This window comes from Rhizobium anhuiense, from assembly GCF_003985145.1.
GTDB classification, from domain to species: Bacteria; Pseudomonadota; Alphaproteobacteria; order Rhizobiales; family Rhizobiaceae; genus Rhizobium; species Rhizobium anhuiense.
This window is the reverse complement of record NZ_ML133525.1, coordinates 172,273-285,694: the sequence shown is the minus strand read 5'-3', so window position 1 is coordinate 285,694 and position 113,422 is coordinate 172,273. Positions and strand designations below refer to the sequence as shown.

At 62.0% G+C, this 113,422-nt stretch carries 106 protein-coding genes, 1 other RNA gene and 1 pseudogene (2 of these 108 running past the window's edge); 64 read left to right on the top strand and 44 right to left on the bottom strand.

Annotation, left to right across the window (positions count from 1 at the left end):
- On the bottom strand, positions 1 to 772 hold the 5' portion of the coding sequence (locus tag EEQ99_RS16605; protein ID WP_097543115.1) for an LLM class flavin-dependent oxidoreductase. Its footprint begins 230 nt before the window's first position; 772 of the gene's 1,002 nt are visible here — the first part of the coding sequence; it begins with the start codon at positions 770 to 772; its stop codon lies beyond the left edge, outside the window.
- Between the two features lie 125 nt (positions 773 to 897).
- On the bottom strand, positions 898 to 3,213 hold the full coding sequence (locus EEQ99_RS16600) for a methyl-accepting chemotaxis protein (RefSeq protein WP_047616505.1): 2,316 nt from the start codon (positions 3,211 to 3,213) through the stop codon (positions 898 to 900).
- Between the two features lie 241 nt (positions 3,214 to 3,454).
- On the opposite strand from EEQ99_RS16600, the gene ruvC reads away from it, so the two are divergent.
- From ruvC to EEQ99_RS16560, 8 genes are all read left to right on the top strand, one after another.
- On the top strand, positions 3,455 to 3,964 hold the full coding sequence (gene ruvC / locus EEQ99_RS16595; RefSeq protein ID WP_028755540.1) for a crossover junction endodeoxyribonuclease RuvC: 510 nt from the start codon (positions 3,455 to 3,457) through the stop codon (positions 3,962 to 3,964).
- A 42-nt stretch (positions 3,965 to 4,006) separates the two neighbouring features.
- Positions 4,007 to 4,621, top strand: a complete 615-nt coding sequence (gene ruvA / locus EEQ99_RS16590; RefSeq protein ID WP_028755539.1) for a Holliday junction branch migration protein RuvA — start codon at positions 4,007 to 4,009, stop codon at positions 4,619 to 4,621.
- Positions 4,622 to 4,695: 74 nt separating this feature from the next.
- Entirely contained in the window at positions 4,696 to 4,980 is a 285-nt protein-coding gene (locus EEQ99_RS16585) for an AbrB/MazE/SpoVT family DNA-binding domain-containing protein (protein WP_127430761.1), read from the top strand.
- Positions 4,977 to 5,381, top strand: coding sequence for a type II toxin-antitoxin system VapC family toxin (locus EEQ99_RS16580; RefSeq protein WP_097543114.1), 405 nt, complete (start codon positions 4,977 to 4,979; stop codon positions 5,379 to 5,381). The genes EEQ99_RS16585 and EEQ99_RS16580 overlap by 4 nt, the downstream gene beginning before the upstream one ends.
- The gene (gene ruvB / locus EEQ99_RS16575) at positions 5,378 to 6,418 is read left to right on the top strand and encodes a Holliday junction branch migration DNA helicase RuvB (RefSeq protein WP_097543113.1); all 1,041 of its coding nucleotides are present in this window, start codon (positions 5,378 to 5,380) and stop codon (positions 6,416 to 6,418) included. The genes EEQ99_RS16580 and ruvB overlap by 4 nt, the downstream gene beginning before the upstream one ends.
- Positions 6,419 to 7,321, top strand: coding sequence for a metallophosphoesterase (locus EEQ99_RS16570; protein WP_127430760.1), 903 nt, complete (start codon positions 6,419 to 6,421; stop codon positions 7,319 to 7,321).
- A 6-nt stretch (positions 7,322 to 7,327) separates the two neighbouring features.
- On the top strand, positions 7,328 to 7,840 hold the full coding sequence (locus tag EEQ99_RS16565) for an NUDIX hydrolase (RefSeq protein WP_028755536.1): 513 nt from the start codon (positions 7,328 to 7,330) through the stop codon (positions 7,838 to 7,840).
- Positions 7,841 to 7,878: 38 nt separating this feature from the next.
- Positions 7,879 to 8,442 (top strand): DinB family protein, encoded by a 564-nt coding sequence (locus EEQ99_RS16560; protein ID WP_127430759.1) that lies wholly within the window; start codon positions 7,879 to 7,881, stop codon positions 8,440 to 8,442.
- Positions 8,443 to 8,582: 140 nt separating this feature from the next.
- On the opposite strand, the gene EEQ99_RS16555 is transcribed toward EEQ99_RS16560, so the two are convergent.
- Positions 8,583 to 9,965 (bottom strand): virulence factor family protein, encoded by a 1,383-nt coding sequence (locus EEQ99_RS16555; RefSeq protein ID WP_127430758.1) that lies wholly within the window; start codon positions 9,963 to 9,965, stop codon positions 8,583 to 8,585.
- Positions 9,962 to 12,568 carry a bifunctional lysylphosphatidylglycerol flippase/synthetase MprF gene (mprF, locus tag EEQ99_RS16550; RefSeq protein ID WP_063475351.1) on the bottom strand — a complete coding sequence of 869 codons (2,607 nt, stop codon included), beginning with the start codon at positions 12,566 to 12,568 and terminating at the stop codon, positions 9,962 to 9,964. Before mprF ends, EEQ99_RS16555 begins: the two co-directional genes overlap by 4 nt.
- A 235-nt stretch (positions 12,569 to 12,803) precedes the next feature.
- On the opposite strand from mprF, the gene EEQ99_RS16545 reads away from it, so the two are divergent.
- Positions 12,804 to 13,181: a DoxX family membrane protein gene (locus EEQ99_RS16545; protein WP_028755532.1), complete on the top strand. Its 378-nt coding sequence runs from the start codon at positions 12,804 to 12,806 to the stop codon at positions 13,179 to 13,181.
- A gap of 4 nt (positions 13,182 to 13,185) precedes the next feature.
- On the opposite strand, the gene EEQ99_RS16540 is transcribed toward EEQ99_RS16545, so the two are convergent.
- Complete coding sequence (locus EEQ99_RS16540) at positions 13,186 to 15,246, bottom strand: mechanosensitive ion channel family protein (RefSeq protein ID WP_483251938.1); 2,061 nt, start codon at positions 15,244 to 15,246, stop codon at positions 13,186 to 13,188.
- On the opposite strand from EEQ99_RS16540, the gene EEQ99_RS35150 reads away from it, so the two are divergent.
- Positions 15,137 to 15,469 carry a hypothetical protein gene (locus EEQ99_RS35150; RefSeq protein WP_244604807.1) on the top strand — a complete coding sequence of 111 codons (333 nt, stop codon included), beginning with the start codon at positions 15,137 to 15,139 and terminating at the stop codon, positions 15,467 to 15,469. The two genes, EEQ99_RS16540 and EEQ99_RS35150, sit on opposite strands and share 110 nt — an antisense overlap.
- Before the next feature lie 35 nt (positions 15,470 to 15,504).
- Here the strand turns inward: EEQ99_RS35150 and gnd are convergent, their stop codons facing one another.
- Together gnd and EEQ99_RS16530 are read right to left on the bottom strand one after the other, a co-directional pair.
- Positions 15,505 to 16,536, bottom strand: coding sequence for a phosphogluconate dehydrogenase (NAD(+)-dependent, decarboxylating) (gene gnd, locus EEQ99_RS16535; RefSeq protein WP_063475349.1), 1,032 nt, complete (start codon positions 16,534 to 16,536; stop codon positions 15,505 to 15,507).
- Positions 16,537 to 16,670: 134 nt separating this feature from the next.
- Positions 16,671 to 17,153 carry an SRPBCC domain-containing protein gene (locus EEQ99_RS16530; RefSeq protein WP_028755529.1) on the bottom strand — a complete coding sequence of 161 codons (483 nt, stop codon included), beginning with the start codon at positions 17,151 to 17,153 and terminating at the stop codon, positions 16,671 to 16,673.
- Between the two features lie 68 nt (positions 17,154 to 17,221).
- Between EEQ99_RS16530 and EEQ99_RS16525 the strand changes: the two genes are divergently transcribed.
- From EEQ99_RS16525 to EEQ99_RS16515, 3 genes are all read left to right on the top strand, one after another.
- Positions 17,222 to 17,554 carry an ArsR/SmtB family transcription factor gene (locus EEQ99_RS16525; RefSeq protein WP_028755528.1) on the top strand — a complete coding sequence of 111 codons (333 nt, stop codon included), beginning with the start codon at positions 17,222 to 17,224 and terminating at the stop codon, positions 17,552 to 17,554.
- A gap of 76 nt (positions 17,555 to 17,630) precedes the next feature.
- Positions 17,631 to 18,167 (top strand): helix-turn-helix transcriptional regulator, encoded by a 537-nt coding sequence (locus EEQ99_RS16520; protein ID WP_028755527.1) that lies wholly within the window; start codon positions 17,631 to 17,633, stop codon positions 18,165 to 18,167.
- 98 nt (positions 18,168 to 18,265) lie between these two features.
- Positions 18,266 to 19,249, top strand: coding sequence for an NAD-dependent epimerase/dehydratase family protein (locus EEQ99_RS16515; RefSeq protein WP_127430757.1), 984 nt, complete (start codon positions 18,266 to 18,268; stop codon positions 19,247 to 19,249).
- A gap of 429 nt (positions 19,250 to 19,678) precedes the next feature.
- Here EEQ99_RS16515 and ssrS read toward each other — a convergent pair.
- The 3 genes from ssrS to EEQ99_RS16500 all read right to left on the bottom strand — a co-directional run bounded on the left by ssrS (position 19,679) and on the right by EEQ99_RS16500 (position 20,685).
- Positions 19,679 to 19,837: non-coding RNA, 6S RNA (ssrS, locus tag EEQ99_RS16510), on the bottom strand.
- A 69-nt stretch (positions 19,838 to 19,906) separates the two neighbouring features.
- On the bottom strand, positions 19,907 to 20,284 hold the full coding sequence (locus EEQ99_RS16505; protein WP_028755524.1) for a cell division protein ZapA: 378 nt from the start codon (positions 20,282 to 20,284) through the stop codon (positions 19,907 to 19,909).
- A gap of 125 nt (positions 20,285 to 20,409) precedes the next feature.
- Positions 20,410 to 20,685 carry a DUF4164 domain-containing protein gene (locus EEQ99_RS16500; RefSeq protein WP_012758879.1) on the bottom strand — a complete coding sequence of 92 codons (276 nt, stop codon included), beginning with the start codon at positions 20,683 to 20,685 and terminating at the stop codon, positions 20,410 to 20,412.
- A gap of 333 nt (positions 20,686 to 21,018) precedes the next feature.
- On the opposite strand from EEQ99_RS16500, the gene tkt reads away from it, so the two are divergent.
- The 8 genes from tkt (at position 21,019) to EEQ99_RS16460 (ending at position 30,844) form a co-directional block, all read left to right on the top strand.
- A complete protein-coding gene (tkt, locus tag EEQ99_RS16495) occupies positions 21,019 to 22,992 on the top strand; it encodes a transketolase (RefSeq protein WP_127430756.1) in 1,974 nt (657 codons plus the stop codon).
- An 82-nt stretch (positions 22,993 to 23,074) separates the two neighbouring features.
- Positions 23,075 to 24,085 (top strand): type I glyceraldehyde-3-phosphate dehydrogenase, encoded by a 1,011-nt coding sequence (gene gap / locus EEQ99_RS16490; RefSeq protein ID WP_127430755.1) that lies wholly within the window; start codon positions 23,075 to 23,077, stop codon positions 24,083 to 24,085.
- A gap of 228 nt (positions 24,086 to 24,313) precedes the next feature.
- Positions 24,314 to 24,628 (top strand): hypothetical protein, encoded by a 315-nt coding sequence (locus EEQ99_RS16485; RefSeq protein WP_127430754.1) that lies wholly within the window; start codon positions 24,314 to 24,316, stop codon positions 24,626 to 24,628.
- Positions 24,629 to 24,718: 90 nt separating this feature from the next.
- Positions 24,719 to 24,898 (top strand): hypothetical protein, encoded by a 180-nt coding sequence (locus tag EEQ99_RS16480; protein WP_028755520.1) that lies wholly within the window; start codon positions 24,719 to 24,721, stop codon positions 24,896 to 24,898.
- Between the two features lie 493 nt (positions 24,899 to 25,391).
- Positions 25,392 to 27,266, top strand: a complete 1,875-nt coding sequence (locus EEQ99_RS16475; RefSeq protein ID WP_047616477.1) for a potassium/proton antiporter — start codon at positions 25,392 to 25,394, stop codon at positions 27,264 to 27,266.
- Between the two features lie 69 nt (positions 27,267 to 27,335).
- Entirely contained in the window at positions 27,336 to 28,535 is a 1,200-nt protein-coding gene (locus EEQ99_RS16470; protein ID WP_028755518.1) for a phosphoglycerate kinase, read from the top strand.
- A gap of 224 nt (positions 28,536 to 28,759) precedes the next feature.
- Positions 28,760 to 29,785: a class I fructose-bisphosphate aldolase gene (locus EEQ99_RS16465; protein ID WP_028755517.1), complete on the top strand. Its 1,026-nt coding sequence runs from the start codon at positions 28,760 to 28,762 to the stop codon at positions 29,783 to 29,785.
- A 135-nt stretch (positions 29,786 to 29,920) separates the two neighbouring features.
- The gene (locus EEQ99_RS16460) at positions 29,921 to 30,844 is read left to right on the top strand and encodes a PhzF family phenazine biosynthesis protein (protein ID WP_063475343.1); all 924 of its coding nucleotides are present in this window, start codon (positions 29,921 to 29,923) and stop codon (positions 30,842 to 30,844) included.
- Between the two features lie 37 nt (positions 30,845 to 30,881).
- Here the strand turns inward: EEQ99_RS16460 and EEQ99_RS34635 are convergent, their stop codons facing one another.
- Positions 30,882 to 31,046 (bottom strand): hypothetical protein, encoded by a 165-nt coding sequence (locus EEQ99_RS34635; RefSeq protein ID WP_088930352.1) that lies wholly within the window; start codon positions 31,044 to 31,046, stop codon positions 30,882 to 30,884.
- 173 nt (positions 31,047 to 31,219) lie between these two features.
- Between EEQ99_RS34635 and EEQ99_RS16455 the strand changes: the two genes are divergently transcribed.
- From EEQ99_RS16455 to rcdA, 3 genes are all read left to right on the top strand, one after another.
- The gene (locus EEQ99_RS16455) at positions 31,220 to 32,518 is read left to right on the top strand and encodes an MFS transporter (RefSeq protein ID WP_063475342.1); all 1,299 of its coding nucleotides are present in this window, start codon (positions 31,220 to 31,222) and stop codon (positions 32,516 to 32,518) included.
- A gap of 76 nt (positions 32,519 to 32,594) precedes the next feature.
- Positions 32,595 to 32,786, top strand: a complete 192-nt coding sequence (locus EEQ99_RS16450) for a DUF1192 domain-containing protein (protein WP_028755514.1) — start codon at positions 32,595 to 32,597, stop codon at positions 32,784 to 32,786.
- A 388-nt stretch (positions 32,787 to 33,174) separates the two neighbouring features.
- On the top strand, positions 33,175 to 33,690 hold the full coding sequence (gene rcdA / locus EEQ99_RS16445) for a protease adaptor protein RcdA (RefSeq protein ID WP_028755513.1): 516 nt from the start codon (positions 33,175 to 33,177) through the stop codon (positions 33,688 to 33,690).
- Positions 33,691 to 33,898: 208 nt separating this feature from the next.
- Here the strand turns inward: rcdA and rpmE are convergent, their stop codons facing one another.
- Entirely contained in the window at positions 33,899 to 34,120 is a 222-nt protein-coding gene (gene rpmE / locus EEQ99_RS16440; RefSeq protein ID WP_028755512.1) for a 50S ribosomal protein L31, read from the bottom strand.
- Between the two features lie 193 nt (positions 34,121 to 34,313).
- Between rpmE and EEQ99_RS16435 the strand changes: the two genes are divergently transcribed.
- The 5 genes and pseudogenes from EEQ99_RS16435 to EEQ99_RS16410 all read left to right on the top strand — a co-directional run bounded on the left by EEQ99_RS16435 (position 34,314) and on the right by EEQ99_RS16410 (position 39,533).
- Complete coding sequence (locus EEQ99_RS16435; protein WP_127430753.1) at positions 34,314 to 36,116, top strand: ABC transporter transmembrane domain-containing protein; 1,803 nt, start codon at positions 34,314 to 34,316, stop codon at positions 36,114 to 36,116.
- 144 nt (positions 36,117 to 36,260) lie between these two features.
- Positions 36,261 to 37,253, top strand: a complete 993-nt coding sequence (locus EEQ99_RS16430; protein WP_028755510.1) for a Bug family tripartite tricarboxylate transporter substrate binding protein — start codon at positions 36,261 to 36,263, stop codon at positions 37,251 to 37,253.
- Positions 37,254 to 37,490: 237 nt separating this feature from the next.
- Positions 37,491 to 37,679, top strand: coding sequence for a YegP family protein (locus EEQ99_RS16420; protein WP_028755509.1), 189 nt, complete (start codon positions 37,491 to 37,493; stop codon positions 37,677 to 37,679).
- A gap of 270 nt (positions 37,680 to 37,949) precedes the next feature.
- Positions 37,950 to 38,288 (top strand): YciI family protein, encoded by a 339-nt coding sequence (locus EEQ99_RS16415; protein WP_028755508.1) that lies wholly within the window; start codon positions 37,950 to 37,952, stop codon positions 38,286 to 38,288.
- A gap of 7 nt (positions 38,289 to 38,295) precedes the next feature.
- Positions 38,296 to 39,533, top strand: a pseudogene (locus EEQ99_RS16410) (RNA polymerase sigma factor).
- Here EEQ99_RS16410 and EEQ99_RS16405 read toward each other — a convergent pair.
- The 13 genes from EEQ99_RS16405 to EEQ99_RS16340 all read right to left on the bottom strand — a co-directional run bounded on the left by EEQ99_RS16405 (position 39,534) and on the right by EEQ99_RS16340 (position 54,577).
- Entirely contained in the window at positions 39,534 to 40,565 is a 1,032-nt protein-coding gene (locus EEQ99_RS16405; RefSeq protein WP_028755506.1) for a peptidoglycan -binding protein, read from the bottom strand.
- A 3-nt stretch (positions 40,566 to 40,568) separates the two neighbouring features.
- The gene (locus EEQ99_RS16400) at positions 40,569 to 41,672 is read right to left on the bottom strand and encodes a hypothetical protein (RefSeq protein ID WP_028755505.1); all 1,104 of its coding nucleotides are present in this window, start codon (positions 41,670 to 41,672) and stop codon (positions 40,569 to 40,571) included.
- Positions 41,673 to 41,783: 111 nt separating this feature from the next.
- Positions 41,784 to 42,584 carry an inositol monophosphatase family protein gene (locus tag EEQ99_RS16395; RefSeq protein ID WP_127430751.1) on the bottom strand — a complete coding sequence of 267 codons (801 nt, stop codon included), beginning with the start codon at positions 42,582 to 42,584 and terminating at the stop codon, positions 41,784 to 41,786.
- Between the two features lie 245 nt (positions 42,585 to 42,829).
- Entirely contained in the window at positions 42,830 to 43,927 is a 1,098-nt protein-coding gene (locus tag EEQ99_RS16385; protein ID WP_028755503.1) for a protein-glutamate methylesterase/protein-glutamine glutaminase, read from the bottom strand.
- A gap of 120 nt (positions 43,928 to 44,047) precedes the next feature.
- Complete coding sequence (locus EEQ99_RS16380; protein WP_028755502.1) at positions 44,048 to 44,902, bottom strand: CheR family methyltransferase; 855 nt, start codon at positions 44,900 to 44,902, stop codon at positions 44,048 to 44,050.
- A gap of 30 nt (positions 44,903 to 44,932) precedes the next feature.
- Entirely contained in the window at positions 44,933 to 45,415 is a 483-nt protein-coding gene (locus tag EEQ99_RS16375; protein ID WP_028755501.1) for a chemotaxis protein CheW, read from the bottom strand.
- The gene (locus EEQ99_RS16370) at positions 45,412 to 47,217 is read right to left on the bottom strand and encodes a methyl-accepting chemotaxis protein (protein ID WP_028755500.1); all 1,806 of its coding nucleotides are present in this window, start codon (positions 47,215 to 47,217) and stop codon (positions 45,412 to 45,414) included. The genes EEQ99_RS16375 and EEQ99_RS16370 overlap by 4 nt, the downstream gene beginning before the upstream one ends.
- 220 nt (positions 47,218 to 47,437) lie before the next feature.
- The gene (locus EEQ99_RS16365; RefSeq protein ID WP_028755499.1) at positions 47,438 to 49,360 is read right to left on the bottom strand and encodes a HAMP domain-containing methyl-accepting chemotaxis protein; all 1,923 of its coding nucleotides are present in this window, start codon (positions 49,358 to 49,360) and stop codon (positions 47,438 to 47,440) included.
- A 221-nt stretch (positions 49,361 to 49,581) separates the two neighbouring features.
- Positions 49,582 to 51,291, bottom strand: coding sequence for a methyl-accepting chemotaxis protein (locus EEQ99_RS16360; protein ID WP_097543099.1), 1,710 nt, complete (start codon positions 51,289 to 51,291; stop codon positions 49,582 to 49,584).
- A 31-nt stretch (positions 51,292 to 51,322) separates the two neighbouring features.
- On the bottom strand, positions 51,323 to 51,832 hold the full coding sequence (locus EEQ99_RS16355; protein WP_028755497.1) for a chemotaxis protein CheW: 510 nt from the start codon (positions 51,830 to 51,832) through the stop codon (positions 51,323 to 51,325).
- Positions 51,829 to 53,886, bottom strand: a complete 2,058-nt coding sequence (locus EEQ99_RS16350) for a chemotaxis protein CheA (RefSeq protein WP_127430750.1) — start codon at positions 53,884 to 53,886, stop codon at positions 51,829 to 51,831. Before EEQ99_RS16350 ends, EEQ99_RS16355 begins: the two co-directional genes overlap by 4 nt.
- A complete protein-coding gene (locus EEQ99_RS16345) occupies positions 53,883 to 54,251 on the bottom strand; it encodes a response regulator (RefSeq protein ID WP_028755495.1) in 369 nt (122 codons plus the stop codon). The genes EEQ99_RS16350 and EEQ99_RS16345 overlap by 4 nt, the downstream gene beginning before the upstream one ends.
- Positions 54,248 to 54,577, bottom strand: a complete 330-nt coding sequence (locus EEQ99_RS16340; protein ID WP_028755494.1) for an STAS domain-containing protein — start codon at positions 54,575 to 54,577, stop codon at positions 54,248 to 54,250. Before EEQ99_RS16340 ends, EEQ99_RS16345 begins: the two co-directional genes overlap by 4 nt.
- Before the next feature lie 341 nt (positions 54,578 to 54,918).
- Here EEQ99_RS16340 and EEQ99_RS16335 point away from each other — a divergent pair, with 341 nt between their 5' ends.
- On the top strand, positions 54,919 to 56,667 hold the full coding sequence (locus tag EEQ99_RS16335; RefSeq protein ID WP_047616449.1) for a hypothetical protein: 1,749 nt from the start codon (positions 54,919 to 54,921) through the stop codon (positions 56,665 to 56,667).
- Between the two features lie 19 nt (positions 56,668 to 56,686).
- Here the strand turns inward: EEQ99_RS16335 and EEQ99_RS16330 are convergent, their stop codons facing one another.
- Together EEQ99_RS16330 and EEQ99_RS16325 are read right to left on the bottom strand one after the other, a co-directional pair.
- On the bottom strand, positions 56,687 to 57,769 hold the full coding sequence (locus EEQ99_RS16330; protein WP_047616447.1) for a tetratricopeptide repeat protein: 1,083 nt from the start codon (positions 57,767 to 57,769) through the stop codon (positions 56,687 to 56,689).
- 10 nt (positions 57,770 to 57,779) lie between these two features.
- Positions 57,780 to 58,433 (bottom strand): thiamine phosphate synthase, encoded by a 654-nt coding sequence (locus EEQ99_RS16325; RefSeq protein WP_028755491.1) that lies wholly within the window; start codon positions 58,431 to 58,433, stop codon positions 57,780 to 57,782.
- A 107-nt stretch (positions 58,434 to 58,540) separates the two neighbouring features.
- Between EEQ99_RS16325 and EEQ99_RS16320 the strand changes: the two genes are divergently transcribed.
- On the top strand, positions 58,541 to 59,305 hold the full coding sequence (locus EEQ99_RS16320; protein WP_097543096.1) for a sulfite exporter TauE/SafE family protein: 765 nt from the start codon (positions 58,541 to 58,543) through the stop codon (positions 59,303 to 59,305).
- A 121-nt stretch (positions 59,306 to 59,426) separates the two neighbouring features.
- A complete protein-coding gene (locus EEQ99_RS16315; protein WP_017962043.1) occupies positions 59,427 to 59,687 on the top strand; it encodes an ArsR/SmtB family transcription factor in 261 nt (86 codons plus the stop codon).
- 274 nt (positions 59,688 to 59,961) lie between these two features.
- Here the strand turns inward: EEQ99_RS16315 and EEQ99_RS16310 are convergent, their stop codons facing one another.
- Entirely contained in the window at positions 59,962 to 60,135 is a 174-nt protein-coding gene (locus EEQ99_RS16310) for a YdcH family protein (RefSeq protein WP_047616443.1), read from the bottom strand.
- 228 nt (positions 60,136 to 60,363) lie between these two features.
- Here EEQ99_RS16310 and EEQ99_RS16305 point away from each other — a divergent pair, with 228 nt between their 5' ends.
- From EEQ99_RS16305 to EEQ99_RS16280, 6 genes are all read left to right on the top strand, one after another.
- Positions 60,364 to 60,567, top strand: coding sequence for a YdcH family protein (locus EEQ99_RS16305; RefSeq protein WP_017968168.1), 204 nt, complete (start codon positions 60,364 to 60,366; stop codon positions 60,565 to 60,567).
- 18 nt (positions 60,568 to 60,585) lie between these two features.
- Positions 60,586 to 61,080: a 5-(carboxyamino)imidazole ribonucleotide mutase gene (purE, locus tag EEQ99_RS16300; RefSeq protein WP_028755489.1), complete on the top strand. Its 495-nt coding sequence runs from the start codon at positions 60,586 to 60,588 to the stop codon at positions 61,078 to 61,080.
- Entirely contained in the window at positions 61,077 to 62,153 is a 1,077-nt protein-coding gene (locus EEQ99_RS16295) for a 5-(carboxyamino)imidazole ribonucleotide synthase (protein ID WP_028757699.1), read from the top strand. The genes purE and EEQ99_RS16295 overlap by 4 nt, the downstream gene beginning before the upstream one ends.
- Before the next feature lie 164 nt (positions 62,154 to 62,317).
- Entirely contained in the window at positions 62,318 to 62,443 is a 126-nt protein-coding gene (ykgO, locus tag EEQ99_RS16290; RefSeq protein ID WP_003582204.1) for a type B 50S ribosomal protein L36, read from the top strand.
- Between the two features lie 112 nt (positions 62,444 to 62,555).
- Positions 62,556 to 63,170 (top strand): tetratricopeptide repeat protein, encoded by a 615-nt coding sequence (locus tag EEQ99_RS16285; RefSeq protein WP_028755487.1) that lies wholly within the window; start codon positions 62,556 to 62,558, stop codon positions 63,168 to 63,170.
- A gap of 118 nt (positions 63,171 to 63,288) precedes the next feature.
- The gene (locus tag EEQ99_RS16280) at positions 63,289 to 64,344 is read left to right on the top strand and encodes an alpha/beta fold hydrolase (RefSeq protein WP_028757203.1); all 1,056 of its coding nucleotides are present in this window, start codon (positions 63,289 to 63,291) and stop codon (positions 64,342 to 64,344) included.
- 25 nt (positions 64,345 to 64,369) lie between these two features.
- On the opposite strand, the gene EEQ99_RS16275 is transcribed toward EEQ99_RS16280, so the two are convergent.
- Complete coding sequence (locus EEQ99_RS16275; protein ID WP_047616436.1) at positions 64,370 to 65,086, bottom strand: SDR family oxidoreductase; 717 nt, start codon at positions 65,084 to 65,086, stop codon at positions 64,370 to 64,372.
- 116 nt (positions 65,087 to 65,202) lie between these two features.
- Here EEQ99_RS16275 and EEQ99_RS16270 point away from each other — a divergent pair, with 116 nt between their 5' ends.
- The 3 genes from EEQ99_RS16270 to EEQ99_RS16260 all read left to right on the top strand — a co-directional run bounded on the left by EEQ99_RS16270 (position 65,203) and on the right by EEQ99_RS16260 (position 68,997).
- Complete coding sequence (locus EEQ99_RS16270; RefSeq protein WP_047616434.1) at positions 65,203 to 66,057, top strand: helix-turn-helix transcriptional regulator; 855 nt, start codon at positions 65,203 to 65,205, stop codon at positions 66,055 to 66,057.
- 74 nt (positions 66,058 to 66,131) lie between these two features.
- Positions 66,132 to 67,868 (top strand): gamma-glutamyltransferase, encoded by a 1,737-nt coding sequence (gene ggt / locus EEQ99_RS16265; protein ID WP_047616433.1) that lies wholly within the window; start codon positions 66,132 to 66,134, stop codon positions 67,866 to 67,868.
- Between the two features lie 154 nt (positions 67,869 to 68,022).
- Entirely contained in the window at positions 68,023 to 68,997 is a 975-nt protein-coding gene (locus EEQ99_RS16260) for a threonine ammonia-lyase (RefSeq protein WP_047616430.1), read from the top strand.
- 93 nt (positions 68,998 to 69,090) lie between these two features.
- On the opposite strand, the gene EEQ99_RS16255 is transcribed toward EEQ99_RS16260, so the two are convergent.
- Complete coding sequence (locus EEQ99_RS16255; protein WP_047616428.1) at positions 69,091 to 69,897, bottom strand: phytanoyl-CoA dioxygenase family protein; 807 nt, start codon at positions 69,895 to 69,897, stop codon at positions 69,091 to 69,093.
- A 230-nt stretch (positions 69,898 to 70,127) separates the two neighbouring features.
- A complete protein-coding gene (locus EEQ99_RS16250; protein ID WP_047616427.1) occupies positions 70,128 to 71,024 on the bottom strand; it encodes a LysR substrate-binding domain-containing protein in 897 nt (298 codons plus the stop codon).
- A 117-nt stretch (positions 71,025 to 71,141) separates the two neighbouring features.
- On the opposite strand from EEQ99_RS16250, the gene EEQ99_RS16245 reads away from it, so the two are divergent.
- The 3 genes from EEQ99_RS16245 to EEQ99_RS16235 are packed head-to-tail and all read left to right on the top strand — an operon-like array spanning position 71,142 to position 72,516.
- Positions 71,142 to 71,561 (top strand): tautomerase family protein, encoded by a 420-nt coding sequence (locus EEQ99_RS16245; RefSeq protein ID WP_028755989.1) that lies wholly within the window; start codon positions 71,142 to 71,144, stop codon positions 71,559 to 71,561.
- Positions 71,558 to 71,962, top strand: a complete 405-nt coding sequence (locus tag EEQ99_RS16240; RefSeq protein ID WP_047616424.1) for a cupin domain-containing protein — start codon at positions 71,558 to 71,560, stop codon at positions 71,960 to 71,962. Before EEQ99_RS16245 ends, EEQ99_RS16240 begins: the two co-directional genes overlap by 4 nt.
- Positions 71,959 to 72,516 carry a DUF4865 family protein gene (locus EEQ99_RS16235; protein ID WP_047616422.1) on the top strand — a complete coding sequence of 186 codons (558 nt, stop codon included), beginning with the start codon at positions 71,959 to 71,961 and terminating at the stop codon, positions 72,514 to 72,516. The genes EEQ99_RS16240 and EEQ99_RS16235 overlap by 4 nt, the downstream gene beginning before the upstream one ends.
- A 2-nt stretch (positions 72,517 to 72,518) precedes the next feature.
- On the opposite strand, the gene EEQ99_RS16230 is transcribed toward EEQ99_RS16235, so the two are convergent.
- From EEQ99_RS16230 to EEQ99_RS16220, 3 genes are all read right to left on the bottom strand, one after another.
- On the bottom strand, positions 72,519 to 73,154 hold the full coding sequence (locus tag EEQ99_RS16230; protein ID WP_028755992.1) for a LysE family translocator: 636 nt from the start codon (positions 73,152 to 73,154) through the stop codon (positions 72,519 to 72,521).
- A 135-nt stretch (positions 73,155 to 73,289) separates the two neighbouring features.
- Positions 73,290 to 74,729 (bottom strand): pyruvate kinase, encoded by a 1,440-nt coding sequence (pyk, locus tag EEQ99_RS16225; RefSeq protein ID WP_028755993.1) that lies wholly within the window; start codon positions 74,727 to 74,729, stop codon positions 73,290 to 73,292.
- Positions 74,729 to 75,214 carry a DUF1036 domain-containing protein gene (locus EEQ99_RS16220; protein ID WP_017967841.1) on the bottom strand — a complete coding sequence of 162 codons (486 nt, stop codon included), beginning with the start codon at positions 75,212 to 75,214 and terminating at the stop codon, positions 74,729 to 74,731. Before EEQ99_RS16220 ends, pyk begins: the two co-directional genes overlap by 1 nt.
- 202 nt (positions 75,215 to 75,416) lie before the next feature.
- On the opposite strand from EEQ99_RS16220, the gene EEQ99_RS16215 reads away from it, so the two are divergent.
- From EEQ99_RS16215 to EEQ99_RS16205, 3 genes are all read left to right on the top strand, one after another.
- Positions 75,417 to 76,205: an N-formylglutamate amidohydrolase gene (locus EEQ99_RS16215; protein ID WP_127430775.1), complete on the top strand. Its 789-nt coding sequence runs from the start codon at positions 75,417 to 75,419 to the stop codon at positions 76,203 to 76,205.
- Positions 76,206 to 76,237: 32 nt separating this feature from the next.
- A complete protein-coding gene (locus EEQ99_RS16210) occupies positions 76,238 to 76,543 on the top strand; it encodes a DUF1244 domain-containing protein (RefSeq protein ID WP_028755995.1) in 306 nt (101 codons plus the stop codon).
- 91 nt (positions 76,544 to 76,634) lie between these two features.
- Positions 76,635 to 76,898, top strand: coding sequence for a DUF2312 domain-containing protein (locus tag EEQ99_RS16205; protein WP_008533181.1), 264 nt, complete (start codon positions 76,635 to 76,637; stop codon positions 76,896 to 76,898).
- Between the two features lie 166 nt (positions 76,899 to 77,064).
- Here the strand turns inward: EEQ99_RS16205 and EEQ99_RS16200 are convergent, their stop codons facing one another.
- Both EEQ99_RS16200 and EEQ99_RS16195 read right to left on the bottom strand, forming a co-directional pair.
- A complete protein-coding gene (locus tag EEQ99_RS16200) occupies positions 77,065 to 78,921 on the bottom strand; it encodes a peptidoglycan L,D-endopeptidase MepK (protein ID WP_028755996.1) in 1,857 nt (618 codons plus the stop codon).
- A 178-nt stretch (positions 78,922 to 79,099) separates the two neighbouring features.
- The gene (locus EEQ99_RS16195) at positions 79,100 to 80,647 is read right to left on the bottom strand and encodes a sigma-54-dependent transcriptional regulator (protein WP_028755997.1); all 1,548 of its coding nucleotides are present in this window, start codon (positions 80,645 to 80,647) and stop codon (positions 79,100 to 79,102) included.
- 311 nt (positions 80,648 to 80,958) lie between these two features.
- Between EEQ99_RS16195 and EEQ99_RS16190 the strand changes: the two genes are divergently transcribed.
- The 11 genes from EEQ99_RS16190 (at position 80,959) to EEQ99_RS16140 (ending at position 92,615) form a co-directional block, all read left to right on the top strand.
- Positions 80,959 to 82,812: a M3 family oligoendopeptidase gene (locus EEQ99_RS16190; RefSeq protein ID WP_097543095.1), complete on the top strand. Its 1,854-nt coding sequence runs from the start codon at positions 80,959 to 80,961 to the stop codon at positions 82,810 to 82,812.
- A 295-nt stretch (positions 82,813 to 83,107) separates the two neighbouring features.
- Positions 83,108 to 84,214 (top strand): aminodeoxychorismate synthase component I, encoded by a 1,107-nt coding sequence (locus EEQ99_RS16185; RefSeq protein ID WP_210304823.1) that lies wholly within the window; start codon positions 83,108 to 83,110, stop codon positions 84,212 to 84,214.
- Positions 84,211 to 84,840: an aminotransferase class IV family protein gene (locus EEQ99_RS16180; RefSeq protein ID WP_097543093.1), complete on the top strand. Its 630-nt coding sequence runs from the start codon at positions 84,211 to 84,213 to the stop codon at positions 84,838 to 84,840. Before EEQ99_RS16185 ends, EEQ99_RS16180 begins: the two co-directional genes overlap by 4 nt.
- A gap of 2 nt (positions 84,841 to 84,842) precedes the next feature.
- Entirely contained in the window at positions 84,843 to 85,127 is a 285-nt protein-coding gene (locus tag EEQ99_RS16175; RefSeq protein WP_127430749.1) for a YciI family protein, read from the top strand.
- A gap of 188 nt (positions 85,128 to 85,315) precedes the next feature.
- The gene (locus EEQ99_RS16170; protein ID WP_028758600.1) at positions 85,316 to 86,767 is read left to right on the top strand and encodes a homospermidine synthase; all 1,452 of its coding nucleotides are present in this window, start codon (positions 85,316 to 85,318) and stop codon (positions 86,765 to 86,767) included.
- A gap of 171 nt (positions 86,768 to 86,938) precedes the next feature.
- On the top strand, positions 86,939 to 87,307 hold the full coding sequence (gene omp10, locus EEQ99_RS16165) for an outer membrane lipoprotein Omp10 (protein WP_028756665.1): 369 nt from the start codon (positions 86,939 to 86,941) through the stop codon (positions 87,305 to 87,307).
- Positions 87,308 to 87,334: 27 nt separating this feature from the next.
- Positions 87,335 to 87,655 (top strand): hypothetical protein, encoded by a 321-nt coding sequence (locus EEQ99_RS16160; protein ID WP_028756666.1) that lies wholly within the window; start codon positions 87,335 to 87,337, stop codon positions 87,653 to 87,655.
- A 176-nt stretch (positions 87,656 to 87,831) separates the two neighbouring features.
- Positions 87,832 to 89,775: a bifunctional metallophosphatase/5'-nucleotidase gene (locus EEQ99_RS16155; protein ID WP_097543091.1), complete on the top strand. Its 1,944-nt coding sequence runs from the start codon at positions 87,832 to 87,834 to the stop codon at positions 89,773 to 89,775.
- Between the two features lie 125 nt (positions 89,776 to 89,900).
- Positions 89,901 to 90,935 (top strand): ferrochelatase, encoded by a 1,035-nt coding sequence (gene hemH, locus EEQ99_RS16150; RefSeq protein WP_028758602.1) that lies wholly within the window; start codon positions 89,901 to 89,903, stop codon positions 90,933 to 90,935.
- 180 nt (positions 90,936 to 91,115) lie between these two features.
- The gene (locus EEQ99_RS16145) at positions 91,116 to 92,156 is read left to right on the top strand and encodes an SPFH domain-containing protein (protein WP_028756669.1); all 1,041 of its coding nucleotides are present in this window, start codon (positions 91,116 to 91,118) and stop codon (positions 92,154 to 92,156) included.
- 3 nt (positions 92,157 to 92,159) lie between these two features.
- A complete protein-coding gene (locus tag EEQ99_RS16140) occupies positions 92,160 to 92,615 on the top strand; it encodes an NfeD family protein (RefSeq protein ID WP_097543090.1) in 456 nt (151 codons plus the stop codon).
- 28 nt (positions 92,616 to 92,643) lie between these two features.
- Here the strand turns inward: EEQ99_RS16140 and EEQ99_RS16135 are convergent, their stop codons facing one another.
- Entirely contained in the window at positions 92,644 to 93,639 is a 996-nt protein-coding gene (locus EEQ99_RS16135; RefSeq protein WP_047616405.1) for a KpsF/GutQ family sugar-phosphate isomerase, read from the bottom strand.
- 143 nt (positions 93,640 to 93,782) lie between these two features.
- On the opposite strand from EEQ99_RS16135, the gene EEQ99_RS16130 reads away from it, so the two are divergent.
- A complete protein-coding gene (locus EEQ99_RS16130) occupies positions 93,783 to 95,327 on the top strand; it encodes an outer membrane beta-barrel protein (RefSeq protein WP_028758956.1) in 1,545 nt (514 codons plus the stop codon).
- Positions 95,328 to 95,387: 60 nt separating this feature from the next.
- Here EEQ99_RS16130 and galU read toward each other — a convergent pair whose 3' ends face one another.
- Complete coding sequence (gene galU / locus EEQ99_RS16125) at positions 95,388 to 96,275, bottom strand: UTP--glucose-1-phosphate uridylyltransferase GalU (protein ID WP_003542870.1); 888 nt, start codon at positions 96,273 to 96,275, stop codon at positions 95,388 to 95,390.
- A gap of 204 nt (positions 96,276 to 96,479) precedes the next feature.
- Here galU and EEQ99_RS16120 point away from each other — a divergent pair, with 204 nt between their 5' ends.
- Both EEQ99_RS16120 and EEQ99_RS16115 read left to right on the top strand, forming a co-directional pair.
- Positions 96,480 to 97,703 (top strand): lytic murein transglycosylase, encoded by a 1,224-nt coding sequence (locus EEQ99_RS16120; RefSeq protein ID WP_028756673.1) that lies wholly within the window; start codon positions 96,480 to 96,482, stop codon positions 97,701 to 97,703.
- A gap of 171 nt (positions 97,704 to 97,874) precedes the next feature.
- On the top strand, positions 97,875 to 99,110 hold the full coding sequence (locus EEQ99_RS16115) for an SGNH/GDSL hydrolase family protein (protein WP_028756674.1): 1,236 nt from the start codon (positions 97,875 to 97,877) through the stop codon (positions 99,108 to 99,110).
- A gap of 450 nt (positions 99,111 to 99,560) precedes the next feature.
- Here EEQ99_RS16115 and EEQ99_RS16110 read toward each other — a convergent pair whose 3' ends face one another.
- Entirely contained in the window at positions 99,561 to 101,015 is a 1,455-nt protein-coding gene (locus EEQ99_RS16110; protein ID WP_028756675.1) for a glutamate synthase subunit beta, read from the bottom strand.
- A gap of 223 nt (positions 101,016 to 101,238) precedes the next feature.
- Positions 101,239 to 105,963, bottom strand: coding sequence for a glutamate synthase large subunit (gene gltB, locus EEQ99_RS16105; protein WP_174824463.1), 4,725 nt, complete (start codon positions 105,961 to 105,963; stop codon positions 101,239 to 101,241).
- 539 nt (positions 105,964 to 106,502) lie between these two features.
- Here gltB and EEQ99_RS16100 point away from each other — a divergent pair.
- The gene (locus EEQ99_RS16100; RefSeq protein ID WP_028755888.1) at positions 106,503 to 107,555 is read left to right on the top strand and encodes a threonine aldolase family protein; all 1,053 of its coding nucleotides are present in this window, start codon (positions 106,503 to 106,505) and stop codon (positions 107,553 to 107,555) included.
- 20 nt (positions 107,556 to 107,575) lie between these two features.
- Here EEQ99_RS16100 and EEQ99_RS16095 read toward each other — a convergent pair whose 3' ends face one another.
- Positions 107,576 to 108,430, bottom strand: coding sequence for a LysR substrate-binding domain-containing protein (locus EEQ99_RS16095; protein ID WP_028755889.1), 855 nt, complete (start codon positions 108,428 to 108,430; stop codon positions 107,576 to 107,578).
- A 91-nt stretch (positions 108,431 to 108,521) separates the two neighbouring features.
- On the opposite strand from EEQ99_RS16095, the gene EEQ99_RS16090 reads away from it, so the two are divergent.
- Positions 108,522 to 109,526 carry a bile acid:sodium symporter family protein gene (locus EEQ99_RS16090; RefSeq protein WP_127430748.1) on the top strand — a complete coding sequence of 335 codons (1,005 nt, stop codon included), beginning with the start codon at positions 108,522 to 108,524 and terminating at the stop codon, positions 109,524 to 109,526.
- 129 nt (positions 109,527 to 109,655) lie between these two features.
- On the opposite strand, the gene EEQ99_RS16085 is transcribed toward EEQ99_RS16090, so the two are convergent.
- On the bottom strand, positions 109,656 to 110,126 hold the full coding sequence (locus EEQ99_RS16085; protein ID WP_028755891.1) for an Hsp20 family protein: 471 nt from the start codon (positions 110,124 to 110,126) through the stop codon (positions 109,656 to 109,658).
- 420 nt (positions 110,127 to 110,546) lie between these two features.
- On the opposite strand from EEQ99_RS16085, the gene EEQ99_RS16080 reads away from it, so the two are divergent.
- Positions 110,547 to 111,521 (top strand): alpha/beta fold hydrolase, encoded by a 975-nt coding sequence (locus tag EEQ99_RS16080; protein ID WP_127430747.1) that lies wholly within the window; start codon positions 110,547 to 110,549, stop codon positions 111,519 to 111,521.
- A gap of 65 nt (positions 111,522 to 111,586) precedes the next feature.
- Here EEQ99_RS16080 and hisN read toward each other — a convergent pair whose 3' ends face one another.
- Together hisN and EEQ99_RS16070 are read right to left on the bottom strand one after the other, a co-directional pair.
- Positions 111,587 to 112,360 carry a histidinol-phosphatase gene (hisN, locus tag EEQ99_RS16075; RefSeq protein ID WP_127430746.1) on the bottom strand — a complete coding sequence of 258 codons (774 nt, stop codon included), beginning with the start codon at positions 112,358 to 112,360 and terminating at the stop codon, positions 111,587 to 111,589.
- A gap of 277 nt (positions 112,361 to 112,637) precedes the next feature.
- Positions 112,638 to 113,422: the 3' portion of an N-formylglutamate amidohydrolase gene (locus EEQ99_RS16070; RefSeq protein WP_025570459.1), read on the bottom strand. 97 nt of this gene lie beyond the right edge of the window; only the last 785 of its 882 coding nucleotides appear in the window; its start codon lies beyond the right edge, outside the window; its stop codon occupies positions 112,638 to 112,640.

The following is a 113,422-nucleotide window of genomic DNA, read 5'->3' as shown; positions in this document are numbered from 1 at the left end:
CCACCGGACGCGGGAACGGCCCGCGGACATTGCGGCGCAGATTGACGAACTGCTGCTGGGCGGAGGTGAAATGGTACCGCGCCTCCTCGTCCGTCGCCGCCACCGCGCCCATGACGCCGACCATCACATAGGGCTCGTCGAGTGTCGCCGAAGGCTGGAAACGGTCACGGTAGATGGCGATCGCATCGAGCAGCATGTCGGGTGCGAAATGCGAGGCGAAGGCATATGGAAGCCCGAGCATGGCGGCGAGCTGCGCACTGTAAAGGCTGGAACCGAGCAGCCAGATCGGGATATGCGAGCCATTGCCGGGAACGGCGAGGATCGCCTGGTTCTCGACCGGCGTGCCAAGGAGTTGCTGCAATTCCACCACGTCGTTGGGGAAGCTGTTTGCGCCGGCTTCGAGGTTGCGCCGCAGCGCCTGTGCCGTGCGCAGATCCGTTCCCGGCGCGCGCCCGAGGCCGAGATCGATGCGGCCCGGGAAAAGCGCCTCCAGCGTGCCGAACTGCTCGGCGATGACGAGCGGCGAATGATTGGGCAGCATGATGCCGCCCGAGCCGATGCGGATGCGCTTGGTCGCAGCCCCGACATGGCCGATGACGACTGATGTGGCGGCACTGGCGATCCCCGGCATGCCGTGATGTTCGGCGAGCCAGAAGCGCTTGTAGCCGAACTCCTCGGCCTTCTCAGCCATCCGCGCCGAACTTTCGAGGGACTGACGCACGGTGCTGCCTTCGGCAACGGGGGAAAGGTCGAGTATGGAGAAGGGAACCATGGAAAACCTGCCGGGCAGTTGAAGGATGCAGCCTATGTAGGTTCGCCCTCGCGCCATTCCAAACCATGCGCGCAAACAAAAAGGGCCGCGCGAGCGCGACCCTGCCAGATGCTGGAAGCGATAGCTTAGCGGTGACGGCGCAGCACATGCACCTCGGCGCTCGGCTGGTGGTGGCCTTGCGGCAGCGTGAAATTGCCGAGCTGGCGGTCCATTTCCAGGGCTTCCGTCGCCAGCCGGTGGATCGCCGCCGTCGTCTCCTCGACCATCGAGGCGTTCTGCTGCGTCATCGCGTCGAGTTCGGCGACAGCGCTATTGATCTCACGCAGCGTATTGGCCTCCTCGCGGGTCGCGCCCATGATCTCGTTGATCTGTCCGTTGATCGCCTCGACATGGGCGCCGATGCCCGTGAGAGCAACGCCCGCCCTTTCCACCAGCGTAACGCCGCTTTCGACCTCATGCGTCGATTTCTGCAGCAGGTTGGAGATCTCCTTCGCCGCGCTCGATGAGCGCTGGGCGAGCTCGCGCACTTCCATGGCGACGACGGCGAAGCCCTTGCCGGATTCACCGGCGCGCGCCGCCTCGACGCCGGCATTGAGCGCCAGGAGGTTGGTCTGAAAGGCGATGTCGTCGATGACCGAGATGATCGTGTTGATCTGGCGCGAGGAAGCCTGGATTGCCTCCATCGCCGCGATCGTCTCCTGCATGATCTGGCCGGAGCCCGTCGTTTCCTTCTTGGCGTCGCGAGCGATGCGCTCGGCCTGTTCGGCCCGCTCGATCTGCTGACGGACCGACTGGGTGATGGCGCTGATCGCATTCGCCGTTTCGGTGATCGAGCCGGCCTGGCGCTCGGTGCGCCCGGCAAGCTCGTCGGCGCCGGTGCGCATCTCCTCGGAGCCGGCGCGCACCGCCATCGAGTTGCCGCCGATTGCCGTCATGGTTTCGCTGAGCGTCGCCAGCGCTTCGTTGAAATTGACCCGCAGGCTTTCGAGCTCGTTCGGGAAGCGTGTATCGATCTGGTAGGCGAGATCGCCGTTCGCCAGATGATGCAGGCCCTCGTCGAGCGCCTCGACCACCTGCTGCAGCGTCTTCGCCTCTGCCTCGCGCTCGGCCAGATTCTGCTGGCGGTCGTGCTCGGCCTGCAGGCGCGTCTCTTCACTGGCGGCTTCGAGCTCGCGGCCTTCGATCAGCGACTGCCGGAAGCGGGCGAGCGCGTTGGCCATCGTGCCGATTTCGTCCTTGCGGTTCAGGCTGCCAATCTCGCTGTCGAGTTTGCCGTCCGCGACATCGCGGGTGACGCCGGCAAGGCGCGCAAGCGGCGAAAACAGGAAATTGGTGACGAGGCCGGTCGCGACCGCCATGACGACGAGCACGCCGATGCCGATCATCGTCAGCAGAGTGGCGATCTCGATCGAGCCGGCATTGAGTTCGCTGAGCAGCACGCTCTCGACCACCAGGAAGCGGTCGCCGCGATAGTCGATGCCGCGGACATAGGCACGGGCGGCGCCATCCGCCCGGTTGAAATCGGCAACCGTCATCGCCGAACTGGCAAGTGCGCTCTGGATGAAGGTGAAGGGTGTGGCATCGAGCATCGCAAGCTTGCCGGCCGCATCGAGACCGATAGCCGATCCATCGCCGGAGACGATCGCCGCCCGTGCCGTGCTGCCCTGGACGATGCCCTTGGCAAGGATGCCGGTGACGATGTCGTCGCGCACCTTGAAGAGGATGATGCCCTTGGCCGCTCCGAGCTTGATGATCGGCACGGCATAGAAGATCGCCGATTTGCCGCTGCCGGCATCGACGCGAAGGCCGGAGAAACCTGTCGGCGCGGCATCATCGGTCGCCTTGGCGGTATTCTCGATCGCCTTGGCGAAAGCGATGCCGGCGCCGGTTGCCTTCCAGGCGTCCGACTTCAGGTTCTCGGCGAAATCGTCCTCCTTCTTATAGGAATAGAGGACCGTGCCCTCGAGATCGGCGATCAGCAGGTCGCTGAAGGCGGTATCCTCGAGGTCGCGGGCGACTTCGCCCTGCGTCTTCTCATGGTTCGAATAATAAAAGCCGCTCGGCCCTTCCGGCTTCATAAGCTTCTCGCGCTGGTCGGCCGGGTTGGGATTGTTCGATATGAAAACCTTCTTCAGCTCGGCACGAGCGTCGCCCGAGGTCTTCTCGATGGTTTTCCAGCCGCTCTTCAGGCTGGTGATCGACATTTGCAGCGCCTCGATGCGCGCAATCGAGTTGGCCTGGTTTTCAAGCTGCGCCAGCTGGTCCTGCAGCATGTCGCCGCGGAAGATCAGCACGCTTTCCTTGGCCTTCAGCGCCTGCTCGTCGGAGATGCGGCTGCTGGCGAAATAGGCGAGTACGTCGATGACCGCGATCGACAGCACGGTCAGCAGAATGAATGTTACGATGACCTTGAAGGACAGGGATTGAAATCTCTGTGCCATGTACGACGAACCCCTTCTGAACGCGCTTGCCAGCCTGGCATGCAGCGCATGCCCGATCGACTGACCTGTAAACAGAACATCGGGGGCTTAATCTTCGTGAAAAGAAGCCCCTCTCGTATTGACGACTAGAATTCGGGCATCTGTTTTAATTCGCGGTAAATGGCGGGGCCTAAATCCGGGAGTGTTTTTGTTTTGTTCACATATCGATGGCACTTATTTCGCGATCGCTATAGGTTGAACCATGCAAAATACGATTCGCATTGTCGGTATTGATCCCGGACTTCGCCGCACCGGCTGGGGAATCATTGACACGCTGGGCAATTCCTTGCGGTTTGTCGCGTCTGGAACCGTGACCTCCGATGGCGACATGGACCTTGCCTCCCGCCTTTGCCAATTGCACGATGGCCTGGCGGAGATCGTCCATAGCTACAAGCCGGATGAAGCCGCCGTCGAACAGACCTTCGTCAACAAGGATGCGGTGGCGACCTTGAAGCTTGGTCAGGCCCGCGGCATCGCCATGCTGGTGCCGGCGCGTGCCGGCCTGCCGGTTTCGGAATATGCCCCGAACGCCGTAAAAAAGGCCGTCATCGGCGTCGGCCATGGCGAAAAGCACCAGATCCACATGATGCTGAAGATCCTGATGCCGAAAGTCGAATTCAAGGGCGACGATGCTGCCGACGCCCTGGCGATCGCCATCTGCCACGCGCATAATCGCGGCAGTAACAGGATGCGCCAGGCACTGGCCGGTTAATCTATACTTGACTTGTTCCCATCTGCTGAGAGACCGCGACCCATGATCGGCAAGCTGAAAGGCACCATAGACGAGATCGGCGAAGACTATGTGCTCGTCGATGTGCACGGCGTCTGCTACGTCGCCCATTGTTCGGCCCGCACCCTGTCCAAGCTCGGCTCGGCCGGCGAGGCCTGCGTGCTGTTCATCGAGACCTATGTGCGCGAGGACCAGTTGAAGCTCTTCGGCTTCATGAGCGCGCTGGAGCGGGAATGGTTCAACCTGCTCCAGAGCGTCCAGGGCGTCGGCGCCAAGGTGGCACTCGCCGTGCTGTCGACGTTGACGCCGGGCGAACTTGCCAATGCGATCGCCCTGCAGGACCGCGCCGCCGTCTCCCGCGCACCGGGCGTTGGTCCGAAAGTGGCGATGCGCCTCGTCACCGAGCTCAAGAACCGGGCGCCGGCCTTTGCCGGCGAAGCGATCAATATCGGCCTCAAACAGGAACTCGGCGAAGGTGTCGCGGCAGCACCTGTCGCCGATGCGGTTTCCGCACTGACCAACCTCGGCTATTCCCGCGACCAGGCGGCGAATGCGATTGCCGCAGCCATGAAGACGGCAGGCGATGGTGCAGACAGCGCCAAGCTGATCCGATTGGGATTGAAGGAACTGGCGCGGTAGAGTAGGATAAACTGTCGATTTTCCGACAAATGACAAATTTTCCGACTCACTCACCAAAATAGGACTACTGATCGATGTGGGGAGAATTTACGCTTTCACCCAAGGGCCAGATAACGCTTCCGAAGGAACTGCGGGATGCTCTCGGTCTTCAGCCCGGCGATCAGCTTGTTTTCTCCATCATCGACGGAGAGGTCGTGATCACACCAAAATCGATCAACTTCAACGATCTCGCAGGCCTTCTCGGATCGCCTCCAAATGGACGTGCTTCGCTGGAGGAGATCGACGCAACGGTGACCGATGCTGCGGGCAGCGATGTGGTCGACGAAGCCACGCAGTCGAAATCGGATGTCGCCGCATGATTGCGTATGGTGTGGATACAAACGTCCTGCTGAGGCTTATTGTCGACGACGATACGGAGCAAAGGGCTGCCGCGCTGAAGTTCGGTGAAGGTATCGGCAGGGACTATCGTGGATTTCTCTCGCTTCTGAATCTCTTGGAACTGGATTGGGCGTTGCGCGCCCGGTTCGGCTTCAAGAAAAAGGATGTTGTCGAGGCAATCGGCAAATTGACACGCGTCAGAGGATTGGACATCGAGAACCAGACCCTGGTGATCAAGGCCCTGAGGGCCGTGGAAACGCGAAACGCAGATTTTGCCGATGCCTTGATTGGCTACCGCGCCGCGGATGAGGGATGCCAGGCGACCAAGACATTTGACCGGCACGCGTTCAAGACTGTGCCAGGTATGGAGCTTCTGACATGAGCGAACCCGCCCGCCTGATATCACCGGAAAAGCGGGGCGAAGACCTAGATATCACCTTGCGCCCGCAATCGCTGGACGAGTTCACCGGCCAGGCGGAAGCGCGCGCCAATCTCAAGGTCTTCATCGAGGCGGCGAAAAACCGTGGCGAAGCGCTGGACCACGTGCTCTTCGTCGGCCCGCCCGGCCTCGGCAAGACGACGCTGGCGCAGATCATGGCGAAGGAGCTCGGCGTCAACTTCCGTTCGACGTCGGGTCCCGTGATCGCCAAGGCTGGCGATCTCGCCGCCCTGCTCACCAACCTCGAGGAGCGAGATGTGCTCTTCATCGACGAGATCCATCGTCTCAACCCCGCCGTCGAGGAAATCCTCTATCCGGCCATGGAGGATTTTCAGCTCGACCTGATCATCGGGGAAGGCCCTGCAGCTCGCTCGGTGAAGATCGACCTGTCGAAATTCACGCTGGTGGCAGCCACCACTCGCCTCGGACTGTTGACGACGCCGCTGCGCGACCGCTTTGGCATTCCGGTCCGCTTGAGCTTCTACACCGTCGAGGAACTGGAACTCATCGTGCGCCGCGGCGCGCGGCTGATGAACCTGCCGATCACCGAAGAGGGCGCCCGCGAGATCGCAAGACGCGCCCGCGGCACCCCGCGCATCGCCGGCCGGCTGTTGCGGCGCGTGCGCGACTTTGCCGAGGTGGCAAGGGCAGAGGCCGTCACCCGCGAGATCGCCGACGAGGCGCTGACCCGCCTGCTGGTCGACAATGTCGGCTTTGACCAGCTCGACAAACGTTACCTCAACATGATCGCGGTCAATTTCGGCGGCGGCCCAGTCGGCATTGAAACCATTGCCGCCGGCCTTTCCGAGCCGCGCGACGCGATCGAGGACATCATCGAGCCCTACATGATCCAGCAGGGTTTCATTCAGCGCACGCCACGCGGCCGCGTTCTGACCGCAATCGCGTGGAAACATCTGGGAATGCAACCACCTAAGGATATGGAGGCTGCGCAGTTCCGGCTGTTTCAGGAGGATAGCTGAGTGATCACCCGCCGCGGATTTTTCAAGGTTCTCGGCGGCGGTGTCGCAGGCGTCATGTCGCTCGGTGGTTATGCCTTCGCCTATGAACCGCTCGCGCGGCTCGCCATCACCCGCTACCGGCTGACACCGCCGGGATGGACACCGGGGCTGAAGCTCCGCATCGTCGCGCTCGCCGATCTGCACGCCTGCGAACCCTGGATGTCGGCAAGTCGCATTGCCGCGATCTGCCACAGGGCAAATGAACTCGAAGGCGATATGACCATTCTGCTCGGCGATTATGCCGCCGGCATGAACATGGTGACCCAATACGTGCATTCGGGCCAATGGTCGAAGGCGCTCGCCACCTTGCGGGCTCCTCTCGGAGTCCATGCGGTCATGGGCAACCACGATTGGTGGGAGGACCGCACCGCCCAGAAGAACGGCGGGATGGAAACATTCGGACACCGGGCTCTCGCCGATGTCGGAATCCCGGTCTATGGCAACCGCGCCGTTCGGCTCGAAAAGGATGGCCGCGGCTTTTGGCTCGCAGGCCTCGAAGATCAGTTGGCGCTGCTGCCCGGCCGGAAGTGGGGCCGCACGCATATGCTCGGCCTCGACGATCTCGAGGGAACGATGGCTCAGCTGACCGACGATGCGCCTGTCATCCTGCTCGCCCATGAACCCGATATCTTCCCGCGCGTGCCAGAGCGCGTCTCGCTAACGCTATCGGGCCACACGCATGGCGGACAGATCCGGCTGCTGGGCCGTTCGCCGGTCGTGCCCTCGCGTTACGGCAATCGCTACGCCTATGGCCATATGGTTGAGGAGGGGCGTAATATCATCGTGTCCGGCGGTCTCGGCTGTTCCATTGCACCGGTGCGCTTCGGCGTGCCGCCGGAAATCGTCGTGATCGATCTTGGATAGAATGGCATGACCAAGCGCACTCTCATCCGCCTGAATGCGGGCGCCGAGCGTTTCAACTATCGCATCGCCGGCCTCGGTTTTCGCAATGGCCATGTGCTCGTTCACCGCGCCGTGCATGAACCCTTCTGGACCTTTCCGGGCGGCAGGGCGGAAATAGGCGAGACGTCGGAGGAGACGCTGAAACGGGAGATGATGGAGGAACTGGGCGTCGACGTCACCGTCTCCCGCCTGCTCTGGATCGTCGAGAATTTTTTCCACTATGAGCAGCGCGACTGGCATGAGCTCGGCCTCTATTATCTGATGGAGATCCCGCCGGACTTCCCTTTTCAGTCACACGAAATCATCCATCGCGTCGAAGACGGCGACAATCATCTCGAATTCAAATGGGTGTCGGCGACGCGCACGGCCCTGACCGCGCTCGACATCCCGCCCTATTTCATCGCCGATGAAATCGAGAACCTGCCTGCCGCGCCCCGTCACCTCGTCTGGCGGGACGGCAATCTCGATGACGAGGATTGACGCAAACATTCCAGCACGTGTGAAGAGGAGATGTGCCAATGCCGACCTTCGATCCCGTCAGGCCGTTTCGCAAACTTGCCTATAACAATGCGCTTGCCAACCGCCGGCTGCTTCAGGCCTGCGCGGCATTGAAGCCCGGTGAATTCGAGGCACCGCGCACCAGCTTCTTCCCCTCGCTCAAGGAAACCTTGAACCATATCATCACGGTCGATTGGTTCTATGTCGATGGCCTGGAAGGCGGCACGCTCGGGTTCCAGGCCTTCGAGGTCGACGAACCCTTCGATGACGTTTCCTCGCTGGCAGAGGCGCAGGCGAAGGTCGATCAGCGCCTGATAGCGCTTTGCGAGGCCCTGACGCCGGAGAAGCTGGCCTCCACCGTCCGCCTCCATCGCGGCGCTCGCATCCAGGAGGAGCGGATGGAAGACGTGCTCGCCCACCTCTTCCAGCATCAGACCCATCATCGCGGCCAGGTGCATGCGATGCTTTGCGGCACCAGCGTCGCTCCGCCGCAACTCGACGAGTTCATCGTCGCCGACGATGCGCGGTTACGTGGCACAGAACTTGCCGAACTCGGCTGGAGCGAAGAGACGCTGATGCGCTGATAATCAGCGTCCTTAGCGCGTCCTATCGGACGCGCTGCGCTTCAGAGCGGTTCGGTTTTTCGCAGAAGCGCAGAACCGCTCTAACTTTTGTTTACACAATTCCGGACGGAAAACCGCTTCGCACTTTTCCTGGAATTGCTCTAGTCCTGCAGTCGCCTCTTCAGCCCGTCGATGATCGTCTTGGTGAGAAGGTCGTAATTCTCGTCGAAGTGATGGTCGCCGGGCAGTTCGATGACTTCGGCGCCGCTATCCTTCAGCGCCGGGCAGGCGACATCGTCATCGTCGTCCTTGCCGTAGATGCATTGCACGAGCTTCGGATCGATGTTCTTCACATCGCTGACGGGATCGCCTCCCGCCCCTTCCGTCCTCTGACCGAGCCAGCCGAGAACGGAAATGACATAGTCGACTTCGTGCGACAGCGACAATAGCGATAGTTGCGCCACCGCCGACTTTTCAGCCGGCTTGAGGAGCTGATAAGTGGCGGGTACGACATCGGCGCCGAAGGAATAACCGACGAGCAGCACATGCTTCACCTTCCACTGCTTGCGGTAGAAGTCGATGATCTTCGAAAGATCGCCGGCTGTCTCCTCCGGCTTACGCTCGGACCAGAAATAATGGAGCGAATCCACGCCGACGACAGGAATGCCTTCCTTCTGCAGCGTGCCGCCGACCTCCTTGTCGATGTCGCGCCAGCCGCCGTCGCCGGAATAGATCACCGCCATCGTATCGAAGGCGGGCGTCGCCTCGAGCACCGCCAACGGCAGGCCAAGCGGGTTGCCGAAGGCACCGGAGGCGGTGACGAGATCGTCGAGCGTATCGGCAAACACCGTCTGCGCATCATCGGTGGAATCGCGGATTTCTATCTCGGCATGGGCCTTCTTCAATGCCTCGGCATGCGCCCGGCCATCCTTGTTGGCATTAGGCGTGAAGACGGTGATCACAGGGTCCGGCAGAACGCCGTCGCTGAGTCCATAGACTGTGCGTTGACCAACCACCTGCTTGGAAGCCGGCGTGCAAAGTGCCTGGGTGAGCGGAATGCCGGCGACCGGATCGACGGCAAGCGTCTGGCCGATCGTCGCATCCGGCGTTTGCGCCGCGATCGCCAGCGCCAAGGCTCCGCCCTCGCCGATGCCGGCGACGATCGGCAGATGATAGGCGCTGTTGCCGGTCGCGCGCTGCACCTGCTGGCTCAGCGATTCGATATCCGAGACCATGTAGATGCAGCCGTCGTTGAGGCTGACGTCGTACCGGCTGAGCGCCTGGATGTAGGAGGGAAAGTCGACGCCGATGACGACGGCGCCTTCGGCGACCAGCCTGTCGGCCTCGGCCTTCTCATAGTCGCCCCAGCCGGCGGCATCCGAGATCAGCATCACCGTGCCTTTCACCTCTCCTTCCGGCAGGAAGATGTGCGGCGACGGAATGAGCCCGGTTTCGAAGCTCTGCTTGGTTTCCTCGGCGGCATTAGCCGGTGCGGCCGCGAGCATGCAGGCGCATGCCGTGGCAAGAAGGATTGTCCTGATCATTTTCTCACTACCCCTTTCAATCCGCCCCCGATCAGAAATGTCGCGTCCATCAACGCGATCATCGGATTGCCCCCTCCTGAGACCGCAAGATAGCGCGGTTGCCAGTGCGGATGAAACTTGGATTTGAATGCCCGAAGGCCTTTGAAGTTATAGAAGCGCTCGCCGTGTTCGAAAACAGTGCTGCCGATGCGGTCCCAGACGGGCGCCGCCTCGCGTTTCGACATGCCGGAAAGAGGCGCCATGCCGAGATTGAAGTGGGTGAAACCCTGTCCGCGCAGATATTCCATGATCTGCACGAAGAGAAAGTCCATCGAGCCCTTCGGTGCGTCCGGCGAGAAGCGCATCAGATCGATCGTGCTCTCCTCCCTGGATTCGGTGACAAGGATATTGGCGAAAGCGACGATCCTGCCGTCCTTTTTCAGGATGCCGACCGGCTGCGATGAAACGTAATCGGGATCGAAGGCGCCGAGCGAGAAGCCTTTTTCCTTGGCGTTGTGATGCTCGAGCCAGGCGGCGGAAACGGCGGCGAGATCATCGATGACCGAGGCTATGTCCTGCGGCTCGACGACGGCGAATTCCAGCCCGTCGCGCTGGGCGCGGCTTGCCGTCTGGCGAAGGTTCGCCCATTTGCCGCCCTTCATCTCGAAGGTCCTGAGATCGGCAACCGCCAGTTCGCCAAGCTTGAAGGCGCGAAGGCCTGCATCGGCGCAATGGGAAAGCAGCGCCGGTGAGATCTGATAGAACACCGCCCGGCAGCCGGCGGCGCGCGCCGCTTCGACGAAACGCCAGACGAGCTCCTGCACGGCGCGATGCTCGCCGACCGGGTCGAACAGTGCGATCCAGGAGCGGCCCTGCCGGCCATACATGATGAAGGCGTCACCTTTTTCCGAGAACATGATGCTCTTGTCGCCCATGCGCACCAGATTGGCGTCGGCATTGCCCTGCTTCATGACGATCTCGACGGCACGCGCCAGTGCCTCGTCCGTGGCCGGTTCCGGCCGGAAGGCCGCCGGCCGAAGCAGGCTGAAGATGGCGATCGCCGACGAGATGATGGTGATGCCGAGCACGGCGCGCAGCCCGCGCGGCGCCTCGGCGGTAAATTCGAACTGCCACCAGAGCTGGTTGCTGTATTCGACGTCACGATAAACGAAGAGCAGGATGACGACGGCGCCGACGACAATGACGGCAATCGCCATCAGCCAGGACGCCGTCAGCGCCTGGTTGAGCAGCGAGGCATGGCGGGTAAAGAGCCGGCGGCTGACGAAGAGCCCGAAGATGAGGAAGGCGAGAAAAGCGGCTTCAACCAGCGCGATCGCCTTCAACAGCGACAAGGTCAGCGCGGCGACAGCCGAGAACACCGCCACCCACCAGGCGCCGTCGAGCCGCTGGCCGAGGCCGCGTGCGGCGACGACGAGCGCCAGCCCCAGCAGGCTGGAGAGGAAATGCGCCCCTTCGACCATCGGCAGCGGCAGATAGTTGGAGAGGAATTCTAGGTTCTGGTCCGGCGTCGGCGTGACGCTCGAAAACACCAGCATGACGCCGAGCAGCAGCGCAAGAGCCGAGAGCAGCTGCGGCATCAGCCGTCCGCCGATGCGCCGCACGCTGGAGGCGGCCGGATGGTCGACGAAACGACGCAGCTCCGCCGCCGACACCGCGAGCACGGCGATCAGCAGCGGCAGCACATGGTAGACCAGCCGGTAGAGCACCAGCGATCCGAGCACGGCATCGATGTTCACCGCGCTGCCGAGCGACGCGATGATCACGGTCTCGAACACGCCGAGGCCGGCCGGAACGTGGCTGAGCACGCCGAGACCGACGGCGATGGCATAGACGGCGAGGAAGACCGGCCAGCCGATTGCCGTCTGCGGCAGCAGCACGTAGAGCACCGACGCCGAGGCGGCGATATCGAAGGCGGTGACGAGGAACTGGCGCGACCAGGTGCGCGAATCCGGCAGGCGGATTGCCACAGGGCCGAGATCAAGCACGCGCCCGTCACGGCCGATGATCATCACCGCGCCCAGGATGGCGACGATCGAACCGGCGATCAATCGCAGGAGGAAGGCGCTGACACCGATGAGCGGGCCGATCTCGTCGGCGATGATGATGAGGGCGATCGCCGCGACGCCCGCAAGCCCGAGACCGAAGGACAGCGTGACGAAGGCGATGATGCGGCCGATATCCTCCGGCGAGAGCCCGAGACGCGTATAGGCACGGTAACGGATCGCACCGCCTGAAAGCGCGCCGAAGCCGGCGGTATTGCCAACCGCATAGGCGCTGAACGCCGTCAGCGCCACATGCGGAAAAGGCAGTTTCTTGCCGATATATTCGATCGCGTTGAGGTCGTAGAAGATCAGCGAGAGAAAACTCAGCCCCGTGAAGAACAGAGCAAGCAGGATGGCGCTCGGCCGGGTTGCCGCCAGCGCGTCGACGACGTCATCGTAGCGCACCTCGTTGGTCAGCTGCATGATCGCATAACCGACAAGGCAGAAGACCACGAGTGTCGCCGCGGCCGTCAGCGGCGTTCTGTACCGTCTGAATAGCCCGCGAAAAGAAAACCCGCCGTCCGATTCTTCTATATTTTCCAAATTGCCGTGACCCGACATCTCGTACCTGTCGCAACTGCTAGCGTGGCGGGAATCATTTTTGAAAGACGTAACATAGGAGGCATGGAAGCTCTATGAAGCCATGCCGCCGCTACCCCGCCCCGCCCTTTGCGCCTCAATCATCCTCAATTGGGGCGAATTTGCGCAGGCCGGCGTCGCGGCACATTGCATTTTCGTAAGCTTCGAAAGAACTTGGCCCTACGATGGGATTTGAGATCCGGGAGAACGGTTCGATATGCAGGATAGTCCGGCCCTCATGATGCTTGTCCTCGGACGCCTATTGCTGGGCGGCCTCTATGTCGCGGGCGGGATTCATCATTTTTTCGTCATCGTGCCGTTGACCGCGGCAATCGAAGCCCGCGGCGTTCCCTTTGCAAAATGGGTACTGCTCTCGGGCAGCCTGTTCCAGATCGCGGCCGGCCTCCTGCTGATGCTGGGACTTTTCGTCGCGGCGGCGGCATTCGGCCTCATCGTCTTCACCCTTGCCGCCACCATCATGCTGCTGAATTTCTGGGACATGCAGGGTACGGCGCGCGACAGCGCGATCAATACCTGGAAAACCAACATGGCGATCATCGGTGGCCTGCTGATTGCAGCCGCCGGGGCGATGTGAGGGTTTACGCCGCCGGCTCGCTGCCCGCCCGTGCATGCGCGGCGTAGCGCGCCACGGCGGCATCAACCTCCGCGTCGCGATCGCCCGCCACCTGCACGGTCGGCACTGCGAATTCGATGTCGTTTTCCTTGAAGGCATTGCGGATCATCGCCAGCGCATTGCGGCGGATGACGAATTGCTCGCCAGGTTTCGTCATCATCGACAGCCGGATTTCGATTGCGAATTCGCCGAATTGTTCGACACCTTTCATCTTCAGCGTCTCGATGATGTGCGGACCAAATTCCGGATTTTCGAGCAGCGTCTGGCCGATCTGCTTGATCACCTTCTTCGCCTTGACGAGATCGGTGTCGTATTTGACGTTGAGGCTGATCTTGTCGATCGTCCAGTCGCGGTTGAGGTTCTTGACCGCCCCGAGTTCGCCGAACGGCACCGTCGTCAGCGGGCCGCGATGGTGCCTGAGCTTCACCGAACGCAGGCTGAAGGCCTCGACCACGCCCTTGTGGCTGCCGCTCTCGATATATTCGCCGATACGGAAGGCATCGTCCCAGAGATAGAACATGCCGCTGATGACGTCCTTGACGATCGTCTGGGCGCCGAAGCCGACAGCGACGCCGACCACACCGGCGCCGGCGATCAGCGGCCCGATCTCGATACCGAGGCCCGACAGCACCATCAGCACGGCGATGACCGCGATCACCACGGCAAGGATATTGCGGAAGATCGGCAACAGCGTATGTATCCGCGCGCGTTTGGCCTTCTCCTCATCCGTTGTTCCGCCATCCACGGATGAATCGAGCAGCTTGCCATTGATATAGGCCTTGATGACATGCCAGAGCAGGTCGGCGGCCAACAGGATGACGATGCCGCCGATGACGCCGCGCGCGATCTTGTCGACCATCGTGTCGCCCGCGGCCATCGTATCGGCGCCGACGCCGAGCATATGGCCAAGCCAGATGGCGGCAACGGCAATGATCAATGCCCGCACGCCCCGGTCGAGCAGCACCGTCGCAATCCGGCGCGTGGCCAGGAAACTTGCTTCGGTCTGCTGCAGCGATCTCACCGCAAGCGTCGAAACGGCGAGCACGCGCGGCAGCAGCAGCACATAGATGCCGAGCCAAAGCAGCCAGTTGAAGCCCGCAACCCAGATGCTCCACAGCAACAGGAAATAGACGGTGAGCGCCCAGGAGGTCCCGTGACCGCGCTTCTCGTCCTTGTGCGGCCGTGACCAGACCGCCTCTATCGCGATCAGCAACAGGCCGATGCCGAGGATATAGCCGACGAGGAGCCGGGCGCTCGGGGTATAGCCAAGCGGCTCCATCGACTGGATCGCCGCCCAGCCGAAGATGAAATAGATGACGAAGGTCGCACAGCGGCGATACCAGAAGAGCGCGACGTCACGTCCCGGCATGATCGGAGCGGTGATCCCCTGCCGTTCTTCGTCGGCCCGCGCCAGCCCGATGAGATCGACCAGCACGCCGCCGAGGCAGATCGTAAAGCGCTGGACGATGAGCGCGACGACGCAGACGATCGCGATGCTTTGGCTGAACGGCGGCCAACTGAGGCTGAGAAGCGTGAGCATGGTCGCCGCCGCGAAGATCAGCGCCGGGATGACGCGCGGCGCCAGATGCATGCCCGCCATCTCAATCAGCCGGCGGCGACGGCGGCGGAAGGCATAACGGGCAATGCTTTCGACGATCGCGCCGAGCAGGAAAATCGCCAGGAATTGCGCCACCATCCGCGGCCAGCCGGTGACGGCGATTTCACCGAAGAACAGCGAAGACGCATTGCCGACCTGCGAGGGCAGCGTCATCGCCGCATCGGAGACCATCGAGACATGCCGGCGGGCATGCTGCAGCAGACCTGACAGAACCGACATCTGGTTTTCAGACGCTGCGTTGGCCGCAGGCGTCGCGGCCATCTGCGTCGACATCCACTGCTTGACCTCGGGCGTCTGCATGAGCTCCATCATCTCACGCACCTGCGCCGGCGGGGTGGCCGCGGCAGGGACTTGCGCCGGCGGCGTTTGGGAAAAGCCGGGCGAAACAGCCGAAAAAAGCGCAAGCAATGCCAATATGCCGAATAGGACGGCCTTCAAGCCCCCTGCCATGCCACGCTTCATGACCGCCTCCGATGAAAAGTCGGCCGCCTGGATGAAGCAGCCCCAACATTTTGCAATGGATACCCGCGACCGTTGCCGCCAGCAAGCAGTAGGAAAACCATACCGATGGCTAGGAGATGCCGACATCGCCGCCCTCGAACGAAGCGCTGCGCTCGCTCTGTCAGGATGACGGCTTGTCGGAACGGCGAGTGAAACCGCCGGCCTTCAGGATTTCGGGACCGGTTTTTCCACGTGGCCGCCGAAGCCCGCGCGCATCGCCGACAGCACCTTGTTGGCGAATTCGTCATTGTCGCGCGAGGAGAAGCGGCCATAGAGCGCCGCACTCAGCACCGGCGTCGGCACGCTTTCGTCGATTGCCGCCATGATCGTCCAGCGGCCTTCGCCGCTGTCGGAAACGCGGCCGGCATATTTCGATAGTGCCGGATCGGCATGCAGCGCATCGGCCGTGAGATCGAGCAGCCAGGAGGTGATGACGCTGCCGCGGCGCCAGACTTCGGCAACATCCTGCAGGTTCAGGTCATACTGGAAGTGTTCCGGATGGGCGAGCGGGGCGGTTTCAGCGTCGACCTCGTGCGAGGCAGCGCCGATATTGGCGTGCTTCAGGATATTGAGGCCTTCGGCATAGGCGGCCATCAGACCGTATTCGATGCCGTTATGCACCATCTTGACGAAATGGCCGGCGCCATGTGGGCCGCAATGCAGGTAACCCTGTTCGGCGGTGCTGGCCGCCGCCGCTTTGGCGCTCCGGTTCGGCGAGGCTTCCGTCGTGCCGGGGCCGGGCGCCAATGTCGCGAAGATTGGGGAAAGATGCTGGACGATGCCTTTCTCGCCGCCGATCATCAAGCAATAGCCGCGCTCGAGGCCGAAGACGCCGCCGCTGGTGCCGACATCGACATAATGAATGCCCTTGGTGATGAGTTCGGCGCCGCGGCGGATATCGTCGTGGTAATAAGAGTTGCCGCCGTCGATGACGATATCGCCGTTCTCAAGCAGCGGCACCAGGCTCGCCAGCACCTTGTCGACGATCGCCGCCGGCAGCATCAGCCAGATCGCCCGCGGATGGGTGAGCTTCGAGACGAATTCCTCGAGAGAACCACTGCCGGTCGCACCGAGGCCCGTGAGATCGGCGACGCTTTCCGGCCTGGCGTCGTAAACGACGCATTCGTGACCGCCTCGCATCAAGCGCTGGACCATATAATTGCCCATGCGGCCCAAACCAACCATGCCAAGCTGCATATGAATCTCCTGGAAACCGAAATGAAGTATCGAATCCGGAAATTAGCACCCGCAGTGTGACAGGCAAGCGAAGTCTCGGTGATATTGGCGGATGCGACGATTGCGCCGCCGATCTCCTGCAAACCAATGCTTCGTCAAGCGTCAGGTGCGCTGGCCGGCTCACCCTTCATTTCGCTGAGGAACATGCCCTCGCGCAGGTTGATGCCATATTCGACGAAGGCCTTCATGCAGCAAAGCATCTGCGTCCAGCCTTCGCAGTTGAGATAGGTGCCGCGCCGGCCGGCATCGTCTTCGCGCCAGCCGGTCTCGGCGATGGTCACCAGCGTGCCGCCATCCTCCAGCGGCTTGAAGTTCATCTCTACCAGCGTCTTGTATCTTGCCTCATCCTCGCCGGTGCCGCCGTCCCATCGCAGCACGATACGGCTTTCCGGCACGAGTTCGATCACTTCGACTGGCGCATCCTTCCACCAAGTCACCGTCGTGCCCTGGACGAGCGGCGCGCTCGCCCCGCCGATCGTGGTGAAATAGCTGCTGAGTTTCTTCGGGTTGACGACGGCGTCGAATACCTCCGCCACGGGGCGGCCGATACGGCCGGAAATGCGGATTCCGAGAGACATGGCACTTCTCCTCTTCTCCATTGTGCTGTTCCATTGTACTTGGCTTCATTATGTTATAAAAATATAACATGTCAAGCGAATCAACCGACGACCCTGTTTTCAAAGCGCTGGCGCATCATCGCCGCCGCGAAATCCTTGATCTGCTCAAGGATGGCCCCCGCACCACGGGAACTCTCTGCGAGATGTTTCCTCAGATGGACCGCTGCACGGTGATGCAGCATCTGAAAGTGCTGGAGGAGGCAGACCTGGTCATCGCCAGGAAGGAGGGCCGCGAACGCTGGAACCACTTAAACAGCCTGCCGATCAAGCACATCTACGACCGCTGGATCAGCGCCTATGCCGGCCATGCGCTCTCTATACTCGACCGGCTGAGAAGCGATCTCGAAGGCCAGCCCGAATAAAATGCCGACTGTCCAACCGCCTTGTCGCCCGGCCCGCCACAGCCCTATGCTGGCGGCAAAGCATTGGACAGGACAGATGATGATAACAGGGGCCGGCATACGCCGCATGCGGCTGTTGCGCAGCATGAAGCAGGAACATCTCGCCGAACTCCTCGGCGTCAACCAGGCGACGGTCTCACGCTGGGAGCGCGATCAGCTCGCCCTCTCATCCGAACAGGCCGTCAAGCTGGAACGGATTTTCGCCGCGCCTCGACATGCGGCAGTCGATGCGGCGCTGAAGCGGCTGGTCGAGGATTCCGTTCGCCCGGTGCATCTGATCTGCGACCGGACCCACCGGCTGCTATCAGCCTCCCGCCCGCGGCAGGCGGAATGGCGGGCGCCGCTCGCTGCCTTTCTCGGCCGTTCCCTTTTTTCTTATGCTTCCGCCGAAATCGCCGCAGCCGAGCAGTCGCTGGAGGAGCGCGGCTGGCATGCAGGCAGGCTCTCGTCGCTGATTCTCGAGACCGGCGCCAACGGCAATGCGCTGCTGCCGATTGCGGCCGGGCACGTGAGCTGGGAAAGGATCATGCTTTCCGATGGCAGCGCCGGCCGCCTTGTCACGACCATCGGCTGAGCCTGCAGCTTTCCTGCATTCCCATGCATAATTTATGCGTTGTCCGGAAACCTCGGTCTTTATAGCGTCGGCCGCCGAAACGCTCAGGAGACGATGTGATGACGATACTGGTGACGGGAAGTGCCGGCCATCTCGGCGAGGCGCTGATGCGCACTTTGAGGGCGCAAAGCCGCTGGGTGCGCGGCATAGATATCAAGCCCTCGGCTTTCACCGATAGGGTCGGCTCGATCGGTGATCGCGCCTTCGTCCGGCAGGTAATGTCTGGTATCAGCCAAGTCATCCATGCCGCAACATTGCACAAGCCGCATGTGGCGACCCACGACAATCGCGATTTCCTCGACATCAATATCGCCGGGACGCTGAACCTGCTCGAAGAAGCCGTCGCCGCAGACGTCGCAAGCTTCGTCTTCACCAGCACCACCAGCACATTCGGCGCGGCATTGACGCCGGCTGCCGGCGAACCGGCGGCATGGGTGACGGAGGACGTGCTTCCGGTCGCAAAAAACATCTACGGAGTCACCAAACTCGCCGCCGAAGGCGTGTGCGAACTCTTCGCCCGCAAATCCGGCCTGCCGGTTGTCATTCTCAGGACATCGCGTTTCTTTCCCGAAAACGACGACGATCCTGATATTCGCAACGGCTATTCGCCGGAGAATGCCCAGGCCAACGAGCTTCTTCATCGCCGCGTCGATATCAGCGATGTGGCCGGCGCCCATCTACTGGCGCTCGAAAAAGCTCCGGCCATCGGCTTCGGCCGCTACATCATCTCCGCCACAACGCCGTTTTCATCAGGCGATCTCGCCGAGATCAGACGCGATGCGCCTGATGTCGTCGAACGCCTGTTTCCGGGTGCGAGCGCCCTCTATGCATCACGCGGCTGGAAGATGTTTCCGGCGCTCGACCGTGTCTATGTCAACGCGCGCGCAAGGCGGGAACTCGGCTGGCAGCCGCGATATGATTTCCGTTTCGTGTTGGATTGCCTACGCGAGAATAGGGAATGGCGAAGCCCTTTGGCGCTGGATGTCGGCTCGAAAGGCTACCATGACCAGGCCTTTGTCGAAGGGCCTTATCCGGTCCGATAGAACAACGATCTGGAATACGGATAGGCGAAAGCCCGGCATCCTCGCGGCATGGCCTTTTCGCCGAAAAGCGTCATCCAGATATTATGATCCCGTCATAGACCGTCTGACGGGGATATGGGGCGACGAAATCCAAGGCGTGTTCTGCCATCGGGAAATCGAATCCAAGGCGGGGGTGTCATTTGAAGCAGTGTCCAGCCTGCGGGCTGAGCCCGTTTTGAGAGCGCTTTTGACCGAGAGGGTATCTCTATGAAGAATGTCAGACCATAGCATCGCGGCTGTTTGCCGTGGCTCTCGCGGCATCCGCCGCCATTCCGACCGTCGCAATGGCCGAAAATTCCGCTGTCGTCGGCGGCCTCACCTTCGTCAACAAGGGCCTGGTCGGCGTTCGCCCGCCGGATGCGACGTCCCTGCCGACGATGAAAGGGAAAGGTGCGATCCACGACCACCGATGGATGTTTACGATCCTGGGTGCCTACAAACGTAGGTGGGCGCCGTGTGTCCAGGCCCACGGGCCTGGCCAGGGACAGCTCCCTTTGGATCGAGTATGGCCCCAGGGATTGTGGTTCCTGTCGAGAGGCGCAGACCGCATCGCGATATATAAGGACGTTTGCGCTGCCGCGCCAGTGGCGGTGGCAGACCGTCCTGATTTAATTGAGATCAGTTCAGGTCCGGGGCGGAGCGGCCGTTCAGCTTGTCGGTGATGCCGCGGATGCGGCTCGAAACCTCACTGAGTGCTGCCGCAAGGTTTTCTTCGGTGCGCGCGGTGGCCGCAAGCACCGTGTCGCGGTTGCCGCGCAGCGACTCGAGTTCGGATTCCAGCCCGGCGACGCGGCGCGTCAGCTCGGCAATCTCGTCCATGACCATGATGCCGGCCATGACCGTGATCCTCAGATCGCCGATTTCACCGAACTGTCCCTTGAGGTGGCCGACATAGCCGTCAAAACGGGTGGCGAGATCGGACAGGTGCTCCTCCTGCCCCTCCTCGCAGGCCATGCGATAGGCCTTGCCGTCGATCGTTACCGTCACCTGCGCCATGCCAAACTCTTTCTATAAGAGCATGATGCCGAAAAGTGTGAGCGGTTTTCGGACGACATCATGCTCTAACTTTTTAAATTAGAACAGGATTCAGATTTTGGGCCACAGCCCAAAATCATCCTGTTCTAGCGATCCAGAACCGCGCGGATCGTTTCCATGGCCGTCACCAGCCGCCGGGATACCTCGCGATTGACCTCTTCCAGCCGGTTGGCGCGGAATTCGGCCTGATCGAGCTCCTGCGCCAGCCGGGAGCGGTCGGCGTGCACGCGTCGTACCTCGCCCTCGATCTCACCCTGCTCGCGCTGCCGCTCGACGCGCATGTCGACGGCGTTTTCGAGGCTCGAAATCGCCTGTCTCAATTCGTTGAGCGCTGCTTCCATGGTTTTGCCTGTGGGCATCATGTCTTTCCGATTCCCGCACAGAATCCGCGAATCGGCACGCCGCGCCGATCCTGTGATTTCAAAAGGATATGCCGCTCGCAAACGGCCCGTCAATAAATCCTGTCACTTGCCCACCGGCCTATCCTGTGGATGAGCACTTTACACGTGCTCGCCGCAGCAGATTCGTCATTTGTATAATCGCGCGATCAAATGTCAAAAATCGCCGCTGTCCGCCCGGATTTAGCCTGCCATTTATTGACTTGCCCGTTCCAACTGCTATGTCTCTGCCGCTTTCACACGATGGTCTTGGAGGCTCGAGGCCATCCCCCGACACCCGGAACTTGCGGAAAAGCCATGACCTCTCCCGAACAACACGACCGGATGGCGAATGCGATCCGTTTTCTCGCCATGGACGCCGTCGAAAAGGCGAACTCCGGCCACCCGGGCATGCCGATGGGCATGGCTGACGTGGCAACGGTCCTGTTCACCAAATATCTGCGCTTCGATCCAAAGAAGCCGCACTGGCCGAACCGCGATCGCTTCGTGCTGTCGGCCGGCCATGGCTCGATGCTGCTCTATTCGCTGCTGTATCTGACCGGCTATCCCGACATGACGGTCGAAGATCTGAAGCAGTTCCGTCAGATCGGTTCGAAGACCGCCGGCCATCCGGAATATGGTCACGCGACCGGCATCGAAACGACGACCGGCCCGCTCGGTCAGGGCATTGCCAATGCCGTCGGCATGGCGATTGCCGAGCGCAAGCTGCGCGAGGAGTTCGGCTCCGACCTGCAGGACCACTACACTTATGTCATCAATGGCGACGGCTGCCTGATGGAAGGCATAAGCCATGAGGCGATCGCGCTTGCCGGCCACTTGAAGCTGAACAAGCTGATCCTCTTCTGGGACAACAATTCGATCACCATCGACGGTGCCGTTTCGCTGTCGGACTCCACCGACCAGATCGCTCGCTTCAAGGCCGTTCACTGGAACACCATCGAGATCGACGGTCACGATCAGGCCGCCATCGCCGAGGCGATCGAAGCCGCCCACAAGTCCGACCGCCCGACCTTCATCGCCTGCAAGACGATCATCGGCTTTGGCGCCCCAAACAAGCAGGGCACCCACAAGGTACACGGCAACCCGCTCGGTGCCGAGGAAATCGCCGCCACCCGCAAGGCGCTGAACTGGGATTACGAGCCCTTCGTCATCCCCTCCGACGTCCTCGACGCATGGCGCGCAGCTGGCACTCGCTCTGACAATATCGTCAAGGCCTGGGAGGAAACTCTCGCCAACGCCGCCGCCAAGGCCGAGTTCACGCGCCGCATGGCAGGCGAACTGCCGGAAGGCTTCGACGCCGCGATCAGCGCATACAAGAAGAAGGTCGCCGAAACCAAGCCGACGGTTGCGACCCGCAAGGCTTCGGAAGATGCACTCGAGGTCATCAACGGCTTCCTGCCGGAAACGCTCGGCGGCTCCGCCGACCTGACACCCTCGAACAACACCAAGACCAGCCAGATGCACTCGATCACACCGACGGATTTCGCCGGCCGTTACGTGCATTGGGGCATCCGCGAGCACGGCATGGCCTCTGCCATGAACGGCATTGCGCTGCATGGCGGTCTTATTCCCTATAGCGGCGGCTTTCTGATCTTCTCGGATTATTGCCGCCCGCCGATCCGCCTGGCGGCGCTGATGGGCATTCGCGTCATTCACGTCCTGACGCATGACTCGATCGGCGTCGGCGAAGACGGCCCGACGCATCAGCCGGTCGAACAACTCGCCGGTCTGCGCGCCATCCCGAATCTGATGGTCTTCCGGCCTGCCGACGCCACGGAAACAGCGGAATGCTGGCAGATCGCCATCAAGACGCACAACCGTCCTTCGGGCCTTGCTCTGACGCGCCAGAACCTGCTCGCCGCCCGTACCGAATACAGCGAAAAGAACCTCTGCGAACAGGGCGCCTATACGCTGGCCGGCAATGCCGACGCCAAGGTGACGATCTTCGCCTCCGGCTCGGAAGTCGAAATCGCCGTTGCTGCTCGTACGGCGCTTGAAGCCAAGGGCGTGACCGTCCGTGTCGTATCGGTTCCCTGCACGGAACTGTTCTTCGAGCAGCCGGACGCCTACCGCAAGGAAGTCCTCGGCAATTCGCCGGTCAAGATCGCTGTTGAAGCCGCGGTTCGCGAAGGCTGGGATGCGTTCATCGGACCGGAAGGCACTTTCATCGGTATGAAGAGCTTCGGCGCTTCCGGCCCGGTGAAGGACGTCTACAAGCATTTCGGCATCACCGCCGACGCCGTCGTTGCGGCCACCGAAGCAAAGCTTTAATGAGGGCGCCTTGAGGCGCTCTCCATCTCCTCAATTCCAGGCCCTGCCTTATCGGGCCCTACTCTATCGGGAGTGAATGCACATGACAGTCAAGGTTGCCATCAACGGTTTCGGCCGCATCGGCCGTAACGTCCTTCGCGCCATCATCGAATCCGGCCGCACCGACATCGAAGTCGTTGCCATCAACGATCTCGGCCCGGTCGAAACCAACGCCCACCTGCTGCGCTACGACTCGATCCACGGCCGCTTCCCGGCGACGGTGAAGGTCGAGGGTGACACGATCATCGTCGGCAACGGCAAGCCGATCAAGGTCACGGCGATCAAGGATCCGGCAACGCTCCCGCACCGCGAACTCGGCGTCGACATCGCGATGGAATGCACCGGCATCTTCACCGCCCGCGACAAGGCCGCCGCTCATCTGACGGCCGGCGCCAAGCGCGTCATCGTCTCGGCTCCTGCCGATGGCGCCGACCTGACGGTCGTCTTCGGCGTCAACCATGACCAGCTCACCAAGGAGCACCTGGTCATCTCCAACGCGTCATGCACCACCAACTGCCTGGTGCCGGTCGTGAAGGTTCTCGACGACGCCGTCGGCATCGACCACGGCTTCATGACCACCATCCACTCCTACACCGGCGACCAGCCGACGCTCGACACGATGCACAAGGACCTGTATCGCGCCCGCGCGGCCGCCCTTTCCATGATCCCGACCTCGACGGGTGCAGCCAAGGCCGTCGGCCTCGTTCTGCCGCATCTGAAGGGCAAGCTCGACGGCACTTCGATCCGCGTTCCGACCCCGAACGTTTCCGTCGTCGACTTCAAGTTCGTCGCCAAGAAGGCGACCAGCGTCGGCGAAATCAACGAAGCCATCAAGGCTGCTGCAGACGGCAAGCTGAAGGGCATCCTCGGCTACACCGACGAGCCGCTCGTCTCCCGTGACTTCAACCACGACAGCCACTCCTCGATCTTCGCAACCGATCAGACCAAGGTCATGGAAGGCAACTTCGTGCGCGTCCTGTCCTGGTACGACAATGAGTGGGGCTTCTCCAGCCGCATGTCCGACACAGCAGTCGCCTTCGCCAAGCTCATCTAAGAGCCTGACGATTGACTATTGTAAGCGGCCCGGGAAACCGGGCCGTTTTTTGCTATACACGCTCACGCCGCATCATTTCCCATTTCCAGCACCGGATCTGGTAGGATGGGCGGCCTTGGGCATTCGATATGCACAGGCCGTCAGTACCGGCTCGGTTCCCAAGCCGACACGGCGTCATCCATAACCCCTGCAGCCGCATCGTCGTCTCGGGGAGATAAAGAGAGATGAATGGATTACTTTACCGTTGAAATCGCCGGCCGTGCCGTTGCCAGTTTCCGCTCGGAAAACAGTGAGGAAGCGACGCATTTCTTCGAGGCGGAAGACTTTCGCGACGACCTGACCATCCTGGAATCCGAAGGCAAGCCTCTTTGGGACCGCAAAGCGGCCCTGAGCTTGCGCAAGGCGACAGCCGAGGAAGCAAGCGAGGTCGAGCACGCCTATGAATTCGACGACGATCCTGAACGGACGATCGAGGACGAGTTCGTCGTATTCCTGGTCCCGGTCGAGGATCTGACCGACGAGGGCGAGGACACAGAAGACTGAGCGAGTTGGCAATCCGCTGGCTTGGCGTGCTAGATTGAGGAAATGCGTAGCGCTGCACAATGGCTAGAATGAGCCAAGTGGAGGTGATCAATGGCAGAAGCACAAAAACGCTTGTCCCACACCAGCCTCAAACGGCGGCAGCGGTTTCACCCCAAGCGGGACGTCAGGCCTGCCGTGCTGGCAAAGGCCAATCGTCTGGTCATCTGGGTTGCCGCGTTCATTGGCCTCTCGTTTCTCGCCATCGTCATACTTCAGGCAACGTTGGGATAGCAGAGCAAGAGCCGGCGCTTCTGGCACGAAACGACAGCCGGCTGCTCTCGCTGGGCGGCCGGCATTTCCACCCGATATCGAAAAATCTCCGCGTTCAATTTCCCCGCTCTCCGCATTCGCGCCTGCAATCCATTCTTCCCGTCATTGGACAGCGCAAACGGGCCGCGTGAAAGGAGGGAGCGTGTCTTATCCTGTTGCCATTCGCAGATGCCGGCAGGAAAAATCCGTGCCCGGCTCTTTTGCCCTGCTCTCGCCTGATTTTCCTATACATTCTTTATAGAGAGTTTCTCCCGTAGCATTCCGTATCGGTTGGCCGTCCGGCAACCGTTCAGCAGCATGATGCAGCATCGCGACGAGGTTAAGCCGCAAGGCCTACCCTTCTCTGGCGTTTTGCCGTTTACTGATGGATCGCCGCGCGTGTGGAGGGGTTGAAACGGGACGGATCGGTCCGGGGTGGCCGTATTCGCGAAGCAGTCGATGGAAAGGGGTGGGCATGGAAGCGTTCTATATCGTGGTGCTGGTCTCGACGGCGCTCGTGCTTCTTGCCGCTTTTTCGAGCTTGCTCGCCTTCCGCTTCGGCGCCCCCCTGCTGCTGCTCTTCCTGATGATCGGCCTTGCCGCCGGCGTTGACGGCCTCGGCATCGAGTTCAGCAACAATTATCTCGCCTATATTCTCGGCTCCATCGCGCTGGCCGTCATCCTGTTCGATTCCGGCTTCGGCACCCCGATGCAGGCCTTCCGGCTGGCAGCCGTGCCCTCTCTGGCGCTCGCCTCGGTCGGCGTGCTGATCACCGCCTCGCTCTTTGCCGTTGCCGCCATGTGGCTTTTGAACTTCACCTGGCTCGAAGGTCTGCTGCTCGGCTCGATTGTCGCGTCGACGGATGCCGCCGCCGTCTTCTTCCTGCTGCGCATCGGCGGCATCAACATCCGTGACAAGGTGCGCTCGACGCTGGAAGTCGAATCCGGCACCAACGACCCGATGGCGATTTTCCTCACCATCGCCCTCGTCGAGGTGCTGGCGAGCGGCGAGCGTTACGCCGGCATCAATATCGGCATGCTTGCCATGTTCGTGCAGCAGATGGGCCTCGGCGTCATCCTCGGCCTGCTCGGCGGCATGATGATCGTGCTGATCGTCAGCAAGCTCGATACCGATCGCGGCCTGACGCCGATCTTCGTGCTGGCGCTCGCCCTTCTCGTCTTCTCCTTCACCGGCGCGGTCGGCGGCAGCGGCTTCCTCGCCGTCTATGTCGCCGGCATCTACGCCGGAAACCGCAAGATGCAGGCGATCGGCACCATCAAGCGCTTCCAGGACGGCATGACGTGGCTGGCGCAGATCATCATGTTCCTGGTGCTCGGCCTGCTCGCCACGCCATCGCAATTTCCGGTCATCATCGTGCCGGCCATCCTGCTCGCCCTCTTCCTGATCTTCGTCGCCCGGCCATTGGCGGTCTGGCTGTCGCTGCTTCCCTTCGATTACACGCAGCAGGAAATCGGCTTCGTCGCCTGGGTCGGTTTGCGCGGCGCCGTCTCCATCCTGCTCGCCATCATGCCGATCCTCGGCGGGCTGGAAAACGGCCAGATCTATTTCAATACCGCCTTCATCATCGTACTGGTCTCGCTGCTCCTGCAGGGCTGGACGATCAAGCCCGTCGCCAAGAAGCTCGGCCTGATCATTCCGCCGCGCATCGGCGCCGTCGACAAGGTCGAGGTCGACCTGCCGGGTGCTGCCAACCACGAACTGCTCTCCTACCGCGTCATCAAGGATAGTCCGGTGCTGCGGGGCGAGCGTATTCCGCGCTGGGCGACACCCTCGCTCGTCATCCGCGACGGCAAGTCGATGCGTTATCAATATGCCGGGCGGCTGCGCGAGAACGATCTCGTCTATCTCTTCATCGTGCCGAGCTATTCCCGCCTGCTCGACCGGCTCTTCGCCAGCCGTGCGCCTGTCGATGAAGACGACGCCGAATTCTTCGGAGCCTTCGCACTCTCCCCCGCCCGCCCCGCCGCCGATCTCGACGCCGCCTATGGACCCGGCCTGCTCAATGAATCCGAAAAGGGCCTGACGATCGCCGAATTGATGCGGCAGCGCCTGGGCGGCAAGGCCGACTATGCCGACCGCGTCCGCCTCGGCTCGATCATCCTCATCGTCCGCGATCTCGACGAGCACGACCACATCACCTCCGTCGGCATGTCGCTCGAAGCTGTGGAGCCGGCGATCACGCTGCCAATCTTCATCAATCTCAAGGACATCATCCAGCGCATCCGCGACCGGCTGAACGGGCGCCGGAACCGCGAAACCAAGGCCGCCGAAAGCGCGCCGAAAGCGGCCGCCAGAGGCGACGAAGGCACACGCGAAAACGGCCGTTGAACGCCTTGCGTCTCGAATGATCCTTGCTATGGTCGGCGCAACTTCCGCCAACCAAGACTGGATCTGCCCATGCCTTCTTTCAAGACCCTTGACGATCTCACTGACATCCGCGGCAAGCGCGTTCTCGTCCGCGTCGACCTCAATGTTCCGGTCAAGGACGGCAAGGTCACCGATACGACCCGCATCGAGCGTGTGGCGCCGACGATTCTCGAACTGTCTGAGAAGGGCGCCAAGGTGATCCTGCTGGCCCATTTCGGCCGGCCGAAGGACGGCCCTTCGCCTGATCTCTCGCTGTCGCTGATCGCCCCTTCGGTCGAGGAAGTGCTTGATCATGCCGTGCTGACGGCCTCCGACTGCATCGGCGAGGCAGCCGCCTCCGCCGTCGCCGCGATGAATGACGGCGATATCCTGCTTCTGGAAAACACCCGCTTCCACAAGGGCGAAGAAAAGAACGACGCCGACTTCACCAAGGCGCTTGCCGCCAATGGCGATATCTATGTCAACGACGCCTTTTCCGCCGCCCACCGCGCCCATGCCTCGACCGAGGGCCTTGCTCACCACCTGCCGGCCTATGCCGGCCGCACCATGCAGGCCGAGTTGGAGGCGCTGGAAAAAGGCCTCGGCGATCCCGCTCGTCCTGTTGTCGCGATCGTCGGCGGCGCCAAGGTCTCGACCAAGATCGACCTCCTGATGAACCTCGTGAAGAAGGTCGATGCGCTCGTCATCGGCGGCGGCATGGCCAATACCTTCATCGCCGCCCGCGGCACCAATGTCGGCAAGTCGCTCTGCGAACATGATCTCGCCGAAACCGCCAAGCAGATCATGATCGAGGCCGCGACCGCCGGCTGCGCCATCATCCTGCCGGAGGATGGCGTGATCGCCCGCGAGTTCAAGGCAGGTGCTGCCAACGAGACGGTCGATATCAACGCTATTCCCGCCGATGCCATGGTGCTCGATGTCGGCAAAAAATCCGTCGAGGCCATCAACGCCTGGATCGAGCGCGCTGCAACCCTGGTCTGGAACGGCCCGCTCGGCGCCTTCGAGATCGAACCTTTCGATGCCGCAACCGTTGCTGCCGCGAAATACGCCGCGGGGCGCACCGCCGCCGGCAAGCTCACCTCGGTTGCCGGCGGCGGCGACACCGTCTCAGCCCTGAACCATGCCGGCGTTGCCGACGACTTCACCTATGTCTCGACCGCCGGCGGCGCCTTCCTCGAATGGATGGAAGGCAAAGAGCTTCCCGGCGTCGCCGTCCTCAACGGCAGATAATCGCGAAACCTGATTTGACAGGTTTTACATGTGGATAGACCGTGGAGGCCAAGCGCTTTCCGCGGTCTTTTGCTCAGCGCGCGGAAAAAATCCCAGATTTTCAAACGATTGAATTGATTTCAATCGTTTCAATGACTTAGCCTTCCATTTTCCTCTCTATAAACTTCTGTTATCGCCGTCCTATATTCTTAATCGCCGATGTTTAATGCTGTGGAGAGAACGAGATGAGCGAACGACTGGAAGACATTGCAGTGCAGATGGTTACGGGCGGCCGGGGACTGCTCGCAGCTGATGAATCGACCTCCACCATCAAGAAGCGTTTCGACACGATCAATCTCGAATCGACCGAAACGAGCCGTCGCGACTACCGGGAGATGCTCTTCCGCTCCGACGAGGCGATGAAGAAATATATCTCCGGCGTCATCCTTTACGAAGAGACGCTCTTCCAAAAGGCCGCGGACGGCACGCCTTTCGTCGATATCATCCGCGCTGCCGGTTCCATTCCCGGCATCAAGGTCGATACCGGCGCCAAGCCGATGGCCAAGTATCCTGGCGAAACCATCACCGAAGGCCTAGACGGTCTCGGCGAGCGCCTTGCCCGGTATTATGAAGCCGGTGCCCGCTTCGCCAAATGGCGCGGCGTCATCGCCATCTCATCGACGCTGCCGACCCGCGGTTCCGTCCGCGCCAACGCTCAGGCGCTTGCTCGTTATGCCGCACTCTGCCAGGAGGCCAGGATCGTCCCGATCGTCGAGCCGGAATGCCTGATGGACGGCAAGCCGGGCGACCACACTATCGACCGCTGCGCCGAAGTGACCGAATCCACGCTGCGCATCGTTTTCGAGGAACTGGCCGATGCCCGCGTCAGCCTCGAAGGCATGATCCTGAAGCCGAACATGGTGATCGACGGTAAGAATGCCCGCAAAGCCTCGGTCGCGGAAGTCGCCGAACGTACCGTGCAGGTGCTGAAGCGCACGGTTCCGTCAGCGGTTCCCGGCATTGCCTTCCTCTCCGGCGGCCAGTCGACCGAAGAGGCGAGTGCGCATCTTTCCGCCATCAATGCCACAGCCGACCTGCCCTGGTTCGTTACCTTCTCCTACGGCCGCGCCCTGCAGGACAGCGCGCTCAAGGCCTGGAACGGCAAACAGGAAAACGTCGCCGCCGGCCAGCGCGAGTTCACCCACCGCGCCGAGATGAACAGCCTCGCCGCCAAGGGCAGCTGGAAGAAAGACCTGGAAAAGGCAGCCTGATTTTTCAAGCTTGAGATTTGGGCAGGGAGCGGCAAACACAGCTTCCTGCCCTCTCATTGTCACGGCGACAAGAAACCGCTTCGTTCCTTGAAAAACCGTGATTATTCATAGCGGCCTGCCACAACGGGAGCCGCAATGAACACCCTCTCCTACATCACTGTCGATGTCTTCACCTCCACCCGTTTCGAGGGTAACCCGCTTGCCGTCATTTCCGATGCGCGCGGTCTCAGCGATGCGGTGATGCAGAAGATCGCCACCGAGTTCAACTATTCCGAAGTCACCTTCGTGCTGCCGCCGGAAGACCCGCAAAACTCCGCTCATGTGCGCATCTTCACCCCGACGATGGAAATACCCTTCGCCGGCCATCCGAATGTCGGCACCGCCTATGTGCTCGGCCAGCAGGCGAAGATCTTCGGCAAGCCGGTCGGCGATACGCTGCGCTTCGAGGAAAAGGCCGGCATCGTCGAGGTCAGCCTGAAACGCAGCGGCGGAAAGGTTGTTGCTACCGCCATCCGCGCACCGCAATTGCTGACGATCGGCGATACCATTGCCGCAGAAACCATTGCACGCTGCGTCTCGATCGATCCCAGTGTCATCGTCAGCACCACCCATGCCCCGGTCTTTGCGTCCGTCGGGTTGAACTTCGCCGTCTCAGAGCTGAACGGGCTCGAAGCACTGGCCGCTGCCCGTCCGGACCTTGCCGGTTTCCAGGGGGCGGCTGGCCGCCAGGCGACGAACGGCCACGATTTCTCGCTCTTTCTTTATGTCAGAACATCCGATGATCCCTGGCATATCCGCGCCCGCATGTTCGCGCCCCTCGACAACGTGCCCGAGGATCCGGCGACGGGCAGCGCTTCCGCCGCCCTTGGCGCCTATCTCGTCTCGCTTGCGCCCGATCGCGATATGAATGTCCGCATCACCATCGAGCAAGGTGTCGAAATGGGCCGCCGCAGCATCATCGCCCTCGATGTGGTGAAATCAGGCGGCATCGTCACCGATGTCGTCATCTCGGGAAGCTGCGTTCCCGTCATGCGCGGAGAAATCGGCTTGCAAGACTGACGGTCGCAGATCGTGCCGTACCCCAGCTAACCAGGGATTACATCAGGAAGTCGCGCGAAAGCAGTGCCAATGCCCAGACGGCAAAAGCGATCAGCGCGATCTTCCAGAAATCCATCCGTCGCCTCAGGCCTGGAAGCCCGAGCGGCTTGATCAGCTGTATCGCCATGGCAAGGATGAGCAGCAAGGCTATCAGCTTTGTCATGCTTTATTTTTTCCGTTTTTCGGAATGTCACAGGACGGACATTTTTCCGCGCGAACAAGAGAATCTCGACACGCCGTAAAGACATTCCGGGGCACAATCAATCATCTTGAGGCTGGGCTGACGCCGCTCCTGCCTTATGTCCATGCAAATCGCTTAAGACCGAGTCTGGGGAAATGAAGAGAAATCTGCTGTCCGTCGCTGCGCTGCTCTTTGGCACGCTCTTCCTTTTCATGGGCAATGGCCTGCAGGGCATCCTGCTTCCCGTGCGCGGCAATCTCGAAGGTTATGCCACGACGACGCTTGGTCTGCTCGGTACGTCATGGGCTGGGGGCTTTGTCATCGGCTGCCTGGTGGCGCCGAAATTGGTGCGCCGCGTCGGTCATGTGCGCGCCTTTTCCGGCTTCATCTCGATCATCGCCATCATCGCGCTGGTCAGCGGCATCATCATCGATCCGATCTGGTGGGTGATCCTGCGCGCCGTCACCGGCTTCTCCACCGCCGGCACCTCGATGATCATCGAAAGCTGGCTGAACGAGCGCGCCAGCAACGAGAGCCGCGGTGCGATCTTCTCGCTCTATATCGGCATCACATTGCTCGGCGTCGTCGGCGGCCAGATGATGATCCCGCTCGAGGATGTGCGCACGCCTGTCTTGTTCATGATCTGCGGTATCTTCTATTGCATCGCCATGCTGCCGACGACGCTATCGACGGCCGCTTCGCCGCAGCCGTTGAAGGCGGTGCGCCTCGATCTGCCGGCCCTCTATCGCAACTCGCCGGTCTCCTGCCTCGGCATCCTGCTCGTCGGCATCGCCAACGGTGCCTACGGCACGCTCGCTCCTGTATTCGGCGCCGGCGCCGGCCTCTCCGACACCAGCATCGCCATCATGATGAGCTCCACCATCTTCGCCGGCGCCATGATGCAGCTGCCGGCCGGCCGGCTTTCCGACCGTATCGACCGGCGCTACGTGCTCGCCGCCATGTCCGGGATCGCCGCCCTTGCCGGCCTGCTGATCTTTTTTCTCCACCCGACATCCGCCGGCTTGCTGATCGGGCTCGTTGTCCTTTACGGCGCGGTGGCCAATACGCTCTATCCGATCGCCGTCGCCCATGCGAACGATTTCGCGGCGTCGGAGGACTTCGTCAAGGTCTCTGGCGGCCTGCTGCTGCTCTACGGCATCGGCACGGTGATCGGCCCGACGATCGGCGGCCCCGTCATGTCGATGATCACCCCGCATGCGCTTTTCCTTGTCACCGCCATCGCTCACGTGCTGATCACCGTTTATGCCATCATCAGGAGCCGTATCCGCGCCGCCGTCCCCGTCAGCGACCGCGACGCCTATACGACGATCCCGACCGGCACCTCGCCGATGCTGACACCACAGAGCATGTCGCTTGCCGATCGCGGCGCCGGCAAGGCTGCCGACACCGGAAAGTCTCCCGAAAGCGGCGATCCTGCTGTAAAGTTCGGTTAGAGCAGTTCCAGCAAAAGTGCGCAGCGGTTTTGCGTCCGGAATTGCTTTGACAGAACAGCAAAACGGAGGACGAACCATGAGCTTCATCGATGACGACCGGCCGCAGAAGAAACTCGCCCATGAGATCGGCGCCGATCTCTCCATGCTTTCGGTGGACGAGTTGAAGGCGCGGGTGGAATTGTTGAAGACGGAGATCGCCCGTCTCGAAGCCGAAGCCGCGCGCAAGGCTTCCGGGCGGCAGGCGGCGGAAAGCTTCTTCCGCTCGTGATCCGGTAAACCCCGAAAAACAAGGCTATAGGCGGATAAATGAGCCTGACTCAAGTCTTACTTCGGTACAGTGTTAATAAAATATTAAGCTTTATAAGGTATTACTATATTCATCCGGATTTTCTCTGGATCTCAGACAGTTTTCCAAGCGGTGAATTGGTCTGATTTTTCTCCCTGTTTTACCTTGAGAGCCGCTTTTGCGGCTCTTCTTTTTCCTATGCCGGCGCGTTTCCACGAAACTGTGGAGATTAACCCTTTCTTAAGAAACGGCTTGCGCATTTGGGCTAATGATACCATCTTAAAGTCATAAAGACCGGGCCTGGAAACTTTTCCGTCGGTGTCGGCGTTACCTGAATATAAAGTAGCTGCGTGCAACAGGGACTATTGCGATGTCGGAAGTTGGATTGAACACGATCAGTTTTGCGGGCCGCGCCGCTGCATCCTCGCAGTTCAAGGCACTTTATGCGGAAGGCATGTCGCTAGTCGAAGAGACCGCCGCCTATCTCGACGGCCAGGGCCGCGCAGCCTCCAAGGTTCTGCCGCGGATGGCCTCGGTTCTTTACGCCGCGGAATCGATGCGTCTCACCACCCGCCTGATGCAGATGGCCTCCTGGCTGCTGTTGCAGCGCGCCGTCAACAATGGCGAAATGTCCCGTGACCAAGTGCTGGCCGAAAAGAACAAGGTCCGCCTCGACGGCTTCAACGTCGACCGCACAGCACCCGGCTGGGGCGACCTGCCGGAATCCTTCCGCGATCTCGTCGAGCGCTCACTGCGTTTGCAGAACCGCATTGCTCTGCTCGACCGCGAGATCTACCGCCCATCCGAAGCCGTGATCGTTCATGACAACCAGAACAGCGTCCAGGCTCAGCTTTCCCTGCTGCAGACCGCCTTCGGCAACAACTGAACGGATCTGCGAGAATTCGATAGAGACCGGCTGCGTCCTGCGCGGCCGGTTTTTTGTTGTCGTCGAACGCCGGCATGCCGACTGCATAATTCAAACTGTTCCAGCGCCGTTTGCGCGTCTGGCAAGACGCGCGGCGCTGTAAGCCACTGCACACGCAAAAAAGCCCGGCGAAACCGGGCTCTCTTCGAATTCCGTCGGGCAGAAGCGATTAGAGGCCGAGGCCGCCGAAACGCTTGTTGAACTTGGAGACGCGGCCACCGCGGTCCATGAGCTGCTGGCTGCCGCCGGTCCAGGCCGGATGCGACTTGGAATCGATTTCAAGGTTCATGACAGCGCCTTCCGAACCCCAGGTCGAGCGGGTTTCGTATTCGGTGCCATCGGTCATGACCACCTTGATCATGTGATATTCGGGATGGATGCCTGCCTTCATAACAATCTTCCTGCGATACCGGAGTTCAATTTGCCGCATGCAGTTGCGGCCAACGAACCGATTGAATAAATGAAGCCGCAGTCGTGATGGCTACGGCTTCCCATTAGGATGCGGTGCCTATACATGAAGGACGCCTAGATAACAAGAGCCAACAGGCCGCATTGCGCGGGTCCTGCGGGCGATCGGAGACGATTTGGCAGAGCAGGCACGGGCTGAAGAAAACAAAAGTCGGTCGCTGCGACCGCTCGGCAGGCTGACGCCCTATGTCATGCGTTATCGCGCCATGGTGGCCGGCGCGCTGATGTCGCTGGCGCTTGCCGCCGTCACCTCGCTGGCGCTGCCGCTTGCCGTGCGCCGCATGATCGATCACGGCTTCACTCATTCCGACGGCCGTTTCATCAACAGCTACTTCGCCATGCTGATGGTCATGGCCATCGTCCTCGCGGTCGCGAGCGCGCTGCGCTATTATTTCGTCATCACCATCGGCGAGCGCATCGTCGCCGATCTACGCCGCGATGTCTTCTCCCATGTGACGAGGCTGTCGCCCTCGTTCTTCGATGTCAACCAGTCCGGCGAGATCGTCTCGCGCCTGACTGCCGATACGACTCAGATCAAGTCCGCCGTCGGCGCCACCGCTTCGGTGGCGCTCAGAAACCTCATCCTCTGTATCGGCGCCATGGGCATGATGATCGTCACCTCGCCGAAGCTTTCGAGCCTCGTCATCGGAGCGATCCCGCTGATCGTCTTCCCGCTCGTCGCCTTCGGCCGCTCGGTGCGCAAGCGCTCGCGCGCCGCCCAGGATACGCTCGCCGACGCCTCCGCCTTCGCCAACGAGACGATCGCCGCGACCCGCACCGTCCAGGCCTTCAACGGCGAGGATGCCGCAGCGACGCGTTACGGCACCGCCGTCGAATCCGCCTATGACGCCGCCCGGGCAGCCATCCGCTCGCGCGCGCTGCTGACGGGGATCGCCATTACGCTGATCTTCGGCAGCGTCGTCGCCGTGCTCTGGGTCGGAGCCCATAGCGTTCTTGCCGGCACCCTTTCTGCCGGCACGCTCGGCCAGTTTCTGCTCTATGCCGTCATCTCCGCCGGTTCGCTGGGCGCCCTGTCGGAGGTCTGGGGTGAGCTCTCGCAGGCAGCCGGCGCTGCCGACCGGCTGACCGAACTTCTCGACGAGGTTTCGCCGATTGCCGCCCCCGCCAGTCCGCAGCCGCTTCCGTCCCCTGGCCGCGGCCGCATCGAATTCGCAGACGTGCATTTCGCCTATCCCTCACGCCCCGGCAAATCGGCGCTGCATGGCTTAAGCTTCGCCATCACGCCGGGCGAGACCGTTGCCATCGTCGGCCCTTCCGGTGCCGGCAAGAGCACCGTCTTTTCGCTGCTGCTGCGCTTCTACGATCCGCAGCAGGGCAGCGTGAAGATCGACGGGGTCGACGCCCAGCTGACCACGCCCGACGAGCTGCGTCAGCGCATCGCCATCGTGCCGCAGGACGTCACCATCTTTGCCGCCTCGATCCATGACAACATCGCCTTCGGCCGTCCCGGCGCCTCGCGTGACGAGGTCCGCGCCGCAGCCCTTGCCGCCCAGGCCGACGAATTCATCGCTCGATTGGATAGGGGCTACGAGACGGAAGTCGGCGAACGCGGCATCACGCTCTCCGGCGGCCAGCGCCAGCGCATCGCCATTGCCCGCGCCATCCTGAAGAACGCGCCTGTGCTGCTGCTCGACGAAGCGACCTCCGCCCTCGACGCCGAAAGTGAGACGCTGGTGCAGAAAGCCCTCGACGGCCTTGTCGACGGTCGCACGACGCTGGTCATCGCCCATCGCCTGGCAACCGTTCTGAAAGCCGATCGCATCCTGGTCATGGATCAGGGCCGCGTCGTCGAGGAGGGCACGCATAAGAGCCTGATCCGCCATGGCGGTATCTATGCGCGGCTGGCACGGCTGCAATTCGACGCCGCCAACGAGGATGTACTCGCCGCCGCCAAATAGCCGGCGCGCATCTCTCCTGCCAAAAGCGACTAAAGTCTGAACCTCGCAGCACCTCTCCGCGGTTGCCTTTCGCGCAGCCTGCCCTACCCTCTTCATTCCCCGGGGTGGGGATATCGCTGTAGAAATTCTTGGGAGGAGATGGGAATGGCGCTTTCCGATATGACGCGACGTGCGGGCCTTGTGCTCGGTTTCGGTGTGCTTGCGGCCTTTGCCGCCGGCGCAACTGCCGCTGCCGCGGATTTTCCTGATCGCGCGATCACCATGGTCGTGCCCTTCGCGGCCGGCGGCTCGACCGATGTCGTTGCCCGCATCGTCGCGCAGAAGATGTCGGAGGATCTGGGCCAGCAGGTGATCGTCCAGAACGTCGCCGGCGCCGGCGGCAATCTCGGCGCCGGCAATGTCGCCCGCGCTGAACCGGACGGCTACACCATTCTGATGGGCACGGTCGCAACCCACGCCCTCAACCCGCTGATCCTCAAATCGACCCCATACGATCCCGAGAAGGATTTCGCGCCGGTCTCGCTGCTCGTCATCGTGCCCAACGTTCTGGTCGTCAATCCGGAATTGCCGGCAAAGACCGTGCAGGAGTTGATCGCGCTGTTGAAGGCCGAGCCCGACAAATACAGTTACGCCTCGTCGGGCAACGGTACGCCGCTGCATCTTTCCGGCGAACTCTTCAAGTCCATGGCCGGCGTCAGCATGCAGCACATCCCCTATAAGGGCGCCGGCCCGGCATTGAACGACGTCATCGGCAACCAGGTGCCGATCATGTTCGACAACCTGCCCTCTTCATCGAGCCACATCAAGGCCGGTACGCTGCGGGCGCTGGCGGTGACCACAGGCCAGCGCGCCCCTTCCTTCCCCGATGTGCCGACGGTCGCCGAGTCGGGCATACCAGGTTACGAGACCTATACATGGAACGCCCTTTTTGCCCCGGCCAAAACGCCGGACGAGGTGATCTTGCGTCTCAACGCTTCGGCCAAAAAGGCGCTCGCCGACCCGGCCGTTGCCGAACGGATGAAAGAATTCAGCGCCACCATCGTCGGCTCGACGCCGGAAGAACTTGCCACCCATGTGAAGGCCGAACTCGCCAAATGGGGACCGGTCGTCAAGGGGGCGAATATCCAGATGGAGTGATGCCGGAGCATCATGCCTCTTCCATCGCGAACAGGATTCGGATTTTAGGCCGGCCCGGCCTGAAATCTCTTGTTGTCGCGGCGAAGCGTCCGGCCTCTCCTTTGCTCGCGTCCAATGGAAATGGTGACAATTGGACGCTAAGCAATTCAATTCAAATTAAGGTAGTGGAAAAGCTCGCCATTTTGATCTAGCCTCCGCTACGCTGATGGTTGCAATTCAGCGTTTCGGGAGACATCCATGTATAAATTCGAAGTTTATAAGGATAAGGCCGGCGAGTTCCGCTTCCGCTTCAAGGCATCGAACGGCGAAGCCATGTTCTCGTCCGAGGGCTACAAGGCGAAGGCGTCGGCCGTGAACGCCATCGAATCCATCAAGAAGAACGCACCGGGCGCCGAAATCGTCGATCAGACGAAGGCCGAATCCTGATCAGATCGGCAGGGGCGGCGTCAACGCAGCTCCTGCCCTTTCGCGCCCTTGAGCAGCGCCGGCACCCTTGAGTCTGCCCGTTTGCTGGTGATTTTTCGGCGCCATTTTCTTTTTCGCATATTTTTTGAAAACCATGTCGAAACGACCGATGGCCGCGCCTCATTGTTTTGGAACGGCCCTCCGCTCCGCCGGGCTTTACAGCTCTCGGGATATCGGTCCCCGATATCGGCATGCCCGGATCAACGCCAACAACGAGATCAGGAGTTTTCCATGCAATATGCTCTCATCATTCGCGAAGCCGCCGAGGATTTCGAGCGCCGCAGCGATCCGGCCTATCGAGATGGCTGGGTCGCCTACAGCAAGGCGCTTGCTCAGGCAGGGATCATGACCGGCGGCGCCGGGCTGACCGGCCCGGAGACCGGCACGATCGTACGCCGCAAAGGCGGGGAACACGATGTTCAGGACGGCCCCTATCCGGAAGGCAAGGAACAACTCGGCGGCTTCTATCTGATCGACGTCCCCGACATCGACACCGCGCTTGAATGGGCGACCCGCGTTCCGATCTCCGACAAGGGTTCTGTCGAGGTGCGCCCGCGCCTGCAGATGTGAGGCGACGATGCCGCCTGATGCCGGACGCGCTGCCGAAAAGGTGGCGCGTCAATCCTACGGCAAGCTGATCGCTTTCCTCGCCGCCCGCTCGCGCGACGTGCCGGCGGCGGAAGACGCATTGTCGGAAGCGCTGGCCTCGGCCCTTCGCGCTTGGCCAGAGCGCGGCATTCCCGGCAATCCGGAGGCCTGGCTGCTGGTGGCTGCACGCCGCAACCTCATGCAGGCCACCCGCCACCGCACCGTCGAGGCCAAGGCGCAAACGACGATATTGATCGCCTTCGAAGAAGCGGAGGAACGCATGAACGAGGCCGGCAAAGCCATCTTTCCCGATGAACGGCTGAAGCTGCTCTTTGCCTGTACCCATCCCGCCATCGACAGCTCCGTGCATACGGCGCTGATGCTGCAGACCGTTCTCGGCATCGAGGCGCGAACCATCGCGCGAACCTTCGTCGTTTCGCCGGATACGATGAGCCAACGGCTGGTGCGGGCCAAGGCGAAGATTCGCGATGCCGGCATTCCCTTCGCCGTTCCGCCGCGTCCCGCCTTGCCCGGGCGGCTCGCCGCGGTGCTCTCGGCGATCTACGCCGCCTACGGCCTCGGCTGGGACGGCCTCGACGGCGAAGAAGAGCGCCATTCGCTCGCCGGCGAAGCGATTTGGCTCGGCCGAGCGCTTCTGGCGGTACTGCCGGACGAACCGGAGGCAATCGGTCTCCTCTCGTTGATGCTTCACTGCGAAGCCCGTCGCAACGCCCGGCGCGACAGCGATGGTCGATATGTGCCGCTAGACGAACAGGATACCGCTGCGTGGAACGCGATCATGATCGCCGAAGCGGATTCGCTGCTACGCAAGGCCGGGAGTTTCAACCGTTTCGGCCCCTTCCAGTGCCAGGCGGCGATCCAGTCCGTGCATGCGGCGCGCCGGCTGTCGGGAAAGACCGACTGGCAGGCGTTGACAACACTCTACGCGGCGCTGGTGATGATGAAACCCACGCTGGTGCACATGTCAGCCAGGCTGCGGTGATCGGCAGGGCGCTGAATGCCGCCGCTGGCCTGAAACGGCTCGACCAGCTCGATCCGCGCGCTGTCGCCAGCTACCAGCCCTACTGGGCGGTGCGCGCCTTTCTTCTGTCGCAAGCCGGCGACGATACCGCGGCGGCCGACGCCTATATGACGGCGATCGGCCTCAGTGACAGCCCCGCCGTCCGCGATTTTCTCGCCGGCCGGCTGAAGGAGGCGCGGCTGTAATCATTTCTCAGTGAGCTTCAGCTCGATGCGGCGGTTGGTGGCGCGCGCGTCCGGCGTATCGCCCGGCGCGATCGGCTGAAACTCGCCGAAGCCGGCGGCAACGAGCCGGTCGGCCGGCACGCCCTGCGCGATCAGGAACTTGACGACCGAGATCGCGCGCGCCGAGGAAAGTTCCCAATTGTCGCGATAGCGGCCCGTTCCGCCAAGCGGCACATTGTCGGTATGGCCGTCGACGCGCAGCACCCAGTTGATCTCCGGCGGAATTTCCTTGGCGAGATCGAGAAGGGCGGCGGCGAGCTTTGCCATCTCCGTCTGCCCCTCCGGATTGAGATCGGCGCCGCCCGAGGGAAACAGCACTTCCGACTGGAAGACGAACCGGTCGCCGACGATACGGATATTCTCGCGGTCCGAAAGGATCTCGCGCAGGCGGCCGAAGAAGTCGGAACGGTAGCGGTTCAGTTCCTGCACGCGCGCCGCGAGCGCGACGTTCAGGCGGCTGCCGAGGTCGGCGATCTTAGTCTGCGAGACCCGGTCTTTCTCCTCCGACGCCTGAAGGGCAGCTTCGACGGCGGCGATCTGGCTGCGAAGCGCTGCAATCTGCTGGTTCAGCAGTTCGACCTGGCTGAGCGCCCGCTCGCTCACCTGCTTCTGCTCGTCGAGCTCCTGCGTCATCGCACCGATCCGTTTCTGCGCTGCATCCTGACCGCCCGAACCGGCATTCAGCAGCGCCTGCAGCCGCGAACGGTCGCCTTCGGCACTGGCAAGCGAGGCCTGCAGATTGGCGACCGAATCCTGAAGATCCTGGTTGCTGCCCTTTTCGAGCGCGAGTAGCTGCGTCAGCTCGTTGATCTGGCTGTTGAGGCGATTGAGCACCTCGTCGCGTCCGGTGATCTCGCGGCTGAGGATGAACTGCCCGACGACGAAGACCGTCAGCAGGAACATGATCGAGATGAGCAGCGTCGACAGCGCGTCGACGAAACCCGGCCAATAATCCACCGTGCGTTCGCGGCGGCGGTTGCGGGCAAGAGCCATGGCTTACTTGCCCTCGCTCTTTTCTGTCTGGCTGGCGCGGTCGCGCGTGCGCTCGCCTCTCTCGCCTGCGCGCTCCTGCACGCCGATGCGTTCGGCCAGCCGGTCAAGCGTGCGGCGCATCGCCTTCGCCTCGTCCTGCTGCGCCTCGATCCAGTCGCGCAGCATCTGCTGTTCGTTGCGCATGTTCTTGACGAGGCCCTGAATGCCTTCGGCAAGGCTCGCCATGGCGGCGACGGAGCGCTGGCTGCCGGTGCCGCCCTCTTCGGAGACCTTGCGCAGATAATCGGAGAGCGCGCGCATGTCGTCCGAGGAGGCGCCGGAAACGGCGTCGAGGGCCGGGGCAAGATCGGAGCCGACATCTGTGACCGAGGACAGCCAGTTTTCCAGTTCCATATAGAAGCGGTTCTGCGCGCGGCCGGCCTGCAGATCGAGGAAACCGAGAATGAGCGAACCGGAGAGGCCGAGCAGCGAGGAGGAGAAGGCCTGGCCCATGCCCGAAAGCGGCATGGAAAGCCCTTCCTTCAGCGCCGAAAGTACATCCCCCGTTCCGTTCGAGCCGGCATCGAGCGACTGGATGACGATGCTGATCGAACCGATCGTGCCGATGAGGCCCCAGAAGGTGCCGAGCAGGCCGAGGAAGACCAGGAGGCCAATCAGGTAGCGCGAAACGTCGCGCGATTCGTCAAGGCGGGTGGCGATCGAATCGAGGATCGAGCGCAGCGCCGTCGTCGACAGCGCGACCGAGGTCTTGCGGCTGCCGATCAGCGCCCGCATCGGCGCAAGCAGCCGCGGATTGCGGCTGACCTTGTCGGCGCTGCCGGCGGCGCGGAACGAGTTGAACCAGCGCACTTCGGGGCGAAGCGCCAGCACGTGATTGAAAACAAGGATGATTCCGACCGCGAGAACGCCGACGATCAGGCCGTTGAGGCCTGGATTGTGCATGAAGGCGGTCTGCGTCTGGCGGAAGAGGATGGCGGCGATAAAGCCGACGATGACCAGGAAAAGCAGCATCGTCCAGAGGAAGGGCATGGGGCTCGAAAGCCTGTAGGCATAACCGCCGGCCGTCTTTTCGGTGGAGCCGATCTCCGCCACATTCACATTTTCCATAGGGTCGCTGCCTCCGGAGTCATTGCTGGCGGAGACTAGAGCAACATTGTGCCGAATTGAAGTATGCCGGGGCGAAAACCGTGACTTTACAACAGCCGGATTTTCGTTCGCTTACTTGGCGGGGATCGGTCGCTTGACGACTTCGATCAGCGCCTTGTGGATGAGTTCGTTGCCGGCGACGATCGCGCCGCTCTCCAGAATGGCCGTCCCGCCGTCCCAATCGGTGACGAACCCGCCGGCTTCACGGATGAGCAGGATGCCGGCCGCCATGTCCCAGGGCGCAAGCTCCGCTTCCCAGAAACCGTCGAAGCGCCCGGCGGCGACATAGGCGAGATCGAGTGTCGGCGAGCCCAGGCGGCGGATGCCCGCCACTTCGCCCATCACGTGGCGAAGCTCGACCAGAAACTTGCCGTGATTACGCTTGCCGAGCGCCGGCACACCGCAGCCGATGACGCAATCCGACAACACGCGGCGCGCAGCGACGCGCAGGCGCCGGTCGTTGAGGAAGGCGCCGCCACCGCGCTCGGCTGTATAGAGCTCGTCGGTCGCCGGATTGAAGACGACGGCGGCAACGATCTCGCCTTTGCGTTCGAGCGCGATCGAAACAGCGAAGGCCGGAATGCCGTGCAGGAAGTTCGTCGTGCCGTCGAGCGGGTCGACGATCCAGCGGTGCGCGCCGTCCGTGCCCTTGATCTCGTCGCTTTCCTCGCCGAGAAAGCCATAGGTGGGACGCGCCTTGAGCAGTTCTTCCCGAACGATCTTTTCGGCCTTGCGGTCGGCAGTGGAAACGAAATCGCCGGGTCCCTTCACCGAAACCTGCAGGTTCTGCACTTCGCCGAAATCACGTCCCAGCGATTTTCCTGCCTTGAGGGCAGCCTGAACCATGACATTGAGAAGAGCTGAACGGGCCATCGGCGCATTTTTCCTTGGGACTGATACGGGGCGCGCACTGCCAGGGGCGGGAAATGTCCCTGAACATGCATGACAGGCGGCGCTGCAAAGATTGGCGGCCTCAAGACCACAAAATCAGGGAAATTTCAAGGGGAGGCGCGCATGGCTGCCCTGCGACACCGGAAACCGCCGATTATGCTGAACGGATTAAATCCGCGCCATCTTCCGGGACCGCCCGTTTTACGTGGTTTCCCTCGAAACTCATCTCAGAATTTCTGCTGCGTTATCAGCACTTCGCGAGCGATCTGATCGAGCGGCAGGATACGGTCGACACCGCCCTTGGCGATCGCCTCCTTCGGCATACCGAAGACAACCGAACTCGCCTCGTCCTGCGCCACCGTGTAGGCGCCGGCCTGATGCATTTCCAGCATGCCGCGCGCGCCGTCGTCGCCCATGCCGGTCATGATGATGCCCATGGCATTCGAGCCGGCCGAGCGCGCCGCCGAGCGGAAAAGCACGTCGACCGAAGGCCGGTGGCGCGACACCAGCGGTCCGGTCTTCACGCTCACATAGTAGCGCGCACCCTGGCGTTCGAGCAGCATGTGTTTGTCGCCTGGCGCGATCAGCACATGGCCGCGCAGCACCGGATCGCCATCGACGGCTTCCTTGACCTCGACCTCGCAGAGCCCGTTCAGCCGCTTGGCGAAGGCGGCGGTGAATTTCTCTGGCATATGCTGGACGATCACCATGCCGGGTGCATTGGCCGGCAGTTCCTCCAGGAATTCGCGCAGCGCCTCGGTGCCGCCTGTGGAGGCGCCGACGCAGACGACCATCTCCGTCGTCTTCGCCATGGCCCGCCCCGTCGGCGGCGGCAGCATCACGTCCGCCGTCAGCTTCTTGGCCGGCCCTTCCGCCGAAGCCGAGCGGATGGTTCCGGCGGCGCGACGCACCGTGGTAAGCCGCGCATGCGAGGCGCTCTTGACGACTTCGCGAATGCGCATCGCATCGTCGGCAAGGCTGTCGGCGGCGCCGATCTTCGATTTCAGGATGACGTCGACGGCGCCGGCCTCCAGCGCCTGGATCAGCGTTTCCGAACCCGCTTCCGTCAGCGACGAGCACATCACGACGGGGATCGGCCGCTGCGACATCAGCTTGCGCAGGAAGGTAATGCCGTCCATGCGCGGCATTTCCACATCGAGCGTGATGACGTCGGGGATCTCCTCCAGCAGCTTCCGCGCCGCCACGAAGGGGTCGGATGCGACCGCCATGATCTCGATATCGGGATCCTGCTCCAAGACATGGGTCAGTGTCTGACGGACGCTGGCAGAATCGTCGATGATCAGAACGCGGATTTTTTTAGCCATGAATGCTCCTAGAGCATGATGCCGAAAAGAATTGGCAATTTTCGGACGACATCATGCTCTAACTCTTTAGTGACACAAAGAGATAGAGCACGCCCGTGATTGGAAGAAAACGGACATGCTCTAGATGCGCTGAAACACCGTATTCGAGACCTGTTTCAATGGCAGGTCGAAGCCGGTAATCGATTCGGAATGACCGATGAACATGTAGCCGCCCTTCGCCAGGCAGTCGCAGAGGCGGTTGAGCACGCCGGCCTGAGTCTGCTTGTCGAAGTAGATGAGCACGTTGCGGCAGAAGATGACGTTCATCGCCTCGCCGATCGGGTATTTCTCGTCCATCAGGTTCATGCGGGCAAAACCAATCTTGCTGCGCAATTTCGGCGTGATGCGCACCTCCCGCCGATCCGGCTGCTTGGCCGTCAGCACGTATTTGCGCTGCAGGTCACGCGGCACAGGCGCGATGAGGTCTTCCGGGTAGATGCCCCGGCGCGCCGTCTGTAGCACGTCGGTGGAAAGGTCGGTGGCAAGCACGCTGTAGGAGACGTCGTTGCGGCCTTCGGTGAATTCCGCCAACACCATCGCCATCGTATAGGGTTCCGCCCCTGTCGAGCAGGCCGAACTCCAGGTGCGGATGGTCCGCACGCCGCTATTGGCGATCGCCGGCAACGCCACGCTCTGCAAGTAATCGAAATGCTTGGCTTCGCGGAAGAAGTCGGTCTTGTTCGTCGTCACCACGTCGATCAGGTAGACGGTTTCCTGGGCGAGGCCGTCGTGATTGAACAGGAAGTCGCAATAATCGTCGAAGGTCGAATGGTTGGTTGCGCGAAGGCGGCGCCTCAGCCGCCCTTCGAGCATCGTCAGCTTGGTCGGCGGCATCTTGATGCCGCTATAGTCGTAGATGAACCGGGCAAGCTTGTCGAAATTGCGCTTGCTGATCCGGTCCCCCGGCAATTGGGTTTCCACCGCTGCCATACTCATAGAACGCCGTACTCCCAGTTGATGCGCGGGTCAGGCCGCCGATTGCAGTGCCGAGGCGTCCTCGTGCGACAGCAACCGGGCAAGATCGATGATGACGACGAAACCGTTTTCACGGCGAACGACGCCGGCAATATAATCCGAGCGCCAGCGCACGCCGATATCAGGCGCCGCCTCGATCTGTTCGCGCCGGAACGGCGTCACCTCGAAGACGCGGTCGGCGACGAGGCCGAGCGTCAGCAGCCGGCTTTCCATCGGCACGTCGAGGACGAGCACGCGTGTGTGCGGCGTCGGCACGGTCTTCGTCATGCCGAGCTTCAATCGAAGATCGATCGTCGGCACGCCCTGTCCGCGCACGTCACGCAGACCGAGCAGATAGTCGGGACCATTCGGAATCTTGAAAGCTTCCGCATAGTCGAGGATTTCCCGTACCACCTCGACCGGCACGGCGAAGATCTCCTCGCCGAGGCTGAAGGTCACGAATTGCGCTTCCAGGGATGTCGTGGCCATGATCATGCACTTTCCTTAAATTCGACGTCCCCATCATCGGGACCGCCCATGGAGAGATCGAGAGCAAAACCCTTTGCCCGCGCCTGCTGACCGGCGACGCTGTTGGCGGCGAGTTTCCTGGTGCCGAGGTTGCGGCCGGCGGGCGCCGAGCTGCGGACAGTCGCCCTGGCAGCGGGCACGCGGGATTGGCGGGCGCCTGCGGTATCCACCTTGAAGAAGGCGATCGAGGCCTGCAGTTCTTCGGCTTGGCTCGCGAGCTCTTCCGAGGTCGCAGACATTTGCTCGGACGCGCCGGCATTCTGCTGCGTCACCCGATCGAGCTGCTGGATCGCGTCGTTGATCTGCGAGGCGCCCACATCCTGTTCGCGGCAGGCCGCACTGATTTCGGAAACCAGTTCGGCCGTCTTGCGGATGTCGGGCACCAGGCGGCCGAGCATGTCGCCAGCGTCCTGGGCGGCCTTGACCGTATCGCTCGACATCGAGCTGATTTCGGCGGCGGCCGACTGGCTGCGTTCGGCAAGCTTGCGAACCTCGGAGGCGACGACCGCAAAACCCTTGCCGTGTTCACCGGCGCGCGCCGCTTCGACGGCGGCGTTGAGCGCCAGAAGATCGGTCTGGCGGGCAATTTCCTGGACGATGCTGATCTTCTCGGCAATGGTCCGCATCGCCTGCACGGCGCGCGACACCGCTTCGCCACTCATTTCCGCATCCTTGGCGGACTGGCGGGCGATCTTTTCCGTCTGGGCGGCGTTGTCGGCGTTCTGCTTGATGTTGGCGGCCATCTCCTCCATCGAGGCCGACGCCTCTTCGGCCGAAGCCGCCTGTTCGCTGGCGCCCTGCGACACCTGTTCGGAGCTCGAGGACAGTTCCTGGCTGCCGGCCGAAACATTTTCGGCGGCCGCGACCGCATCGGCGACAACGCCACGCAGGCGCTCGACCATCTGGTCGAGCGCAATGCCGAGCGTATCCTTCTCCGAAAGCGGCTTCGGAGACACCGTCAGATCGCCGTCAGCGATCTGTGCCGCAATGTTGGCGGTGACGCGAAGGTTGTCCGTCATGGTGTTGATCATGTTGACCAGATCCTTGATCTCGTCGTTGGTCCTGATCTCGACCTTTTGGTTCAGGTCGCCGATGGCGACGGCGCTGGCAACGTTCATGATCTTGCGCAGGCCGCTGTTGACACCGAGCGCGATCCAAAGCGCGGCGGCGAAGGCGATAAGGGAAGCCCCGATTGCGATACCGATCAACATGTTCTTTGTTGAGCTATAAAGAGCATCGGTATCGCTATCGGCTTGCGCCATCGACTTCTGTTGAAGCGTAACGAGTTTCCCGAAAACCTCTTCCATTTCCGCGACGAGGGCGCGAACCTCCCCTGAGGAAAGGGCCACGGCCGCCGCTCTGTCGCCGCTTTGTTGAATGGAGGCTACTTTGTTGGAGCCTTCATCGAAGCGCTTGGCCAGTTCGATCAACCTGTCCCAGAGCGGCTTGCCTTCAGCAGTTGCGAGCTGTAGGCCGCTTGTCGCGAAGCTGAGCATTTCATCCACGCTTCTCGCCGAATTCTGATAATCCTTTTTGACGATTTCGGAATCCATTTCCAGAAGCGCGTTCTTTTGCCAACGGACGGCATCGAGCTCGGCAGTTTGCGCCTCCAGAGCCAGTTCCAGCCTTTTTGCAGGCCCGGAAACAAGGTCGCCAACAGCGTCGTTCAGCAAGCTGAGGCTGATGATTCCATAAACCGCGCTACCCACCAGCAACAATATGACAAAGCCGAATGCGGCCGCGAGCTTAAGTTTGATCGTAATACGCATCTCAATATTCCTCTCAGAGAGCGAAGCAATAAATATGGTCCAGGTGGCGCGGCGTCATGCAGCAAAGAAATTCCATCAGGCAAAAGCATCCAACGGAAAGAAATGAATAGGTTCCGTGCCTATCCCCTCGAGCACCGGAAGCCTGCGTCGCGGGCCATGTTGGCTGGCCCACGACAGTTGCAAACGGAGAGAGCACCTATGCGCTTTCTCCAAGGGAGCGCTATGCGCTCTCCCTAAACTCGTCATCGGCCATGTCGGGACCGCCCATCGACATGTCGAGGGCAAATCCTTTCACGCGGGCCTGCTGGCCGGCGACCGTATTGGCCGGCGTCTTGCCGCCCGGTTTGCGTGGTGCCGCCTGAACCCGGCTGCGGGCGGCGAGTTTTGCCGCCGGGGCGCGGTCACGGCGACTGCCGGCCGTATCGACCTTGAAGAAAGCGATCGACGTCTGCAGCTCTTCGGCCTGGGAGGCGAGCTCCTCGGAGGTCGCCGACATCTGCTCGGAAGCGCCAGCATTCTGCTGCGTCACCTTGTCGAGCTGTTGGATCGCTTCATTGATCTGGGCCGCCCCGATATCCTGTTCGCGGCAGGCGGCGCTGATCTCGGAGACCAACTCGGCCGTCTTGCGGATATCGGGCACCAGCCGGCCGAGCATTTCGCCGGCTTCCTGGGCGGCTGTCACGGTATCGCTCGACATGGCGCTGATTTCGGCGGCCGCCGACTGGCTGCGTTCGGCGAGTTTGCGAACCTCGGAGGCGACGACCGCAAATCCCTTGCCGTGTTCACCGGCGCGCGCCGCTTCGACTGCGGCGTTCAAAGCCAGCAGATCGGTCTGCCGGGCGATTTCCTGGACGATGCCGATCTTCTGAGCGATCGTGCGCATGGCGTCGACGGCACGGGAGACGGCTTCACCACTGGCTTCCGCATCCTTGGCCGACTGACGGGCGATCTTTTCCGTCTGGGCGGCGTTGTCGGCGTTCTGCTTGATGTTGGAGGCCATCTCTTCCATCGAAGCGGAAGCCTCTTCGGCGGAAGCCGCCTGTTCGGTGGCACCCTGCGAGACCTGCTCGGAGCTTGCCGAAAGCTCCTGGCTGCCGGACGAGACGTTCTCGGCCGCGGAGATTGCGTCGGCGACGACGCCGCGCAGGCGCTCGACCATCTGCTCCAGGGCGAGGCCCAGCGCATCCTTGTCGGAGAGCGGCTTCGGAGACACCGTCAGGTCGCCGTTTGCGATCTGATCGGCGATGCCGGCGGTGGTTCGTAGGTTGGAGATCATGCTCTGCATCGCGATGCCGAGCGTATCCTTGTCCGAAAGCGGCTTGGCGTCGGTGCTGAGGTCGCCCATGGCGATCTGGTCGGCAAGGGCTGCCGTGGCGCGCAGATTGGCGGTCATGGTATTGACCGTGTTGATGAGATCCTTGATCTCGTCATTGGTCTTGACGTCGACCCTCTGGTTGAGATCACCGATTGCGACGGCGTTTGCGACGGTCGTGATCTTCCGCAAGCCGTTGTTGATTCCGAGCGTGATCCACAATGCGGCGGCGAGTGCGACGAGCACGGCGATGCCGGAAGCAGCAGTGAGGATCAGCTTGGTCGAATTATAAAGATCGGTGTTCGAGTGGTTGGTTGCCTGCATGCCCTTGCGCTGGATCTCCGTAAGGGCGGCGATTGCATCGCCCATGTCATTGGTCATCGCTCGAAGGTCGCCGAGTGAAAGCGCCAGCGCGCCTGATTTGTCGCCCTTCGCGTCAAGTTGCTGCAACTCAGTGGATTTTTCACGGAATTTCCCACCGACCGTCCGCAGCTTTTCCCAATGAGGCTTGCCTTCAGCGGTGGCGATGGCGAAACCGGCGTCAACAGCATCGAACATGGCCTGCAGGTTCTGATCGGCTTCCTTGTAGAAAGCGGCGGCCGCGTCGGGATCCGTGGAAAGCAGCGCGTTCTTCTGAGCGCGGATGGCGTTGACTTCGGCGACATTGGCATTCAGCGCCAGTTCCAGGCGGCGCATCGGGCCGTCGATCATATTGCTGCTCGCCTCGTTCAAAGTGCCGAGGCTGAGGCTTCCATAAACCGCGATGCCGATCAGCAGCAGCGTCATGATGCCGAAGGCAAGACCCAGTTTGAGTTTAATGGTGAAACGCATGTGATACCCCCGATTTGCGGTCAAAACGAATGGAGAGAGACATGTCCCCTTGGCGGGACGTCGAGCTTGGAAGTGATGTGTTGAAACGGGGAAAAGCGATTACATTCACTTCCCGGCAGCCGGACATCTCCATCGCAGCGCCAACGCCTACATGCGTTGGGGGATATTCCCTCCTCGGGCCGCCGGAGCAGCCCGAGGGATCACATTGAGGGCAGGAGCGCTTATGCGCTCTCCCTAAAATCGTCGTCGCTGGCGTCTGGACCGCCCATCGACATGTCGAGAGCAAAGCCCTTGAGACGCTGCTGCTGAGCCGAAACCGTCTGGCCGCGACCCTGTCCATGGGCCTGCGGGGCGGTTCTGCGGACAGCGGCCGGGGCTTTGACCGCCTTGGCCGAGGTTTTTGGCTGTGCCTTCTGGGCGCCGGGCCGCGCACTGCCCGCTGTATCGACCTTGAAGAAGGCGATCGAGGCCTGCAGTTCTTCCGCCTGAGAGGCGAGCTCCTCGGAGGTCGCCGACATCTGCTCGGAGGCGCCGGCATTCTGCTGCGTCACCTTGTCGAGTTGCTGGATCGCCTCATTGATCTGCGAAGCGCCGATATCCTGTTCGCGGCAGGCTGCACTGATCTCGGAGACCAGCTCGGCCGTCTTGCGGATGTCGGGCACCAGCCGGCCAAGCATGTCGCCAGCATCGGCGGCGGCCTTGACCGTATCGCTCGACATCGAGCTGATTTCGGCGGCGGCCGACTGGCTGCGTTCGGCGAGTTTGCGAACCTCGGAGGCGACGACCGCAAAACCCTTGCCGTGTTCGCCGGCACGTGCTGCTTCCACAGCCGCGTTCAGAGCCAAGAGATCGGTCTGGCGGGCGATCTCCTGGACGATACCAATCTTCTGAGCGATCGTGCGCATGGCGTCGACGGCACGCGTCACCGCTTCACCGCTGGCTTCCGCGTCCTTGGCCGACTGGCGGGCAATCTTTTCCGTCTGGGCGGCGTTGTCGGCGTTCTGCTTGATGTTGGCGGCCATCTGCTCCATCGAGGCCGACGCCTCTTCAGCCGACGCCGCCTGTTCGGTGGCGCCCTGCGAGACCTGTTCCGAGCTCGCCGAAAGTTCCTGGCTGCCGGAAGAGACGTTGTCGGCAGCCGACAATGCGTCGGCGACGACGCCGCGCAGGCGTTCGATCATCGTATTGACATTACCCAGAAGCTCGCCGATTTCGTCATGGCTGGTGATATCGGCCATCTTCGTCAGATCGCCTTCCGACACCTCGCGAACCACGGTGTTGGCGCGGCTGAGTCCCTTGCTGATCGTGCTGGCGATCCAGAAGGCGGTGAGAGCAGCGATCAGCAGCGCGACGGCGGCGACCGCCATCATCGTCGTGCGGGTCGTCGTGTACTGCGCTTCGGCGCCGTCATCGGCAGCCTTCATACGCTGCTTTTCAAGTGCCAGGATTTCGCTGAGTGTCGAGTCGATGTCGTTGGCAGCGGCCCGGGCCGTCGAGACGGAGATGGCATTTGCGCCTTCAGCATTGCCGGCCTTCACATATTCGCGGATCTGATCGTCGGCCGCATTGAAGGTCTTGGACAGCTCGGCGATGCGTGCCCAGCGCACTTTGCCCTCTTCCGTTGCCAGCGCCAGCACATGGCTGAAGGCGTCGGCGAATTCCTTGCGGGCCTGGTTGCCCTTGGCGATTGCCCCGGCCGACTCGTCCGCGGTCCGGGCGGTGAGCAGGTTCTTCTGCTGGCGGATGGCCTCGAGCTGGGCGATGTTGATCTGCTGCGCGAGATCGAGGCGGGCTGCCGGGCCGGAGAGAAGCTTATCGATCGTATCGTTCAGCGATCCAAGGCTGAGGACACCGTAAGCGGCGGTGCCCATGAGCATCAGAATGATGAAGGTGAACGCGGTCACCAGTTTCGTCTTGATTGTCAGTCGCATGGTCCAAACCCCTCGTTGAATTCATCCGGCGTCAATTAACGGCTCCCGCCGCATCGTGCCTCGATGAGAAAATCGCCTGCAGATTAGGGAGAATGATGAATTCTCCGCCCCTCTTCACGAGGCAGTTGATGTAGTCGGCGCGCCAGCGCATGCCGACGCTCGGTGGTGCCTCGCTCGCGGTCTTTGCAAGCGTCGTCACTTCGTTCACCTTGTCGGTTCTGAGGCCGACGAGCGTCTGCTCGCCCTGCAGATCGATCTCGATGACGATAATGCGGCTGTCGATCGTCGCTTCTGCCGCTTCCATCCCGAAGGCGAGGCGCAGATCGGCGAGCGGAATGACCTTGCCGCGAAAGTTGATGACGCTGGCGACGAAGGGCTGGCTGCCCGGTACCGCTGTTTCAGGGAGCAGGTCCAGGATTTCCTGGACGATGACCGCTTCCAGCGCGAAGGTTTCGCCGTTGAGATCGAAGGTCAGGACCTCCACTTCCTCGGCATAGCTCCAGTGATTGTCAAATCGTTCGGCTGCTGCTGTTGCACTCATCCTGCTACACGCAATTGCGCCTCCTGTTGCTGACCCGCGGCAACCAGGTGCCCGACGTCGAGAATGAGAGCGACGCTGCCGTCGCCGAGAATGGTGGCGCCCGAGAAGGTCGCAACGTTATTGTGCAGTTTCGACATCGACTTGATGACCGTCTGGTGGTCGCCGATGATCTGGTCGACGACGAGGCCGACACGCTCGGTGCCGGTCGAGATGACGACGACCTTCTGGTGCACGTCGGGCTTGGTGCCGGTGCGGAAGAGATCGCGCAGGCGCAGGAACGGCACCAGGCTGTCGCGCAGTGAGATGAAGCTGCGGCCGCGCGAACGGAGATCTTCCTCGAGCGACAGTTCGAGGCATTCCTCGACCGCCGAGAGCGGGATGACGTAGCGGCCGGAACCGACCCGCACCAGCAGGCCATCGATGATGGCAAGCGTCAGCGGGATGCGCAGCGACACTTCCGAACCCTGTCCGGGCACACTGACGATGTCGATTGCGCCGCGAAGCGCTTCGACCGTCTTTTTGACCACGTCCATGCCGACCCCGCGGCCGGACAGATTGGTGATCGCCGCGGCTGTCGAGAAGCCGGGGGCGAAGATCAGTTGCAGCAGCTCGGAGTCGGAAAGCGGCTGCCCGGGGTGGATGAGGCCGGAAGATTCCGCCTTGGCGCGAACCCGGTCACGATTGATGCCGCGGCCGTCGTCCTTGATCGAGATGATCACCTCGCCACCGGCCTGGCGGGCCGAAAGCGTCACCGTGCCGGCTTCGGTCTTGCCGGAGGCAAGTCGATCGGCCGGCGTTTCGAGGCCGTGGTCGATCGAGTTGCGCACCAGATGCACCAGCGGATCGGCCAGGCGCTCGATGACCGTCTTGTCGACTTCGGTGCTCTCGCCCTCCGTCACCAGCTCGATCACCTTGCCGGTCTCGCGGGCGAGATCGTGGACGAGGCGGCGGAAGCGAGAGAAGAGGGTGGCGACCGGCACCATGCGCAGCACCATCATCGTGTCGCGCAATTCGCCGGAGAGGCGTTCGATTTCTTCAGAGACGGAGCGCAGCGCGATATCGGTGCTGGCGCTGGCGAGCTGGCTGAGGCGCGATTGCGCAATGACGAGCTCGCCGACGCGGTCCATCAGCTCGTCGAGACGTTCGGCCGGAACGCGGACGTTCTCGGCCGCCTTGGCCTGGCTGACGGCAACGGGCGCCTCGCGCTTGGCCGGAACCGCCTCGACAGGACGGAATTCCGGAACGGCGGCCGGCGGAGCGGGCGCCGTCGACGCCGCGGCGGCAGTTGCAGCTGCTGTCTTTTCCTCGATGGCCGCGACCGTTGCCGCTGCCGGCGCGTCGATTTCCTCGACGCTGAGTTCCATATCATCGAGTACGAAGATGAAGACGTCGTCGATCGCCGAACGGTCCTGGTCACTCACCAGCGTCACGTCCCAGGAGATATGGAGTTCCGTCGGAGTGAGCTCGTCGAGCGGCGGAATAGCCGAGCTATTGGCGCGCACGGTGCATTCGCCGAGATCGCGCAGCTCGTCCAGCAGGCCGAGCGGATTGGTGCCGTTGGCCATCGAATTGGCGGGCAGGCTGAAGCGAATGCGCCAGCTGTTCTTCCTCTTCGCCGATGCCTCGCGTACGGCCACGGGTGGAGGAACGGCGACCACAGGGGCAGCTACCGCTGGCGCCTTGCCGCCGACGGCGGCCTGCAGCTGCGCCAGAAGCTTATGTCCGGTATCGCCGTGATCGGCGTCCGGCTGGTCGACCAGGGCGCGCATATGGTCCTGGGCGGCGAGAACGGCGGCGACGAGTTCGCTGGTCGCTGCGACCTCACCCTTGCGGACGCGGTCGAAGGCTGTTTCGCAATGATGGGTGAAGGCGGCGAGCGCCTCGAAACCGAACATCGCGCCGGAGCCCTTGAGGGTGTGGAGCCCGCGGAACACGGCGTCGACGAGATCCCTGTTGTCGAGTTGGTGGGTCAGGTCGAGAAGACCGGCCTCGATCGCTTCGAGGCATTCGGCGGCCTCCATGCGGAATACGGCGACAGGATCGATCGTGCTCATCGTCCGAGAACCTTTTTCACGATTTTCACCAGACTTTCGGGGTCGAACGGCTTGGTCAGCCAGCCGGTGGCGCCGGCGGCCTTGGCACGCGCCTTGAGATCGGCATCCGATTCCGTCGTCAGGAAGATGATCGGAACGCCGGCCTGCGCCGGCAGCTTGCGCAGCTCCTCGATCATCGTCAGCCCGTCCATGACAGGCATGTTGAGATCGGTCACAATCAGATCGAAGGTGCTGCCCTTAGCCGTCGCGAGGCCCTCTGCCCCGTTGACTGCCTCGGTGACGCTATAGCCGGCATTGGTCAGCGTGACCTTGGTAGTCAGACGAATGCTGGCGGAATCGTCGACGGTCAGGATATTTGCACTCATAACGTTACCTCTTTATGCAACCAGAAATTTGCATCTTCTTGATCGAAAGATTCGATGAAACCGGCGCGCTCAAGTACCTTCAGGACCGAACCACTGGCCGGCGAAGAAAGTTTGAACGTCTTTCCTTGGGATTTTGCTTGGCAGCGCGAGGATTCGATGAGTTGAACGAAACTCAGATCCGCTTCCGCGCCTTCCGGAATGCTGATGATGATTGAATCACGACTATGAAATTCATCAGTAAGCTTGGAATATAGTTCTGAAACGTTGCGAATGCTGAGCACATCCGGCAAATTTATAGATTCGTAATATTGCTTCGGAGTATCCAATGCCGCCTCCTGGGCCAGAGAAATACTTGATGACCCTAAAAGGACTCTCATGGCAGCGTTAATGCGGGGTAAACAGCGGTTGTAGGAAACTGCCGTATAACGAGTCCCGAGACTCCCAATTCTCATCCGAGATAAGTTGTATTTTTTTCTCAAAAATTAGAAATAAATAAAGTAAAAACAGTGTGTTAAATTGCATTTCTCGGCCCTGACACTTTGCCCTGGGTCGCATCGACATCTTTCGTTAATCACAACGCTGGCGAGTCCGGCGCGTTTACCGGACGTTTCCATCCTGCCCGTAAAAATAGAATCGAATTGCCTGTATTTTAAGAAAAGGTATAAAATTGGCACACGCTCTGGTATCGCCGAACGCTGCAGCCTACTCGTCGGGGCGGGACATCAGCCGGACCTTGGAATCCGCCCGCAACCAGGTCGAGGAGCGTTTTCTCGAAGGCGGCACCGTACTGCTGTCGGTGATGGATGTCCTCAACCGCCTGTTGAACTCGCTTGAGAGTGTGACCACGGCGCTCGACAACAAGGAAGCCAGCGATACCACCGCCGATCTCCGCGCCACGGTGGAGAGCCTGAAGGCGTTGCCCGTCACCGAGGAAAACCGTCAGCAGGCGTTGGTCTCGCTGGCGCATACCGGCAGGGAACTGCGCAAGCACGTTTCCGACATGCAGGAGACGATGCGTTATCTCAGAACCTTCGCCGTGACCGTGAAGATCACCGGTGCCGGCCTTGCCGAATTCGCCGGCTTCGCCCAGGAGATCCTCGAACGCATCTATTCCGGCACCGACGAAGTCAACCGTTTCGCCACGCATCTCGATAGCCTCGACAAGGAGGTCAAGCTCGCCGCCTCCTTTGGCGCCAGCGTTTCCAAGGGTTATGCCGAGACCGTTCCGGCCGTCGCCGCAGCCCTGCGCGATGATGCCGCCAAGATCGCCGCACACCGCAAGGATCTCGGCGTCATCGCCCGCGAGGTCGGCGCGATTGCCCGCGATGTCCAGAGCAAGGTCGGCTCGACGCTGTCTGCCCTGCAGATCGGCGACATTACCCGCCAGCGCATCGAGCATGTGCAGGCCACATTTTCGTCGCTCGACGATTTCTTTGCCGGCGAGGATGGCGCAAGGCTCGACGCCGGCGCCCGCCAGCGCCTTCAGAACGTCATTCACCATCTAACCGCAGCGCAGATGCGCGACATGTGCGCCAATTTCCAGCGGGATTCAGAGAATGTCGTCAAGACGATCGCGAGTTTCGGCCACGACATGCGGGAGATCCTCAAGCTTCGCGATCAGATGAGCGGGCAGAGCGGCGAAGCCGGCGGCAACTTCATGCGCGCGCTCGAATCCAGCGTTTCGGCCGCTCACGAAATCGTCAAGCAGGTCGACACGGCAAGCCGCCAGGCCGACCAGGTGAGCCAGTCGACGATCGGCACGGCCGCCAAGCTCTCCGAAGCCATCGCAAATATCCGCGCCGTCAAGACCGACATCCATTATATGGCCTTGAATACCAACCTGCGCTGTAGCCGTCTCGGCGAGGAAGGCAAGTCGATCAACGTCGTCACCGCCGAGCTGCGCATCTTCGCCGGCAAGCTCGACGATTCCGCCGACGCCATCGTCAACGGCCTGCCGGCGCTCGAAGCCGCAGCCGGACGCGTCGCCCCCGCTGCCGGCGCCGGGGCCGGCAACCTCGGGGAGAGCCTGACGTCAGCCGTCGGCAACATCCGCTCCGCAGCCAACGTGATGGAAGATGAACTGAAAGTGCTCGCCGAGAACGGCCGCGAGGTCGCCACGAAGATCAGCCTGCTGATCGGCAAGCTCGATTTCCAGCATGATCTCGGCGAAGTCCTTGGCCGCTGCGCCGATCTGCTCGAAGGCATCGCCGGCAGCGATATCGAAGATATCTCGGATCTCGCCGAGACGATCGCGCCGCTCGACCGCACGATCTTCAAGCACTACACGATGGTCCAGGAGCGCAGCATTCATCGCGACATCATCCCGGCGGCCGCGGACAGCGCTCCCGCCCCCGCCCCCACCGAGACCGCCAAAGCCGAAAACGACGAAGATCTGTTCGCCGACGCGCTTTTTTAAAGCGCGTCGCGTCGGGCCGCTATCGCCGCCGGAACTTGTTGGCGGCCTCGATCGCCGCCTTCTGCTGATCGTCCTCGATACCGAGATAGAAATCCTCAAGCGACGGATCGGCAAGCCCGGCACGCCGAGACAGCACGTACCACTTCGCTGCCTCGATCGGATCGGGCGGCGTGCCGATGGCGTTGATGTAGAGATGGGCGAGCTTGTTCTGCGCCACGACATTGCCGCCATTGGCGGCAAGTTTCAGCCATTCGAAACCCTTGACGTAATCCTTCGGTCCGCCGACGCCATTGACGAGCCAGATGCCGAGATCGAGCTGGGCGGTGTCGAAGCCGGCGCGCGCCGCACGCGCCATCCACTCGCGGGCGAGCTGCTTCTTTTCCTCCGGCAGGTCCTTCAGCGTCGCATAGATCTGCGCCACCGCATATTGCGAATCGGCAATGCCCTGCTCGGCCGATTTCTCGTAGAACGGCAGCGCAAGCTTCAGCCCCTTCTCGCCGGGATTGTCGGCGATGAGAAGCTGCGCCCAGTTGAACTCCGCTGAAGGATTGCCGGCCTCGGCCGCCTTGCGCATGTAGTCGTCGGCCTTGACCTTGTCACGCGGCACGCCCTGGCCTTCCATCAGGATCAGCGCATATTTGAACATGGCTGCCGCATCGCCGCCTTCGGCCGCCTTGCCATACCAGAAGGCGGCATTCTTCACGTCCTTCTTGACGCCGAGGCCCTGCGAGAGGATTTCGCCGATCAGCGTTTGCGCCGCCGGATCGCCGAGCTGGGCGCGCGGCAGCGCCTTGTCCATTGCCGTCAGGTAATAACCGCGCTGGAAGGCGCCGTAAGCCTCGTCGATCGGCCCCTTGTAATCCTTTTCCGGCGGCAGGTCCGGCAGCTTCGCGCCCATACGGTCGAACACGCCAACACCATCGGAGGGCTTGACATCCGGGCCAGTGGGCCGGTCGGTGCGGAAGGTCGATGCCGGCGCCGTGCCCGGCTGGCTGATGACGCTGTCCGGCGCCTGCGCCAAAGCGACATCCGGCCCGGCAGCAACCAAAGCCGCCACGCTGGCAAGGGCAAATTTCAAAAGGGGGACGGGCGGGATCGGCATGAGGGCGATTTCAATCCTCAAACCGTGGCGCTTTTTCGTCAAGCAACGCGTTGATTTCGGCGACGATCGACGGCGCCCGGCCGGGCTCGCCGAAGACCGCCAGCCGCAGCGCCACGAACTCCGCTCCGGTCTCGGCAACGGCAAGCGCCGAGGCCGGATCGGTGCCGCCCATGACGATACAGGGAATCTCGATCATCGAGGCCCACCATTCGCCGAGCGCAAGGTTCTTCGGATGCGCCTCCGGCTTGATGTCGCCGTCGAGCTTGCCGAAAAAGATATAGTCCGGCCTGACTTCGCCGATCTCCAGCGCGTGGTGGCGGTCAGCCGCGTTGCCGCCGCCGATGATCAGCTTCGGCGCGTGTTTGTCGATCGCTTCCGAAAGCGCCTCAGCATTGCCGGAAAGATGCAGGCCATCGGCCTTCGCCCGGCCTGCGACGCGGCTGTCGCCTGAAATCAGCGCAGCCGCTCCGGCATCCTGGATCAGCGGCACCAGCTTTTCGGCATGTTTCTGGAAGGCGCCATCGTCGAGCCCGTATTGCGGCACGATCACCGAAGCGACGTCGCCGCCCTTCAGCGCGTCGGCGACGATCTTTGCCTGTTCATCGGCATCGGCAATATCAGGTGCGATGAGCACAAGGCGGCAGCGGTTTTCCGGTTCGGTCATGAGGTCTTTCCGTTTCCGGCGAATTCCCCTTCGAAATGAGGGATCCGCACTCGTTTTGTGTGAGTAGTTCCGTTAGACGAGGCTTGCAAGAGGAGGACGTCGAAAGCATGCCGCAGGATTTGTCATTCTACTACGCCGCCGTGCCCGCGGTTCTGCTGGTGGGCCTCGCAAAGGGCGGCATGGGCGACGCTTTGTCGCTGATCGGCTTGCCTTTCCTCGCCCTCGTCGTCTCGCCGGTCGAAGCGGCGGCGATCCTGTTGCCGATCCTGGTCTTCATGGACATGATCTCGCTCGTCATCTGGCGCAAGCATGGCGACTGGGCGACGCTGAAGATCATGCTGCCGGGCGCAGTCTTCGGCATCGCGCTCGGCTGGGCGACCTCGGCACTCGTTCCGGGCAGCATGCTGCGCATTGTCATCGGCGCGATGACCATCCTCTTCTGCCTGCGCTATTTCTGGAATAATTTCGGCCCGGGCGCCGGCAAGGTGATCCCGCCGCGCGGCCAGCGGCCGGTGGCCGCCAGCCTCTGGGGTACATTTTCCGGCTACGGCAGCTTCGTCGCCCATGCCGGCGGCGCGCCCTTCCAGATCTATGCCCTGCCGCTCAAATTGCAGCCACGCGAATATACCGGCACCAGTGTGCGCTTCTTTGCGATCCTCAACGCCATCAAGCTGATCCCCTATTTCGCGCTCGGCCAACTCGACACCCAGAACCTTGCGACCTCCGCGACGCTCCTGCCCTTTGCCCCGCTCGCCACCTTTGCCGGCGCATGGTGCGTGCGCCGCATGAGGCCACAGATCTTCTATCCCTTCATGTATGCGATGGCGCTGATCGCTGCCTTCCTGATCGTGCGCGAGGGCCTTGGTTGGTGAAACCCTGAAGCGCCGCGCTTCTTTTGAGACGCGCGAGGAACGCTGCAGCACTTTGAATTGCCGCACGCTGCAATGCACAATTTCCTTGCTGGAGCGCCCGGTTTGACGTAGCGTTCCCGCCATGTCGAACACGGACCCTTTCTCTGCGATTGCCGATCCGAACCGGCGGTTTCTGCTGGAGGAACTGCGCCGCGCACCACGGACGGTCAATGAACTCGCCGAGGGTCTGCCGATCAGCCGCCCCGCCGTTTCGCAACACCTGAAAGCGCTGTTGGACAGCAATCTTGTTTCGGTGACATCCGAAGGCACGAAGCGCATCTACGCGGTCAACAACCGCGGCTTCGACACGCTCAATTTATGGCTTGATCAATTCTGGGCCTGATGCACGTCACGCGTCTCTGAAGACGTTTTATCACTTTGAATCGCATAATTTTATCCCGAGCAGTTCCGCTTCAGGGTAAAATTATGCCGGCCGGAAACTCGATGCGGATCATCAGACCCTTTGAAGCTTGACGAACCAAAAGCGCCAGCCGCGATGCGGCGGGCATCGGACTGGCGCAAATCGAGTGTGTGATCACCGGTTCTTGCTGATTTTAGGCGGAATGGATGGATTTACCTCTTTGCGCAAGATGATCGTCCGGCGACCCTTGGGAAGATCAGTGGACGGATGACTTAAGACGCTGAATCTCGTCCTTGATGCGCAGCTTGCGGCGCTTGCACTCGGCAAGTTCCGTATCGGAAATAGAGGGAGATGTTCTGAGCGTGTGCAACTCCTCCTCGAGAGCAACATGCTTTTTCTGGAGTGACTCAAGATGAGCTTGAACAGTCATATGACCCTTCCTTCCTCTTACCCTCCCCGGCCATCATCGTCGGGGATCAAGGTGTCAACGGCGGGGACTGTGACATATTTTTGAAGGCTTGTCGAAGGCCAAAAGATGAAGACTGGATGGCAATTTCATGATCAAGACTAACTAGCCGTTACCTGTATTTGGTGATAGGAGCTTGCGGAAATCATCGGCAGATCGGACAAGGTCCGAGGACGATAACGGGGATTGCATATGGCCGATCAGGAACAGGCGGAAATCAGGCTCACAGTGGCGCGTCTGCGTCAGGAGCATGAGGATTTCGACGCCGCGATCAACGCCATGATCCAGACCGGATGCGATGCTCTGCGGATCCAGCGTATGAAAAAGAAGAAGCTCGTCATCAAGGACAGGCTCTCCAAGCTGGAAGATCAGATCATCCCTGACATCATCGCCTGAGAGGGAATAGCAGCAACGATGACAGACAGACCGCCCGTCGCCATCATCATGGGCAGCCAGTCCGACTGGGAGACCATGAAGAACGCCGCCGACACGCTGGAGGCGCTTGAGATCCCTTACGATGCGCGCATCATTTCGGCGCACCGCACACCCGACCGGCTGGTCAATTTCGCCAAGGGAGCGCGGGCTGAGGGCTTCAAGGTCATCATCGCCGGCGCCGGCGGCGCTGCCCACCTGCCGGGTATGGCCGCATCGATGACGCCGCTGCCGGTCTTCGGCGTGCCGGTCCAGTCAAAGACCATGTCCGGCCAGGACAGCCTTCTTTCCATCGTGCAGATGCCGGCCGGCATTCCGGTGGGCACGCTCGCCATCGGCAAGGCCGGCGCGGTCAATGCCGCCCTTCTCGCCGCCGCCGTCCTTGCCCTTTCCGACGAAGAAATCGCCGACCGGCTCGACGAATGGCGCGAGCGCCAGAGTGCTGCCGTCGCCGAATACCCGATGGACGACCTATGACGGCAAGAACGATCGGCATTATCGGCGGCGGCCAGCTTGGCCGCATGCTGGCCATTGCCGCCGCCAGATTGAATTTTCGCACGGTCATCCTCGAGCCGCAGGCGGACTGCCCGGCCGCCCAGCTCGCCAACCGGCAGATTACCGCCGCCTATGACGAGCCGGCGGCACTCGCCGAACTCGCTGATATCTGCGATGTCGTCACCTACGAATTCGAGAACGTGCCCGTCGCAGCTGCCGAGACGCTCTCGGCGAGCGTGTCCGTCTATCCGCCGCCGAAGGCACTGGAAGCCGCCCAGGACCGCCTCGTCGAAAAGCGCTTTCTCAATGGCTGCGGCATATCGACCGCCCGCTTCCATGCGGTCGACAGCCAGGCCGATCTCGAGATGGCACTGAAGGATTTCGGCGGTCAGGGCGTGCTGAAGACGCGCCGTCTCGGTTATGACGGCAAGGGCCAGATGGTTTTCCGCTCCGTCGCCGACAGCGCAGATGGCGCATATGCCGCGCTCGGCGGCGTGCCGCTCATCCTCGAAAGTTTCGTCGCCTTCGAGCGCGAGGTCTCGATCATCGCCGCGCGGGCCACCGACGGCACGGTCGTCTGCTTCGATCCCGCCGAGAATGTCCACCGCAGCGGCATCCTTCACACCTCGACGGTTCCCGCTACGATCTCGCCAGCGACGGCGGATATTGCGCGCCGATCGGCCGAAAAGATCCTCGCCGCCTTGAACTATGTCGGCGTCATCGGCATCGAATTCTTCGTGCTGCGCGACGGTGGTCTGATCGCCAACGAGATGGCGCCGCGTGTCCACAACTCCGGTCACTGGACGGAAGCCGCCTGCGTCGTCAGCCAGTTCGAGCAGCATATCCGCGCCGTCGCCGGCCTGCCGCTCGGCAATGGCGAGCGCCATTCCGACTGCGTCATGCAGAACCTGATCGGCGACGATATCCTTGCCGTTCCCGACTGGTTGCAGCGTCCCGATACGCTGGTTCATCTCTATGGCAAGACCGAGTGGCGCTCCGGCCGCAAGATGGGCCACGTCACCACCTTGACGCCGAAATCACCGGTTTCGGCTTGAGAAAACACCGCGACGCCTTGGGAAAAACACCTTCATGCGGTTGACATGGAAAAGGTGAAGAGGTATCTGCTCCCCCACCTAAAGAGCGCGCCCGATGGCGCGCTTTTGATTGTTAAAGATACGGGCGAATGTGAATTCCCCCATAGAGATCGCGGATCAGAAAAATGAAGATCAAGAATTCGCTCAAGTCGCTCAAGGCTCGTCACCGTGACAACCGTCTGGTTCGCCGCAAGGGCCGCATCTACATCATCAACAAGCTGAACCCGCGCTACAAGGCTCGTCAGGGCTGATTTCGCGCATCCGGATCGCCGCGCCGCGTGAGCTTGCGCCGGCGGATATATCCGGTGGGTCACTATGGTGATCACGTCAAATTTGTTTGATCTTCGGCGTTGGCGGGCTAATATGTCCGCCATGCGCTTTTTTGCTTTGACATCAGCGGCGCTGCCGCTCGCCCTCATTCTCCTCTCCGCCACTTTTCCGGCCACCGCCGCGGAAAAGGACGTCATCGTCGAACAGACGGATGTCAGCAGTTCGCCGAAGCAGCACCTCGACCAGCTCTTCAGCCAGTTGAAGCGTGAGCGCGACCCCGACAAGGCCAGCAGCATCGCCAATGAAATCCGCATGGAATGGAACGATTCCGGCAGCGCCACCATCAATCTGCTGATGCAGTGGGCCGACAAGGCGATCGAGGAAAAGCGCAATCCGGCTGCCCTCGACTTCCTCGACGAGGCGATCGCGCTGAAGCCCGATTATGCCGAAAGCTGGAACCGCCGTGCCACGCTGAATTTCGTCATGGGCAATTATCGCAAGTCGATGTCCGACATCGAACGTGTGCTCGATCTCGAGCCGCGCCATTTCGGCGCACTCTCCGGCATGGCGGCGATTCTCAGCAATTCCGGCAACGACCAACTGACCTTGAAGGCCTGGGAGCGTTTCCTCGATGTCTATCCCGCCGAACGCACCGCGCAGGAACAGGTCAACACGCTTGCCGAAAAACTCGCGGGCAACCGCACCTGATTCCCGGGCTGACATCTTGACGTCGGATCACGTCGCGCAATTTTAGAATATAGAGGGAATGATGTAGCGGTTTGTTCGCCCGCAGCTCATCCCGCAACTGTCGCTCGTTGTTAACATCATGCTTGCAGAAGTTTCCGCTCTTCTCGCCCCGCTCGCCGCCGCCATCGGTTACTCATCCTATAAGGCGCGGCAATTCGAACACGCCTATCCCAATATCGGCGAACTGACGGATGTCGGCGGCTACTGCATGAATGCCGTCCACATAAAGCGTCCCGAAAATGCGGATCTGCCGCCGCTTGTCTTCATTCATGGCGCCAGCGGCAATCTGCTCGACCAGGTCGTCGCCTTTCGCGCAGCACTCGAAGGCCGGGCGGAAATGCTGTTCGTCGATCGTCCCGGTCACGGTTATTCCGAGCGCGGCGGCCCTGAGAACGCCGTTCCCTCCGGCCAGGCCGATGCGATCGCCAGGCTGATGGAAAAGCGCGGCATCGAGAAGGCGATCATTGTCGGCCATTCCTTCGGCGGCGCGATCACCGCCGCCTTCGGCCTGCGCCATCCCGATAAGACATCGGGCCTGCTGTTCCTCGCACCCGCCACCCATCCATGGCCGGGCGGCATCGACTGGTATTATCATGTCGCAACCGTGCCGGTCGTCGGCTGGCTCTTCAACCATGCGATCGTCGTGCCGCTCGGGCTGAGCCGCCTGGAGCGCGGCACGCTGAACGTCTTCCGCCCCAATCCGCGCCCGGCCGACTATATCGAAAAAACCGGCCCGTCACTGGTGCTGCGGCCCCGCGCCTTCCACAACAACGCCGCCGATTTCAAAAGACTGCTGGCCTATGTGAAGGAACAGTCGCCGCTCTACTCGCAGATCACCGCGCCGACCGTCATCATAACAGGCGACCGCGACGAGATCGTCTGGGAGCACCTGCATTCGCGCGGCCTTGCCCGCGACATATCGGGCTCCGAACTCATCACCGTTCGCGGCGTCGGCCATAAGCCGGACTACCTCGCAACCGATGTCGTCATCGCCGCCATGGAGAAGATATCAGGCAAGCCGCGCGACCTGCAGGCAATCGCCCGCAGCGCCGAGGAAAGGCTTGCCGCCGCATCACGTGATCGAAAGGTCGCAGCCGTGTCGCCATTGGGGCCAGGCGCCCTGCACGGCGCATGACCTCTCCGGTTTGAATTTACCTGCCTCAGGCGCCAAGACGCACGCCGCCATCGCAGGTGATGATATGGCCGCTCATGAAGGTGTTTCCGACCAGGAAGGCTATCGCCTCCGCAATATCCTCCGGCCTGCCGACACGGCCGACCGGTGTGCGGCCTGCGAAATCCGCAAAGACGCTGCCGCGCTGCTCAGGCGGCAGGAAACTCCACCAAGGCGTATCGACGACCCCAGGGGAAACGCCGTTGACACGCAACGGCTTCAACTCGGCCGCCAGCACCGGCACCATCGCCTCGATGCCGGCATTGACGGCAGCAAGCCCAGCCGTACCGGGCATCGCGGCCTGCGCGCTGACCGCCGAAACGAAAGTGATGCTGCCGCCCGGCTGCAACAGCGGCAACGCCGCCTGGGTTACCGCGGCATGCGGAATGAGCTTGGTCTGGAACCCGGCAAGCAGATCCGCCATATCGAGCGATGCAAAAGGTCCGGCGCCATGGCCGCTGCCCATCGCCAGCACCAGATGGTCGAACGCGCCGATCCCGCCAAAAGCCTCCCCGAGCGTGGAAAGCTGCGTCGCATCGAGCACCAGGCTGCGCAGATTGCCATCGAGCGAAGCCTTGACCGCCGCGAGTTTTTCGCCGTCACGGCCTGCAATAGTGACCCTATATCCTTGTTTCAAAAGTAATGTCGCCGTGGCGAGGCCGATGCCGGAAGAACCTCCGATGACGACCACATGCTGCAAAGACATGATGCTGCTCCTTGAATTGATCGGGCTGCAGGCGCTTCAAGCACCTGCGACACCGGCATCATGCGTGGCCTGGAAACGGCAACCAGTTCCAGTTTTATCCTGGTATCGATACTGATATGATTACTGCCATGGACCATAGAGCCGACACATTCGAAGCCCGCCGCCGCGAATTCGCGGCCTTCCTGCGTTCCCGCCGCGAGCGGCTGACGCCCTCCGAGGTCGGCCTGCCGGAGGGATTTCGACGGCGCACACCAGGTCTGAGGCGCGAGGAACTCGCCATGCTCGCCGGCGTCGGCACCACCTGGTACACATGGCTGGAACAGGGCCGCGACATCAGGCCTTCCGTGCAGGTCCTCAACGCCCTTGCCGATGCGCTGCGCCTCGACGAGGCCGAGCGCCGGCACCTCTTCACCCTCAACAATCGCCAGGCGCCACAACCAACGTCGTCTGCTCCCGAATGCGTCGACGAACCGCTGCAGCGCATGCTCGCCAATCTGACCCACCAGCCGGCCTATGTGCTCGGCCGTCGATGGGACGTGCTTGCCTGGAACCGTGCCGCCGACGTGCTTTTCGGCGGTTATGACACGCTCGACCGCGACGAACGCAACATCATGCACCGTCTCTTCGCCGACCCCGCGCATCGCCGGCTGCTCGTCGATTGGGAATCGGTTGCCCGCGTCTCGCTGGCGACGTTCCGGGCCGACAGCGCGCGTTATGCCGGTGATCCGGATTTTGAACGGCTGATCGCACTGCTGAAAGAGGCAAGCCCTGAATTTCGCGACTGGTGGCAGCGCCACGAGGTCATCAGCCCGCTGTCCGGCATCAAGCGTATCGACCATCCCGTCAAGGGCCGCATGTCCTTCGAGCATACCGGGCTGACACTGACGAACCGGCCGGAGATGAAGCTCATCGTCTATACGCCCCTCGATGACGACGACACCAACAGAAAACTCGCCGAACTCCTCACCTAAAGCAGCTCCCTTGCATTGCCGCGAACTGCCGCAGCCCCATATGTTTTCCATCATTGTCCATAGGAGGGGAAATCATGGGCCGCCTGCATATCGGGACGATCTCCGTCATATCATCATTGTCGCTGGGCCTGACCTCGGCTTTCGCCGCCTCGCCCGCACCAGTCGAAGCCGAGCACGGCATGGTCGTCACCGCCCAGCATCTGGCGACCGATGTCGGCGTCGAGGTGCTGAAGAGCGGCGGCAACGCCGTCGATGCGGCGGTCGCCGTCGGTTATGCCCTGGCGGTCGTCTATCCCTCGGCCGGCAATCTTGGCGGCGGCGGTTTCATGACCATCCGCCTGAAAGACGGTACGAAGACCTTCCTCGACTTCCGCGAACGCGCGCCGCTTGCCGCGACGAAGACCATGTATCTCGATGCCAAGGGCGATATCGTGCCGCGCGCCAGCCTCGACGGTTATCTCGCCGTCGGCGTGCCCGGCTCCGTCATGGGATTGGAGACCGCACGCGAAAAATACGGCACGAAATCGCGCCAGGATCTGATCGCGCCGGCACTCCGTTTCGCCAAAGAGGGCTTCACGCTGGAACAGGGTGACGCTGCAAGTTTCGCCGGCAGCGCCAAGCGCCTCGCCAAGGATGATGCGGCAGCGAAGATCTTCCTGAAACCCGACGGCAAGCCCTATGCATCGGGTGAGAAACTCCTGCAGCCGGACCTTGCCGCCGTCCTGGCCGGCATCTCCGAAAAAGGTCCCGACGCCTTCTACAAGGCCGCGCCCGCCGAAGCGATCGTCAAGGCGAGCCAAGCCCAGGGCGGCATTCTCGCCAAGGAGGATTTCGAGCAATATGCCGTGCGCGAGTTGAAGCCGATCGAGTGCAATTACCGCGGCTACGACATCATCTCCTCGCCGCCGCCCTCCTCCGGCGGCGTGATCATCTGCGAGATCCTCAATGTTCTCGAAGGCTATCCGCTCTCCTATCTCGGCTACAATTCGGCCGAAACCGTACACATCATGGTCGAGGCGATGCGCTATGCCTATGTCGACCGCAATGCCGCACTCGGTGATCCCGATTTCGTCGAAAACCCGGTCACGAAACTGCTCGACAAGAAGTATGCCTTGGAAATCGCCGCCAAGATCGATCCGTACAAGGCCGGCACCTCGGCGAACCTCAAACCGCTCGGCGGCAAGGAAAGCACCGAGACGACGCATTATTCGATCATCGACGACGAGGGCAACGCGGTTGCCGTCACCTATACGCTGAACGGCTCCTTCGGCGCCGCCGTCGTGGCGCCGGGCACCGGCGTCCTGCTCAACAACGAGATGGACGATTTCACCTCCAAAACAGGCGTGCCGAACCTCTACGGACTGGTGCAGGGCGAGGCCAATGCCATCGCCCCGAAGAAGACGCCGCTCTCCTCGATGAGCCCGACGATCGTGACCCGGGACGGCAAACCCTTCATGGTGATCGGCAGCCCCGGCGGCTCGCGCATCATCACCATCACGCTGGAAGCGATCCTCAACGTCGTTGATTTCGGCATGGATATCAGCCAGGCGGTCAATGCTCCGCGTGTGCACCATCAATGGCAGCCCGACAAGATCTATCTCGAACCCTATGCGCTTTCGCCCGATACCGAAAAGACGCTCGCCGCCATGGGCTACAGTTTCGATGGCGGCAATGACGCGCCACAATGGGGCCAAGCCGCGGGCATCCTCGTCGGCGGCAAAAGCCTTGCCGCCATCGAAAAGGGTGGCGGCGCCCGGTATAACGGCGCCATGGACAGCCGCGCGGCGGAGGGGTCGGCGAACGGTTACTGACGACGGCGGATCGCCTGATCGACCAGGCACGATGCGGCTCCAAGAGCCGCAAAGGCAGCATCGCCATATTCATGTCACCGTGACAAAGTCGCCGTTCACAATTGGCTGGCCGCGCCCTATGCATGAGCGAACCCGCAAGCAGAAAGATTCCCGCATGGCCAGCATTGAAATGATTGTCGCAGCCCGCGCCCGCCTGCGCGGTCATATCAGACGCACGCCGCTTCTCTCTTCCCCCTTCCTCAACGAGATCGCCGGCCGGCGTCTGTTCGTGAAGGCGGAATGCCTGCAGCATACCGGTTCGTTCAAGTTTCGCGGCGGCTGGTCGGCGGTCTCCGGGCTCGATCCGGCGGTGCGCTCGAAGGGCGTCATCGCCTTCTCCTCCGGCAACCACGCCCAGGGTGTTGCGCTTGCGGCCAAGCTGCACAACGTCCCCTCCGTCATCATCATGCCGAGCGATGCGCCGAAGCTGAAGATCGCGAACACCCGCGCCTTCGGCGCCGAAGTCGTCCTTTACGACCGCGTCAACGAGGACCGCGACGAGATCGGCGCGAAACTTTCGGCCGAGCGCGGCCTGACGCTGATCAAACCCTTCGACGAACCGCTTGTCATTGCCGGCCAGGGCACGACCGGTCTCGAAATCTCCGAACAGGCCGAAGAGGAAGGCGTGACATCAGCCGAAGTTCTCGTTCCCTGCGGCGGCGGCGGATTGACCTCCGGAATCGCGCTCGCCCTGGAAGCCAGTGCCCCCGGCTTCCGCGTCCGCCCTTGCGAGCCGAAGGATTTCGACGACACCACCCGCTCGCTCGCCTCCGGCAGGATCGAACGCAACGCCTCGGTATCAGGCTCGATCTGCGATGCGATCGTCACGCCGCAGCCCGGCAACATCACCTTCCCGATCCTCAAGCGTCTCGCCGGCGCCGGCATCGTCGTCACCGACGAGGAAGCGCTGCGCGCCATGGCGCTCGCCTTCACACGGCTGAAGATCGTCGTCGAGCCCGGCGGCGCCGTGGCGCTGGCTGCCGCTCTCTTCCATGGCGAGGCGCTGGAAAGCGACACGGTCGTCGCCGTCACCTCAGGTGGCAACGTCGACGCTGATATCTTCGCCATGGCGCTCGAACGCTTCGGCTAGATAGCGCGCGGGCGACCGCCAGCCGCCCGCCTGGAGATGGAAACTGCAGATGTCATGCAGCCGGTTTGCGCGGCCGGATGCATCCCGTCTCTGCTAATGCTCCCGAAGCGCCCCGCGGATTGCGATTTCGACCGGCGAATAGGCGCCGTCCTGCCGTTCGAGGCGAAGCGGTTCGCAAGGCGCAAGGCCGGGCTGCGCCATGAAACGCGGCTCCCCGCCGCGATGCATCTGCGCAGCATGGATCAGGAACGGATGGCAGAGATAGACCGTGCCCGCCGGCCCTGTCGCCAAGGCCAGCGGTCGCTCTTCGCCGACATGTTCCAACCAGAGATGCGCCATTCCCGCTTCGCCCGCCGGCGCCAGAAGGCGGGCGATATCCTTGTGCGAACCGACGCGGATACGGGTCGGCGCATCCTCCTCCCCGACATCCGAAAACAGGAAGAGCATCAGCAACGCCCGCCCGCGCGAGGTGATGTTCACCCGCCATGCCGAAAAGTCCCTTTGCTCGTTCGGATCGCCATCCTCGCCGGGGAAGCTGAGGTCGACATGCCAGCCCGCATCGCCGGGATCATCGGGATGGGGAAAGCGGACCGGGAAGCTGCCAAGCCCATCGCGTGGTTGCCAGCGTCCCTTGCCGACGAGCTGGTCGAAGGCCAGATGCAATACCGGCGTATTGACGGCTTTCTCGAACGGTCCGCCGCCATAACCGGCAAGCCACACGACGGGCTGCGTCCACGTGCTTGGATCATCGGCATCGAAGGGAATATCGCGCCACATGATGGCACGAGCTTCCTCGGCCAATGCGCGGGGAAAAGCGTCGTCGATCCTGATGAAGCCGTCTTCGATGAATTGCTCGATCTGCGCAGCGCTCAGCGCCGGCGGGTAAACAGCTGATGTCATGAAAGCTCTCTCTATCGCCAAACCTGCCGGCTCTTTCCTTGGCCAGACGCAGGGTGGTTACAACAACGGCAACGAGCCAGCCGCGAAGGCTGGTCAGTAGCCGCATCTTCTGATGCCCGAAGGCAGAGCCTTTAGAGGCTCAAGAAGAAGATTGTCGCGATATTGAGGGTGATCGTCTTCATAGCGGTGCGAAGCTACAGGCTCGCGCTCGAAGGGTCAATGCGGAGATGTCAGGCCAGCACCTCGCGCAACGCACCATGCACCGACTGCAGTACGAGCTCGGCAAGGCGTGCCGCCGCCGGCTGCGGCTCGGCTTCCGCCCGGTGCAGGATCAGACCGAGCTTCGGCAAATCGGGCAGGCCGACCGTCTCGGGCGCCAGCGGCCGCACCTTCGCCGGCAGACCGATCGGCGTGCGGATGGTGAGACCGAGGCCTGCCGCCGTCGCGGCCCAGAGACCGCCCAGGCTGGGGCTGACGAAAGCGAGCCGCCAGGAAATGCCCGCCGCATCAAGCGCCCTGGTTGCTGCGCTCCGCAACAGGCACGGCGCCTCCAGCGAGGCAAGCGGCATCGGCTCACCACTTGCGGCCTGCCAGCCCGGCGGCCCCTCGGCAGGTCCGATCCAGCGCATCGGCACCTCGCCGATCCGCTCGCAATGGGCGGTCAGCGTGCCATCGCTCCAGGCAAGCGCCAGATCAAGCTTGCCTGATGTGACACGCTCGAGCAGCTCGGCATTGCGCACCACCCGCGCTTCGATGCGAACCTTCGGATGGGCACGCGCGAAGCGGCCGAGCACCTCCGGCAACAGGCTTTCGCCGAAGTCCTCCTGCAGGCCGAGCCGCACCCAGCCCTCCAGCTCGACGCTGTGAACAGCCGCAGCCGCCTCGTCGTTGAGTTCCAGCAGCCGCCTGGCATAGCCGAGCATCGTCTCGCCGGCATCGGTCAGCGCCAGCCCGCGCCCGGCCTTGCGGAAGATCGGCGTGCCCGCCTGTTCCTCCAGCTTCTTCAGCTGCGCGCTCACTGCCGAGGTCGACCGCCCGAGCCGCTCGGCCGCCTTGGCGAAATTACCGAGCTCCATGCCGGTCGAAAAGGTTCGAAGCACATCGAGATCGAAGGTCGTCCGCCGCATCTTATAATCCTATTTTTCAGGATCATTAATCCATAAAATTCTGATTTTCAGTATCATCGTGCCGTGCGATGGTTCTGCTGTCAAGGCCGACAGACGGCCCTAACCATGGAGATCCCGATGCCCTTCGTTCGCATTTCTCTTCGCAAAGGCAAGTCGCCGGACTATCTCACGGCGCTAGCCGACAGCATCCAGCGTGCACTGGTCGAGACCTTCGACGTGCCCGAAAACGACCGTTTCCAGACTATACACCAGCATGACGAGAACGAGCTGATCTTCGACCGCACCTACCTCTCCGGCCCGCGCTCCGCCGATTTCGTCTACATCTCCATCACGATCGGCAGGCCTCGCACGGCCGAGATGAAGGCGGCGCTCTATCGGCGGCTCGCCGAACTCCTGGCGCAATCGCCGGGCCTTCGGCCCGAGGATGTGATGATCGTCATCAGCACCAGCGCCCCGGAAGACTGGTCCTTCGGCGACGGCATCGCCCAGATGACCGACCCCGACTGGCGGCTGCGTGCGGTCGGAGGCCGGCAATGAGCGTTTCGAACCCGAAGATCATGACTGTTAGACGCTCCGGCAAGGCGGTCCGCTCGCCAGAGGGCGTCGCGACGGCGCCCTTCTGGGTCGAGATGCTGCTCGAAGGCAGCGCCGATGGCGAGAACACCGCGATGCGGGCGACGCTCGATCCCGGCACCATCACCCGTTGGCACACCCATCCCAGGGGTCAATTGCTCTATGTGCTCTCAGGTCATGGGTTGGCGCAGAACGACGGCGGCCCGATCGAAGCATTGCGTGCCGGCGATGCCGTCTGGTTTGCGCCCGGCGAGCGTCACTGGCATGGCGCCGCCGATGACAGCCCCTTCAGCTATATCAGCGTCCAGCCCACGGAAAACGGCAGCGTCGTCGAATGGCTGCAACCGGTGGAGAGACGGTCATGATCGCCATGCAATACGCCTTCACCCTGCCCGCCGATTACGACATGTCGATCATCGATCGCCGCATCCGCGACAAGGGTCCGCTGCTCGACGGCTTTCCCAATCTCGGTTTCAAAGCCTATCTCAGCGCTCGCAAGGGGGAGTTCGGCAGCCGCGACAATCTCTACGCGCCCTTCTATCTCTGGCAGAAGCCGGAAGGAGCAAGCGACTTCCTCTGCGGCCCCGGGTTCGAGGCTCTCACCAGCGCCTTCGGCTGGCCGCAGGTGAGGACCTGGATCGTCTGGCAGGCAGAAATCTCGTCCGATATCGCCTCAGCCAGGTTCGCCACACGCGATATCCTGCGGATGGAGCCTTACGCGCTGCTCGCCGATATCCGCCGCGCCGAAAGCGCAGAGGCTGCAGCCGACGTTGCGACAGCCGGCGCGCTCGCCTCGGTCTCCGCCTTCGAACCGACGAACTGGACACGGGTGCGCTTCAGGCTCTGGCGAGAGATTCCCGAGATTGACGAGCAAACGCAGGCCTATCGCGTCGGCCATCTATCCCTGGCCCGATCCTGAACTCAGACAGTTGCCCGGCGGTAGAAGGCCAGCGAACCGGCAAGCGCCAGCAGCGCACCACCACAGGCTCGCTCCAGCCACATGGCGCCTGAGGTTTTCAGGAAACGCACCGCTTGCGAGCCGAAGAAGGCGTAGCCGAACATGATGAGGAAATCGAGTGCGGCAAAGACCAGCGCAAGCAGCGCATATTGCGTTGCCTGCGGCAGGGCCGGATCGATGAACTGCGGCAGGAAGGCCGAGAAGAACAGATAGCCCTTCGGATTGGTCGCCGCGACCATGAAGCTTTTCAGTCCGATCGAGAAGGGCGATGTCGCACCCGCAGGCGCCCCGGACTTCAACGCCGCGTCGATCGTGCCCTTCGAGCGCAGCAGCATAATACCGAGAAAAGTGAGATAGGCAGCACCCGCCCATTTCAGCATCGAGAACCAGAATTCCGATGCCGCCAGCAGCGCACCGAGCCCGATCGCGACGGCGCCGATCAGCACGAAATCGGACAGCACCGCGCCGATCATGCCGGCAATCGCCCGGCGCAGGCCGTGCCTCGAACCGTTGGTCAATGCCAGCAGCACCGTCGGCCCCGGCGTCGCGATGCCGACGAAGGAAACAGCTGCAAAAGCCAGAAGCGTGACGATATCCATGATGATCCCTCCGAACCTGGAGCATAGCGCTAGGTTCGAAATTTGCACGTGTCGCCAACCTTGGCAATGCCGGCCCTTCAACGAAAAAGCCCGCCGCCTCTTGAGGCAGCGGGCTTTCGAAGGGACACGATCGGATCAGACGCCGCTCTGGCCGTCGGAGCCGATATAGGCAATGCGGATCATATTGGTGGCGCCGGGCGTGCCGAGCGGCACGCCGGCCGAGATGATGATGCGATCGCCCGGCTTGCCGAAACCTTCGTCGGCGACGATGCGGCAGGCACGATTGACCATGTCGTCAAGATCGGTCGCATCATGGGTGACGACGCAATGCAGGCCCCAGACGATGGCAAGCCGGCGCGCCGTCTTGATGATCGGCGACAGCGCCAGGATCGGCACCTGCGGACGCTCGCGCGAAGCGCGAAGGCCTGTCGTGCCCGACGAGGTGTAGCAGACGATTGCCGACAGTTTCAGCGTCTCGGCGATTTGGCGGGCGGCAAGCGAGATCGCGTCGGCGCCGGTCGCTTCCGGCTGGGCTCGCTGAGCATAGATGATGCCGGGATAATGCGGCTCGCGCTCGATGGCGGTGGCAATCGACGCCATCGTCGAAACGGCTTCGACGGGGTAGTCGCCCGAGGCCGATTCGGCCGAAAGCATGACGGCATCCGCACCTTCGAAGACGGCGGTCGCGACGTCGGAAACTTCAGCGCGCGTCGGCACCGGCGCCGAGATCATCGATTCCAGCATCTGGGTGGCGACGACCACCGGCTTGCCCGAACGGCGGCAGGCGCGGATCAACTGCTTCTGGATGCCGGGAACCGATTCGAGCGGCATTTCGACGCCGAGATCGCCGCGGGCGACCATCAACGCGTCGGAAAGCTCGATGATTTCCTCGATGCGTTCGAGAGCTTGCGGCTTCTCGATCTTCGACATCAGGCCGACACGGCCGCGGGCGATCTTGCGCACTTCGGCAAGGTCGTCCGGACGCTGGACGAAGGACAGTGCCACCCAGTCGACATCGTCGGTGGCGAGCACGGCGTCGAGGTCGGCGCGGTCCTTATCCGTCAATGCGCCGACGCCGAGCAGCGTGTCGGGAAGGCTGACGCCCTTGCGGTCGGAAATGCGCGTGCCCGAAATAACTGTCGTGACGATGCTCTTGCCGTCGCATTTTTCTGCGCGCAGAGCGAGCTTGCCGTCGTCGATCAGCAGGCGGTGGCCGGGCTGCACCGATTCCAGGATCTCCGGATGCGGCAGATAGACGCGGTTCTGATCGCCAAGCGCTTCGTTGTTGTCGAGCGTGAAGGTCTGGCCGGGCTTCAGGTCCACCTTGCTGTCGACGAACTTGCCGACGCGCAGTTTCGGCCCCTGCAGGTCGGCGAGAATGCCGATCGGCCGGCCGGAGCGCGCCTCGACCGAGCGGATGCGCTGGATGAGCGTACGCATCAGGTCGTGGCTCGCATGGCTCATATTGATGCGGAAGACATCCGCACCGGCCTGGTGCAGCTTCTCGATCATCGATTCCTCGGAGGAGGCTGGCCCGAGGGTGGCGAGGATTTTAATTTTGCGATTGCGCTTCATCAATTCTGGCTTTCTTGCGTCCCTGGGGTGTCGGAGAGCTGAACCATCCAGCTACCCTGGCGGCCCGTATCATATTCCTTGAATCCCATTTTCTGGTAACCGCGGGCATAACAATCCTGCACACCCGTGATCTTGAATTCGTTTTCCGCCACGCACATTTGCACGTCACCCGTCCATCGTCCTCCCCGGGCGGCGTCCTCTGCGTAGAGGTAATAATAGCGCGACTGCAATTCTCCCTCGATCAACGTAGCGCAGGTCGTTGCCGGCACCTGCCACCAGCCCTCCGTCACCCAGCCATCCTTGGCCCGGTATCCGATGGCGACGCCGACGAGATTCTGTGTTCCGTTGCAGACGCGAAAATCGGCGCGTGCGGCATCTGCGATAAAAAACGGCATGGCAGCTGCAAGAGCGAACAGAGCGAGACGGACCAGCGGTCCGGACCGCGTGAGGAAACTTGGCGCGGCTTGGATCAACACGGCTCCCAAATAGCTCCACGGTTATTCGTATCCGTGTCTTCTTGCGCCGCCGTCAAGCGAAAGTCAACGCAATGCTAATCGATTATATTTCCTTTCATATACCGCCTGTCGAGGGTGCGGCTCGACCTCTCCCCACCCGCCGCGCTTGAACCCGCCGCAGGTGCATGCGATCACTGCGCCCGACGGCGCAATGACGAACGGCAATTCCCTGATGGACGACTTCCAATCCTTCGAAATCCTATCCGGCAAACATGACAAAGGCATGGTGATCCTCGCAGATCACGCGATGAACCGCCTCCCCGCGCGATATGGCCGGCTCGGACTGCCCGACGCAGCCTTTGCCCGCCACATCGCCTATGACATCGGCATCGAGGGTCTGACGCGGCAGCTTTCGGCAAGACTCGGCGTTCCCGCCGTGCTCGGCGCCTTCTCGCGCCTGCTGATCGACCCGAACCGCGGCGAGGACGATCCGACGCTGATCATGAAAATATCAGACGGCGCCGTCATATCCGGCAACCATCCGATCACCCAGGAAGAGTGGGACCACCGCATCGAAACCTTCCATCGCCCCTATCACGATGCCGTGGCCGCAACGGTCGATAGCGTGGCGAATGCCACCGGCCGAGCGCCGCTGGTGCTGTCGCTGCACTCCTTCACCCCGGCCTGGAAAGGTACTCCCCGCCCCTGGCACGCCGCCGTACTCTGGGACAGCGATCATCGCGCCGTCGGCCCGCTGCTTGACATGCTGCGCGCCGATCCCGATCTCGTGGTCGGTGACAACGAACCCTATGACGGGGCGCTGAAGGGCGATACCATGTACCGCCACTGCATGATTACGGGCATTCCGCACGCGCTGCTCGAGGTGCGCCAGGATCTGATCGGAGACGAGGCCGGCATATCGGCATGGGCCGGACGCCTGGCGCAGATCTTTGCGGCGATGAATGCCGATCCCGCCTTGCACGAATACGACGTCCACCTCTCACGCACCGGTCCCTATTGAAAGCCGGCCCCTATTGAAAGAAGGAGAGCGAAATGACCACGCTCAGCAAGGAACAGCAGACCGAATTCGAGGCCGCCGCCTTCCGCCGCCTCGTCGCACATCTTCGTGAACGCAGCGACGTTCAGAACATCGATCTGATGAATCTGGCCGGCTTCTGCCGCAACTGCCTGTCGAACTGGTATCGCGAAGCCGCCGAGGCCGAAGGTGTCGCCGTTACCAGGGACGAATCGCGCGAGATGGTCTATGGCATGCCCTATGAGGACTGGAAGAATCTTCACCAGAACGAGGCCTCGCCTGTGCAAAAGGCTGCTTTTGAACTGAACAACCCACACAAATAGCCCGACCTGCCCCGAACAGGCTTGACCGTGACGCCGCTTCGCGGCAGTCACGTGCATCCAAAATTAATCACCGGAAAATCAGGAGAACACGATGTCTGATGCTCATGGCGTCGCCCGCGATCAGCTTCGCGCTTTCATCGAGCGCATTGAACGGCTGGAAGAAGAAAAGAAGACCATCGCCGACGATATCAAGGACGTCTATGGCGAAGCCAAGGGAATGGGCTTCGACACCAAGATCCTGAAGAAGGTCGTGGCGCTGCGCAAGAAGGACGAGCAGGAGCGCATGGAAGAGGAAGCAATCCTCGACACCTATCTGCACGCGCTCGGGATGATCGAGGCGCCGCCGGAAGGCTGATCCGCCGGCATACTGATGTCGACCAAGCCGCCGGGCCTTCGCCCGGCGGCTTTTCTTTTGCGTAGAATCCGCTTGGCCAAACGGCCATCTTGCCCGATCGAAGCAGCCAAAAGAAAAACCGCCGGATCGCTCCGGCGGTTTTTCGATATTTCCGTGATTGGCCGGCTCAATTCGTGTTGAACTTGCGCACTTCCATGAAGTTCACAGCCGTGCCGCTGAAGCGGGCCGGGTCGACCGAGGCGGTCTTGATATTGAAGCCCTCGGCGTAGACGGCGGTCGGCTGGGCGCGCATCGTCTGGCTGACGAAACGCGGCGCCTTGACCTGCTTGGAAGCCATTTCGAGCCGAGCGTTGGTAAGCGCCCACTGCGAAATCATCTTTTCCGTCAGCTTCGGCTCGGTGCGCACCGTCGTGCGGCTGGCATCCGCTGCTGCGGCTTCCTTCTGCGTCGGGCGACCACCCTTGGTGGGAAGGCCCTGTGCCACGGCGCTTTCGGCGGCCGGCTCGTCGAAACCATCGCCGAAGCTTGCCGACTTGGTCATCGGCGCCAAAGCTGCAAGCTCGAGCGGCGGCTTTGCAGCCGGCTTTTGCGTCATCGCGGCGTTGATCGCCTGCTCCACCGTGACCGGCCCCTTCGACGCGATCTCGCTTTCACCCTCATTCCGCTGCTGCTCGAGCGCATCGGCGACGGCAGGAGACAGCGCGTCCTGATCGGCTTCGTCGGCATCTGCTTCCGGATCGGCATCGGCGGCGGCAAGCAGGTTCTCGGCAACGGAGGGGCGTTCGATCGGCGTCGGAACCGGCAATCCGTTCGCACCCGTCAGCACGCTAGGATCGACGGACGCGACCTCGGCGTCGCCGGGCGCGCGGCGCGGGCCGAGAAGCGAGGGAACCGGAATGCTGTAGGCGCTGAGATCGGCGAATTGCTGCGGCGGCGCCTGGTCGGCCGGAAGGGCCGCCGCAAGAGCCTGCTGTGCGGCATTACCCGAAGGCGGTGCGACGAGCGCGCTCGCCACTTCGCTGCCGGCCGGCTGACCGCTGAATGCGGGGCGAACCTGCGGCACGGGCGCGTTCAGATCGGCGACTTCGGTCTGCTGCGGCTCGACCGGCGCGGGCTCAGCCGGGGCGGGCTCCGCCTTCGGCGGCGTCGCCTTGGCGACGGCAACAGGCGTCGAATCATCCGACTCGTCTTCCTGCTCGTCCGCTCCGCCGCCAAACAGCGCGGCAAACAGCGTCTTATGTTTTGGCGCCGATTCGGAAGCGCTGGCGATCTCTATCTGCGTGCCGCTGGCGCGGCGCTTATAGTCGGCCATCGCCTGCTGGTAGCCCGGTAGCGGCTTGCCGTCAGCCGGAATATGAATGGTATTGCCGTTGGGGAAGAGCCGGACCAGCTCGTCGCGGCTCATGCGCGGCCAGGCGCGAACACCACCGACATCCATGTGCACGAAGGGCGAGCCCGACTTCGGATAGAAACCAACGCCACCGACCTGCATCTTCATGCCGATGGCGCGCAGCGTCGCCAGCTTGACGTCGGGAATGAAGAAATCCATCGCCTTGCCGAGCATATGCTGGCTCTTTTCGGCGACCCCGGAATTGCGCGAGCGGCCGCGCAGCATCTCGTTGGTTCCCGGCGAACGGAAACCGCAGACGACGTTGATATAGTCCCTCGAACCGCTCTGGCGATAGACTTCCCAGATCAGGTCGAACAGGCGCGGGTCCATCTTCGTCGGCTGGTTCTTGCGCCAGTCGCGCAGGAAGCGGTTCAGCTGCTCCAGACCCTTGGGGTCGAACTTGCCGTTGCGCTTGTAGGTGATGACGGCTTTTTCGCCGGTATGAATGAAATAGAGCTTCAGGCTGCGGGTGTCGCCCGCTGCCTGCGAAGGTGTACCAACGAATACCGGTGAGGAAACCGCAAGCGCAAGAAGGGCGGCCGCTACCGTCCTTATTGCCTTTCCGCAAATGTTGGCGCCCAACGAACGCCAGCTCAAGCGCGAAGGCTTAGAATTCCCATTCAGATTCGGCAACTCGATCCCCGTCAGACAGACAATGTCCCGTACTGTCTCAGATGACTGTCAAATGCGGTCACACGATGGCAAAAATGCCACACATGATCAACCTTTTCTTTACATAGTGAACGAGCCACTAACAAGTGGTTTATGACCGGTAACAAATCGTGGTTGCCTTAGTCTTAACAAAAAGCGCTTAAGCCGCATCTTTCTGGGGATTATCGGGATCGATACCGTAATCCTTGAGCTTGCGATAAAGTGTGGATCGGCCAATGCCGAGCTTCCGTGCCACTTGACTCATCTGCCCGCGATAGAATTTGAGTGCGAATCGGATGAGTTCTTCCTCGACATCGGCAAGCTTGCGCACATCTCCGGCGGGATTGACGCTGGCGATCGCGTTTTCCGAGGCTTCGGACAGGCGGTGGTGGTGCACCTCCCCCGATATCGACGCCCGGAACTCCTCACCATAGCTATCGTCGGGATCGAGGCCGGTATTGTCGGCAACCAGCGCCAGGTGATCCACCACCTCGTATTCCGGAAGCTGGGCAGCGATCTGCGGGAAGTCCGCCTCGGTCAGCTCCGGCCCTTCGGCCAGAACGACCGCGCGGAAGATCGCGTTTTCGAGCTGGCGGATATTGCCCGGCCAGTCATAGGCGGTCAGCAGCGCCAGCGCGCCTGAGTTCACCGTCATGCGGCGGCCGCTCTTCTGTTCGCTGGAGAAGCGATCGGCAAAGACACGCACCAGATTCGGAATATCTTCCTTGCGTTTGCGCAGCGCCGGAATGGTGATCGGGAAGACATTGAGGCGATAGTAGAGATCCTCGCGGAAATGGCCGTTCTTGACCTCCTCGATCAGATCCTTGTTGGTCGCCGAGATCAGTCGGACATTGACCTTATGCGCGGTGCGCGCACCGACGGTCTCGATCTCGCCCTGCTGCACGGCGCGCAGGAGCTTCACCTGGACTTCGAGCGGCAGGTCGCCGATCTCGTCGAGGAAAATGGTGCCGCCGTCGGCTTCCATGAATTTGCCGATATGGCGTTCGGTCGCGCCGGTAAACGCGCCCTTCTCGTGACCGAAGAGAATGCTCTCGACGAGATTATGCGGGATCGCCCCGCAATTGACGGTGACGAAGGGCTTGTTCGAGCGGTCGCCGCCGGACTGGATGGCGCGCGCCACCAGTTCCTTGCCGACGCCGGATTCGCCTTCGAGCACGACGGGAATGTTGGATTGGGCCGCCCGCTGGGCGAGATCGATGACGCGGATCATCGCCGGGCTTGCCGATACGATGTCGTCGAAGCCGACCGAGCCTGAGCGCGACCGGCGTCCGGCCCGCGCCTTCACCTCGCGCTGGTCGAGTTTCATCGCGTTCGAGATCGACGTGGCGATGCGTTCGGGCGAGACCGGCTTGACGACGAAATCGAAGGCGCCGGCGCGCATCGCCTGCACCACCGTTTCGATGCCGCCCTGACCCGTCTGCACGATGACCGGGATCTGCGTGCCGAACTCGTGAAGCGCGTCGAGGAATTCGAGGCCGGTCATCTCCGGCATCATCAGGTCGAGCACGATGACGTTGAAAAGGCCGCCGTCGCGTTTGACCATTTCCAGGCCGATACGGCCGTTCTCCGCCTGGTGCACGACATGGCCGTGACGCTCGATTGCGTTCTTGAGCAGGCGGCGCTGCACCGGGTCGTCCTCGACCACGAGGATTTGCCCTGCTCCCTTGAGCTCATTGTAACCGGTCATTGTCGCCTCACTTCATGCGAAACCATAAAGCGCACTCTGACAGAAAGGCTTGAACATCCAGTTTTGAGAAACAATTGCATTTTAACGATTGGAACGGGTCATTTTCGTGCCGAAGCGACGCCTTTCATGCGCCGAAAGTCCCTTGATGCGGGGGCTTCTCACGCTTACAGCGCTGCGCGTCTTTTCAGACGCGCAAAGCACGCTGTAACACTTTGAACCTGCGCATCGTGCTTTCCGAAAATCGATTCCGATTTTCGGGCCGATGCGCTAGACAATCAGACCTGTTATGAAAGTGGAGAGGAATTGCACCCATGAAAATCAAGCTCCCGCACGCCAGCCTTCTATTGTCGGCAGCAGCGCCAGCTGGGGCCGCCGATCCGGCGCTTGGCGATCTGCCGGTCTGGAAGCTGCAGGATCTCTACCCTTCCGCCACGTCGACCGCTTTCGTCGCCGACATGGAAAAGGCCGGCAAGGCGGCAATCGCCTTTGAAGAAAAATGGAAGGGCAAACTCGCTGAGGCCGCGACGAAGACCGGTGCCGAGGGCATCGGCGCGGCGCTGAAGGAATATGAGGCGCTTGACGATATCATCGGCCGCCTCGGCTCCTTTGCCGGCCTCACCTATTTCTCCGACACCACCAACCCGGCAAACGGCAAGCTCTACGGCGATGTGCAGGCCAAGATCACCGAATTTTCCGGCCACCTCCTGTTTTTCGCGTTGGAGCTGAACCGCATCGACGACGCGGTGGTCGACGCCTGCATGGCGAATGATCCCGCCGCCGGACACTATCGCCCTTGGCTGCTCGATCTCAGGAAGGACAAGCCCTACCAGCTCGACGACAGGCTGGAACAGCTCTTCCTCGAGAAGTCGATGACATCGGCCGCCGCCTTCAACCGCCTCTTCGACGAAACCATGGCGGAGCTTCGCTACGACATCGATGGCGAGAAAGTACCGCTCGAAGTGGCGCTGAACAGGCTGCAGGAAAAGGACCCTGAAGCCCGCCGCAAAGCGGCCATGGCGCTCGCCGAAACCTTCAAGGCGAATATCCGCACTTTCACGCTGATCACCAACACGCTTGCCAAGGACAAGGAGATCGCCGATCGCTGGCGCGGCTTCGAAGACATCGCCGACAGTCGCCACCTGGCAAACCGGGTGGAGCGCGAGGTCGTCGATGCGCTGGCCGCGGCCGTCCGTGAAGCCTATCCCCGCCTTTCGCATCGCTATTACAAGATGAAGGCGAAATGGCTCGGCATGGAGCAGATGAATTTCTGGGATCGCAACGCGCCGCTGCCGGAAACCTCCAGCGCCATCATCTCCTGGCCGGAGGCAAAGGACACGGTGCTTTCGGCCTACAGCAATTTCGCCCCGGAGATGGCTGCCATCGCCAAGCGCTTCTTCGACGAACAATGGATCGACGCCCCGGTCCGTCCCGGCAAGGCGCCAGGCGCCTTCGCCCATCCGACGGTTCCCTCGGCCCATCCCTATGTGCTCGTCAATTATATGGGCAAGCCGCGCGACGTAATGACGCTTGCCCATGAACTCGGGCACGGCGTGCACCAGGTTCTCGCCGGTGCGCAAGGGGCGCTGATGTGCCAGACGCCGCTGACGCTTGCCGAAACCGCGTCCGTCTTCGGCGAGATGCTGACCTTCCGCGCGCTTCTGCAAAAGACCACCGACACGCGCGAGCGCAAGGCGATGCTCGCCCAGAAGGTCGAGGACATGATCAACACGGTCGTGCGCCAGATCGCCTTCTACGAATTCGAGCGCAAGCTCCACACCGCCCGCAAATCAGGCGAACTGACAGCCGACGACATCGGCGAACTCTGGCTCTCCGTCCAGTCGGAAAGCCTCGGGCCGGCGATCAACATTTCGGAGGGTTACGAGACCTACTGGGCCTATATCCCCCACTTCATCCACTCGCCCTTCTATGTCTACGCCTATGCCTTTGGCGATTGCCTGGTGAATTCGCTCTATGCCGTCTACCAGAAGGCCGAGAAGGGCTTCCAGGAGAAGTATTTCGAACTGCTGAGGGCCGGCGGCACCAAGCATCACTCGGAATTGCTGAAGCCTTTCGGCCTCGACGCCACCGATCCGTCGTTCTGGAGCCAGGGCCTATCGATGATCGAAGGGCTGATCGACGAGTTGGAAGCGTTGGATAGAGGCTGAGATCTCTTCTCCAAAGGCGGAAGGGCAGCAACGGGTCTCGTCTCCCCTCGGGGAGAAGGTGCCGGCAGGCGGATGGGGGGCGACACGGCTGAACCTCTCCTTCGCATGTGCTCAGGACGTCGCTCCGCTCCGCCCCCTCATCTGCCCTTTGGGCATCTTCTCCCCCGTGGGGAGAAGCGGAAAAATGCCTCACGCTCCCATTGGATTTTGAGCAATGAGGAGCAGAACAAATTGAAAGCGGCGCGTGGCTGACCAACCCTACATCCTCTTCCGCGACGACACGACCGGGCAGGTGATGCTTTTCGCCGAACCGGCCGAGATCATCGTTGCCAGCACACGCGTCGAGTTATTTGCGGGCCTTGCCCGGATGGAGCAGGCCAAGGCCGAGGGCAAATGGCTTGCCGGCTATATGGCCTACGAGGTCGGATACTTCTTTGAGGAGAAACTCGCCCCCTTCGCTGGGGAACACCGCGAAACACCGCTGCTTTGCTTCGGCGTCTTCGATGCGCCGCAGCCGGATGCGCATCCGCTTGCCCAGCCCAAACAGCGTCTCGAAAACGAGGAATTCCTCACTGCTCCGAAAGCTGCCTGGGATTTCGATATATATAAAGAGCGCTTCGACCGACTCCACCAACATCTGCGGCTCGGCGACGCCTATCAGGCGAACCTTACCATGCCGGTCGAAGCCCGCTGGAACGGCGATCCCCGTGCCGCCTTCTGGTCGTTGATCGAACGCCAGCCGGTCAAATACGGCGCGCTGGTTGATCTCGGCGGTCCGGTCATCCTCTCGCGATCGCCCGAGCTTTTCTTCCGCACCGACGAACAGGGCTGGATCGAGACCCATCCGATGAAGGGTACGGCGAAACGCGGCGCCACCGCCGCCGAGGATGCCGAAATCATCGAGGCCATGCGCCGCGATATCAAGACGCAGGCGGAAAACCGCATGATCGTCGATCTCCTGCGCAACGATATCTCCCGCATCACCGAAGTCGGCACGCTCGACGTCCCGAAGCTTTTCGACATCGAGACTTATCCGACCGTCCACCAGATGGTGAGCCATGTGCAGGCAAGGCTCCGCCCCGATCTTTCGATCCGCGACATCTTTTCCGCGCTTTTTCCCTGCGGCTCGATCACCGGCGCGCCGAAGATGCGGGCAATGGAAATTCTCCATGCGCTCGAGGATGCCCCGCGCGACGCCTATTGCGGCGCAATCGGCATGATCTCGCCCGCCGGCGCCATGCGTTTTTCCGTCGCCATCCGCACCATCACGCTTTTTGAGGGCGGCAGGGCCGTCTTCAATGTCGGCGGCGGCATCGTCTTCGATTCGACCGCCGAGGCCGAATATGAGGAATGCCTGCTCAAGGCCCGCTTCGCTGTCGGCGATCAATGGATTGCACGATGATCGATTTTTCGTTGATCGAGACGCTGCGCTGGCAGCCGGGCGAGGGCTTCATCCGGCTGCGGCTGCATCTCGCCCGGCTTTCCCGCTCCGCCCGTCGCCTCGGCTTCCCGCAACCGGTCGACGCGGCGGCCAAGCTCGACCAAGCCGTTGCAGGCGCTACCGGTCCGCTGCGCATCCGCCTGACCTTCGACGCGCAAGGCCGCATCGAGGTGACGAGCGCCGCTTTCGTGCCACTGGCGCCCGATACCACCTGGATCGTCCGCCTCGCCGAGACCCGTCTGGATTCCGCCGACAGGCTGCTGCGGGTCAAGACCACGCGCCGTGCCGTCTACGAGAGAGCCCGCGCCGAATATGGGCCTGATGAGGCCGATGAAGTCATCCTGTTGAACGAGCACGACGAAGTCTGCGAGGGCACCATCACCTCGATCTTCCTCGACGACGGGAGCGGCATTCTGCGCACCCCGCCCATCTCCTGCGGCCTGCTCGCCGGCGTGCTGCGCACCGAACTCATCTGCCAGCGCAAGGCCCGCGTCGGCCGCCTCACGCTTGCCGATCTCGATGCCGGCACGCTTTATATCGGCAACTCGCTGCGTGGCCTGATCCGCGCAAACCTTCTGAGGCACTGACCATGTTCATTCTCTCCCTCACCTATCTCAAGTGCAACGATGAAGCCGACGGGCAGATGGAGCCGCATATGGCCTGGGTGAAGGGGGGTTATGCGAAGGGCTGGTTCCTCGCCTCCGGCCGCAAGGTGCCGCGCACCGGCGGCGTCATCCTGGCGATCGGCGAGCGGGCCGCGATCGAGGCCTATGTCGCCGCCGATCCCTTCACCATCCACGGCATCGCCGAATACGAAATCACCGAGCTTGCCGTAACGACGGTGGTCGAAGGGCTGGAAATCCTGAAGCGCTGAATCTACGCGAACCGATCGTGGATAGTCGCGCCGGCCTCCATCGCCCGACCGATATTTGGCCTTTCCCCGTCAACGCTCTTTATTGTGACGTCGTTTTGTGATTAGAGCCGGTCACCTCGCACTCTCTGCGGCAATTTCAAATAATTCTTCGGGCTGAACGCCTTCGTCGCCTTCCACAGGAGAAAAGAATGACGGAACAGAACTATCCGGTATATGCCGAAATTACCGGTCCGATCGTGATGATCGGCTTTGGCTCCATCGGCCGCGGCACCCTGCCCCTGATCGAGCGCCATTTCAAATTCGACAAGAGCCGGATGGTCGTCATCGACCCGCGCGAAGAGCCCTCCGACATGGAGATCCTGAAGAAGCATGGCGTTCGCCATATCAAGGAATATGTCACCAAGGAGAATTACAAGGAACTGCTGAAGCCGCTGCTGACGGAAGGCGAAGGCCAGGGTTTCTGCGTCAACCTCTCGGTCGACACCTCCTCGCTCGACCTCATCAAGCTCTGCCGCAAGCATGACGTGCTCTACGTCGATACCGTCGTCGAACCCTGGCTCGGCTTCTATTTCGACAAGGGTATGAGCAATGCCGACCGCACCAACTATGCGCTGCGCGAAACCGTGCGCAAGGAAAAGGCGAAGAACCCGGGCGGCGCCACCGCGGTCTCCACCTGCGGCGCCAATCCGGGCATGGTCTCCTGGTTCGTCAAGCAGGCGCTCGTCAACCTCGCCAACGACACCGGCCTGAAATTCGACGAGCCGGACCAGCACGACCGCGAAGGCTGGGCAAAACTGATGAAGAAACTCGGCGTCAAGGGCGTCCACATCGCCGAGCGTGATACCCAGCGCACCAAGCATCCGAAGCCGCTCAACGTCTTCTGGAACACCTGGTCCGTCGAAGGCTTCATCTCCGAAGGCATGCAGCCGGCCGAACTCGGCTGGGGCACCCATGAAGAGTGGATGCCGAAGAATGCCAAGAAGCACAAGAAGGGCAACAAGGCGGCGATCTACCTGGAGCAGCCGGGCGCCAACACCCGCGTGCGGACCTGGTGCCCGACGCCCGGCCCGCAATATGGCTTCCTCGTCACCCACAATGAGTCGATCTCGATCGCCGACTATTTCACCGTGCGCGACAAGGACGGCGAAGTGACCTTCCGCCCGACCTGCCACTATGCCTACCACCCGGCCAACGACGCCGTGCTCTCGCTGCATGAGATGTTCGGCAATGGCGGCACCCCGCAGCCGGTCCATCACGTTCTCGACGAGGACGAGCTGGAGGACGGCATCGACGAACTCGGCGTCCTGCTCTACGGTCATGAGAAGAACGCCTACTGGTACGGCTCGCGGCTGTCGCTGGAAGAAACCCGCCGCATCGCGCCCTACCAGAACGCCACCGGCCTGCAGGTCACATCAGCCGTTCTCGCCGGCATGGTCTGGGCGCTGGAAAACCCGACAGCCGGCATCGTCGAAGCCGACGAGATCGACTACAAGCGCTGCCTCGAAGTGCAGATGCCCTATCTCGGCCCGGTCGAAGGTCATTACACCGACTGGACACCCCTCGACGGCCGTCCGGGCCTCTTCCCGGAAGATATCGACACCAAGGATCCGTGGCAGTTCCGGAACATTCTGGTTCGCTGAGATCAGTTCCTCGGCTTTGACAATGCCCGCCGCAAGGCGGGCATTTTTGTAACGCCTGCTGTCTAAATGCTGGCCGCTGCCCCTCCAAGGCTTGCCTTCAAGCCGGGCGCGCGCCATGTTTTGCCCGAACTTGGCGGGTGTCCGCCGCGCCGATTCGCCGGGAGAAGCCTTATGAAAATCAGAACTGGTCTCGTTCTTGTCGGCGCAGCCGCCGCTCTTGCCGCCTGTGTTTCATCGGAGCCGCGTCGCCTGCCGGTTGCAACCGCACCCGTCGCCACCGGCGTCGAAGGCAATTGGAGCGATCCGAACGGCATCGTTTCCACCTTCCAGGGCGGCACTTTCACCACCCGCACCACCGATAGCAACCAGCTTCTCGCCTCAGGCACCTATATCAACACTTCGCCGACCCTGGTGGAGATCAACATGACCTCGCTGGTGCGCAAGACCCAGTCCAAGGTCAATTGCGCTCTCGTCAATCCGAGCCAGTTGAACTGCACCTCCGATTCCGGCGCACAGTTCACGCTTTCCCGCCGCGGCTGAAAGATGAGGCGATAGGCTAGGCACACCATGCGGGCCTTCGCCTTTTACCTCGTTCTGCTGCTTGCAATGCCGCTTGCGGCACTTGCCGTTATTTTGCCGGCCAATGTCTATCGTGCCCAGGGCATTGCCGCTCCCGATTGCGACGGGCCGCTGCAGGTGTTGATCTTCGCCGTACCGGCAATCCTGATTTATGGTGCGGGCGCATTCCTTGTCTACCGGACCGGCCGGCGCTTTCATCGCCTCTTTGCCCTTTTCTGTTTGGTCATCGCGCTGGCGACAGTTCCGAATATTGCCGAGGCCGTACACGAACTCTACCGAAACGCGGCCGATGGCGAATGCCAGGGATAAGCAGCCCGGCTTTTTTGCCCTGTCCCCTTGGAAAGCGCCCTGCCTGGCCCAGCTTTCTCTTGCGGTTGCACATCGTCTGATGGAACAATCCGAAGGCCGGGCAATCGCCCCGGCGCACAATGAAAGGGAACGGCGAGGGATCAGGGGAATCTTTCGCCTCAATCAGGAGAACAGGGATGACGAAGTCTTTCAGCTTCGGTCTTTTGACCGCGTCCATGCTGGCGCTGAGCGCGGGCGCCGCCTTTGCGGATTACGAACTTAATATTCTTCATATCAACGATTTCCATTCGCGCATCGAATCGATCAACAAATTCGACTCCACCTGCTCGGCCGAGGAGGAAGGCAAGAAGGAATGCTTCGGGGGTGCTGCCCGCCTGAAGACCGCGATCGACCAGCGCCGTCAGGCGCTATCCGGCAAGAACGTCGTCCTCCTGAACGCCGGCGACAATTTCCAGGGCTCGCTGTTCTACACGACCTACAAGGGAGCGGCCGAAGCCGAATTCCTCAACCTGATGAAGTTCGACGCCATGACCGTCGGCAATCATGAATTCGACGACAGCGAGGACGGGCTTGCGACCTTCCTCGACAAGGTGCAGTTCCCCGTCGTGACGGCGAACGTCAAGGCGACGGCTGCCTCTAAGCTCGGCGACCGCATCAAGCCCTCGCTGGTGCTTGATGTCGGCGGCCAGAAGATCGGCATCGTCGGCGCCGTCACCAATGATACCCCCGAGCTGTCCTCCCCCGGTCCGAACGTCACGATATCAGATGACGTCCAGGCCATTACGTCAGCCGTCCAGGATCTGAAGGGCCAGGGCGTCAACAAGATCATCGCGCTGACCCATGTCGGTTATCCCCGCGATCTCGCCCTGATCGCCAAGATTCCGGACGTCGATGTCGTCGTCGGCGGCCACTCCCATAGCCTGCTCTCCAACACCGATCCGAAGGCCGAAGGCCCCTATCCGACGATGGTCGACAATCCCGGCGGCTACAAGGTGCCGGTCGTCCAGGCCGCTTCCTACAGCAAGTATCTCGGCGATCTCGTCGTCAATTTCGACGACAACGGCGTCGTCAAGGATGCCAAGGGCGATCCAATCCTGATCGATTCCACCTTCACGCCCGATCCGGCTGTCATTACCCGCATCGCCGAACTGGCAAAGCCGATCGAGGAACTGCGCAACAAGGTCATCGGCTCCTCCGAAAGCCCGATCGAGGGCGATCGCAAGGTCTGCCGCGTCAAGGAATGCTCGATGGGCAATCTGGTGGCTGACGCCATGCTCGACCGTACGAAGAACCAGGGCGTCACCATCGCCGTCCAGAACGGCGGCGGCCTGCGCGCGTCGATCGACGGCGGCGAGGTCACCCAGGGCGAGGTCATCACCGTCCTGCCTTTCCAGAACACGCTCGCCACTTTTGAATTGACCGGCGCAGACGTCGTCAAGGCGCTCGAAAACGGCGTCAGCCAGATCGACCAGAGCGCCGGCCGCTTTCCGCAGGTCGCCGGCCTGAAATTCTCCTTCGACCCGTCGAAGCCCGCGGGCAGCCGTGTCAGCGATGTTCAGGTGAAGGACGGCGCCAATTTCGCGCCGATCGATTCGGCCAAGACCTACAAACTCGCCACCAACAACTTCATGCGGGCCGGCGGCGACGGCTATTCGATCTTCAAGGAGGGCCAGAACGCCTATGATTTCGGCCCGGATCTTGCCGATGTGACTGCGGCATACGTCGCCGCGCATTCGCCCTATAAGCCATACACGGATGGCCGCATCGCGGAACTGGCGCAGGCAGCGCCGGCCCCCTCCGCTTCCGAACCGGCGCCTGCTGCACCGGCTGCTCCTGCTCCATCCACAGAGCCGGCTCCCGCACCCGCTGCACCGGCACCTGCCGCTCCGGCACCAGCAGCCCCCGCGCCCGCTGCGGAACCCGCACCGGCGCCGGCAGCCTCCGCACCTGCCGCAACGACGCCGTCCACCCACGTCATTGCCGCCGGCGACACATTCTGGGATCTCGCCGTAACCTTCTATGGCGACGGCACGTTGTGGCGGAAGCTGTCGGATGCCAACGGCAAGCCGAACCCACGTCACCTGACGGTTGGCAAGGAGATCGAGGTTCCCGCCAAGTAAGACGATTTGTCCCGATGCCACTGGCCGGTCCGGGGTTTCCCGGGCCGGCTTTTCTTTCTATAGGGTGAACCACGATCTCCAGGCTGCGTATGAGCTGACGAGACAAAAAAAGCGTTGGGGCCAGAATGACAGCAGATATTTCACTCCGCCCGGCGGACCATCCGGCCGTAAAATCAGGCAAGGTCGGTGTCCTGCTGGTCAATCTCGGCACGCCCGATGGCACCGATTACACGTCGATGCGCCGCTATCTCAGGGAATTTCTGACCGATCGCCGCGTCATCGAATGGTCGCCCTGGAAGTGGTACCCGATCCTGTTCGGCATCGTGCTCAACACCCGCCCGCAGAAGGTCGGCAAGGCCTATGAGCTGATCTGGAATAAGGAGAAGAACGAAAGTTATCTCCGCACCTACACCCGCAACCAGTCGGAGCTGATGGCCGAGCGCCTGAAGGATCTTGATAGCGTCAAAGTCGACTGGGCGATGCGCTATGGTACGCCGTCGATCGCTTCGCGCATCGACGCGCTGAAGCAAGAGGGATGCGACCGTATCGTGCTCTTCCCGCTTTATCCGCAATATGCGGCGGCAACGACCGCCACCGTCAACGACAAGGCCTTCCAGAAGCTGCTCTCTATGCGCTGGCAGCCGGCGCTGCGCACCGTGCCCGACTATCACGACGACGAGACCTATATCGAGGCACTCGCCAGTTCCGTCGAAAGACATCTTTCGACGCTCGACTGGAAGCCCGAGATGCTGCTCGCCTCCTTCCACGGCATCCCCATGTCCTATTTCAAGCAGGGTGATCCCTATTACTGTCAATGCCAGAAGACCGGCCGGCTGCTGCGCGAGCGGCTCGGATTGACCGAGGAAAACTTCATGGTCACCTTTCAGTCCCGCTTCGGGCCGGAGGAATGGCTGCAGCCCTATACCGACAAGACGGTGGAGAAGCTCGCCAAGGACGGCGTCAAGCGCATCGCCGTCATCAATCCGGGCTTCGTCTCCGACTGTCTGGAGACGCTCGAGGAGATCGCCGAGCAGGCTGCCCATTCTTTCCATGAGAACGGTGGAGAGAAGTTCGCGCATATCCCCTGCCTCAACGACGGCGAGGACGGCATGAAGGTGCTGGAAAAGGTCGTGCGCCGCGAATTGCAGGGCTGGACCTGAGAGATCTTTTCAGAAAGCATCGCCGCACGGATAGCTGGCGAAGATCCAAATAACCCAACCGAGAGGAAACCTCCACCTCACACGGATGTGTAGCATCCATACGGCATTTCTTCCTCGCAAAGAACATGCTACCCCACCACATCAGTGTATGGGCGCATGCGCCGATAGGAGGAATTCTTCATGTTGTTCGGCGGCTTCGACATTGTCGTCATCGTGCTGGTCATCTTCGTCATCCTCGTGCTCTTTGCCGGGATCAAGACCGTGCCGCAGGGCTACCGCTATACGATCGAGCGCTTCGGGCGGTATACCCGCACGCTGGAGCCCGGCCTCAACCTGATCACCCCGTTCATCGAGCGCGTCGGCGCCAAGCTGAACGTGATGGAACAGGTGCTGAACGTGCCGACCCAGGAGGTGATCACCAAGGACAATGCCTCGGTTTCGGCCGATGCCGTCTCCTTCTATCAGGTGCTGAACGCCGCCCAGGCCGCCTATCAGGTCTCCAACCTCGAAAACGCCATCCTCAATCTCACCATGACCAATATCCGTTCGGTCATGGGTTCGATGGATCTCGACGAACTGCTTTCCAACCGCGATGCGATCAACGACCGGCTGCTGCGCGTCGTCGACGAGGCCGTGCATCCCTGGGGCATCAAGGTCACCCGCGTCGAGATCAAGGACATCCAGCCGCCGCGCGACCTCGTCGACGCGATGGCCCGCCAGATGAAGGCCGAGCGCGAGAAGCGGGCGCAGGTGCTGGAGGCCGAAGGCTCGCGCAACGCGCAGATCCTCCGAGCCGAAGGCGCCAAGCAATCCGCCATTCTCCAGGCCGAAGGCCAGCGCGAGGCCGCCTTCCGCAACGCAGAAGCCCGCGAACGCCTGGCCGAAGCCGAAGCCAAGGCGACGAAAATGGTCTCCGAGGCGATCGCCGCCGGCGACATCCAGGCGATCAACTATTTCGTTGCGCAGAAATACACCGAAGCGCTCACCTCGATCGGTTCGGCGCCCAATTCCAAGATCGTCATGATGCCGATGGAAGCCTCTTCCATCTTGAGTTCGCTCGGCGGCATCGGCGCCATTGCCCGCGAGGTCTTCGGCGATGCCGGCAACAGCCCGGCAACCCCGCCGCCGCTGCCGCCGCGTCCGCGCCCCGCGCCGGCGCGCTCGACGCCGCCGATCAATCCGTCGACTCCCAATCCTTTCAATCCCGATCAGGAGCGATAAGCCATGCTGGCGAAGATCATCGCCGAACTCGGTCCGTGGAGTTGGTGGGTCGCAGGCCTCGTGCTGCTCGCCGCGGAAATGATCGTACCCGGCTTCTTCCTAGTCTGGATCGGCCTTGCCGCCTTGATCGTCGGCGCGCTGTCGCTGCTCTTCTGGGACAGCGCCTTCTGGGTCTGGGAATTGCAGGCGATCCTTTTTGCGCTGCTCGCCGTTGCCACGACCTTCGCCGGCCGGCGGCTGACGCTGCGCAATGCAACGACCGACGAGCCCTTCCTCAATCAGCGCGGCGCGAGCCTCGTCGGCCGCACGGCGACGCTGCACGAACCGATCCGCGAGGGCCGCGGCCGCATCCGCCTCGACGATACGCTATGGCAGGTGATGGGACCGGACCTTGCGGTGGGAACACAGGTGAAGGTGGTTTCAAGCAACGGCCGCGACCTGACGGTCGAGCCCATCTGATCAAACGAGCTTGATCGAACGAGCTTGATCAGGCGACGCCGATGCGCAGCAGGTCGTGGAAATGCACCAGTCCGACCGGCCGGCGGTCGTCGTCGATGACGATCAGCGCGCCGATATGATGCTGGTTGAGCAGCGCCAGCGCCGCGGTCGCCAGTATCGTCGGCTTCACCGTCTTCGGCGTCTTGGTCATGATATCGTCGACCGCGAGCTCGGCCAGATTGCGGGTCAGATTGCGCGCCATATCGCCTTCGGTGACGATGCCGCAAAGCCGGCCATCCTCATCCAGCACGCCGACGCAGCCGAAATGCTTGCGCGATAACACCGTGATCGCCTCCGGCATCGGCGTGCCCTTGGCAACGAGCGGCAGCCGCTCGCCGGTATGCATGATATCGGCGACATGCATCAGGCTGGCGCCCAGCTTGCCGCCGGGATGGAAGACATGGAAATCCGTGGCGGTAAAGCCGCGCGCTTCCAGGAGCGCCACTGCCAGCGCGTCGCCGAGCGCAAGCTGCATCAGCGTCGAGGTCGTCGGCGCCAGCCCATTGGGGCAGGCCTCCTGTTCGTTCGGCACAAGAAGGACGATATCGGCGGCGGTCGCCAGCGAGGAACGGTCGCTGCAGGTGATTGCGATCAGCGGAATGGAGAAGCGCCGGGTGAAGGAGATGATGCTCTTGAGCTCGGCGCTCTCGCCGCCTTTGGAAATCGCCAGCACGACATCGTCGCGCTCGATCATGCCGAGGTCGCCGTGATTGGCTTCGGCCGCATGCACGAAAAAGGCAGGTGTCCCGGTTGAAGCGAATGTCGCCGCGAGCTTGGCCCCGATATGGCCGCTCTTGCCGACGCCGGTGACGATGACGCGGCCGGAGATGTCGCCGATGACTTCGACGGCCCGTGTCAGAGGATCGGCCAAGCCATTGTCAAGGGCCCGTTCCAGCGCTTCAAGACCGCGTCTTTCGGTCTCTATCGTGCGTTTTGCCGATTCGAGCACGCTGTTTTCAACGAGGTTTATCGCTCTTCTGTTCATGAAGTTGCGTTAGACCTTTTCACTTTCCAAGTCCACCCCGCACTCTTTCCGAAATGTGAACGGCGCCCGCTGACGGCAACGAATGATTAACCACAAGGCTTTACCTTTGGGTAAGAACCGAAAGCATGTCAGGCGCGAATTGCATGGGCCAGCCAAAACAGACGAGCAGTGTGACGCCGCTCCGCGCCATGAGCCGTGCCGTCTCTTTTGCCGCGTTCGGAGGCCTGATTCTTGCCCAGACGGCAGCCCTTGCGCAGTCCGCCGCACAGCCGGCAGGGATGGCAAACAGCCGCTCCGCGGCCAATCAGGACAACAGCACCACGAACAACGCCGCCGCCACCGGTTTCGATGACGAGACCGACGGTGCCGCCGCGCCTGCGGCAAATGGTGCGACCGCGAATGCCGACGATGCCCAGCAGAGGCCAGCCATACCGGATGCGCAGGCCGGCGACGACATTACCGGCTCCATCCTCGACGAGGACATACGCCGGCTGAACACCCGCGAAGCGCCGCTCGACGAGACGCTGCCGCGCCGCAGGGCTGCCACAAGCGCCTCGACGGAGGAAACGCCGGGAATCCCGATCGGCACGTTCGTGCTCCGCCCGAGCGTCACCCAGAGCATCAACACCGAGACCACCAAGGACGGCAATACCCGACAGCGGCGCGCCTTTTTCGAAACAGACGCAGCAGCGACCTTGACCTCCGACTGGGGCCGCCATCAACTGTCCGTAACCTCGGAAGGTGCCTATCAGAGGAATATCAGTGGCGAGGGCGAAGAACAGCCCTCCTTCAAGATCAACAGCGACCTTAGGCTCGATCTTCCCGACGACACCACGGCGCACCTGACCGCCGGTTACAATTTCTACCGCGAGGATACGGACGATCCCGACGCCATCGCCAATGCCGCGCAGCAGTCTGATGTACAGGAATTTTCGGCCGGCGCCTCCGTCCAGCGCGATTTCGGCATTCTACGCGGGACGACGGCCCTTGCCATGACCCGCTCGATTTATTCGGATGCCAAGCTTTCGAACGGCACGACCGTCACCCTCAGCGATCGCGACCAGACGACGGGTACGCTGCGCGGCCGCGTCGGCTACGAGCTGTCCCCCGCGCTCATCCCCTTCATCGAAGCCAACATCGGCCGCACGATCTATGACGAAACGCGCGACTCGGCCGGCTATGAGCGCTCGGGGCACAGCTATGGCGCCAAGGTGGGCGTCGAAGTCGATCTCGGCGAGAAACTGAAGGGTGAAGTCGGCGTCGGTTACGAGCAGGCCGATTTCGAAGACAGCCGCCTGTCCTCGATCGATACGGCGACACTCGATGCAAGCCTGCTCTGGTCGCCGATCCGCGGAACCGACGTCAATTTCGACCTGCAAACCAGCATTCAGCCCTCAACGACTGCCGGTGAGAGCGGCTACGTCTCGCACGCACTGACGACGACGCTCACCCACCAGCTGCGCGACAATCTGGTCGGGACGATGATCGGCGGGGTAATATGGCGCGACTATCCCACGGATAGCACCATCAACGACGAGCTCGTCTATACCGCGGCGACCGGCCTGACCTGGAACATCAACCGCTATCTCGATTTGACCAGCACACTCGGCTACGAGCTGACGACGCGCAAGGAAGGCACCGACTCGCAGCAATTTCGTGCCGGCGTCGGCCTCAAGCTGAAACGTTAAACGCCGCGCATCCAGCCCGGATGCGCGGCGTTCTGTCACTTCATAATCCAGGCGTAGCCCTTACTTCAGGCCGGCAAGCAATTCCCTGAAGCCGCCTTCGACGGAGGGACGGATATCGGCGCGTTCGAGAGCGAAGGCGACGTTTGCCAGGATGAAGCCGTCCTTGGCGCCGCAGTCGTAGGTCGCGCCGCGGAAGTGGTAACCGGCGAAATCCTGTTCCTTCAGCAGCTTCAGCATGCCGTCGGTGAGCTGGATCTCGTTGCCAGCGCCGCGCTCCTGGGTTTCGAGGATCTTGAAGATCTCCGGCTGCAGGATGTAGCGGCCGTTGATGAAGAAGTTGGAAGGCGCCGTCCCCTTGGCAGGCTTTTCCACCATGCCGGTGATGCGGAAGCCGTCACCGATCGCTTCGCCGACGCCGACGATGCCGTATTTATGCGCCTGGTCGGGCGCGCATTCCTCGACGGCGATGATATTGCCGCCGCTCTGGGCGTAAAGGTCGATCATGCCCTTCATGCAGCCCTTGTCGCCCTTCATGATCATATCGGGCAGCAGCAATGCGAAGGGCTCGTCGCCGACGATCTCGCGGGCGCACCACACGGCGTGGCCGAGGCCGAGCGGCTCCTGCTGTCGGGTGAAGCTCACCGTGCCGGCCTTCGGCAATTGCTGGGCCAGAAGGGTGATCTCCGCCTTCTTGGCGCGCTCGCGCAGCGTCTGTTCCAGCTCGAAATGGATGTCGAAATAGTCTTCGATGACGTGCTTATTGCGTCCGGTGACGAACACCAGATGTTCGATCCCGGCCTCGATCGCCTCATCGACGACATACTGAATGATTGGCTTGTCGACGACGGTCAACATTTCCTTCGGAACAGCCTTTGTCGCCGGCAGGAATCGCGTCCCCAATCCGGCCACCGGAAATACTGCTTTACGAACTTTGTTGTGTTGAGCCACACCGGCCTCCTGCTTCGATCATATCGCTTTGGAAATAGGGCTTTTTAGCCTTAACTAGTATAGAATTGCTACTGTTTTGCAATGGTGACCGCAGCGGTTCGCTATGGTAAAGAATTTGTTGACTCCGTTCCTGTAGTCTTGGTTCTGGCGCGGACATGATGCCTCGCTGTCCCCGGAAACTGAAGATGACGGATACGACTGTCGATGACCCAGAATCACAAAAACTCCCTTCGTGGTCTTGCTCTCGCCCTCATTGTCGCCGCCCAGGTGGGGCTGGTCCCCGACAACGCTAGAGCTGATTCCCGGTTCCAGAAATGGATCGCGGATTTTTACCAAACAGCCGCTCAGAGTGGCATCAGTAAGGCAACTTATCAAAAGGCCTTTTCCGGGGTGAGCGAGCCTGATCCGACCGTGCTCGAAAAGGCCGCCTATCAGCCGGAATTCACCTCGAAGATCTGGGACTATGTCGATTCCCGCGTCAATCCCTACACGGTCAAGATCGGCCGCGAGATGGCCGCCAAACACGCAAGAACACTCGATGCGATCGAGCGGCGATTCGGCGTCGACAAGACCATTCTGCTCGCCATCTGGTCGATGGAATCGAATTACGGCGCGATTCTCGACAAGGACGACCGGCTGCACTATGTGCCGCGCGCGCTGGCAACGCTGGCCTATGCCGATCCGAGCCGCGCCAAATTCGCTAAGAAGCAGCTGGTCGCCGCGCTGAAGATCCTGCAGAACGGTGACGTGCCGGCTCGCGAAATGACCGGCTCCTGGGCCGGCGCCATGGGCCACACCCAGTTCATCCCGACAAGCTACCTGCTTTATGCCGTCGATGCCGACGGCAACGGCCATCGCGATATCTGGAACTCGGTGCCGGATGCGCTGGCGACTTCGGCCAATCTCCTGATGAAGAACGGCTGGGACACCGGCAAGACCTGGGGCTACGAGGTCGTCGTTCCCGCGGCCGCGGCCAAGCAGGCCGGCAAGACCCATACGCTGGCCCAATGGGCAGCGCTCGGCCTGACACGCCCGAACGGCAAGGCCTTCCGCGACGGCGGCACCAAAGCCATGCTGAAGATGCCGGCCGGAGCCGGTGGCCCCGGCTTCCTGATGACCGCCAACTTCTTCACCATCAAGAACTACAATGCCTCGGACAGCTATGCGCTTGCCGTCGGCCTGCTGGCCGACCAGATCGCCGGCTACGGCGGCATGCAGCAGCGCTGGCCGCGCCCGGACGGCGCCCTTGATATCACTGAGAAATTCGAGCTGCAAACGCGTCTGAAGACACTCGGCTATTACAATGGCGAGGTCGACGGCAATTTCGGCTCGGGTTCGAAGGCGGCGATATCAGCCGTGCAGGAGCGCATCGGCATGCAGCCGGACGGCGAGCCCTCCTTGCCGCTTCTGAACGCGCTGCGTCGCTAGATCGGGATGATCCCGGCCGAATCCGCCGGGAAGCTGAACCCGCATTTGGATCAAGAAAGTAGGGCATGACACCGCCCGAAAACCACACACACTTTTCGGCATGCTGCTCTACAACAGCCAGAACCTTGACCTAGATAGCGAGAGTGGACGCTGGCCTACCCCACGTGCAAGATGCCGGCAGATGCGGAACTGCCCATGACGAAGAAAACTGATCGCACCCCAATCCGTTGGCTCATGCTCGCCTTGACGGCGGCTTCGCTATTCGTTGGCGCGCTTGCGCCGATGCAGGTTGCCGAAGCCCAGGAGCAGCGCTACCAGCGCCGGTCGATCCTCGATTTCCTCCTCGGCCGGCGCTATCTCGACGACGCACCGCAGGCGCCTGATGTCCAGCAGCCGAGACGCCAGCAGCGCAAGCGCCCGCCGGCGCAGAAAGCCATCGTCAATACCCGCACCGCGCCGCCGGTCCGCGCTCCCGTGCAGGAGGAGCCGGCGGTGCAGAAGCTCGGCGACGCCCGTAAGATCCTGATCGTCGGCGATTTCCTGGCGAGCGGCCTCGGCGACGGCCTCACCGCCGCCTTCGAGACCTCGCCCGGTGTCGTCGTCGAAGCCCGCGGCAACGTCTCCTCGGGCCTGGTTCGTGACGATTATTACGACTGGCCGGCACAGCTGCCGAAGATGATCGACGAGCTGAAGCCGGCGATGGTCGTCGTCATGATCGGCGCCAACGACCGCCAGCAGATGGTGACCGACACCGCCAAGGAAAAATTCCGCACCGATGGCTGGTTTACCGAATATCGCCGCCGTGTCCTTTCCTTCGGCAAGGAGGTCACCGCCCGCAAGATCCCGCTGCTCTGGGTCGGCCTTCCCGCTTTCCAGTCCGATTCGATGACGGCCGATGCCGTCCAGATGAATCAGCTTTACCGCAACCAGGTTGAAAGCATCGGCGGCGAATTCGTCGACATCTGGGATGGTTTCGTCGACGAAAACGGCACCTTCATCGTCACTGGTTCGGATGTGAACGGCCAGCAGGTGCGCCTGCGCACCTCCGACGGCATTAATCTTACGCAAGCCGGCCGGCGAAAGCTCGCCTTCTATGTGGAAAAGCCGGCCCGGCGTCTTCTCGGCACCCAGGCAAGCCCCGACCTAATTCGCCTCGACTCCAGCAATCTGCCCGGCCTCGGCCTCCCCGCCAATCCGGTCGAACATACCGTGCCGATCAGCCTCTCCGATCCCAATCTCGACGGCGGCGCCGAGCTTCTCGGCGCCAGGCCGCCGCCTGTGGCTTTGACGCGGTCGCCGCGCGACCTCCTGGTCGAGCAGGGCGAAATGACGCCAGCACCTCCCGGCCGCGTTGACGATTACCGCCTGCCTGCCGCAAAGGCGCCGGCCGAAGTCTCGGTCAAATAAAGAGACCGCCCGCTCTGCTGCGCTGGATCAGCGATCAATCGCGGCGGGCGGCATTGTGCTTGCGGTTACAAGCTGCTCTTCGGCGAGCATAAAAGCACATCTCCTGCGTAACAGCGTCCTGCAATTCGGCTAGCTCTAGTCTAGATCGTAGATCAGTCGGCAACGCGCTGTGCGTGAAGCAGCCTTTCGCTCCGTTCCGGTCTAGGTCGCCGCCTACGGCCAGCTCAGATAATAATGGTTGGAGCCGGATAGGCCGAAGAAGGCGTCGCTGTCGTTCGTCTGAAATCGCTCCGGCCGCTGACATCGATGTCCTTGCCGTTGCCCGAGGCTTGCGGCACGGTTCCGCGGTAAGCGGTCGCATCACGTCCTGGCGGACGCGCGGCGCTCCATGAAAAAACTCCGCCGATAGGGCGGAGTTCTTGTCTTCTTGAGGGTGTGAGCGGCCGACGGTCAGTTCGGCAGGACGGTCGAGCCCATCAATGCCTCGTCGATCGCGCGCGCCGCCTGGCGGCCTTCACGGATCGCCCAGACCACCAGCGACTGACCGCGGCGCACGTCGCCGGCCGTCCAGAACTTGTCGATCGACGTCTTGTAGTCGCGGTCGTTGGCGACGACGTTGGTCGAGCCGCGCTTGTCGGTGTTGAGCGTCAGCTTGCCTTCGAGTTCCTTCAGCACGCTTGATGTGAACGGGCCGCGGAAACCGATGGCGATGAAGGCGAGATCGGCCCGGATGACGAATTCCGTGCCCGGAACCGGCCGCCGGCGCTCATCGACCTCGCAGCACTTGACGCCGGTCAGCACGCCGTCTTCGCCGACGAACTCGAGGGTGGCCACCTGGAATTCCCGCACGGCGCCCTCGGCCTGTGAGGAGGAGGTGCGCATCTTCGTCGCCCAGAATGGCCAGACGGCAAGCTTGTCTTCCTTCTCCGGCGGCTGCGGCCGGATGTCGAGCTGGGTGACCTTGACGGCCCCCTGGCGGAACGCCGTGCCGACGCAGTCCGAAGCCGTATCGCCGCCGCCGACGACGACGATATGTTTGGCGCCGGCAAGGATCGGGTCCGATGGCCAGCCGACGCTGTCGATGTTCTCGCGACCGACGCGGCGGTTCTGCTGGACGAGATAGGGCATCGCATCGTGGACGCCCGCAAGCTCGGTGCCGGGAATGCCCGCCTCGCGCGGCGTCTCGGAGCCGCCGCAGTAAAGAACGGCGTCATGATCGGCGAGTAGCTGCTCGACCTTGACATCGACGCCGACATTGACGCCGCAATGGAAGGTGACGCCCTCGCCCTTCATCTGCTCGACGCGGCGGTCGATGAAGTTCTTCTCCATCTTGAAATCGGGGATGCCGTAGCGCAGCAGCCCGCCCGGCTTTGTTTCGCGCTCGTAGACATGCACCTCGTGGCCGGCGCGGCCGAGCTGCTGGGCGGCCGCCATGCCGGCGGGGCCGGAGCCGATGACGGCAACCTTCTTGCCGGTATGCACCGTCGCCGGCTGCGGCCGGATGAAGCCGAGCTCATAGGCCTTGTCGGCGATCGCCTGTTCGACCGTCTTGATGGCAACAGGCGCATCCTCGAGATTAAGCGTGCAGGCTTCCTCGCAGGGTGCCGGGCAGACGCGGCCGGTGAACTCAGGGAAGTTGTTGGTCGAATGCAGGTTCTGGATCGCCGCTTCCCAGTTGTTGTTGTAGACGAGGTCGTTCCAATCGGGAATCTGGTTATGAACCGGGCAGCCGGTCGGGCCGTGACAATAGGGGATGCCACAGTCCATGCAGCGCGCGGCCTGTTTCTGCACTTCCGGGTCCGACATCGGGATCGTGAACTCGCGGAAATGACGGATACGATCCGACGCCGGCTGATACTTCGCTACCTGCCGGTCGATTTCCAGAAACCCTGTTACCTTACCCATGCTTTCGTCCCTTACCCTCATGACCGCCTCACCGCAGCCAATCTGTCTATCGTCAGTCCCGGTATCCGGGGCAAGTTGCTTCTCTTGACCGTCATTGGCGCATATCCCCTGGAAGACATCCGTGCGATCTGGACAGGTTTCGCTGTCGGCACGATCGGAGTCATCGAGATATTTTCGTCATCCGTCACCTGCGGTCAGCAGGTGACGGATGTCCCAGTGCAAATCATTCCGCGGCGATGCCCATCCGGCTGCGCTCCATTTCCTCGAGCGCACGGCGGTATTCGACCGGCATGACCTTGCGGAACTTCGGACGGTAGTCGGCCCAGCTGTCGAGGATCTGCTTGGCGCGGGTTGAACCCGTATAGTGCAGATGGTTGGAGATCAGCTGGTAGAGGCGCTCCTCGTCGTGGCGCGTCATGTCGCCGGAAACGTCGACACGTCCCTTGTGCATGAGATCGCCGCCGTGATGATGCAGCTTCTCCAGCATGTCGTCCTCCTCGGGCACCGGCTCGAGTTCGACCATCGCCATGTTGCAGCGGCTGGCGAAATCGCCGGTTTCATCGAGCACATAGGCAACACCGCCGGACATGCCGGCCGCGAAGTTACGGCCCGTGGCGCCAAGCACGACGACGACGCCGCCGGTCATATATTCGCAGCCATGGTCGCCGACACCCTCAACGATGGCGATCGCACCCGAATTGCGCACGGCGAAACGTTCGCCCGCCACACCCCGGAAGTAGCATTCGCCCTCGGTCGCACCGTAAAGCACGGTGTTGCCGACGATGATCGAGTTCTCGGCCACGATCCGCGAATTCTCCGGCGGCCGGATGATGATCTTGCCGCCCGAAAGCCCCTTGCCGACATAGTCGTTGCCGTCACCGATCAGGTTGAAGGTGACGCCACGCGCCAGGAAGGCGCCGAAGCTCTGCCCCGCCGTACCGCGAAGTGTGACATTGATCGTGTCTTCCTTCAGCCCGCGGTGGCGGAAGCGCTTGGCGACCTCGCCGGAGAGCATCGCGCCCGCCGAACGGTCGACGTTCTTGATCCCGACCTCGAAGGCAACGGGTGTCTTGGCGGTCAGCGCCGGCTGTGCCTGCTCGATCAGCACGCGGTCGAGAATATCGTCGATCGGGTGCTGCTGCCGGCTCGTCCAGAAGGTCTCTTCCTTGGCGGCATCGACCTTATGGAAGATGCGGCTGAAGTCGAGGCCGTTGGCCTTCCAGTGCGCCAGCATCTCGTCCTTCTCCAACAGCTCCGAAGCGCCGATGATCTCGTCGAGCCGGGTAAAGCCGAGCGAGGCGAGAATTTCGCGCACTTCGTTGGCGACGAAGAAGAAGTAGTTGATGACGTGCTCCGGCGTGCCCTTGAAGCGCTTGCGCAGCACCGGATCCTGGGTTGCCACGCCCACCGGACAGGTGTTGAGATGGCACTTGCGCATCATGATGCAGCCAGCAGCAATCAGCGGCGCGGTGGCGAAGCCGAATTCGTCAGCGCCGAGCAGCGCCCCGATGATGACGTCGCGGCCGGTCTTCAACCCGCCGTCCACCTGCAATGCGACACGCGAGCGCAAGCCGTTCAGCACCAACGTCTGCTGGGTCTCGGCAAGGCCGATTTCCCAGGGGCTGCCGGCATGCTTGAGCGAAGTCAGCGGCGATGCACCTGTGCCGCCATCGAAGCCGGCGACCGTGATATGGTCGGCGCGCGCTTTGGCGACGCCGGCGGCGACCGTGCCGACGCCGACTTCGGAGACGAGCTTGACCGAGACATCCGAGGTAGGGTTGACGTTCTTTAGATCGTAGATCAGCTGCGCCAGATCTTCGATGGAATAGATGTCGTGGTGAGGCGGCGGCGAAATCAGGCCGACACCCGGCGTCGAGTGGCGGGTCTTGGCAACCGTCGCGTCAACCTTGTGACCCGGCAGCTGGCCGCCTTCGCCAGGCTTGGCGCCTTGCGCCACCTTGATCTGCAGCACGTCGGCATTGACGAGATATTCGGTGGTGACGCCGAAGCGGCCCGAGGCAATCTGCTTGATCGCCGAACGTTCCGGGTTCATCGAACCGTCGGCCAGCGGCATGTAGCGGTCGGATTCCTCGCCGCCCTCGCCGGTGTTCGACTTGCCGCCGATCCGGTTCATGGCGATCGCCAACGTCGTATGCGCCTCCCTGGAGATCGAGCCGAAGGACATCGCTCCCGTCGAGAAACGCCTGACGATATCGGCCGCCGGCTCGACCTCGTCGATCGAAACCGGCGTGCGGCCGAGCGCCTCGGCGCTCTTCATCCTGAAGAGGCCGCGGATCGTGTTCATGCGCAGCGCTGAATTGTTCACCATCTCGGCGAATTCGCGGTAGCGATCCTCGGCATTGCCGCGCACCGCATGCTGAAGGGCAGCGACTGCATCCGGCGTCCAGGCGTGGCTTTCGCCGCGCATGCGGTAGGCATATTCGCCGCCGATGTCGAGCGTCGTCGCAAGAAGCGGATCCTTGCCGAAGGCCGCGTTATGGCGGGCGACGGTTTCGGCGGCAATCGCCTCGAGGCCGACACCTTCGATCATCGTCGCGGTCCCGAAGAAATATTTGTCGATGAGTTCCGACTGTAGGCCGATCGCATCGAAGATCTGCGCCCCGCAATAGGATTGATAGGTCGAGATACCCATCTTCGACATGACCTTGAGGATGCCTTTGCCGACCGCCTTGATGTAGCGGTAGACGATTTCGGAAGCATCCACTTCCTTCGGGAATTCGCCCTTGGCATGCATGTCGAGCAGCGTGTCGAAGGCGAGATAGGGGTTGATCGCCTCGGCGCCGTAGCCGGCGAGCAGGCAGAAATGATGCACTTCGCGCGGTTCGCCGGTCTCGACGACGAGACCGACCGAGGTGCGGAGCCCCTTGCGGATCAGGTGATGGTGTACGGCCGCCGTCGCCAGCAGCGCCGGAATGGCGATCCGGTCCGGGCCAATCTGGCGGTCGGAGAGCACGATGATGTTGTAGCCGCCCTTGACGGCCGCTTCCGCGCGCTCGCAGAGTCGGTCGAGCATCTCCGGCATGCCTTCGGCGCCACGCTCGATATCATAGGTGAAATCAAGCGTCTTAGTGTCGAAACGATCTTCCGTATGGCCGATCGAGCGGATCTTCTCGAGATCGCCGTTGGTCAGGATCGGCTGACGCACTTCAAGCCGCTTGGCGTTCGCCGCGCCCTCGTGGTCGAGAATGTTCGGCCGCGGCCCGATGAAGGACACCAGGCTCATGACCAGTTCCTCGCGGATCGGGTCGATCGGCGGGTTGGTCACCTGCGCGAAGTTCTGCTTGAAATAAGTGTAGAGCAGCTTCGGCTTTTCCGACATCGCCGAGATCGGCGTATCCGTGCCCATCGAGCCGATCGCCTCCTGGCCCGTCGTCGCCATCGGCGACATCAGGATGCGAGTATCCTCGAGCGTGTAGCCGAAGGCCTGCTGGCGATCGAGCAACGACACGTCGCGGCGCAGCGCCCGTGGCTCCACCGGCTTCAGATCTTCGAGGATGAGCTGGGTGCGGTTCAGCCAGCTGCGATAGGGATGCGCCGTCGCCAGCTGCGACTTCACCTCGTCGTCGGAGATGATGCGGCCTTCCTCCATGTCAATCAGCAGCATCTTGCCCGGCTGCAGGCGCCACTTCTGGATGATCTTCTCTTCCGGAACCGGCAGCACGCCGGCTTCGGACGCCATGATGACGCGGTCGTCATCGGTGACGAGGTAGCGCGCCGGCCGCAGGCCGTTGCGGTCGAGCGTAGCACCGATCTGCTTGCCATCGGTGAAGGCCACGGCAGCCGGACCGTCCCAGGGCTCCATCAGAGCGGCATGATATTCGTAGAACGCCTTGCGGTCGGCCGCCATCGATTGGTTGCCGGCCCAGGCTTCCGGGATCAGCATCATCACCGCATGTGCCATCGAATAACCGCCGCGCACCAGGAATTCGAGCGCGTTGTCGAAACAGGCCGTATCCGACTGACCCTCATAGGAAATCGGCCAGAGCTTGGAAATGTCCTCACCGAACAGCGGCGAGGAGACCGACGCCTGGCGCGCCGCCATCCAGTTGACGTTGCCGCGCAGCGTGTTGATCTCGCCGTTATGGGCGACCATGCGGTAGGGATGCGCGAGCTTCCACGACGGGAAGGTGTTGGTCGAGAAACGCTGGTGCACCAGGGCGACCGCGCTTTCGAAGCGCGGATCCGACAGGTCCTTGTAATAGACGCCGACCTGATAGGCCAGGAACATGCCCTTGTAGACCACCGTCGCCGACGACAGCGACACCGGATAGAAATTGCTCTCCTCGCCGTCGAACTCATCATAGATACGGTTGGAGATCACCTTGCGCAGCGTGAACAGCCGGCGCTCGAACTCGTCGTTGTTTTCGGCATCCTCGCCGGCGCCGATGAAGACCTGCACATGATGCGGCTCGGTTGCGGCAATCGCCGGCGCCTTGGAGAGCGAGGAATTGTCGACCGGCACGTCGCGAAAGCCGATGAAGACCTGGCCTTCCTCGGTGATGACGTCTTGGATCACCTTCTTGAAGTGCTCGATCTGCTTTTCATCGCGCGGCATGAAGATATGGCCGACGCCATATTCGCCGATCGGCGGCAGGGTGATGCCCTGCTCGGCCATCTCCTCGCGGAAGAAACGGTCGGGGATCTGCACCAGGATGCCGGCGCCGTCACCCATCAGCGGATCGGCGCCGACGGCGCCGCGATGCGTCAGGTTCTCGAGGATGAACAGGCCGTCCTTGACGATCTGGTGCGACTTCTGGCCCTTCATATGCGCGACGAAGCCGACGCCGCAGGCATCGTGTTCGTTGCGCGGATCGTAGAGGCCCTGTTTCTTCGGCAGGCCGGAGGCGGATGTGGAGATATTGGCCGTCGCGCGCACCTCGGCAGCAGCAAACCGGTCAAATTCCATGGATGGCGTCTTCGTCATCATCTTTCCTCCTGTCGAAGCCCGCGGGGCCGCGGGCGGCTTTTCGTCATGCGCCGCAACCCGAAGATAGGTTCGGCGCGTGACAGCGCTGTTGCAGTGTGAAGATCGGCCGCAGACATCTGCTTCAAAGGAAAGCAAACCGTCGCGTTCCGCGCCTGCCATTCGCCTCCGCGCGCCGCCGGCAAGGCTTTGACGCTCGGAAGAACTATAGCGTGAAAGCCGGTCTGTTCCAGGGCTTTCGGCGCCTCTTCGGCCACAAAGGCCAAAATAGGACAGCAACACTGTCCTAATTCATCAGTTCTATGCCAGAAAGCATTCGGCTCCGCAAGAGCGCTCTGTCAAAAAACATCAATTTGCGACTGAAGATTGCCGGATCAGTCGGCATGGCGAAATAAAATTACGCAAAGCCACGCTATTTTGTTTATTGATTGCGTAGTTCAATTTCTGTGATGTGTCACGGGCGACAACCTTGATCCTGTGAAGCTTTGGCGTAATGTCCGCTGCGGACTTGCCAACCTTATCCTTCCCCAACGGTTTCCCCCATGTTCTTTGCTTCCGATAACTGGGCCGGCGCCCATCAATCCATTGCCGAACGTCTGCTGACGGAATCGGCCGGTTTTGCCGCCGCCTATGGCGCCGGCGACCTCGACAGGAAGGTCGAAGCCCGCTTTTCCGAGATTTTCGAACGCGAGGTTTCGGTCTTTTTCGTCGCCACCGGCACGGCCGCCAACTCGCTGTCGCTGGCAAGCGTCCAGCGCCCCGGCGGCATCACCTTCTGCCATTCGGAAGCCCATGTGATCGAGGATGAATGCGGCGCGCCGGAATTCTTCTCCGGCTCCGCCCGCCTCGTTGCCGTCGACGGCGAAGCCGGCAAGATCGATCCGGCCGGGCTCTCGGCAAAGATCGCGCATTATCCCGAAGACGCCCTCCGTCATGGCCGCGCCAGCGCGGTGACGATCACCCAGGCAACCGAGATCGGCACCGTCTATTCGCTGCCGGAGATCGGCGAGATCGCCGCCATATCAAAAAAACGCAATCTGCCGCTCCATATGGATGGCGCCCGCTTCGCCAATGCGCTGATCGCGCTCGGCGCCACCCCGGCCGAAATGACCTGGAAGCGCGGCGTCGACATGCTCTCCTTCGGCGGCACCAAGAATGGTTGCTGGTGTGCGGAAGCGATCGTCTTCTTCAATCCGGATCAGGCCCGGGAAATGCCCTTCATCCGCAAGCGCGCCGCCCAACTCTTTTCCAAGTCGCGCTTCATCGCCGCCCAGTTCGATGCCTATTTCGAAAACGGTCTCTGGCTCGATCTCGCCCGCCATTCGAACGGCATGGCCGACGGGCTGCGCGCCGGCATCAGAGACAGCAACGCCGCCCGCCTCGCCTGGCCGACCGCCTCCAACGAAGTCTTTGCCGTTATCAGCAAAAGCGCTGCAAAAACCGCGGAGGAAAAGGGCGCGAAATTCTACGAATGGCCGGTTCCGGCGGCAACGCCCGAGCTCGTTTCCGAAAGCGAAATCCTGATCCGTCTCGTCACCAGCTTCGCGACGACGGAAGCGGATGTGGATGGTTTCCTGAAGTGCCTGGTTGCCTGATTGCCCCGATTGGCAATGCTTCACGCCGATTTCAGTCCCCTCACCTTTTGCAGAATATCGTCGGAAAGTGCTGAGACCAGCGCCTGATCCGCTCCCTTGCGCGGCACCAGCACGAATTCGACGTCCTCTAGCGCCGGAAGTTTTCCCGCAGCAATCTCCTTCAGGCCTGATGGTGCCATGCTGCGCGGCTGCACCAGCACGCCCATCCCGGCCCGCGCCGCCGCCGTCAACCCACTCAGGCTGCCGCAGGTGCAGACGATCCGCCACGGCACGCCGTTTCGCCCGAGCGCTTCCAGGGCAATCACCCGTGTGACGCTCGGCGGCGGAAAGGCGATCAGAGGCAGAGGGCCGGAGGCGAGCACACGCTCGGGATCGCGCGCCAGCCAGACGAGCGGCTCGCGATAGACGAGTTTTCCGCGTGCATCGCCGAGCCGGCGCTTGGCGAGCACCAAATCGATCTCACCATTATCCTGCATCTCGTAGAGAACGCCTGATAGCGCCACCGTCAGTTCCAGATCGACGGAGGGATGCGAACGAACGAAATCTTCCAGCACCGCCGGCAACTGGCTGGTGACAAAGTCCTCCGACACGCCGAGCCGCAGGCTGCCGCGCAGGCTGTGGCTCTTAAACAATGACTGCACCTGCCCCTCGATCGAAAGCATGGCGCGCGCATGCGAGAGCAACGCCTCGCCATCGCCGGTCAGCATCACCTTATGCGTGTCGCGCGCCAGCAGCTTGCGCCCCAGGGCCGTCTCCAGCCGCTGGATATGCTGGCTGACCGTCGATTGCCCCAGGCCAAGCCTCTCCGCAGCAAGGGTGAAACTGCCCATCTGTTCGACGGCGACGAAACTGCGCAATTGCGAAAGGTCCAGCATGATCCAGATTCTCGATAACTGTTATTTCTTGCATCCTGGATCATAATGGACGACAGAACAACGACTGTTTTTATCACGCCGCGAGACCGCCATGCGCCGCTTTCTGCCCGATACATTCACCATCCTGCTCGTCTGCACCGTCATCCTCGCCTCCTTGTTTCCGGCGAGCGGCACATTCGCGGATTATTTCGGCATCGCCACCGATCTTGCCATCGCCCTGCTGTTCTTCCTGCATGGCGCCCGCCTCTCGCGCGACGTCGTCATAGCAGGCCTGCTGCACTGGCGGCTGCATCTCGTCATCCTGCTGACGACCTTCGGCATCTTCCCGCTGCTCGGGATGGCGCTCGGACTGATCCCGGACACGATCCTGCCGCAGCCGCTTTATCTCGGCATTCTCTTCCTCTGCGTGCTGCCATCGACGGTGCAGTCGTCGATCGCCTTCACCTCGATGGCCGGCGGCAATGTGCCTGCCGCCATCTGCTCGGCCTCGGCGTCCAACATCTTCGGCATGTTCCTGACACCGCTGCTCGTCGGCTTGCTGTTTTCCGTCGGCGGCCATGGCGGCTTCTCTTTCGACGCCTTGGAGCAGATCCTGCTGCAGCTGCTTGCCCCCTTCATCGTCGGCCAGATCCTGCAGCCCTGGATCGGCGACTGGATCCGCGCCAAGAAGAAGATCCTGATGCCTGTCGACCGCGGCTCGATCCTGATGGTCGTCTATCTCGCCTTCAGCACGGCGGTGGTCGAAGGCCTGTGGCACACTTTCTCGATCGCCGATATCGCCGTCGTCATCGCAGCCGACATCGTGCTGTTGGCACTTGTTCTTGTTTTGACGATGTTCGGCAGCCGCTGGCTCGGTTTCAACAAGCCCGACCAGATTACCATCACCTTCTGCGGCTCGAAGAAGAGCCTTGCCAGCGGCGTGCCGATGGCAAATGTCATCTTCGCCGGCCAGTCGATCGGCGTGATCGTGCTGCCGCTGATGCTCTTCCACCAGATCCAGCTGATGGTCTGCGCCGTCATCGCCCAGAAATACGCCGCCGCCGCGGCCCGCCGCGCAACGGAAAAGGAAATGGACGAGGCAGCCAGCCCGGCATAGAGCAGGTCGCGCAAAAATAAGGAGCTAAAGCGCGAGGAGCGAATCTGAAGGATCGCGGCGCGCTTTGGGCGACAAATAAAAAACGGCGCCCCGATGGGAGCGCCGTCCGTTTTACCCGTAAGGGATCGATCAGCCGTTGATGATCTGCGCTTCGATGGCCCTCGGAGCCTCAACCGGTTCTGCGGCAATCGCGATCTTGCGGGGCTTCATGGCCTCGGGAATATTGCGCAGAAGGTCGATGTGCAGCAGGCCGTTCTTCAGCGAAGCGGCAGTCACCTCGACATGGTCGGCAAGCTGGAAGCGGCGCTCGAAGGCGCGCTTGGCAATGCCGCGATAGAGGAATTCGCCACCTTCGGCAGGTTCCTCGTTCTTTTCGCCCTTCACGGACAGAACATGGGCATGGGCTTCGATCGAAAGTTCGGTCTCGTCGAAACCGGCGACCGCCATGGTGATGCGATAGGTGTTTTCACCGGTGCGCTCGATATTATAGGGCGGATAGGTCTGCGCCTGCTCCGGCTGGGCAAGGCTGTCGAGCATGGTGAAGAGCCGGTCGAAACCGACGGTCGAACGATAAAGGGGAGAGAAGTCTACGTGACGCATGATGTCCTCCTGTGGAAGCGACGTGTTGCGATGAAATGCCCCTGAAACCCCATCTTTGGCGGCCTCGGGACGGTTGCGCGGGCCCTTTCCGGCGCCCGCAGGAAGGAGATGGTGATGGGATTTGACGAGTTCAAGACCTTTTGGGAATCGCCTTGATCGGCCAGTGAACCCCGCATGAACGACCGGTTCGGCACGCGTTCAGGCGCATTCGCTTAGGAATTTCAGCGTCGGGTGAATCTGGTCCCGATGGCTGAAGTGCATCGTCCCTTCTTCTTCAGTCTCAACTTCGGCCGGCCGCGAGCACCCTCATGCTCCTGCCGGCCCTTTTCCCGCGCCTTGCGGGCGCACCGCTTTCCAAGGCGGATACCATGCGCTATCCCTGATAGGCGAAGCAGTCAGCAGCGGCGCATTGGCAAGGTCATGGATCAGGTTCTCTATTCGACGCCCGACAATCCCGCCCCGGAAAACCGCACCGAGGGGTTCTTCGAAACCCATGACGGCCACCGGCTGCGTTACGCCGTCTTCCGCTCGAGCGCCCAGATGGCCAGGGGCACGGTCGTCATCCTTCATGGCCGCAACGAATATATCGAGAAATATTTCGAGACGATCCGCGACCTGACGGCCAAAGGCCTCTGGGTGGCGACTTTCGACATGCGCGGCCAGGGCGGTTCGTCAAGGCTGCTGAAGCACCGCAACCACGGCCACATCCGCCGCTTTGCCGATTACGAGCGTGATCTCGACATCTTCCTTGAAAAGGTGGTGCTGCCGGATACCCGCCTGCCCTTCTACCTGCTCGCCCATTCCACAGGCGGGCTGATCGCGCTCTCGGCCGCGCCCTATCTCACCACCCGTATCGACCGGATGGTGCTGTCGGCGCCCTTCATCGGCCTGACCGGCCAAGCGGCTTCGCCCCGTGTCATCCGCGCTGTGGCCGGCACGCTGAACGCCATCGGCCTGGGCTTTCTGCCGCTGACCTCGAAACTGAAGGAGCCGGATTTCCGCGACAATCCGCTGACCTCCGACGAACTCCGCTTCGAGCGCAACGTCGCGATGATGAAGGACCATCCGGAACTGACGCTCGGGCCGCCGACAGCCCGCTGGCTGATCGAGGCTTTTCGCACGATGGACCGGGTCACCTCGCCCGACCATCTCTTCTCGATCACCATCCCGACCATCGTCATCGCCCCGACGCGGGACGGTGTCGTGCCCTACACGGCGCAGGAGCGGCTCTCGCGTTATTTCCGCGCCGGCCAGTTGGTGCCAATCAACGGCGCCCGTCACGAGATCTTCCAGGAACGGGATACCTACCGCGCCGCCGCTCTTGCCGCCTTCCACGCCTTCATTCCCGGCAGCGACGCCGAAGAAAACCAGGACGTCGCCGCCCTCGGCACGTGACCCGACCGCTGTTGCTGACCGGGCGATTAGCAAGGCTGATCAAGGATCAGCAGGGCTGATCCGGATTAGCGCTGCAGGATGGCGATCGCCTGCTCGTAGACCGCCCGGCTGCCGGCGGCGATGATCGAGCCGCCATTTTCCGGCCGTCCGCCGTCCCAGGTGGTGATGATGCCGCCCGCCCCTTCGATGACGGGAATGATGCCGCCGACGTCATAGGGCTTCAGGCTGTTTTCGACGACGAGATCGATATGGCCGGCGGCAAGCAGCGCATAGGCGTAGCAGTCGCAGCCGTAGCGGAAGAGCCGTACTTGGCTCTCGATCTCGCGGTATTTTTCCATCTCCTCGCCGGCAAAGAGATGCGGCGAGGTTGTGAACAGGATGGCGTTCGACAGCGCGTCGCACTGGCGCGTCATCAGCCGCCGTTCGCCCTCCGGTCCTGTATAGATCGAGCCGTTCTGGTCGGCGAAATAACGCTCACCGGTAAAGGGCTGTTCGATCATGCCCATGATCGCCCGGCCCTCTCTCTGCAGACCGATCAGCGTTCCCCACACCGGCACGCCGGAGATGAAGGCGCGCGTACCGTCGATCGGATCGATCACCCAGACATATTCGCGGTCGAGCCCGACATTGCCGTGTTCCTCGCCGAGAATGCCGTGGCCGGGAAAACTCTCCTCGATCAGCGCCCGGATGGCGAGTTCGGCCGCCTGGTCGCCCTCCGTCACCGGATCGAAACCGGAGGAGAGCTTGTTGGTGACATCGAGACCGGAGCGGAATCGCGGCAGCGTCTCGGCTCGGGCGGCTTCCGCCAGGCGGTTGAAGAACGAACGGTCAGGAAGCATGATTTATCCGTTTGGCTGGCGGGAGTGGCGCTTTTCATAGCGAAAAGCAACGGGAATGCAAACGTAGCAGGCAATTTCAATCTAACTGCCCAAAGATGTCGCAGCGCAATATATTGCTTGACATTTGTGCAATGCAATAGTAGCTTCTTCCGTACAGTCTTCTGACTGTAAATACCCTCCTTGGGTGTTTCCTCCCTAGACTTAGCCGCGCTCACAAGCGCGGTTTTTTTTGGCCAGGGAGGACTAGGCCTGACAGCAGCGAAATCGAAAAAGAGATTTATTCGGCGGCCAGCGCCCGATCGCCGGCGAATTTCTCGACGTAATCCGCCATCTGCCGCATGAAGGCGGTGACGGCATCGGCAACTGCGGCGAAATCCTCGCGTTTCTCCAGCGTCACTTCATCGACATAGATCGCCCGGTTCACCTCGATCTGCAGTGCATGCAGGCCCCGCGACGGCCGGCCGTAATGTTCGGTGATGAAGCCGCCGGCATAGGGTTTGTTGCGGATTGCCGCAAAGCCCATTTCCTCGAGAATGGCGATGGCCGCCCGCGAAAGCTCGGCCGAAGCACTGGTGCCGTAACGATCGCCGATGATGAAATCAGGCCGCCCAACGTTGCCGGCGACGCGCACATTGCCGGGCATCGAGTGGCAGTCGATCAGCACGCCGAAGCCGAACTGCACATGCGTCCGCGCGATCAGCCGGCGCAGCGCCGCATGATAGGGTTTATAGACCGCTTCGACCCGGTCGAGCCCCTCCTGCACAGGAAGACGACGTGCATAGATTTCCATATTTTCGGCGACGATGCGCGGAATGGTGCCGAGCCCGCCGGCGACGCGCAGCGAATTGACATTGGCATAGGGCGGCAACAGCCCGTCGAACATCCGCGGATCGAGCTCGTAGGGCTCGCGATTGACGTCGAGATAGGCGCGGGGGAAGTTGGCTGCGAGCAGCGGCGCGCCGAGTGCGACGGCAGAGCCGAAGAGCTCGTCGACATAGTGATCCTCGGAACGGCGGATGGCGATGCCCTCGAGCCGCGACTGGGCAATAAATTCCGGTGGAT

Coding starts and splice junctions, on each gene's coding strand:
- EEQ99_RS16600 (WP_047616505.1), bottom strand. CDS start 3,213: ATGGCACAGAGATTTCAATCCCTGTCCTTCAAGGTCATCGTAACATTC.
- ruvC (WP_028755540.1), top strand. CDS start 3,455: ATGCAAAATACGATTCGCATTGTCGGTATTGATCCCGGACTTCGCCGC.
- ruvA (WP_028755539.1), top strand. CDS start 4,007: ATGATCGGCAAGCTGAAAGGCACCATAGACGAGATCGGCGAAGACTAT.
- EEQ99_RS16585 (WP_127430761.1), top strand. CDS start 4,696: ATGTGGGGAGAATTTACGCTTTCACCCAAGGGCCAGATAACGCTTCCG.
- EEQ99_RS16580 (WP_097543114.1), top strand. CDS start 4,977: ATGATTGCGTATGGTGTGGATACAAACGTCCTGCTGAGGCTTATTGTC.
- ruvB (WP_097543113.1), top strand. CDS start 5,378: ATGAGCGAACCCGCCCGCCTGATATCACCGGAAAAGCGGGGCGAAGAC.
- EEQ99_RS16565 (WP_028755536.1), top strand. CDS start 7,328: ATGACCAAGCGCACTCTCATCCGCCTGAATGCGGGCGCCGAGCGTTTC.
- EEQ99_RS16560 (WP_127430759.1), top strand. CDS start 7,879: ATGCCGACCTTCGATCCCGTCAGGCCGTTTCGCAAACTTGCCTATAAC.
- EEQ99_RS16555 (WP_127430758.1), bottom strand. CDS start 9,965: ATGATCAGGACAATCCTTCTTGCCACGGCATGCGCCTGCATGCTCGCG.
- mprF (WP_063475351.1), bottom strand. CDS start 12,568: ATGTCGGGTCACGGCAATTTGGAAAATATAGAAGAATCGGACGGCGGG.
- EEQ99_RS16545 (WP_028755532.1), top strand. CDS start 12,804: ATGCAGGATAGTCCGGCCCTCATGATGCTTGTCCTCGGACGCCTATTG.
- EEQ99_RS35150 (WP_244604807.1), top strand. CDS start 15,137: ATGAGCTCCATCATCTCACGCACCTGCGCCGGCGGGGTGGCCGCGGCA.
- gnd (WP_063475349.1), bottom strand. CDS start 16,536: ATGCAGCTTGGCATGGTTGGTTTGGGCCGCATGGGCAATTATATGGTC.
- EEQ99_RS16530 (WP_028755529.1), bottom strand. CDS start 17,153: ATGTCTCTCGGAATCCGCATTTCCGGCCGTATCGGCCGCCCCGTGGCG.
- EEQ99_RS16525 (WP_028755528.1), top strand. CDS start 17,222: ATGTCAAGCGAATCAACCGACGACCCTGTTTTCAAAGCGCTGGCGCAT.
- EEQ99_RS16520 (WP_028755527.1), top strand. CDS start 17,631: ATGATGATAACAGGGGCCGGCATACGCCGCATGCGGCTGTTGCGCAGC.
- EEQ99_RS16515 (WP_127430757.1), top strand. CDS start 18,266: ATGACGATACTGGTGACGGGAAGTGCCGGCCATCTCGGCGAGGCGCTG.
- EEQ99_RS16505 (WP_028755524.1), bottom strand. CDS start 20,284: ATGGCGCAGGTGACGGTAACGATCGACGGCAAGGCCTATCGCATGGCC.
- EEQ99_RS16500 (WP_012758879.1), bottom strand. CDS start 20,685: ATGATGCCCACAGGCAAAACCATGGAAGCAGCGCTCAACGAATTGAGA.
- tkt (WP_127430756.1), top strand. CDS start 21,019: ATGACCTCTCCCGAACAACACGACCGGATGGCGAATGCGATCCGTTTT.
- gap (WP_127430755.1), top strand. CDS start 23,075: ATGACAGTCAAGGTTGCCATCAACGGTTTCGGCCGCATCGGCCGTAAC.
- EEQ99_RS16485 (WP_127430754.1), top strand. CDS start 24,314: ATGGATTACTTTACCGTTGAAATCGCCGGCCGTGCCGTTGCCAGTTTC.
- EEQ99_RS16480 (WP_028755520.1), top strand. CDS start 24,719: ATGGCAGAAGCACAAAAACGCTTGTCCCACACCAGCCTCAAACGGCGG.
- EEQ99_RS16475 (WP_047616477.1), top strand. CDS start 25,392: ATGGAAGCGTTCTATATCGTGGTGCTGGTCTCGACGGCGCTCGTGCTT.
- EEQ99_RS16470 (WP_028755518.1), top strand. CDS start 27,336: ATGCCTTCTTTCAAGACCCTTGACGATCTCACTGACATCCGCGGCAAG.
- EEQ99_RS16465 (WP_028755517.1), top strand. CDS start 28,760: ATGAGCGAACGACTGGAAGACATTGCAGTGCAGATGGTTACGGGCGGC.
- EEQ99_RS16460 (WP_063475343.1), top strand. CDS start 29,921: ATGAACACCCTCTCCTACATCACTGTCGATGTCTTCACCTCCACCCGT.
- EEQ99_RS34635 (WP_088930352.1), bottom strand. CDS start 31,046: ATGACAAAGCTGATAGCCTTGCTGCTCATCCTTGCCATGGCGATACAG.
- EEQ99_RS16455 (WP_063475342.1), top strand. CDS start 31,220: ATGAAGAGAAATCTGCTGTCCGTCGCTGCGCTGCTCTTTGGCACGCTC.
- EEQ99_RS16450 (WP_028755514.1), top strand. CDS start 32,595: ATGAGCTTCATCGATGACGACCGGCCGCAGAAGAAACTCGCCCATGAG.
- rcdA (WP_028755513.1), top strand. CDS start 33,175: ATGTCGGAAGTTGGATTGAACACGATCAGTTTTGCGGGCCGCGCCGCT.
- rpmE (WP_028755512.1), bottom strand. CDS start 34,120: ATGAAGGCAGGCATCCATCCCGAATATCACATGATCAAGGTGGTCATG.
- EEQ99_RS16430 (WP_028755510.1), top strand. CDS start 36,261: ATGGCGCTTTCCGATATGACGCGACGTGCGGGCCTTGTGCTCGGTTTC.
- EEQ99_RS16420 (WP_028755509.1), top strand. CDS start 37,491: ATGTATAAATTCGAAGTTTATAAGGATAAGGCCGGCGAGTTCCGCTTC.
- EEQ99_RS16415 (WP_028755508.1), top strand. CDS start 37,950: ATGCAATATGCTCTCATCATTCGCGAAGCCGCCGAGGATTTCGAGCGC.
- EEQ99_RS16405 (WP_028755506.1), bottom strand. CDS start 40,565: ATGGCTCTTGCCCGCAACCGCCGCCGCGAACGCACGGTGGATTATTGG.
- EEQ99_RS16400 (WP_028755505.1), bottom strand. CDS start 41,672: ATGGAAAATGTGAATGTGGCGGAGATCGGCTCCACCGAAAAGACGGCC.
- EEQ99_RS16395 (WP_127430751.1), bottom strand. CDS start 42,584: ATGGCCCGTTCAGCTCTTCTCAATGTCATGGTTCAGGCTGCCCTCAAG.
- EEQ99_RS16385 (WP_028755503.1), bottom strand. CDS start 43,927: ATGGCTAAAAAAATCCGCGTTCTGATCATCGACGATTCTGCCAGCGTC.
- EEQ99_RS16380 (WP_028755502.1), bottom strand. CDS start 44,902: ATGAGTATGGCAGCGGTGGAAACCCAATTGCCGGGGGACCGGATCAGC.
- EEQ99_RS16375 (WP_028755501.1), bottom strand. CDS start 45,415: ATGATCATGGCCACGACATCCCTGGAAGCGCAATTCGTGACCTTCAGC.
- EEQ99_RS16370 (WP_028755500.1), bottom strand. CDS start 47,217: ATGCGTATTACGATCAAACTTAAGCTCGCGGCCGCATTCGGCTTTGTC.
- EEQ99_RS16365 (WP_028755499.1), bottom strand. CDS start 49,360: ATGCGTTTCACCATTAAACTCAAACTGGGTCTTGCCTTCGGCATCATG.
- EEQ99_RS16360 (WP_097543099.1), bottom strand. CDS start 51,291: ATGCGACTGACAATCAAGACGAAACTGGTGACCGCGTTCACCTTCATC.
- EEQ99_RS16355 (WP_028755497.1), bottom strand. CDS start 51,832: ATGAGTGCAACAGCAGCAGCCGAACGATTTGACAATCACTGGAGCTAT.
- EEQ99_RS16350 (WP_127430750.1), bottom strand. CDS start 53,886: ATGAGCACGATCGATCCTGTCGCCGTATTCCGCATGGAGGCCGCCGAA.
- EEQ99_RS16345 (WP_028755495.1), bottom strand. CDS start 54,251: ATGAGTGCAAATATCCTGACCGTCGACGATTCCGCCAGCATTCGTCTG.
- EEQ99_RS16330 (WP_047616447.1), bottom strand. CDS start 57,769: ATGCCGATCCCGCCCGTCCCCCTTTTGAAATTTGCCCTTGCCAGCGTG.
- EEQ99_RS16325 (WP_028755491.1), bottom strand. CDS start 58,433: ATGACCGAACCGGAAAACCGCTGCCGCCTTGTGCTCATCGCACCTGAT.
- EEQ99_RS16320 (WP_097543096.1), top strand. CDS start 58,541: ATGCCGCAGGATTTGTCATTCTACTACGCCGCCGTGCCCGCGGTTCTG.
- EEQ99_RS16315 (WP_017962043.1), top strand. CDS start 59,427: ATGTCGAACACGGACCCTTTCTCTGCGATTGCCGATCCGAACCGGCGG.
- EEQ99_RS16310 (WP_047616443.1), bottom strand. CDS start 60,135: ATGACTGTTCAAGCTCATCTTGAGTCACTCCAGAAAAAGCATGTTGCT.
- EEQ99_RS16305 (WP_017968168.1), top strand. CDS start 60,364: ATGGCCGATCAGGAACAGGCGGAAATCAGGCTCACAGTGGCGCGTCTG.
- purE (WP_028755489.1), top strand. CDS start 60,586: ATGACAGACAGACCGCCCGTCGCCATCATCATGGGCAGCCAGTCCGAC.
- EEQ99_RS16295 (WP_028757699.1), top strand. CDS start 61,077: ATGACGGCAAGAACGATCGGCATTATCGGCGGCGGCCAGCTTGGCCGC.
- ykgO (WP_003582204.1), top strand. CDS start 62,318: ATGAAGATCAAGAATTCGCTCAAGTCGCTCAAGGCTCGTCACCGTGAC.
- EEQ99_RS16285 (WP_028755487.1), top strand. CDS start 62,556: ATGTCCGCCATGCGCTTTTTTGCTTTGACATCAGCGGCGCTGCCGCTC.
- EEQ99_RS16280 (WP_028757203.1), top strand. CDS start 63,289: ATGCTTGCAGAAGTTTCCGCTCTTCTCGCCCCGCTCGCCGCCGCCATC.
- EEQ99_RS16275 (WP_047616436.1), bottom strand. CDS start 65,086: ATGTCTTTGCAGCATGTGGTCGTCATCGGAGGTTCTTCCGGCATCGGC.
- EEQ99_RS16270 (WP_047616434.1), top strand. CDS start 65,203: ATGATTACTGCCATGGACCATAGAGCCGACACATTCGAAGCCCGCCGC.
- ggt (WP_047616433.1), top strand. CDS start 66,132: ATGGGCCGCCTGCATATCGGGACGATCTCCGTCATATCATCATTGTCG.
- EEQ99_RS16260 (WP_047616430.1), top strand. CDS start 68,023: ATGGCCAGCATTGAAATGATTGTCGCAGCCCGCGCCCGCCTGCGCGGT.
- EEQ99_RS16255 (WP_047616428.1), bottom strand. CDS start 69,897: ATGACATCAGCTGTTTACCCGCCGGCGCTGAGCGCTGCGCAGATCGAG.
- EEQ99_RS16250 (WP_047616427.1), bottom strand. CDS start 71,024: ATGCGGCGGACGACCTTCGATCTCGATGTGCTTCGAACCTTTTCGACC.
- EEQ99_RS16245 (WP_028755989.1), top strand. CDS start 71,142: ATGCCCTTCGTTCGCATTTCTCTTCGCAAAGGCAAGTCGCCGGACTAT.
- EEQ99_RS16240 (WP_047616424.1), top strand. CDS start 71,558: ATGAGCGTTTCGAACCCGAAGATCATGACTGTTAGACGCTCCGGCAAG.
- EEQ99_RS16235 (WP_047616422.1), top strand. CDS start 71,959: ATGATCGCCATGCAATACGCCTTCACCCTGCCCGCCGATTACGACATG.
- EEQ99_RS16230 (WP_028755992.1), bottom strand. CDS start 73,154: ATGGATATCGTCACGCTTCTGGCTTTTGCAGCTGTTTCCTTCGTCGGC.
- pyk (WP_028755993.1), bottom strand. CDS start 74,729: ATGAAGCGCAATCGCAAAATTAAAATCCTCGCCACCCTCGGGCCAGCC.
- EEQ99_RS16215 (WP_127430775.1), top strand. CDS start 75,417: ATGGACGACTTCCAATCCTTCGAAATCCTATCCGGCAAACATGACAAA.
- EEQ99_RS16210 (WP_028755995.1), top strand. CDS start 76,238: ATGACCACGCTCAGCAAGGAACAGCAGACCGAATTCGAGGCCGCCGCC.
- EEQ99_RS16205 (WP_008533181.1), top strand. CDS start 76,635: ATGTCTGATGCTCATGGCGTCGCCCGCGATCAGCTTCGCGCTTTCATC.
- EEQ99_RS16195 (WP_028755997.1), bottom strand. CDS start 80,647: ATGACCGGTTACAATGAGCTCAAGGGAGCAGGGCAAATCCTCGTGGTC.
- EEQ99_RS16190 (WP_097543095.1), top strand. CDS start 80,959: ATGAAAATCAAGCTCCCGCACGCCAGCCTTCTATTGTCGGCAGCAGCG.
- EEQ99_RS16185 (WP_210304823.1), top strand. CDS start 83,108: ATGCTTTTCGCCGAACCGGCCGAGATCATCGTTGCCAGCACACGCGTC.
- EEQ99_RS16180 (WP_097543093.1), top strand. CDS start 84,211: ATGATCGATTTTTCGTTGATCGAGACGCTGCGCTGGCAGCCGGGCGAG.
- EEQ99_RS16175 (WP_127430749.1), top strand. CDS start 84,843: ATGTTCATTCTCTCCCTCACCTATCTCAAGTGCAACGATGAAGCCGAC.
- EEQ99_RS16170 (WP_028758600.1), top strand. CDS start 85,316: ATGACGGAACAGAACTATCCGGTATATGCCGAAATTACCGGTCCGATC.
- omp10 (WP_028756665.1), top strand. CDS start 86,939: ATGAAAATCAGAACTGGTCTCGTTCTTGTCGGCGCAGCCGCCGCTCTT.
- EEQ99_RS16160 (WP_028756666.1), top strand. CDS start 87,335: ATGCGGGCCTTCGCCTTTTACCTCGTTCTGCTGCTTGCAATGCCGCTT.
- EEQ99_RS16155 (WP_097543091.1), top strand. CDS start 87,832: ATGACGAAGTCTTTCAGCTTCGGTCTTTTGACCGCGTCCATGCTGGCG.
- hemH (WP_028758602.1), top strand. CDS start 89,901: ATGACAGCAGATATTTCACTCCGCCCGGCGGACCATCCGGCCGTAAAA.
- EEQ99_RS16145 (WP_028756669.1), top strand. CDS start 91,116: ATGTTGTTCGGCGGCTTCGACATTGTCGTCATCGTGCTGGTCATCTTC.
- EEQ99_RS16140 (WP_097543090.1), top strand. CDS start 92,160: ATGCTGGCGAAGATCATCGCCGAACTCGGTCCGTGGAGTTGGTGGGTC.
- EEQ99_RS16135 (WP_047616405.1), bottom strand. CDS start 93,639: ATGAACAGAAGAGCGATAAACCTCGTTGAAAACAGCGTGCTCGAATCG.
- EEQ99_RS16130 (WP_028758956.1), top strand. CDS start 93,783: ATGGGCCAGCCAAAACAGACGAGCAGTGTGACGCCGCTCCGCGCCATG.
- EEQ99_RS16120 (WP_028756673.1), top strand. CDS start 96,480: ATGACCCAGAATCACAAAAACTCCCTTCGTGGTCTTGCTCTCGCCCTC.
- EEQ99_RS16115 (WP_028756674.1), top strand. CDS start 97,875: ATGCCGGCAGATGCGGAACTGCCCATGACGAAGAAAACTGATCGCACC.
- EEQ99_RS16110 (WP_028756675.1), bottom strand. CDS start 101,015: ATGGGTAAGGTAACAGGGTTTCTGGAAATCGACCGGCAGGTAGCGAAG.
- gltB (WP_174824463.1), bottom strand. CDS start 105,963: ATGATGACGAAGACGCCATCCATGGAATTTGACCGGTTTGCTGCTGCC.
- EEQ99_RS16100 (WP_028755888.1), top strand. CDS start 106,503: ATGTTCTTTGCTTCCGATAACTGGGCCGGCGCCCATCAATCCATTGCC.
- EEQ99_RS16095 (WP_028755889.1), bottom strand. CDS start 108,430: ATGCTGGACCTTTCGCAATTGCGCAGTTTCGTCGCCGTCGAACAGATG.
- EEQ99_RS16090 (WP_127430748.1), top strand. CDS start 108,522: ATGCGCCGCTTTCTGCCCGATACATTCACCATCCTGCTCGTCTGCACC.
- EEQ99_RS16085 (WP_028755891.1), bottom strand. CDS start 110,126: ATGCGTCACGTAGACTTCTCTCCCCTTTATCGTTCGACCGTCGGTTTC.
- EEQ99_RS16080 (WP_127430747.1), top strand. CDS start 110,547: ATGGATCAGGTTCTCTATTCGACGCCCGACAATCCCGCCCCGGAAAAC.
- hisN (WP_127430746.1), bottom strand. CDS start 112,360: ATGCTTCCTGACCGTTCGTTCTTCAACCGCCTGGCGGAAGCCGCCCGA.